The following is a 115,343-nucleotide window of genomic DNA, read 5'->3' on the forward strand; positions in this document are numbered from 1 at the left end:
CGGCGCACGGCTTGCGAAAAGTCCCACCATAAGCGCTATGATGACGAGGAGCAGGAGTTCGCGCTGCTTGAGCAACTGTTTCATCGTCTACTCCGTGTTTCCAGTAGCGGCGCGCACCAGCACTTCCGCGTCCAGGCTGGAGCGCTCGAAGATGCCTTCCATCAACCCTTCGCGCATGACCATCACGCGGTCCGACATGCCGATGATTTCCGGCAGTTCCGACGAGATCATGATGATGCTCAAGCCTTCTGCCGCCAGTTCGCTGATAAAGGCGTGAACAGCAGCCTTGGACCCGATATCGATGCCCTTGGTCGGCTCATCGAGAATGATGACCTTCGGATTGGTGGCGAGCCACTTGCCGATGACGACCTTCTGCTGGTTGCCGCCGGAGAGCGTTCCCACAGGGACCGAGAGCGCTGCGGCGCGCAGATCAAAGCGCTCGGCATATTTGCGCGCCAGCGCCAGTTCTTCCGCCATGCGCAGGAAGCCGTTGCGCGAGGTGCGGGCGAGCGACGGCAGCGATACATTTTGGAAGATCGGCAGTTGCAGCACGGCACCGTGGCGTCCGCGCTCTTCAGGTACATAGACGATGCCATGCGCCACCGCATCGCCGGGGCGGCGAATGCTGATCTCGCGATCTTCAAGCGTCACACGACCACGGGAAGGCTTGGTGATGCCGAACAGCGATTGCGCGAATTCCGAGCGCCCCGCACCGACAAGCCCATAAATGCCAAGGATCTCACCTTTGTGGAGCTCAAAGGAAATGTCGCGAAATTCGGTCGGATGCGAATAATTTTCGACCTTCAGCACGGTCTTGCCGATAGCCACATCCTGCTTGGGGAAAGCCTGATCGACGGAGCGCCCGACCATCATGCGGACGATATCGTTCTGCCGCGTATCGCCAAGCGCGCCGTGCCCGACGGCGTGCCCGTCACGGAAAACGGCATAATTGTCTGCGATTTCATAGACTTCATCGAATTTATGGCTGATGAACAGGATGGCTTTGCCCTGCGCTTTCAGACGCGCGACGATGCGGAACAGGTCGTCTACTTCCTTGCGCGACAGGGCGGCGGTCGGCTCGTCCATGATAACGATGCGCGAATCCACCGACAGAGCGCGGGCAATGGCGACCAGATGCCGCTGGGCGATGGACAGTTCCTTCAGCTTGATGCGGGCATCGACGGTCGTTTCCAGCGACGACAGCAGTGCCTGCGAACGCGCATAGACCGCCTTCCAGTTGACGAAGCCGAACTTCGTGCGGGGCGCATGGCCGAGATAGATGTTTTCGCCCACCGACAATTCGTCGAAAAGCACGGTTTCCTGATGAATGGCCGTGACGCCATGATCGGTCGCATCCTGTGCGGTTGCAAAATGCACCGGCTTGCCGTCGATAAGGATTTCCCCCTCATCGGGCTGGTATATGCCGGTCAGGATTTTGACCAGTGTGGACTTGCCAGCGCCGTTCTCTCCGATCAGCGCCGTCACCTTGCCGGGATAGAGCGCGATGTTCACATCATCGAGCGCACGCACGCCGGGAAATGTCTTGGCAATGCCACGCATTTCCAGAATGGGCAGATCCGTTGCGGCAAGCCCCGGCTCTCCGCCGGATTGGCCGCTCGATTGAAAGGCTGCATTCATCGCAGATACCTGAAGTCGATTCCGGGGGAATAGGAGGCGACATCCGTTTGTCGAATCCCGCCTCTTTTCATGAATGCGCACCTTTTCGGGATGCGCTTTTCCGATCAGAAGACCTTGGAGAATTCGTCGATATTCGACGCGTCATAGACGAAAGGATCGCTCATCGCGGCTTCGCCATTGTCACCGATCTTGATCTTGCCCATGCGTCCGGCTTCGATTTCCGAGCCCGGCTTGCCATCGGCATCACCCTTTACGAGATGATAGGCAATCTGGGTTGCCGAATAGCCAAGATCGATTGGGTTCCAGATGGCGAATTCCTTGGTTGCGCCCGACTTGATGGCACCGGCCATTTCCGACGGAAGACCGAGGCCCGTCACATAGACATCGCCGATCTTGCCTGCATCCTTCACGGCCTGCGAGGCAGCCAGCACGCCAACGGTCGTCGGCGCCACGATGACCTTCACATTCGGGTTGGAAGTCAGCAGCCCTTGCGCTTCGCGATAGCTCTTGTCGGCCAGATCGTCACCGTAAACGGTCGTCACCAGATTGAGGCCCGGAAAATCCTTGAGTTGCTTCTTCATCTCGCCGATCCAGATATTCTGGTTGGTCGAGGTGGTGGTGGCGGAAAGGATCGCGAAATCGCCCTTGCTATCCGGCAGGTGATCGGCGGCAAGCTTGAGGCACATCTTGCCGATCAGCTCGTTGGAAGACGGATTGAGGTGGACGATACGACCTTCAGGCGCAACGCCCGAATCCCACGAGATCACCTTGATGCCGCGCTGTGCGGCTTTCTTCAGGGCAGGGACGACTGCATCCGGGTCATTGGCCGAAATGGCGATGGCATCCACACCCTGCGCGATCAGCGAATTGATGACCTCGATCTGGCCTTCTGCCGTCGTGGTGGTCGGGCCGGTATAGATGACCTCAACGCCGCCCAGTTCCTTGGCGGCTTCCTGCGCGCCCTTGTTGGCGGCTTCAAAGAAGCCGTTGCCGAGCGATTTTGCCACGAGCGCGATCTTCATGTCGGCAGCCTGCGCATGAGCAGCCATGAAGGCAACGGCCAGAGCCGTGCCCAATGCCAGTTTCTTGAAAAGTTTCATGTCTCATTCCTCCCAGTATAAAGACATATGTTTCGCTTCGTCCGGCTCAGGCCACCTCGGCGGAATCTCCGCTTTCGCCACCCTTGCCGGCATGTGCGGAACCCTGCGCTACGATGAGCCGGATGCCCGCATTTTCCACCATGCGCCGTGCCTCGTCCGAAATGCCATCATCGGTGATCAGCGTGCTGACGCGGTCGAGAGGGCAAAGGATGAGGCTGGAACGGCGCGTGAATTTCGTTGAATCGACCATCAGGACAAGCTCGTCCGCCTGGCCCATGAGCTTCTGCTCGCTCTGGATGATGAGCGCATCGGACTCCATCACCCCGAGCGGGCTGATCCCCTGACAGCCCATGAACATGCGCCGTCCGTAGAAATTGCGGATGACGTCATTGTCGAAAGGCGACAGGATCAGGCTCTGGTCGCGATAGATCGCGCCGCCGGGCACGATCACCGTGCTTTTCGACTGGCGCAAAAGATGTTCGGCGATGGCGAAGGAGTTGGTCAGCACCTGCAAGCGGCGCGGGGCCAGATAATGCACCATCTGGAAAGTCGTGGACCCGCCATTGATGATGATGCTGTCGCCTTCCTCGCAAAGCGCCACGGCCTCGCGTGCAATGGCGCGCTTGCGATCGGCATTTTCCGATTCCGAAACCTTGAAAGGGCGGCCCGTCAGGCTGGCGAACTGCGGGGGATGAATGGCCTCGGCGCCACCACGCACGCGCTTGATCCGGCCCTGCATATGCAGCGATGCGATATCGCGCCGAAGGGTCGCTTCCGACGCTTCCGTCAGTTCCACCAGATCCTGAATGGTAATCACCGGCTTTTCCTGAACAGCGCTCAGGATGATGCGGTGGCGCTCTCTTTCGTGCATGGCTCCTCCTTGTGCCTGTATCGGGCGTAAAGCCTGCGCATGTCAATCATAAACAATCACAATAGCGCACAATAATCACAATAATGATTGGATATGATTGTTTATGATTGACAGCAATTCGTTTCATACGTCATATCTGCCGCAACATGATCGGCAGCGCGTGGGGTGAGCACGCGATCTGCGATTCACGATAACAGAATTGGGAGGATGACATGGTGGCCAAGAGCAGGCTTCTCGAAAACCGGTGGGATGATGCCAGGGCGGCAACGATGGATGAGCCGGGCAAGCTGCTTTATCGCTCCAATCTGCTCGGCTCCGACAAGCGCATCACCAATTACGGCGGTGGAAATACCTCCGCCAAGGTCGAGGAAACCGATCCGCTGACCGGCGAGAAGGTTCAGGTTCTCTGGGTCAAGGGGTCTGGCGGCGATGTCGGCACCATCAAGCTGGACGGTTTCGCCACGCTTTATCAGGACAAGCTCGATGCACTGAAAGGCATCTACAAGGGTGTCGAGGACGAGGACCGCATGGTCGGTTTCCTGCCGCACTGCACCTTCAACCTCAATCCGCGCGCCGCTTCCATCGATACGCCGCTGCACGGGTTTGTCGCTTTCAGGCATGTCGATCACATGCATCCGGATGCCATCATCGCGATTGCCGCGTCCAAAAACTCCCGCGAACTGACCGCCGAGATTTTCGGCGATGAAATCGGCTGGCTGCCTTGGCGCCGCCCCGGCTTCCAGCTTGGTCTCGACCTTGAAGCTTTCGTGAAGTCAAATCCTGACGCCAAGGGCGTTGTCCTTGAAAGTCACGGGCTTTTCACCTGGGCCGACGATGCGAAAACCTGCTACGAAACCACGCTTGCCATCATCAACAAGGCTATCGAATGGCTTGACGGGAAGACGGCGGGCAAGCCCGCTTTTGGCGGTGCTGTCGCGCAAAGCCTCGCAGCTTCCGAACGCCGTTCCATCGCCGCGCGGCTGATGCCGGAAATTCGCGGGCTTATCGGCAGGGATGAGCGCAAGCTCGGCCATTTTGACGATCAGGATTCCGTTCTGGAATTCGTGAATTCGAAGGAACTGCGCCCACTCGCAGCTTTGGGCACATCCTGCCCGGACCACTTCCTGCGCACCAAGATCCGTCCGCTGGTCATCGATTTCGATCCCGCCAAGCCGGATGTTGATGCGGTCGTAGCGGGGCTTGAAGGCGCACTGGAAACCTATCGTGCCGATTACAAACGCTATTATGAGGCGTGCAGGCATGACAATTCGCCGAAGATGCGCGATCCCAATCCGGTGATCTTCCTGATCCCCGGCGTCGGCATGCTCTCCTTCGCCCGCGACAAGGCGACGGCACGTATCGCGGGCGAATTTTATGTCAACGCGATCAATGTGATGCGCGGCGCATCCGGCGTATCGGAATATCAGGGACTACCGGAACAGGAAGCCTTCGATATCGAATATTGGCTGCTTGAGGAAGCCAAGCTGCAACGCATGCCGAAGCCCAAAAGCCTCGCCGGACGCATCGCCTTTATCACTGGCGGCGCTGGCGGTATTGGTTTTGCTACCGCCGAAAGGCTGGCGGGCGAGGGTGCTTGCGTGGTTCTGGCGGATATTGACGCAAAATCGCTCAAAACCGCTCACGACACTCTGGCAAAGCGTTTCGGCACCGATCAGGTACGCAGCGTCGAACTGAACGTGACCGACGAAAAAGGCGTGGCCAATGCCTTTGCCGAGGCAAGTGTCGAGCTTGGCGGGATCGATATTCTGGTGTCCAATGCCGGTATTGCGTCATCCGCGCCCGTGGAAACGACGGAACTCTCCATGTGGAACCGCAATATCGACATTCTGGCGACCGGCTATTTCCTCGTTTCGCGAGAAGCTTTCCGCCTGTTTCGCCGCCAGAAGATCGGCGGCAATATCGTGTTTGTCGCCTCCAAGAACGGGCTTGCCGCTTCGCCCAATGCTTCCGCCTATTGTGCGGCCAAGGCTGCGGAAATCCATCTGGCGCGTTGTCTGGCGCTGGAAGGTGCGGATGTCGGTGTCCGCGTCAACGTGGTCAACCCGGATGCGGTTTTGCGCGGCTCCAAGATATGGGATGGTGAGTGGCGCGAGCAGCGCGCCGCATCCTCGAAAATCGATGTTTCCGAGCTTGAAGAACACTATCGCAAGCGCTCCATGCTGAAGCTGAACGTCTTCCCGGAAGACATTGCGGAGGCGATCTATTTCCTTGCAAGCGATGCTTCGGCAAAATCCACCGGCAACATCATCAATGTCGATGCCGGGAACCAGCAGAGTTTTCCACGCTGACCCAATAATCTGGAATGTTCTGGGAGGAACCATGTCCGATCAACCTATTCCGGCCGATTTCATCGCCGAGCATAATTCCGGTTTTGAAAAGGCGCTGAAGAGCGATTATCAGGCGCTTGGCGAACAGCTTTTGCGCCGCGGGATCGAAATCGACAGAATTACAGACAAGGTGGCATCCTATTTCGTTGCCGTGCCTTCGTGGGGCACGGGCACGGGCGGCACACGCTTCGGACGTTTTCCGGGAAAGGGGGAGCCGCGCGGCATTTTCGACAAGCTCGACGATTGCGCCGTCATCAACCAGCTTTGCCGCGCGACACCCAATGTTTCCCTGCATATTCCATGGGACAAGGCCGATCCGAAGAAGCTCAAAGCCCATGCTGAAGCGCTTGGGCTTGGTTTCGACGCCATGAATTCCAATACCTTTGCGGATGCGGCGGACCAGAAGCTTTCCTATAAATTCGGGTCGCTTACCCATGTCAACCCAGCAGTGCGGGCGCAGGCGATCGAACACAACATCGAATGTATCGAAATCGGAAAAGCCATAGGTTCCAAGGCCTTGACCGTCTGGCTGGGCGACGGTTCCAATTTTCCGGGCCAGCAGAATTTCACCCGTGCCTTCGAGCGTTATCTCAATTCCATGGGCGAGATTTACAAGGCATTGCCCGATGACTGGCGGCTGTTCTCCGAACACAAGATGTATGAACCGGCCTTCTATTCGACCGTGGTTCAGGACTGGGGCACCAATTATCTCATCGCCTCGACGCTTGGACCGAAGGCGCAATGTCTGGTCGATCTCGGCCATCATGCGCCCAATACCAATATCGAAATGATCGTCGCGCGGCTGATCCAGTTCGGAAAATTGGGCGGATTCCATTTCAACGACAGCAAATACGGGGATGACGACCTCGACGCCGGCTCCATCGATCCGTATCGATTGTTCCTTGTTTTCAATGAGTTGGTCGATGCGGACTATCGCGGTGTGGCGGATTTTAATCCTGCCCACATGATCGACCAGTCGCATAATGTGACCGATCCGCTGGAAAGCCTGATCTCATCCGCCAATGAAATTCGCCGCGCCTATGCGCAGGCGCTTCTGGTGGATCGCGAAGCGCTGGAGACCTACCAGCACGAAAACGACGCGCTGATGGCATCCGATACGCTGAAACGCGCCTACCGGACAGACGTGGAACCGATCCTCGGCGAAGCGCGCCGCCGCACTGGCGGGGCCATCGAACCGATTGCCGCCTACAGGGCGAGCGGCTATCGCGGCAGGGTGGCGAAGGAGCGCCCGGAGAGCAAAAGCGATGGCGGGGCGTTCAACTGAAACGCCCGCCCGCCACAAAATTGCCGTAAAAAGAACGGGCGCTTGACACATTCCGGCGGAGGTTTTGGTCGCTTTTTCGTTCAGAAAATCGCGTTTGGTGACTGTCAGCGCGATTTTCTGAATGTCAAATTAAGGCGAAACGGCCCCAGTTTTTCATGCTCGCCGCGCTTCAGGGCGAGTATGCCATGATGGAAGAGGCGGGACGGTCCGCCCCACACCACCACGTCACCATGATGCAGGATATATTTTGCAATCGGGTCGGTTCGCTTCAATCCGCCGAACTGGAAAGTCGCGGTCAGGCCAAGCGACACCGAAACAATCGGATTGCTGAAATCCCTCTCGTCCTTATCCTGATGCAATGAAAGTTTCGCCCCCGGCTCATAACGATTGATGAGACAGGCATCGGGCGCAAAATCAGGATAACCGGCTTCGCGGGCGGCAGTTTCGGCAAGCGCGCGAAACGCATCCGGCATCGCAGGCCAGGGCAGGCCGGTTTCGGGATCCTCGCTGCTGTAACGATAGCCGGTCCGGTCCGTGACCCAGCCCAACGCACCGCAATTCGTCATCGCGACCGACATGCGATAGCCGCCGGGCGTGGTCATGTGCCGAAAAGGTGCTACGGCGGAAACATCGGCCACAGACTTCAGAACAGAATCCTCACCGGCAAGCGCGAAGCCACGCAGAAGCACGGCTCCCGGTGCCAGGATTTGACGCGGTTCAGTCTCGTCGAAAAGATCTTTCATGGGATCGTTTTAACACGAGATCGAATGACCGCCTCCCGAAACCTGCTTTCAAATCCGGGTAAGTCCTACACCGTTTCCGCCGTCTGGCCGAGCGGCAGCGGGAACAGCCGGTCATAGGCGATGTTGAACACGAACGCATAGACCAGATAGAAGATGACGATCGCTATATCCATCACCAGAGCGGTCAACAGCGAAATTCCCAGATACCAGGCGATGAACGGGATCAGAAGCACGATCAATCCGCCTTCGAAGAGGATCGCGTGCAGAACCCGCACAGCCATGCTCTTGTTCACACGGCCGGTAAAACGCAGCATCGCCTTGTCAAAGCCCAGATTGAACAGAAAATTCCACACCGTCGCGGTGGTTGCCGAAACGATGCCGATAACGCCCATCTCCGCGGCCGGCTTGTCCAGAATGAAGGCGGAACCGGGTATGAAGATCGCCAGTCCGATGAGTTCAAACATCGTCGCGTGGCGGACACGGTCCATAAAACTGCGCATTTCCTTTAATCCCTGTTGTGAATGCGGGTTCTTCTATCTTATTCTTGCGATAAGAAAAGTTAGATATTATCCGGATTTCAGATAGATGACCATCGAACTGGAGCAACTGGAAGCCTTTGTGGCCGCGGCGGATCAGGGCTCGTTCTCGGCGGCCGCGCGATATCTGCACAAGGCGCAGTCTGCCGTCAGCGTTCTGGTGTCCTCGCTGGAAGACGATCTCGACGTCAAGCTGTTCAGTCGCGCATCGCGCAATCCGGTGCTGACGGAGGCGGGTGCCCGGCTGCTTCCCGAAGCGCGGCTGATGCTTGCCCGGCGCGAGCATCTGATTTCCGTCGCCAGAAATTTTGGCGACCATGTGGAAAGCCGTCTCGTGGTGGCGATCGACGAGCTTTATCCAGAACCCGCCATCGCGACATTGTTTGCGGCCTTTGCCGAAGCGTTTCCGCATGTCGAACTTGAACTGAAATTCCCCTCTTCAACCGCGATAAGCGGCCTTGTGCTGGAGGGAAAGGCGGATCTCGGCGTCATGTGGCGGGCCGAACAGATGCCGGATGAGCTTGGCTTCCACACCATCGGCTGGGTGCCCCTGGTGCTGGTCTGCGGGCGTGAGCATCCGCTGGCCCATACCGCCGTCAGCTGGGAAGATTTGCGCTCGTTTCGCCAGATCATGGCCCGCAAGCACAGCGATACGGCGGAAAGCCGCCGTCTGCGGGTCGGCGCGGAGGTGTGGTGGGTGGAAAGCCACTGGGTCATCCTGCAAATCCTCACGCGGGGGATCGGCTGGGCGTTCATTCCCGAACATATATTGAAGGATTCGCCGCAGGCGCCCGAACTCGTCATTCCGAAACTGCAATTCGACGAAGGCGCGCATCCGGTCGCGCTGGAGCTGATCTGGAACAAGCGGCGGCGGCAGGGGCCCGCCGCGCAGTGGTTGCAGGAGCGCTTTGCCGAAAGCCGGTTTTGAGCTTTCGGCAACGGCGCTGCAAAGGGCAGAGGATCACCCTGCCCAAGGCGGATTACACTTTTGCGGCTTGCACGAAGCGCGGATCGAAGGTCTGCGCAAAGGAAATATCGGCATTTGCCAGTTCCGGATCAAGCGCCTTCAGCATTTCATAAAGGCTCTTGAAGCCGTCTTCCGCGATCAGGCCCTTTTCGGAATACATGGCGCGCGACTTCTCGAAGCCGGTCTTGTAAAGCGCGCGGTCGCCCAGTAGATATTCCTCCGGCACGGCGTCTGCCACTTCGTCGGCGGAAGCCTTGTGAATCCAGTTCAGCGACTTGATGAATGCGTTGACGACGCGCTGCGTCGTGACCGGATTGGCATCGATGAAGCTCTGCTGCACATAGACGGTGGCAGCCGGATTGGTGCCGCCGAAAAGCTGGCGCGTGCCTTCTTCGGTGCGGGTATCCAGAAGCAGGGTGATGTCGCCATCCACTTCCAGTCGCGTGATGACCGGATCGAGATGGACGAGGGCGGCGATTTCGCCCTTCTTGATGGCCGCAACCGCGCTTGCGCCGCCACCGACACCGATGATCGAAGCGGCATCTTCGGCAAGGCCGTTCTTGATGAGCGCATATTGCAGCAGGAGCGACGTTGACGAGCCGGGCGCCGTGACGCCGACATTCTGGCCCTTGAGATCGGCAATCGTCTTGATTTCGCCGGCGAGGTCCTTGCGCACGCCGATGCAGATGCCCGGAAAGCGGCCAAGCTCGCAGACGGCCTTGATGTCCTGTCCCTTGTTCTGCATGCGAATGGTGTGTTCATATGCGCCGGTGACGACATCGACCGAACCGCCGATCAGCGCCTGCAAGGACTTGGCGCCGCCGCCGAAATCATTGATCGTGGCCTTGATGCCTTCTTCCTCGAAGAAGCCCTTGCGCTCGGCAATGGTGAGCGGAAGGTAATAGAAGAGCGGCTTTCCGCCGACGCCGAACATCAGTTCCGGCTTTTCCGGCGTCGCGGATGCATCCTGCGCATAGGCGGGCAGGCGCGCGGCCAGCCCCGCAAGCCCGAAGGCGGCAGCGCCCAGCAAAATATCTCTACGGGTTGTCCTCATGATTTCCTCCTTCAATTTTTCTAACCGTTGTGTCCGGCAGCTTTCGGGCGCCAGACAAGCAGGCGCGCTTCGACGATGGACACGATCCAGTCGATCACCAGCACGAATGCCGTCAGCACCAGCATGCCGGCAAAGACGCCAGTGACATCGAACACGCCTTCCGCCTGATGGATCAGGTAGCCCAGACCCGCCGACGAGCCCAGATATTCGCCGACCACCGCGCCGACGACGGCAAAGCCGACAGCCGTATGCAGGCTTGAGAACATCCATGACAGCGCGGATGGCAGATAGACATTGCGCAGGAGCTGGCGCTCGTTCATGCCGAGCATGCGCGCATTGGCGAGCACGGTCTGGTTCACTTCCTTCACGCCCTGATAGACGTTGAAGAAGACGATGAAGAAAACCAGCGAAACGCCGAGCGCCACCTTCGACCAGATGCCGAGGCCGAGCCACAGCGCGAAGATCGGTGCCAGCACCACACGCGGCAGCGAGTTGGCGGCCTTCACATAGGGATCGAAAATCGCGGCGAGCAGGGGCTTGCGGGCAAACCAGAACCCGATCAGCACGCCGCCAATGGCCCCGATGGCAAAGGCCAGCATGGCTTCAAGCAGGGTGATGCCGAGGTGATACCAGATCGTTCCATCGGCAAACCATTTATAGATGCGCTGCGCCACATCGCCCGGCGTGGCGAAGAAGAATTTTGCCTTGGCCGGATTGCCCAGAAGATGCGTGTCGGTAAAGACATGCCAGACCAGAATGACGGCGACAGCGACGGCGAGCTGCGCCAGAAACAGCATCGGCTTTTTCATTTCTTTTCCCCGCTCGTCTGCTGATAGCCTTTGAGAACCTCTTCCTTGAGCGCACTCCATATTTCGCGATGGATTTCGTGAAACTTGTCGTCGAGGCGAATTTCGGAAATCTCGCGCGGGCGGGCGAGGGGAATCCTGTATTCCGCCATGATGCGGGCGCGCGGCCCGGCGGACATGATGACGACGCGATCCGCCAGCGCAATGGCCTCTTCCAGATCGTGGGTCACGAACATGACCGCCTTCCTGTCCTGCGACCAGAGATCAAGCAGAAGATCGCCCATGATGACGCGCGTTTGCGCATCGAGCGGGCCGAAAGGCTCGTCCATCAGCAGATATTTCGGATTGCGGATCAGCACCTGCGCCAGGCCGACGCGCTTGCGCTGGCCGCCCGAGAGCATATGCGGATAACGGTCGCCGAAACTTGCAAGGCCGACGCGGCCAAGCCATTCGTGGGCCTGTTCGCGTGCCTTCGCCTTCGGCGTGCCGGCGATTTCCAGCCCGATGGCGACATTGTCCAGCACCGTCTTCCATGGCATCAGGGCATCCTGCTGGAAGAGATAGCCCGCCTTGCGATTGAGGCCCTGCAAACGCTGGCCGCTGATTTCAACGGTGCCGGCGGCAGGCACAAGAAGCCCGGCAACGGCATTGAGCAATGTGGATTTTCCGCAGCCGGTCGGGCCGACAATCGCCACGAATTCGTTTTCTGCAACTTCCAGATTGCTTTCGGCAACGGCGTCGAAACGGCCGCCATCGGCCAGCTTGAACGAAATCTGCACATCTTTCAGCGCGATTGCCGTCTTGCCGGTCCCTTCCGGTTTGATGCGGTTTGGTTCGGCGTTCATCGTGCGTCACATCCGGTGAACTGACGATGCGCTTTGCCATAACGGCTCATGGGTCCGCTCCTCTTGGGGTGGCGCCTCGTGAACGGGGGAGCAGACAGGACGCACAATCCTGTCCGACAAAAAGCGAGGCGCAAAAAATTGCGATAGAGTCCCTTCGTATAACGTCCCGGCAAGAACATGCAACGAAAAGCAAGTGGTGCATTTCATTCTATCGACAGAAACCGGCCTATACGAAATATTATTGCGGTCAGCCGCGCCAGGTCAGGAAGCGCTTCTCGATCTGCCCGATGATGAAATTGACGATCAGCCCCATCACCGACAGGATCGTGACCCCGGCAAACAGCTTTTCCAGATCGTAGAGCGACCCGGCTTCCAGAATATAGGAACCGACGCCGAACTGGGCGCCCAGCATTTCGGCTGCGACCAGCAGAATGATGGCGATGGAGATCGATACCCTGAGCCCGGACAGGATCGCCGGAAAGGCGCCGGGCAGGATGATCTTGCGCACGATCGACCACCATCCAAGCCCGAAACTCTGGCCCATGCGCACCAGCGAACGGTCCACATTGTCCACCGCGCCATAGGTGGCGACGACGGTGGGCGTGAAGGTGCCGAAGGCAATCAGCATATATTTCGACATTTCATCGATGCCGAACCAGATCACGAAGAGCGGCAGGAGCGCGATTTTCGGGATCGGGAAGAGCGCGGCCACAAGCGGCACCAGACCGGCGCGGATATAGCTGAACAGGCCGATCATCACGCCGAGGCTGACGCCGACCGCGATGCCGAGGCTGGCGCCGACGACGAGCCGCCGCAGCGACGGCAGCAGATGCTGCCACAAAAGGCCGCTCTGCCAGAGCTGGACGAAGGTTTCCAGCACCGCAGACGGGCGCGGCAGCGTCAGATTGGATATGAAGCCGCTGCGGGTTCCGATTTCCGCCAGCGCCAGAAGCGCCACGAACAGGATCAGGGCCATATGGCGCACCGGCTGCGGCGCGAAGCCGCCGCCCCGGAAAGGCACCGGGCGAACAGGCACTGAGTGGGCAATCTGGCCGGACGGTTTCACGTCTGCGATCTCAACCATTGATCAACTCCTGATCCGCTGCCTGTGCTTCCGCCCGCATCAGTTCCCAGAGCTGCTTCTGCTTTTCCTCAAGAACCGGATCGCCGAGATGGCGTTCGGAAAGGGGAATATCGATGTCGACAATCTGCCTGATCCGTCCCGGCCTGCGCGACAGCACCACCACCCGATGGCCAAGCCGCACAGCTTCGTTGAGATTGTGGGTGACATAGACGGAGGTGAAGGGCTGGCGGGTCCACAGCGCGATCAGATCATCCATCAGCAGCTCCCGCGTCTGGCTGTCCAACGCCGACAGGGGTTCGTCCATCAGCATGACGGCAGGGCGAACCGACAGGGCGCGTGCGATCGCCACGCGCTGGCGCATGCCGCCCGAAAGCTGCTTGGGCAGTGCCTGCCGGAAATCCGAAAGCCGGGTGCGCTCCAGAACATTGGTGACGATCCGGTCCATTTCGGCGCGGCCAAGACCGTGATCCTCCAGCACCAGCTTGATGTTTCCTTCCACGCTGCGCCAGGGCAGCAGGGCAAAATGCTGGAAAACATAGGTGAGGGGATTGAGCGAATTCTCCGGCGGCGTGCCGATTTGCAGCACTTCGCCCGCAGATGGGCGTTCGAGACCGCCCAGAAAACGCAGGAGCGTGGATTTTCCGCAGCCCGAAGGGCCGATCAGGCAGACGATCTGCCCCTGCGGGATGGTGAGCGAAATATCGTTCAGAACTTCGACCGGACCATAAAAATGGCTGATGTTTTTCAGTTGCAGATCCATTTCAACTCCAGTCCTCGTGCCCGGCATGACGCGCCGGGCACGGCATGTTCATTCTCAAATCGTCTTGACGTAGGATGTGTCGAACAGCTTTTCCTGCGTGACAGCTTCCTTGACCATGCCTTCGGCGCGGAACCAGTCAAGCTGCTCCACGCTGCTTTTGAGCGACAGGGCAAGCCCCTTGTTGATGCGCATCGCGCCGTCGATCAGGTTCTGCTTGGCAGTCTCGAACGGGCTGTCGCTTTCGACATATTTGTGCACGATTTTCGCAATGTCGTCGCGCGCGGCATCGTCTGCCGTGTTGTCGACGAAGGCCGCATTATAATCGTCGATTGCCCTGGAATAAGCTTTGACGAAAGCTTCCGTCATGGCGCGCTCTTCGCTCGCATTCCTGGTAGACGTGAATGCCGTCGTGACCTGATAATCGGGCGCATAATCGGAAACGAGGCCGATCTGCTTTGCCGCACCTTCGCGGATCAGCTTCTTCGCGATATTGGGCTGGATCGCCCAGGCGTCGATCTGCCCCGTCGACAGGGCGCCGACCACGGCGCCCAGCTTCTGCAACGGGCGGAGCTGAATTTCAGACAGCGCAATATTGTTGGCCTTGGCAATCTTGTGCGCCATGAAATGGAAGGACGATCCCGCCGTGGTGATGCCGAAACTGTGTCCCGCCAGCCTGGACGGTTCGGTCAGTCCACCCTCATAGGCCTTGTTGGAGGCCAGAATGATATTGCCGGTAATGCCCTTTTCTTCCGCAAGCGCACCGCCGATCACCTTGATCGCGCCCTTGTCGGCGAGGCTGATCAGCCCGCCGCTCATCGCCGTCACGCCGAAATCGGCGTCGCCGGAAGCAATGGCGACGGCCATGGGCTGGGCCGCTTCGAAGAATTTCAGTTCGATATCAAGCCCGGCATCTTTGAAATAGCCGCGCTCATGCGCGATATAGCTCGGCGCATGGCTTGCCAGATGGAGCACAGCCAGATTGCGCGTGGCCGCGCGGGCGGGCGCGCCAAAAGCGGTGCTGATCCCCAGCGCGCCAAGCCCCATCAATGTCTGACGGCGTGTCAGGGTGAAATCCATGCTGGCTCTCCTCCGATGCGGGTGTCGGCCTGGCGCAATAGATTTCCTGCTGAGCCCGGCAAACAAAATTTCATTACGTCTCTGCCATGGAAAAATATGGAAGATTGCTCTCGCATAAAGCCACGCCGCGAGATTTTCAATATGATTGGAGCATTTCCCGTGTTGATCGCGGCAGGCCATATGGCAATTGCGCGACCATTGGACGGTTATCAATAAAAAGGCCCCTTGCCGGGGCCTTTTCACGGGGAAGCGCGATCATTGCTTCTCGGGGTCGAACTGCTTTTCCCGTATGAAGAGAGCGGGAATGATGCCGCAGATGAAATAGGCGCCGCCCATCACGAGGAAACCGAAGCCGATCGAAAGCTGGCTTGCGAAGAAGCCGATGGCGACCGGCGCAAGGGCAGCGCCCGCGCGGCCTATATTATAGGCGCCGCCGACAGCCGTGCCGCGATATTTGGCCTCGAAGCTTTCAGCCATATAGGTCGCATTGACGCCGTAAGGCACGCCATAGAGGAAGCCGAACACCACCAGCATCCACAGGATGGTGTCAGGGCTGTGGTAAAGCACGATGATCGGAAGGAAGGCGGCGGTGCCGAGTGCGCCGAAGGCGAAGACCGCGCGGCGGCCAAGCCAGTCGGCGGCAATGCCGGCCAGAACCTTGCCCAGGATCATGGCGGTGTAGCTGCCCACCATATAGGCCGTCATGGACTTGAAGTTCATGCCCATTTCGGTTTCCAGATAGGACGGAAGCCAGTTGTTCACGCCGTAATAGCCGAATTGCAGGAAGCCTGCCGTCAGCGCCCAGAGGATGAACAGCGCGCGCGCCTGCGGGTTGCCGAAGATTGCCTTGAAGGCGCCTTCCTGGCGGGTCGCCGTGGATTTGCTGCTGCCGCGCTCATGCTCGGCCCTGGCCTTCAGCCAGCTCTCGGGTTCCGGCACGGTCCTGTGCATGAAAAGAGCGATGATGACAGGTACGATCGCCACGAAGAACAGATAGCGCCAGCCATAGGTCGGCAGAATCCAGCCCGCGAGAACGGTGGCGACAATATAGCCGACAGACCAGCCCGCCTGGAGCGTGCCCAGAACGGTTGTCCGGTATTTTGTCGGCACATATTCCGCCATGAGCGTATTGCACGCCACATAGAGCGCGCCCAGTCCGAGCGAGGACACGAAGCGGGCAGCGGCAAACTGCGCATAGCTGTGGGTCAGGCCCAGTACCGCCGTGCCGATGGAAAACAGCACGATTGTCCATGTAACCGTCTTCACGCGGCCGAAACGGTCACAGGCCCATCCGCCATAGATGCCGCCGATGGCCATGCCGACCAGCGTGATGCTGCCGAGGCTTCCCGCCTCAACGGAGGTGAGGCCGAATTCAGCCTTGATGCTGGTCAGGCTGTAGGAAAGGAGCATCAGGTCTGCTCCGTCGATCATCAGCCCCAGAAAGCTGAAAATGAACACCAGAATCCAGATTCTGCTCTGTTCAGGCTTCACGGCTGCGCGTGACGTTTCGATTGCGGTCTTTTCATTTACTGTACGCATTGGTCTGCGTGTGCTCCTCAGAAGGCATACTCCCACCGTTCAGTTGCACGGCCATCGCCGCGCCACTGTCCGAATGCCGGTTCATTGAAAAGTCCGGTTAGCGCCGGGCTTCGCGGATCATGTTTCTTGCGATGACGATCTGCTGGATCTGGGTCGTTCCCTCGTAGATGCGGAAAAGGCGAACATCGCGGTAAAAGCGCTCAATGGCATATTCGCTGACATAGCCGGCGCCGCCGTGAATCTGCACGCAGCGGTCGGCCACGCGGCCGCACATTTCGGTTGCGAACATCTTGGCGCAGGAGGCTTCGGTGCTGACGTTCTGCCCGCTGTCGCGTTTGCGCGCGGCATCGAGAACCATGCATTTGGCCGCATAGATCTCCGCCTTGCTGTCGGCGAGCATGGCCTGAATAAGCTGGAATTCGGCAATCGGCTTGCCGAACTGCTTGCGATCGAGCGCATAGGCCAGCGTATCGGCAAGCATGCGCTCCGCCGCTCCGGTGCTCAGCGCGGCAATATGCAGGCGCCCCTTGTCCAGCACCTTCATCGCCGTCTTGAAGCCCTTTCCTTCAACGCCGCCGATCAGCTGGCTGGCCGGAACCCGGACATTATCGAAGATGACGTCGCTGGTGAGCGCGCCTTTCTGGCCCATTTTCTCATCCGGCTTGCCGAGGGAAAGGCCGGGGCTGTTGCGCTCGACGATGAAGGCGCTGATGCCGTCCGCGCCTTTGACATCGGCCGCGGTGCGGGCCATGACGGTGAAGACGTCGGCTATCGGCGCATTGGTAATGAAACGCTTGGTTCCGTTGAGAATGTAGAAATCGCCGTCGCGCACCGCCGTGGTTTTCAGCGAGGCCGCGTCGGAGCCTGCATCCGGCTCGGTCAGGCAGAAGGAGCTGAGAAGCTCGCCGCTGGCCAGCTTCGGCAGATAGTTGCGCTTCTGCTCATCCGTGCCGTCGATCAGAATGCCGATCGATCCGATGCCGTTATTCGTTCCGATATAGGAACGGAAGGCAGGCGAGGCCCGCCCCAGTTCGAATGCGATATTGACCTCTTCCTCCATCGTCAGGCCAAGCCCGCCGAATTCTTCCGGGATGGTGAGGCCGAAGAAGCCGAGCTCCTTCATCTGCGCGATGATATCGGCCGGAATGGCGTTTGTTTCGGCGACTTCGTTTTCCCGCGGGATGAGCGTTTCCGAAACGAACTGGCTGACAGTGTCGCGCAGAATTTCAAGTGTTTCCGGGTCGCGGATCATGCAATCTCCTATGCGCCGTTTCCGGCTTGTCTCTGCAAGGCTCCGCTTTCCGGCATATCAGGGGACAGCGGAGCTGATATTGTGAACCATCTCGATCAGGCGGGGGCCGATGTCGTCCTCCAGCTTTTCGGGTGAAAGCTGGAAGCTCGGTCCGCCGCAGTTGAAGACGAGCACGCCGTATTGCTTGTGCACGAGAGGCACCGCCACGGAATTGACGTCCCGATGCCACTCGCCGATGGACAGGCAATAGCCATAGTCCTCGAAATCGCGGAGCGCCCGATCCAGTCCCTTGCGGATCGATGGCCAGTTTTCAGGTTCGCGCTGGCGGATATGCTCAAGAATGAAGCTGCGTTCGTCCTCCGGCATGGCCGCAAGGCAGGCCCTGCCTACAGAACTCCCCACCAGCGGCAGCGTACTGCCGATCTGGCGGCGCATCGTCATGTTGGCTTCGCCCTGGACCACGTCGAGGTAAACCATCGACAGCCGGTCGCGGGCGGCCATGGCCACTGCGGCTTTGGCGTAATCCGCCAGAACCTGCATCAGCGGGGATGCCACCGTTCGGATCATCAGGTTGGAAAGCATGGCATAGCCAAGCCCCAATATCCCGATATCAAGCTGGTAAAGCCCCGAAAGCGCATCCTGCCTCAGATATCCAAGCCGCACGAGCGTATGGGTAAGCCGTGACACCGTGGGTTTTGGAAGGCCTGTCTTATGAGCGATTTCCTGATTGCCGAGGATGTTTTCCGTCGGTGTGAAACAACGGAGCACCTCCAGCCCTCTGGCCAGCGCGGTTACGAATTGACGATCCTCCTCCTCGACTCCTGCTTCCAGGGGGGTAAGCATTTCTGGTTTCCGCATCTCGGCCGAGCGTTCCTGCCGTCTCGAAGCGTCCGAGCCTGTTCTGCTGCGCATTTAAAATCCCCATTTTGATTTGCTTGTCAATAGTGTGAAATCTGATTTCGCATAGCGAAACTAGCATAATATGAGCGCCATTCCTATCCCTAAAAAATTATCTTTCGCCTTCCGTATGTTAGCACAATTATCCCCAAATACCGGTGAATTCTGTTTACAAGCGCCGAATAGTTTCCCATTATCCAACTAACAAAATGGAATTTCGCTATGCGAAACCAAAGTTCAGGAGGATGGATTGACTGCTCCCGGGGATAGGTTCGTGTCGGTCGAACGACATGCGAATGGGGTTGCTACAGTCCGGGTCGATCGACCGGAAGCAAGAAACGCGCTCAACCTGGCGACGCGCCAGCAGCTGGCCGCGCATTTCCGCGCCCTGTCGGCGGATGAAAGCGTGCGCGCAATCGTGCTGACGGGCGGGGAAACCTGTTTCGTGGCCGGCGCGGATGTGCGTGAATTCGCTGCCGCCGGTCCGGTCGAGATGTATCTTCGCCATACGGAATATCTTTGGGACGCCATCGCCCGTTGCCCCAAGCCCGTCATTGCCGCGGTCAACGGCTATGCGCTCGGCGGCGGATGTGAGCTTGCCATGCATTGCGACATCATCGTTGCGGGCGAGGGCGCTGTGTTCGGCCAGCCGGAAGTGAAGCTGGGCCTCATGCCGGGCGCGGGCGGCACGCAGCGCCTCATCCGCGCGGTGGGAAAATTCCAGGCCATGCGCATCGCGCTCACCGGCTGCATGGTTCCGGCGCCGGAAGCGCTGTCGATCGGCATGATCAGCGAGATGACCGCCAATGACAGGACATTGCCCCGCGCGCATGAGCTGGCCGCCGAAATTGCGCGCCTGCCCGCGCTCGCCGTCGCGCAGATCAAGGAAGTGATGCTTGTCGGCGCCGATCTGCCGCTGGATGGCGCATTGGCGCTCGAACGAAAGGCTTTCCAGCTTCTGTTCGATTCAAACGACCAGAAGGAGGGTGCAACCGCCTTCCTCGAAAAACGCAAACCCATCTATAACGGGCGCTAGGATCATGGAACCTTCAATCAATCGTATTGCCATCGCAGGCGCTGGCGTGATGGGGACGGGCATTGCGCAGATTGCCGCGCAAGCCGGTCTGGCGACGCAGATTTTCGATACGCGCGACGGCGCGGCCATGGCCGCGCGCGACCGCCTTGCCTCCACTTTGGGCAAGCTCGCGGAGAAGGGCAAAATCACCGCCGCCGATGCGCAAGCCGCCATCTCCCGCATCGAGGTGTGCAGCAGCCTTCAGGACCTTGCCGGCTGCGACCTGGTTGTCGAAGCCATCGTCGAAAAACGCGACGTCAAGCAGGCGCTGTTTCTGGAACTGGAAGCCGTGGTTTCAGAGAAATGCATCCTTGCCACCAACACCTCGTCACTTTCCGTCACCGGCATTGCGAGCGTCTGCCGCCATCCCGAGCGGGTCGCCGGTTTCCATTTCTTCAATCCGGTGCCGCTGATGAAAGTGGTGGAAGTGATCGACGGGCTTGCCACCGATCCGGCTGTGGGCGATGCCTTGCTGGCGCTGGCAAGACGCATGGGCCATCACGGCATCCGCGCCAAGGACATGCCGGGCTTCATCATCAATCACGCGGGCCGGGCCTATGGCACCGAGGCGCTCAAGATATTGGGTGAATGCGTGGCCCCGCGCGGCGATATCGACCGGATACTCCGGGAATCGGCGGGATTCCGCATGGGACCGCTGGAACTGTTCGACCTGACGGGCCTCGATGTTTCGCATCCGGTGATGGAATCGATCTACGACCAGTTTTATCAGGAGCCGCGCTATCGTCCTTCCGCCTTGACGCGCCAGATGCTCGAAGGCGGCCATGTCGGGCGCAAGGTGGGGCAGGGGTTCTACCGCTACGAAGACGGAAAAATGGTCGCGCCGCCCGCGCCGCAGCCCGTTCCGGCGGTCGATATCATGCCGTCGGTCTGGGTCGCGGCGGATTGCGATGAGGACAGGGAACAGCTTCAGGCTTTGCTGCGCGCGCTCGGCGCGACGGTGGAAACCGGCGCGCTGCCTTCCGCTGAAGCGCTTTGCCTGCTTGCGCCCTATGGATATGACGCAACGACGGCCTGCGAACTGGCGGGCAGCGATCCGCGGCGGACGGTCTGCATCGATATGCTGCCCGGTCTCGACCGTCATCGGACCCTGATGATGACGCCTGCGACCGGGCCTGCCTTCCGCGATGCGGCCCATGCCCTGTTCGCGCGTGACGGCGTGGCTGTCACGATGATCCGCGACAGCGTGGGTTTCGTCGTGCAGCGGACGCTGGCGGCCATCGTCAATCTCGCCTGCGACATCGCACAGCAGGGCATCGCCACGGCTGACGATATCGACCAGGCGGTCCGGCTCGGCCTTGGCTATCCGCAGGGGCCGCTTGCATGGGGCGACGCGCTTGGGACCGCGCGCATCATGAAAATATTGTCGCGCATGCTGGAGGTGACCGGCGATCCCCGCTACAGGCCGAGCCCATGGTTGCGCCGCAGGGCGGCGCTGGGCCTTTCCCTGCGCTCCGCGGAGCCGGATATAGGCTAGAGCATTTTCGAGCCAAAAGTGCGAAGCGCCTACGCGGGGAAATCAGTCCACTGGACTGATTTCTGATCCCGCTTCGATGCGTCGGATAATGCGTGAAAACAAATAGATAGAGCGGTTCCGACGATTCCGTTTAAACCGGAACCGCTCTAGTCAATAGGAATGTACCACTCTGAATACGTGATCATCCCTTTTCGTGAAGGGATTGCATGGCGAGGTGAATGATAATGGGTGCTTTAACAGGATATCGCGTTCTCGATATGAGCCGTGTTCTGGCCGGGCCGTGGTGCGGCCAGATTCTGGCCGATCTCGGCGCCGAGGTCATCAAGATCGAGCGCCCGCGTACCGGCGACGACACGCGCGACTGGGGGCCGCCATGGATGAAGGACGATCAGGGCAACCCGACACGCGAGGCGTCCTATTACCAGTCCGCCAATCGGGGCAAGTTTTCCGTCGCGCTCAACATAGCCTCGCGCGAAGGGCAGGACCTGCTGCGCAAGATGGTGGCTGAATGCGACGTGCTGATCGAGAATTACAAGGCGGGCTCGCTTGCCAAATACGGCCTCGATTACGAAACGCTCTCGGCGATCAATCCCGGACTGGTCTATTGCTCGGTCACGGGCTTCGGGCAGACCGGGCCGCGCGCGCCTGAACCCGGCTATGATTTCATCATCCAGGGCATTGGCGGGCTGATGAGCATCACCGGCGAAAGGGACGACAAACCCGGCGGCGGCCCGCAGAAAGTAGGCGTTGCCGTGGCCGATCTGATGACCGGCCTCTATTCGGCCATCGCCATTGAGGCCGCCCTTCTCAGCCGTGCCAAGACGGGCAGGGGGCAGCATATCGACATGGCGCTGCTGGACGTTCAGGTGGCGGCTTTGTGCAACCAGAGCCAGAACTATCTGGCATCGGGAAGACCGCCGGGACGCTATGGCAATGCGCATGCGAACATCGTGCCCTATCAGGTCTTCCGGGCCAGTGACCGCGATTTCATTATCGCCTGCGGCAACGATGCCCAGTTCGTTTCCCTTTGCGATGCCATCGGCTTGCCCGACCTGCCGAAAGACCCGCGCTTTACGCGCAATTCCGACCGGGTGATCCATCGCGAGGAAGTGATCGGCATTCTTGCGGCTCATTTCCTGACGGGCACGGCGGATGAGTGGGTCGGCAAGATCCATCCGCGCGGGGTTCCCGTCGGCGCCATCAACGATATTGCACGGGCGCTGGACGAGCCGCAGGTCAAGGCCCGCAATATGCTGGTGCAGATTCCGCATCCGTTGAACAAGGATTTCGTCACGGTGGGCAGCCCGATCAAGCTGTCGGGAACGCCGGTGGAATACAGGCGTGCGGCGCCCATGCTGGGTGAACATACCGACATGCTTCTCCAGCAACTGACCGATACGGACGATGAAATGCTGAACGACCTCAAGTCGAAGGGCATTATCGAGCAGTTCCATTCCGATAAATAAGCAGGGCCGGGCGATGCCCTGCAAGGCATCGCCCGCCCAAACAGCCCCGGCAGCCAGGCACTGCACTTTGAGCGGGCACGATTATTAAATTAGAATAATCTAAAAAAACTGTGCGCAAGCACTGAACGGCACCTTGTCGGCACGCAATCGCGACATAGCTAATGTGATCCCAGAATATTGCCCGGTTCGTTTCCCGTTTGGGGAAACGAGCCGTCAAACCGGATTGTGGTTAATGCCGAGGCTGTGCATCGGCGACCAAAGCTTTTTTGATGCATTGCCTCGGAGGACACTGTGACCGACACCGATATCGCGCCTTCATCCGCCCAAAACCAGTCTCCCAAACATCCGGCGTTACGCCGGACCTTGCTCATTGCCGGTCCCGTTGTCGCGATCGTCATCGGCCTGTGGCTCTATTTCAGCGGAGGGCAATATGTAAGCGAGGACGATTCCTATGTCGGTGCGGCGGATGTGGCGATCACGCCGCAGGTTTCCGGCCAGGTTATCCGCGTTGCAGTCGGCCAGAACCAGTCCGTCAGGGAAGGCGACCTTCTGTTTGAGATCGACCCGGAGCCGTTCCAGATCGAACTCGATCAGGCAAAGGCCAATCTGGTGCAGGCGAGCGAAAAAATCTCAGGCCTGATCCTCACCTACAAGCAGCAACTGGCAAGCGTGGCGCAGGCAAGGGACGATGTCACTTTCGCGCAGGAGCAATTCGATCGTGTGTCTGCCCTGGTTCAAGACAAGTTCGAGACGCGGGCGCAATTCGATCAGGCGCAGCGCGCCTTGCAGGTGGCCAAACAGACGCAGAATGCGGCCGAGTCGGGCGCGGCTTCCACGCTCGCACAGCTTGGCGGCAAGCTCGACCGGCCGATAGATGAGCACGCACCCTATCTGGCCGCCAAGGCCGAGGTCGAGCTTGCCGAGCGCAATGTCAGGCTGACCCGCGTGCTTGCCCCGTTTGCCGGAACCGTCACTCAAGTCGAAAATATCCAGCCGGGAAGCTTTCTTGCCGTCGGCGATCCCGCATTCACCCTGATCGGCTCCGACGCTTGGGTCGATGCCAATATCAAGGAAACGGACCTGACCCATATCAAGGTCGGCGATCCCGCGACGGTGGTGCTCGATTCCTATCCGAACCAGACCTTGCAGGGCGAAGTGCAGAGCATCACGCCCGCAAGTGGTTCCGTTTTCGCTCTCCTGCCGGCCCAGAACGCCTCCGGCAACTGGGTCAAGGTGGTGCAGCGCATGCCGGTGCGGATCAAGATCACCAAGCCGCATCCCGATGTCGTCATGCGCGATGGCGCGACGGCGACCGTCACCATCAATACGGGCTATCATCGCACATTCGGCACGCTTTGGCGTGATCTGACCGGAATGGTGGGGGCCGACTGATGGCTGACGCGGCGGCAACCGCTTCCCATTCCCCAACCGCAGCGACCGGGTCGAAGCGTCTCGCCATCACCATCTGCGTGATGCTGGCGACACTGATGCAGGCGCTGGATTCCACCATCGCCAATGTCGCGCTGCCCTATATGCAGGGCAGTCTCGCGACGACGAGCAGCCAGATCAACTGGGTGCTGACCTCCTATATCGTCGCTGCCGCCATTCTGACGCCGGCCACCGGCTGGCTGGAAGAACGCTTTGGCCGGCGTCCGCTCTTCATCATCTGCGTTGCCGGGTTTATTGTCGCCTCGATGCTGTGCGGCACCGCAACCAGCATAGAGCAGATGGTCATCTACCGGATGCTTCAGGGCGCGTTCGGCGCGCCTGTGGTGCCGCTGGCGCAGGCTGTTCTCCTCGACAATTATTCCGCACGAATGCGCGGGCAGGCCATGGCTGTTTTCGGGCTCGGCGTCATGCTGGGGCCGATCCTCGGCCCCACGCTCGGCGGATGGCTGACGCAATATTACGATTGGCGCTGGGTCTTCTATGTCAATGTTCCGCTTGGCGTGTTGACCCTGCTGCTGGCCTTCGGCTTCCTCGAAGGCAGGAAGGGATCGTCGCTCGCCCGGCTCGACTGGCTTGGTTTTGCAACGCTCGGCCTTGCCATTGCGGCGTTTCAACTCTTCCTCGACCGGGGAGAACAGTTGAACTGGTTCGAATCGGCGGAAATCCAGACCGAATTTGCCCTCACCATTCTGGGGCTCTACCTCTTCATCGTGCATACGGTGACGGCGCGAAAGCCGTTTCTCGACAAACGCCTGTTCGTGGACCGCAATTTCGTGATGGGGCAGGTGCTAATCTTCGTCGTCGGCGCGGTCCTGCTGGCGACGCTGTCGCTGCTGGCTCCCTATCTCGAACGGTTGATGGGCTATTCGGTCCTGATGGCCGGACTGGTGCTCGCACCGCGCGGCATTGGCACGATGGTGGCAATGGTCGTCGTGGGGCGACTCACCACGATAGTCGATACGAAATACCTGCTTCTGACGGGCTTGGGGCTGACCGCGGTTGCGCTTTATCAGATGAGCATGTTTACGCCCGATGTATCGCAGGCCACGCTCATATGGAGCGGGATAATACAGGGTTTCGGGTTGGGATTTGTTTTCGTGCCGCTGAGCACGGTCACATTCGCGACAATCCCTGCCGATCTGCGCACGCAGGGCACCGGCTTCTTCAGTCTCGTGCGCAATGTCGGCTCCAGCGTCGGCATCTCCGTCACGACGTTTCTGCTGGCGCAGAATGCGGCAATCGTCCATGCGGGGCTGGCGAACGATATCTCGCCCTATAGCCGCGCGGCCCAACATTTCAGCGCGGCAGCCCACCTCGACACATTGGCTGGCAAGGCCATGTTGAACGAGATGATTACGGTTCAGGCGGAAACCATCGCCTATGCCGATAATTTCCGCCTGATGATGTACATCACCATTGTGATCATGCCGCTCGTCTTCTTCCTGCGGCATACCAGACCGGAGAGGGCTGCGACGCAATGACGGGCGCGGTGGAGGCTTGCAGGGCTGTTTTCCACCACGGCCGACCGCGCCGGTTCATCGGCATGTCGCACCGCAAGGCTGAACCCACTCCGGCTATGCAGCTGGATCAGATAATATGTATTATGGAACCATCCGGTCTTGCTCCAGCAACGAGTATGGAACATCACGGCAGTTCCAGAACTGTTGCAAAATGAGCGTTGCGGCGCCGAGCCGTTCGTCGGCCGCGAAGCTGCACATGGCGTGTTCACCCAACGTCCTGCGCCCATGTACATGAAAGTCATCCAACTGTGACATTAGAGTAGTAATCGGAAAGCTGATGGAATAGATGTAAAAAGGATAAGTTCAATGTCAGGCATAGAACGGCGTCATTTTCTGATGGGCAGTATGGCAACAGCGCTGGCCGCAACAATCGGCAAGGCATCAGCCGCAGAAACAACGGATCTTCTTCCGCCCGCCGACGACACCGCTATTGCCACGGATGGCGTCTATTGGGCCGCCGTCAGCGATCTCTACGATGTTGACCGTTCCATTGCCAATCTTGAAAACGGTTACTGGGGCATCATGGCCCGTCCCGTTTTGCAGGCCTATCTGGAAAACACCCAGCGCGTAAACCGGCAGAATACGATTTATGCCCGCAGTGTTTTCAGCAAGGATGCCGAGGATGCGCGCGACCGCGTTGCAGCTGCCGTTGGCGCGGCACCGGAGGAAATTGCCCTGACCCGAGGCGCCACGGAAGCCCTGCAAAAACTGATTGCCGGCTACAACAAGCTGAAGCCGGGCGACGCGGTCATCTATTCCGATCTCGACTATGATTCCATGCAATATGCGATGAATGCACTGGCGAACCGCAGGGGCGTCGAGGTCAAGACCTTCGCTATTCCTGAGCCGGCAACGCGAGAAGCCATACTCGATGCCTACCGCACGATCCTGGAGGCGACCCCCAAGGCGAAGCTGCTGCTTCTGACCCATATATCGCATCGCACCGGGCTTGTTATGCCCATTCGCGAGATTGCCGACATGGCGCGAGCCCGTGGCGTGGACGTGGTGGTCGATGCGGCCCATTCCTGGGGCCAGATCGATTTCAACGTAACGGATCTTGGCGCCGATTTCGTCGGCTTCAACCTTCATAAATGGATTGGCGCACCCATTGGCATGGGTTTCATGTATATTCGCCGGGAAAGACTGGCCGATATCGATCGCGATCTGGCCGATGAAGACTGGCCGGAAGACGATATCCGCTCGCGCATTCATTCCGGTACGACCAATTTCGCCGCAACCTTGACCGTGCCGGCCGCGCTCGATCTGCATCAATCGATCACCTCGAAACGCAAGCAGATGCGCCTCACCTATCTGCGCAATTATTGGGTGAAAAAGGCGCGGGCCATTGAAGCTGTTGAAATCCTTACGCCCGACGATGACAGCCTGCATGCCGGCATAACGTCGTTCCGCATCCAGGGAAAGACCAGCAAGGAAGACAACAACGCCCTGATGGCGGCCCTGCGCGATCAGCACCGGGTGCTGACAGTCCGGCGCACCGGCCTGGCCAAAGGTCCATGTCTCAGGGTTTCGCCTGCAATATATACGACCGAGGCCGAACTGGACCGGCTCGTGGAAGGCCTGGGTGCAATCAGTTCGAGTTGACAGGACGGATTGACGGCGACCGCGATGTCCCCCAGGACCGGGTAAGCCCTCCATCCTTCATCCTCTTCAAGAATGCGACAATCGGGATGCGGTTTGCGCCGCATCCCGATTGTCGCTTCCGTGCGCGGATCATGGCGGGACCGCCCGTGAAAACCGTGCGTGAAACTGTTGGCGAATCGCGTGCCTTTGCAGCCTGTTTCAACGAAGGCCAAAACCGCGCAAATCGCGGGAATCATGACATTTTCCGGCACGCGGCGGCGGTATTCGATCGATGTAAATACGATGAAACCGCCCGGAACAGTACCCGAAACCGGGTACGGAAATTGCTCAATATTTTGTGAATATATTAATTAAGTCAAAGAGTTGATAAGTTCTCTTGCAAGTGGCGTTCTTATCCATAAGATGCGAGCCATTTCATAAATTTCAAAGGAGGGGTTCAAAGATGTATCGTAAATTCCTACTGACAGGTGTGTGTCTTCTGGCGCTGGCCGGTGCAGCTTCGGCTGAAGTCGTTCTCAATCGCGGCAACGACACCGATCCGGCGACGCTCGACCATCACCGTACGTCCACTGTCGCGGAAGGCAACGTGCTGCGCGACCTCTATGACGGGCTGACCATTCAGGACGCCGACGGAAAGGCCATTCCCGGCGTAGCGAAATCCTGGGACATTTCCGAGGACGGCACGGTCTACACGTTCCATCTGCGCGACGATGCAAAATGGTCGAACGGCGATCCGGTCACAGCCGGGGATTTCCAGTTCACCTTCCGCCGCCTGATGGACCCGAAGACGGCCGCCGGCTATGCCAGCATGCTGTTCATCATCAAGAATGCCGAGGATATTGCCGGCGGCAAGAAGCCGACGGACCAGCTGGGCGTCGAAGCCGTCGATGACCATACGCTCAAGATCACGTTGAACTCCCCCGCCCCCTATTTCCTTGAGCTTCTGACCCACCAGACCGGCTTTCCTCTCAACCAGAAAAGCGTCGAGGCCAATGGCGACAAGTTCACCACGCCCGGCAAGATGGTCACGAACGGCGCCTATATGCTGGAAAGCTTCACCCCGAACGACAAGATCGTGATGAAGAAGAATCCGTATTATTACGAAGCGGATCAGGTGAAGATCGATACGGTCAACTGGATACCCTTCGAGGACCGCTCAAGCTGCATGCGCCGCTTCGAGGCCAAGGAAGTGCAGATCTGCTCCGACGTTCCGGCCGAGCAGATGGATTATGTGAAAAAGAACCTTTCCAAGGAATTCCGCATGGCGCCCTATCTCGGCGTCTATTACCTGCCGGTCAAGGGCAAGACAGCGGACAGCAAGCTCAAGGACCCCCGCGTCCGTCAGGCGATCTCCATGGCCATCGACCGCGACTTCATCGCCGACCAGGTCTGGCAGGGCACCATGCTGCCGGGCTATTCGATGGTGCCGCCCGGCATCGCCAACTATGTGAAGGATGCGCCGAAGCTCGACTATTCCGACGACATGCTGGAGCGTGAGGACAAGGCCAAGGAACTGTTGAAGGAAGCCGGCGTCGAGCCGAACACGCTTTCGATCGAACTGCTCTACAACACTTCCGAAAACAACAAGAACACGATGGCCGCCATCGCCGACCAGCTCGGCAATATCGGCATCAAGGCATCGCTGAACGAAACCGAAGGCGCGACCTATTTCAACTTCATGCGCGATGACGGTCCGTTCGACATCGCCCGCGCCGGCTGGATCGGCGATTATAACGATCCGCAGAACTTCCTCTTCATCAGCCAGAGCGATGTCAGCTTCAACTATTCCAAGGTGAAGAACGCCGATTACGACAAGAAGATGGCCGAAGCCGAGAAGACGCTCGATCTCGATGCCCGTGCAAAGGTTCTGGCCGAAGCCGAGCAGATCAAGCTCGATGAGATGAGCAATATTCCAATTCTTTACTATTCGTCGCGCGCGCTTGTTTCGGACAAGATTGACGGTTGGAACGACAACCTGATGGACAGCCACAAGACGCGCTGGCTGTCGTTCAAGCAATAAATTTTCAGTCTGGGCTGCGCCTTCTGGCGCGGCCCTTTTTCTTCCGGCGGTTCCGGAGGGCCCTCTTTTGTCGGGGCAAATATTTTTTAAAAAGCATATGGGAGATTTAACAATGGTTCGCGGATTCTTGATGACAGGCGTTTGCCTGATGGTGCTGAGCGGCGCCGCATCGGCAGAAACAGTGCTCAACCGGGGCAACGATACCGATCCCGCAACGCTGGACCAGCACCACACCACCACTGTTTCGGAAAACCGTGTTCTGCGTGACCTTTACGAAGGGTTGCTCATGCAGAACGAGAAGGGCGAAGCCATTCCCGGCGCGGCCTCCTCGTGGGATATTTCCGACGATGGCCTAACCTATACCTTCCATATGCGCGATAATGCCAAATGGTCGAATGGCGATCCCGTGACCGCGGGCGATTTCGAGTTTTCCTTCCGCCGCATCATGGACCCGAAGACGGCCGCCGGCTATGCCAGCGTTCTCTATGCCATCAAGAATGCCGAGGAAGTCGCCACCGGCAAGATGCCGGTCGATCAGCTGGGCGTGAAGGCCGTTGACGACAAGACGCTTCAGATCACCCTCAAGAACCCTGCCCCTTATTTCCTGGAATTGCTGACCCATCAGACCGGGTTCCCGGTCAACAGGAAAGCGGTCGAAAAATTCGGCGACAAGTTCACCCTGCCCGGCAATATCGTGACCAATGGCGCCTATACGCTTGTAAGCTTCAATCCCAACGACAAGATCTCCATGAAGAAGAACCCGTATTATTGGGATGCTTCCAATGTGAAGATCGATGCGGTGAACTGGATACCGTTTGAAGATCGGGCAAGCTGCATGCGCCGCTTCGAGGCGAAGGAAGTCGATATCTGCTCCGATGTTCCGGCCGAGCAGATGGACTATGTGAAGAAGAACCTGGCCAAGGAATTCCACCTCGCGCCCTATCTCGGCATCTATTATGTGGACATCAAGGGCGAACCGTCGAGCAAGCTGCATGATCCGCGCGTGCGCCGCGCCATATCGATGGCGGTCGACCGCGAGTTCCTCGCCGAGGAGGTCTGGCGCGGCGTGATGCTGCCGGCCAGTTCCATGGTGCCGCCCGGCATTGCAAACTATGTGAAGGACGCGCCGAAGCTGGATTTCGCCGATGAGGACGTGCTGGACCGCGAAGACAAGGCCAAGGAACTCTTGAAGGAAGCGGGCGTGGAACCGGGCAGCCTTTCGGTGACGCTGCGCTACAACACGTCCGAAAACCACAAGAATACAATGGCGGCGATTGCCAACATGCTGGGCAATATCGGCATCAAGGCGACACTCAATGAAGTCGAAGGCACCACCTATTTCAACTATCTTCAAGAAAAGGGGATGTTCGACATCGCCCGGGATGGCTGGATCGGCGATTATAACGATCCGAATTCCTTCCTGGAGCTTTATACCACCGGCAATTACTTCAATTATGCCGGATGGTCTGACAAGGATTACGATGCGCTGATGGCGAAATCCGCCGCCACCACCGATCTCGCCGAACGGGCCAAAATCCTTGCGGATGCGGAAAAAGTCCTGCTCGACGGCAGCGCCGTCGTGCCGCTGATGTATTATTCATCCACCGCTCTCGTTGCCGACCGCGTTGCGGGTTACGACGATAACCTGATGAATTCGCACGGCACGCGCTGGCTGTCCATCAAGAACTAGAACGGCTCAGGCGGGCGCGGTGAAACCGCTCCCGCCCGTTGTTTCGCCGCATTATCCCCACGCAAAACCGCTTCGCACTTTTGCTGGAAATGTTCAAAAAAGCACAAGCAAAACAATCCCTTTAATGGGATTTGCCGGGCCATTGAAAAACGGCTCGGCAAAGGAGGAAAGAGAACATGCTGGGCTATACGCTCCGACGATTGGGTAGTGCGATACCCACGATCTTCATCATCATCACGCTGACCTTCTTTCTGATCCGGCTTGCGCCCGGCGGACCTTTCGACCTTGAGCGGCCAATCGACCCGCTGATCCTGGAGAACCTCAAGAAGGCCTATAATATGGATGCGCCGCTGTGGCAGCAGTATCTGATTTATCTGGGCAATCTCCTGCACGGCGACCTTGGACCAAGCTTCACGCGGCGTGACTTCACGGTGAACGATCTTTTCGCATCCGGCCTGCCGGTTTCGATCATGCTCGGCACGCTCGGCCTCACCCTGGCCGCGATCATCGGCACCTTTCTCGGCACGCTGGCGGCGCTGAAACAGAATTCGGCCATCGATTATTTCGTCGTTGCGCTGGCGACATTCGGCATCACCACGCCGAATTTCGTGGTGGCTCCCCTCCTCAGCCTCCTGTTCGGCGTCATTCTCGGCTGGGTTCCGGCAGGCGGCTGGTCTTCGGCCAATATAACCTACTGGATATTGCCGGTCCTCACCCTTGCCCTGCCGCAGGTCGGCGTCATTGCGCGCCTCGTGCGCGGCGCGACGATCGAGGCGTTGCGCGCCAATCACGTGCGCACCGCCCGCGCCTATGGCCTGCCGTCGCGCGTGGTCGTGGGCGTGCATGCCTTGCGCGCCGCCATGCTTCCAGCCGTTTCCTATCTGGGCCCGACGGCTGCGGCCCTCCTCACGGGTTCGGTCGTGGTCGAGACGATCTTCGGCATTCCCGGCATCGGGCGCTATTTCGTGCAAGGGGCGCTCAGCCGCGATTACACCCTCGTCATGGGCACCGTTGTCGTTATTTCGGTCTTCGTCGTGGTGTTCAACCTGATCGTCGATCTTCTTTATGCATGGCTTGATCCGAGGGTTCGCTATGACTGATCTTACTGTACCGACGGAAACAGCCAGGCTGGAAATTCCAAGCCGCTCGCTCTGGCAGGATGCATGGCTGCGCCTGCGCAAGAACAAGGCAGCCGTGACAAGCGCCATCGTCCTGCTGCTGATGGCATTTCTGGGCATTTTCGGCCCCATGATAAGCCCGCATCCCTATGACAAGATCTATCCGCAATTCGTGCGCGTGGCCCCAAGCCTGGAAGCCTATCCGCGCACGGATACAATCATGCCCGGCCTTGAACAGCTATTGGCGCGCGCGCGGCTGAAGGCAGTCGGCGAGCCGGAACTGACCGGCAGCAATGTCGTTGTCGATTTCACCGCGCAGCGCCCGGCAGACGAGCGCGTGCTGCGCTATTTCCAGCGCTCGGACCTGTTCAGAAATCCGAAAATCGAGATTGCCGCGGATGGTCTTTCGGGCAAGCTGACGCTTGACGTGACGCGCAATTATTTCCTGCTCGGCACCGACAATCTCGGCCGCGATTTGATGACGCGCATCTTCATCGGTGTGCGCATGTCGCTTGCCATCGGCCTGCTTGCCTCCGCCATGGCCCTGGTTCTGGGCGTGTCCTATGGCGCCATTTCCGGCTATCTGGGCGGGCGCGTCGACAATGTGATGATGCGGCTCGTCGATATTCTCTATTCGCTGCCCTTCATCTTCTTCGTGATCTTGATGCTCGTCTTCTTCGGGCGATCCATTTTCATCATCTTCATCGCCATCGGCGCCACGGAATGGCTGGACATGGCCCGCATCGTGCGCGGACAGACCTTGAGCCTCAAACGGCAGGAATTCGTGCAGGCCGCGGAAGCGCTCGGCGCGACGCGGCGCGGCGTCATCACCCGCCATATCATTCCCAATGCGCTCGGCCCGGTCATCGTGTTCGTGACGTTGCTGGTGCCGAAGGCGATCCTGCTTGAAAGCCTCCTCTCCTTCCTCGGCCTCGGCGTTCAGGACCCCCTCACCTCTCTGGGGCTGCTGATCTCCGAAGGTGCCCAGAACATGCGCGGCGCAAGCTGGCAATTGATCTGGCCTGCCGCAACGCTGACCATCATCCTGTTTGCGCTGAACTTCCTTGGCGACGGCCTGCGCGACAGCCTTGACCCGAAGGACCGCTGAGATGACAGTTGAAAACATTCTGAGCGTGCGCGATCTGAAGGTCACTTTCGACACGCATGACGGGCCGGTGGAGGCCGTGCGCGGCATCGATCTCGACGTCAAGGCCGGGGAAACCATCGCCATTGTGGGCGAAACCGGTTCCGGCAAGAGCCAGACCACCATGGCGATGATGGGCCTTCTGGCCCAGAACGGCCATGCGACCGGACAGGCGCTCTATCGCGGGCAGGATCTGATCGGCATGTCCGAAAAGAAGCTGAACAATATCCGCGGCGCAAAGATCACCATGATCTTTCAGGAGCCGATGACCTCGCTCGATCCGCTTTACCGGATTGGCGACCAGCTTGCCGAACCGCTTCGCTATCATCGCGGCATGAACAGGAAGCAGGCGCGCCCGCGCATTCTTGAACTGCTCAAGCTCGTCGGCATTCCCGAGCCGGAACGGCGCATCGACAGCTACCCTTATGAACTGTCGGGCGGGCAGCGCCAGCGCGTCATGATCGCCATGGCGCTGGCCAACGAACCCGACATCCTGATCGCCGACGAACCGACGACCGCGCTCGATGTCACCATTCAGGCGCAGATTCTGGACCTGCTGGCCGATCTGCAAAAGCGGCTGGGCATGGCGGTGGTCTTCATCACGCACGATCTTGGCATCGTGCGGCGCTTTGCCGACCGGGTCTATGTGATGCGCTCCGGCGAAGTGGTTGAAACCAACGATACGGAAAAGCTCTTCACCGCGCCGCAACATCCCTATACCCGGATGCTGCTCGACGCGGAGCCGGAAGGCGAAAAGGCCCCTCCCCGCGACGATTCCCCGGTGCTTGTGCGTGCCGACAATGTGAAGGTCAATTTCCTCATCAACAAGCCATGGATTGGCGCTGCGAACTATCTTACAGCCGTCAACAATGTGTCGCTGACGCTGAAGGAAGGCCAGACCATCGGCATTGTGGGCGAATCCGGTTCCGGCAAGTCCACGCTGGGGCGCGCGATCCTGCGTCTGATCGAGTCGGAAGGCCGCATTGCCTATCTCGGGCAGGAATTGCCGCGTGATCCGCAGGCCATGCGTCCGAAACGCCGCGAATTGCAGCTTGTCTTTCAGGACCCGTTCGGTTCGCTGAGCCCGCGCATGACCGTTGGGCGCATCATCACCGAAGGGCTTCTGATCCACGAGCCGAAGCTTTCGGCGAAAGAGCGCGATCACCGCGCGAAGGAAGCCTTGCGGGAGGTGGGCATGGACCCGGCCATGCGCAACCGCTATCCGCACGAATTTTCCGGCGGCCAGCGCCAGCGCATCGCCATTGCGCGCACCATGATCCTGAAACCGCGCGTGATCGTGCTCGATGAGCCGACAAGCGCGCTCGATCGCTCGGTGCAGAAGCAGATCGTCACCCTGCTGCGCGACCTCCAGAAGGACCATGGCCTGTCATATCTCTTCATCAGCCATGACATGGCGGTCGTGCGGGCAGTCTCGGATTATGTGATCGTGATGAAGAACGGGAAGATCGTCGAACAGGGCGATACCGAACAGGTCTTCGATCATCCGCGTGAGGATTATACCAAGGCCCTGATGGCGGCGGCACTCAGCGAGGCACGCTTCGGCACATAATGGTCGCAGCAGAAAGGGGCCCGTTTTCAGGCCCCTTTTTTTTTAAGCTCTTGTTGGCTCCAGAGCATATCTTCCAAAAGTGGAAGCCGGTTCAGGGAGACATGCGTGAAAACAATCGTCAGAGCGAAGCCATATCGATGACGAAACGATAACGCACGTCGCTTTTCAGAACGCGCTCATAGGCTTCGTTGATATCCTGGATGTTGATCGTCTCGATTTCGGAAACGATATTGTGCTGGCCGCAGAAATCCAGCATTTCCTGGGTTTCCTTGATCGAGCCGATCATCGATCCCGCCAGCGACTTGCGGCCGGGAATGAGCGAGAAGGCATGGACCGGCACCATATGTTCCGGAACGCCGACGACAACCATCGTGCCATTGACCTTGAGCAGGGCAAGATAGGCATTCCAGTCGATGGCGACGCCAACGGTGCAGATGATGAGATCGAACGATCCGGCCAGCTTCTCGAAGGTGCTTTCGTCACTGGTGGCGTAATATTCATGCGCACCCAGTTTCAGGCCGTCTTCCTTCTTGGAAAGCGACTGGCTTAGAACCGTCACATGAGCGCCCATGGCATTGGCGAGCTTGACGCCCATATGCCCGAGCCCGCCCATGCCGACGATGGCGACCCGTTTTCCCGGCCCTGCATTCCAGTGGCGCAGCGGCGAGTAGAGCGTGATGCCTGCGCAAAGCAGCGGTGCCGCCGCATCGAGCGGAAGATTGTCCGGCATGGAAAGGACATAGCCTTCCCTGACCACGATATGGTCTGAATAGCCGCCCTGCGTCCGTTCCTTTCCTTCCGCATCGAACGTGTTGTAGGTCTGGATGAGGCCCGGAAGATATTGCTCATTGTCGACATCGCGGCTGGCGCAGCCGACACAGGAATCCACGAAGCAGCCGACGCCGACCTTGTCGCCGACCTTGAACTTTGTGACCGCATCGCCGACGGCGGTGACGACGCCTGCGATTTCATGCCCCGGAACGATGGGATAAACGGCATTCTTCCATTCATTGCGGACGGTATGGATGTCGGAATGGCAGACGCCGCAATACCGGATCGAGATGACCACGTCATCCGCATTGGGTTCGCGTCGCTCGAAAGTGAACGGAACCAGCGGTTCGTCTGCATCCGTGGCAGCGTAACCTCTTGCTATAGCCATGATAGACTCCATTTATTGAACCTGGAAAAGCACGCGGAATATGCCGGAAACAGGCGCGTATGCGGTAGACCGATCCTGCAAGCTTCTTGCACGATCCTGCAAAACTGCCTGACTGGCGATTGTGAATGCCAATCGGCCTGATAAAGAATTGTTCCATTCCATCTTGCGCGAAGCGGATCACCATGACGTCACTGACAGACACCTATGAGGAACTGGCCGCCCTGGCGGAGCGGTTCACCGTGAAAGACGGCGAATACCGCACACCGATCGAAGGCCTGTCCATCAGCCGGCGAACGACGCCGAGCGTTCCCTGCCACAGCAGCTATCGGCCCTGTCTCGCCATGGTGCTGCAAGGGGCGAAATCCCTGCGGCTCGGATCCGAGACGATCAACTACAGCAAGGGTGAATATCTGGTGACGTCGCTCGACCTGCCCGTCACATGGCGCGTGGTCGAGGCAAGCCCGGAAGCGCCGCATCTGTGCCTTGGGCTTGCCATCGACAGCGAAAAGCTGACCGGCCTGATCGGCCGCGTGGATGTTCGCAGGCACCCGATGACGAATGGCGATCAATGGGGCATCGCCGTCAATGCCGCGCCTGCGGGACTGCTCGACGCGGCCCTGCGCTTGCTGCGCCTTCTCGACAGCCCCGACGACATTCCGGTGATGGCGCCGCTCATCGAACAGGAAATTCTCTATCGCCTTCTGACAGGTCCGGGCGGCGAGCGTCTGGTCAATATCGCAACCGCCGACAGCCAGGCCAACCGGATAGCGCGCGCCATCGCGTGGCTTCGGCAGAATTTTGCAGCGCCGTTGCGTATCGAGCAGCTTGCCGAGCACGTCAATATGAGCGCGTCGTCCTTTCATCATCATTTCAAGGCGATCACGGCCATGACGCCGGTGCAGTATCAAAAGCAGTTGCGCCTGAATGAAGCGCGCAGGCTGATGCTGGTCGAGCGGCTGGATGCCGGTACGGCCGGCCATCGCGTGGGCTATCAAAGCCCCTCGCAGTTCAGCCGCGAATATAGCCGCTTCTATGGAAATCCGCCCATGCGCGACATCGAGGCGGCCTGAACGGCAAAACGGCGGAACTTGCGTTCCGCCGTGGTTTTTCTGTCAGTGGGCCGCGCTGTCGCGAACGGCTGCGACATCCGCCGCCTTCACCGGCCCGGCCGTGTTGCCCCATGCCGAGCGGACGAATGTGGCCAGTTCGGCAACTTCGTCGTCCGACAGGCGGTCGGCATAGCCCTGCATGACGAGACGCATCGGACGCTTGGCCGTGGACGGAACCTCGGCGCCGTGCAGGATGATCGAGATCAGCGGCTTCGTTTCCGAGCCGGTCACAAGACCATTCCCGGCAAGCTCGGGGAAAATCCCCGGCGCGCCCTTGCCCGTCACAAAATGGCAGGCAGCACAATTGTCGATGTAGAGGCGCGCGCCAAGCGGCATATCCGGCAAGGCTTCCGTCAGCATTTTTGCCGTTGCTTCACCGGCGGCATCCACCGGAGCCGCGGGCAGCGCCATCGATGCCTTTGAAGCAAAGCCCTGCGGCACCTCGACGGCAGCACCGTCGATCCCCTTCAGGAAGGCGGCAATCGCCAGATTGTCGGCATCGGTGAGATGCTGCAACGAATGTTCGACGGCAAGCCCCATTTCGCCATTGGCCGTGGAGTAGGCATTGCGGCCTGTGGCAAGATAGGTCGCCAGTTCCTCGATGGACCATTTCTGCGGAGCGGAATTTTCGCCGCGCAGGGCCGGTGCATTCCAGCCATTGACGACGCCGCCGGTGAGGAAATCCTTGTCGCCGGCCTGCGTGCCGCTTTGCGCCATCAGCGGATTGCGCGGGCTGTGGCAGGCGGCGCAGTGCGCCGGGCCCTCGACCAGATACTGGCCGCGATCCTCAGCTTCCGATTTGCCCGCGGCCTTGAAGCCCGCTTCCTGACCGAGAGCGAGCCAGTTCCACGCACGAATGCCGAAACGCATGTTGAACGGAAAGCCGAGTTCGGTTTCCTGCACCACATTGTTCACCGGCTCTACCTGATGCATGAAATAATCATAGAGCGCACGGACATCTTCTTCCGTCAGCTTGCGATAGTTCTCATACGGCATTGCCGGATAGAGATGCGCGCCATCGGCACGAATGCCGTCATAAAGGGCGGCGCGGAACTGGTCGAGCGTCCAGTTTCCGATGCCGGTTTCTTTGTCCGGCGTGATGTTGGTCGTGAAGATCGTGCCCATCGGGCTTGCAATCGGGCGGCCACCGGCAAAGGGCTTGCCGCCTTCCGCCGTATGGCAGGCCATGCAGTCGGAGGCATACATGACATATTGGCCCTGCCCTTCGGCAGGCTTCCAGTCCGCCGCCAGTTCCCTGGTCGGTTTGGTCAGTTGCACCGGCACGAAGATGAAGGCCAGCAGCGCGACAATTGCGATGACGACCAGAGCGCCGATTATGCGAAGAAAAGTTTTCATCACCATTCTCCTCAGATCAGCGGACGCGGATTGGACAGATATTGCGTGCGGATCGCATGCGCGGTCGAATAGGCAAGCCCGCCCAGCAGCCCCGTCGGGTTGTACTGCGTGTTCTGCACGAAGTTGCCCGCGCCGGTCATGAAGACATTGTGCTTGTCCCATGCCTGCGAATAGCGGTTGACCACACCCTCACGCGGATTGTCCGACATGATATGGCCGCCCGTATTATGCGTCGTCTGATATGGGCGCACATCGTATTGCGCGCCTTCCTTCTTGAAGGACGACTGCATCAGGTCCGGGTTCATCGTCTTGGCCAGCGCTTCCATCTTGGTCTTCATGTGCTGGGTCATCCGGATATCGTTCGGATTCCAGTTGAAGGTCATGCGCATCAGCGGACGGCCATGACGGTCCTTGTAGGTCGGATCGAGATCGAGATGGTTGGTCCGGTAGGACATGTGCGAACCATGGCTGCCGATGGACATGGAATGGCCGTACCATTCGGCGATCGCCTTCTTCCATGCGCCGCCCCAGGCCGGTGTTCCAGACGGCAGCGCCATGCTGCGGATCGGCTGGCCATTGGTCTGGCCCACGCGCCAGTACGAACCGCCGATGAAACCTTCGCGTCCGAAATCGATCTGGTTGACGCCGAAATCGTCGATGCACATGCCGTTGGCGCCGGTGCCGATGAACGGATTGAACTCTTCATCCTTGAAGAAGAGCGTCACGCCGCCATTCATCTGATAGGCGTAGTTGCGGCCCGTAACGCCCTCGCCCGTTGCCGGATCGTAAGGCTGGCCGATGCCCGACAGAAGCGCCAGATGCACATTGTTGAGCGAGAAGGAGGCGAGAATGACGATATCGGCGGGCTGGAAGACTTCTTCCTGCGTTGCCTCGTCGAAATAGGTCACGCCTGTCGCCGTCTTGCCATCCGGCGCCATTTCGACCCGCAGAACTTCCGATTCCGTGCGATAGGAGAAGTTCGGCATGCGCTTCAGCGCATCGAGGATCGCGGTTTGCGGCGACGACTTGGAATATTGATAGCAGCCGAAACGCTCGCAGAAACCGCAATGATTGCACGGCCCCATCTGCATGCCATATTCATTGACATAGGCTGTGGAAGCAATTCCGCCCGGCGACGGGAACGGGTGATAGCCCATGGCCTGCGCGGCATCGGCAAATTTGCGGCCATCCCAGGTCGTGTGCATCGGCGGCATGGGATAGTCGTTCGAACGCCATCCCTCGAACGGATTGCCGCCCTCGACGATCTTTCCCTTGAGATTGCCCGCCTTGCCGGAAATGCCCGCAATGCGCTCGAAACGGTCGAAGAAGGGTTCCAGCTCGTCGTAATGGATCGGATAATCGCCCAGAAGCATGTCTTCGGGAATGATCTGCTCGCCCCAGCGTTCCTTCACATAGGAGCGCAGGCGCAGTTCTTCCGGCTGCGGACGCCAGTTGAGGCCGTTCCAGTGCGTGCCTGCCCCGCCGACGCCATTGCCCGGCAGGAACGAGCCGAAGCTGCGATAAGGCAGGGCGATCTCGTTCTCGTTGCGGCGGACCGTGACCGTCTGCTGGCTGGCGCGCTGCATCAGCTTCAGCCGCACGCCGTATTTCAGCTCGTCGATCATGTTGGGATATTTGAAATCGGGAACCGTGTTCTGGTCCGGCCCGCGCTCGAGGGCGACGATTTCAAGCCCTTCCTGCGCCAGTTCCATGGCCAGAATGGAGCCGGTCCAGCCGAGGCCGACGACGACCACGTCTTTTTTCTTTTCCTGACGTGCCATGCTCAAGCCCTCTCGCCCTTGATCGAAATCGGGCCCAGCGGATAGCGGACATTGTAGCGCTCGACCCATTCCCTGTAGCTGCCGCGCGCACCGGGGAAGCCGATATAGCTCCACGCCTGCATGCCGTGATTGCCGCCATACATCGGATCGGCGAAATAGCCTTCCTTGGTGTTCTGCAACAGAAGCGTGAAGAAATCGCGCAGTTCAGGCTGCAAGCCGACCTCCCCTTTCTGCAATGCGGTCAGCGCGGCATCCTGCTGTTCCGCCGTCAGGGCGGCGAAGGCCGCGCCGTGCTTCTGTTCACACCAGGCGTTGAAGGCCGGAATGCCCTGCCGGTAGATCTGCGCCGGGTTGAGCGGCGTCTGCCAGCCGCGGGTGGGATCGGCGGACGGATCGTGAGGGCCGACCATGTACCAGTCATCCGCGCGGCCGAAATCACCGGCCAGCTGGAGATCGATGAAAACGGGAACACGCGCTTCGATGGCGCCGGGACCGTCGCCGTCGGATGGAATGAGCCGCGCTGTCGCGGCGAGGATGAATGCCCATTCCACGTCGTTGAAATATTGGCGTTCATAGTCTTCAAGCGGAACCGGCGGCGTTTGCGGTTCTGCTTTGGCCGGGACGGCGAGCCCTGAAAGCATCACGCTTGCCGCGGAAGCTTTCAGAAAACTGCGCCTGCTCGGATATCCGGGAAGGTCGGTCATTGTCGTTTCCTGCCGATTAGGTGGGTAAGACTGTTGGGGTGTTTCCGGGGAAAATCCACGATGCGCAGACGGGAAACATAAGGTTGGATACACATAGCTCCCGTTCAGTTCAAATATCTTGTACCCTCGTTTTATGTAGCCGACCAGCATTCACGACAGGCCCAATACATTAGAAATCACTAAAAATACCCGGTAATCCGGCAAAAACACTGAAACAGAAGCCCCGGCGACCGCCAGTTCACATTCCCGTGACCATGAGGGAATTGTGTGCGTTAGACCGATCTAAAGTAGACCGGCAAGGCAGGACCCAAGCCCTTTCGTCTCGCCTGAACGGAACCCGCATGGGGCTTTTGACGTTGAAAGCTGCGGCCTAAAGTGGTTCCGGTTAAAGCGGAGCCGCCGGAACCGCTGTAATTATTTGTTTTATCGCATCATCCTCACGCATCGAAGCGGGAACAGAAATCAGTCCAGTGGACTGATTTCCCCGCGTAGACGTTTCAAACTTTTGGCTCGGAAATGCTCTAAAACGGCCATTATCACGGCGTCGCGGTTTTCACGCGGCGCAAACCAAGGCAAATGGAGGTTGGAAAAATGAAGGCACGCACAGCGACTGTCGGTGATCTTGAAAGCGTTTTTCACGACCTTTCGAGGCGCATGGCGATCGAATATATCGCCGCCGGCAAGGATAGCAAAGCCGCTTATGACAATCTGATGATGAACCTGCGGGAAGGCCGGGCGCACGCCTTGCTACAAAATGACAAGGTGGTCGCGATCATCGCCTGGAATCAGGGAGACGGCGCCACCGACACGCTTTTTGCGGCGAAGGAGGCGTTTTTCAACCGCAATTCCGTGCGCTTCTGCAAGCAGCATATCCGGCAAATCCAGGCTTTGGCGGGCGATCTGCCTGTCCATTCGCGAAGCTGGCTCGACCGGGCCGATATCGTGAAATGGTTCAGGATCATCGGTTACGAGGAAAAGGGAACCGATAATGGCGCCCGCCTTTTCGAACTGCCCGCCCCCGCTGACAGCATTGTCGCCGCATGATGCATCGCCGCCGGAACAAGTTCCGGCGGCGATCCGCAAAAGCAACATCCGGCCGCAAATCCGTGCCGCAAAATCGCGAGCCACGCCATGCAACTTCCGTTCGCAGCCTGCACGGCGCGCGCCATGCAGGTTGCAGACATATTAGCAAAGTGTTGCAGATGGATCGCAGCCGCCGCGCCGATTTCGCCCGCCTGCACAGATTGCCCGCCATTAATTGTTGACTTTAATTCTCCATTTTATAGTTGAGTCCCACACTCCTCTTTATGTCGCCGGAACGGGTGCTTCCGCGACGCAAGGGCTTATGATCCAAGGGACTCTCATGCATTTCATTTTCCGTCACGGTCGGCTCAATCTCGCTCTGACCTCAACCGCCCTTCTTGCCTCGACTGTGATTTCGTCCGCACAGGACAACGCGCAGCCGATCGTTCTCGACACGGTGACGATCCAGTCCCAGAGCAACGATACGCTCGTGCAGGACGGTTATGTCGCCAGGAAGGATCGCGACGGCACCAAGATCGACACGGATATCGTCAGGATTCCCCAGTCCATTGCGGTCATCACCCAGCGCCAGATGGAGGACCAGAAGCCGATTACGCTCAATGACGCATTGGGCTATACGGCAAGCGCCAATCCGAACAATTTCGGCTTCGATACCCGATATGACGCTTTCTATCTGCGCGGCTTCCCGGCCTATTATACCGGCATGTTCAGGGATGGCCTGCGCATCATCAACGGCCCATCCGCCTGGCTGAAAACCGAGCCCTACGGCATTGAAGGCATCACCGTGCTGAAGGGACCCGCCTCCTCGCTTTATGGCGTGAGCGGCCCCGGCGGCATTGTCAATGTCGTGACCAAGCGCCCGAAGGACGAAGCGTTCCGTGAAGTCGAGTTGCTGTTCGGCGATCACAATCGCTATCAGGCCGCTTTCGACGTGTCCGGCCCGGCCAATGAGGACAAGACATTCCTCTATCGCATTACCGGCCTCGGCCGCATAAGCGATACGCAACTGCCGGGCTATCCGGACGACAAATATTACATCGCGCCCGCCTTCACGATAAAGCCGGACGAAGACACGCGCTTCACGGTCCTCAGCGAATTCTCCCGCTCCGTCACCGGCGGCACTGCAGCCTTCTACAACCCCTCCTATGGCGAGGTTTCCGCCCTTTATGAGGGCGATCCGAACTATAATGACTTCGTGCAGAAGCAGGGCCGCATCGGCTATGAGTTCGAGCATCGCTTCAACGATCTGCTGACCATTCGCCAGAATGTCCGCTATAGCGATGTGGATGCCGACCTTGAATATAGCGGCCATTATGTGCAGCAGGGCAGCGCCGAACTCGCCCGCTATTGGGGCCATTACAAGGAACGCATGAAGAATTTCGTCGTCGACACGATGGCGCAGTTCGATTTCGAAACCGGCCCACTGACCCACAAGGCAATCGCCGGGATCGATTATGCGTGGTCGGACTACAAGGCCTATAGCGGGCTTTCCTATGTCTCCGTCGAAGATATCCGTGCCATGGATATCCCGTTCAACGGCGCCCAGAAGATGAACCAGCTCGGCATCTATGCGCACGACCAGATCGAGTGGGATAATCTCACCCTGTTCGGCAGTGGCCGCTATGACTGGGTAAAATCGACGACCACCGACGCGGACCATACCGATACCAGGCAGAATGACAGCGCCTTCTCGGGCCGCATCGGCGTCGCCTACAAGACCGAATGGGGCTTTATTCCTTACGTCAATTATTCGACCTCGTTCTCGCCCAATATCGGCTTCGTCTATGACGATGTCCGGAGCGACGACAAGCATGTCGCAAACCCGACCATTGGCCGGCAGAAAGAGATCGGCGTCAAATATGAGATCCCCGGCTACAATGCCGTCATCAGCGCTTCGCTGTTCGATATCGACCAGAAAGACGGCATCGTGCTCGATGCGTCCACCGGCATCAACAAGCAGCGCCAGCTTGACCTGAACTCGCGCGGGTTCGAGCTTGAAGCCAATGCCACGCTCGATAATGGCATCGGCATCATTGCCTCCTACACGCATTTGCGGGTCAAGATCGACAAGGGCGCCGAAGGCACTGTCGGCAACGAACTTTCCGGCACCCCCAACGATGTGCTGTCGCTGTGGGGCAACTACAAGATCGAGAACGGGGTTCTGGCGGGCCTTGGCCTTGGTTCCGGCGTTCGCTATGTCAGTTCCAGCTATGGCGACGACCGCAACAGCTTCAAGAACGCTTCGCGCGTCATGGTCGATGCCGCCGTTTCCTACGATTTCGGCTATCAGAACCCGAAGCTTGAAGGTGTTCAGTTGCAGGTCAATGCGAAGAACATTTTCGACAATCGCGATCCTGTCTGCACCTCGGGCTATTGCTATCGACAGGAGGGCCGTCAGATCTTCGGCAGCCTGCGTTATCGCTTCTGATGCACGCAATGGAACGCATGGAAAAAGCGCAAGCGCCGGTCGCCGTGTTCGCGACGATCGGCGGGCTCTATATCGCCCAAAGCGTGATCGGCGGCATGACATGGACGGGCCTGCCGGCCATCATGCGGGACAATGGCGTATCGCTCGACCAGATCGGCCTCGTTTCGCTTATCATCCTGCCCTGGGCGCTCAAATTTCTCTGGGCGCCCGCCGTGGAACGTTTTCGCCTGCCCCCGGCTGGCAGAACCCGCACCGCCACCATCATTCTGGGCGGCGGCTCGCTATCCGTTCTCTGCCTCCTTGCCATCGGCTTCATCGATCCCGGCCAGGTCTATCTGCTGCTCGCCATTCTTGCAGTCGTGGCCTTTGCCACCGCGACCGTCGACATTGCCTGCGACGGCTATGCCGTCCAAAGCCTTTCGCCTGAAAATTATGGCTGGGGCAATGCGGCGCAGGTCGGCGGCGCCTATCTGGGCTCCGCCATCGGTGCCGGTGTCTTTCTGGTGCTCGTCGGCAAGTTCGGCTGGCAAGTCGCGGTCTGGACAATGGCTGCGGTTCTCGTTCTGCTGGGCTTGCCCTTCGCTTTCTTCGCGCGCGGGCAGGACACGACAGAAAATCGTCCGCACACCCCTTCCCTGCTTGCCGCATGGCGGCGAGCGGAAATCCGGCGCGGCCTTGCCGCCGCGGCAATCTATGTGATTGCGCAAAAAGCCGGTCTGGCCATGCTCGGCCCCTTTTTCATCGATGCAGGTCTGGACCTTGCCACCGTCGGCATTCTGAACGGAGCAGGCAGCATGTTCGTGGGCCTTGCTGCGGCATTGGCGGGCGGCGGGCTGGTTCGTGCTTTCGGCGTTCGCGGCATTCTGGTCGCAGCCCTGCTGCTTCAGGCTTTCTGCTTCCTGTTCCTTGCCCTCCATGCAACGGACAAACAGGCGGGCATGGCCCTCATTGCCGTCGCCGTGGCCAGTTCATCGGGTGTCGTTGCGCTCGGCTTCGTCGCGCTTTATGCCCAGTTCATGCATTGGTCGGACCCAAAACAGGCGGGCGTGGACTTCACTCTGTTCCAGTGCATGGACGCCCTCGTCAGCATGGCGGGAGGCGTCGCCTCCGGTTATCTGGCGCAATATTTCGGTTATGGCGCATTCTTCGGGGGTGTCGGCGCCATCGCGCTCTTTGCCGCGCCGTTGATGTGGACACTCTGCCGTCCGGGAATATCGCGATAGTTGCATAAAAATTCCGTCCACGCCTTAACGTATTTCTGACGAATAGTTGCTATCCAAAAAATGCAGTAATACGGGGGAAATCATGGCCTGGAAATTCATGTTTGCGAGCGCTGTTCTGGCCGTTGCACGAACGATGCCGAGAGCGTTCGTGGCTTCCAGGGGGCCGGCCGTGGTGTCCGGCAATGCCATGGAGATGGAACTCAAACCCGCGCCGATCAATCCCGAATGGGTGCTGGAAGGCAATCCTGTGGCGCGTTCCTGCGCGCAATCGGCAAGCCGGGATGGGGCCGCCCATACGGCGATCTGGGACTGCACGGCGGGCACCTTCCGCTGGTATTTCGGCTGGGATGAAACGGTCTATATTCTGGATGGCGAAGTACACGTGACTGACGCGGACGGCGGCACACGCACCTTGCGGGCTGGCGACGTGGTATATTTCCGTGGCGGCACCTGGGCAACGTGGAAAATCGACACCTATCTGCGCAAGGTGGCCTTCATGCGCCGCACCTTGCCGGCACCCGCCTCACTCCTCTATCGGGTAAGCGACGCGGCCAGGCGACGACTGGGACACCGCAAAAGAGGCGGCTTCTGATACGCGCAAATCACCGCTAAAAATTGCTTCTCAATGCTGGGGTGTGTGTTCACGCCGCTGCAGGCGCATAATACAAAATGCGGGGGGTGCCTCAAAACAATCTGGAGGACACCATGAAGACCTACCCGATATTGTTCATTCTTGGATTGGCGCTCATGAATGCCGCAACCGCTTATGCGGGTTCAACCACAGGGGCAGAGCGCGCATCCACGCTACCACCGGTCAGCCCTGCTGAAACGATCATCCATGTGGCAAATTCGGCGAAGCCGGAAACGTCCGTGAAAAGCGCTTGCGTATATCGGACCATGCAAGAATGCCTGAATGCTTGCAAAGGCAAACTGTGCAGGTGGTGTCCGCATAGCGGAAAATATGCGTGCATGAAGAAGAAATAACTTTTCACGGCAGCAGGTTATCTTGGACCGCATATGCAGACTTGCTGCCGATGTCCTGATGTGACGGCCAAACCGCGCCCGGCCAAAAATATCAATGAAATCAACAAGAATGGCGGAGGGGGTGGGATTCGAACCCACGGTACAGTCTCCTGCACGCCGGTTTTCAAGACCGGTGCCTTAAACCGCTCGGCCACCCCTCCGGGGCAATTACCTTGCCTTTCTCACGTAGCGAAAAGCAGTGAATCGCAAATTGCTGCCAATTTGTCTCCAATCGCTCGGCGAGGGACTTCTTAGCAGTTTTTCCGGTCGCGTCAACGTGCGCTGTTTCATTTGCCAGCATTCCGAATATCGCCGGACAGACCGATGACCCGGCCGCCCCCGTTTCGAAACAAGACCAGCCTCTCGATCCTCCCCTCAAGGCTTGCACGCCTTGTTGCCGATCGCGGCTTCGGTCTGATAGAACCGCAATCTCAAAATACCGTAATGAAACGACCGGGCTTGCCCTTTGGGGCTTTCCGGCTTAAACTTGAGTTAAATAATCAAAATAAAAAGAAGGGAAGCTATGAGTCTGGATTCCGTCAAAGCCTTTTTTGCAGCCAAGGCGCCCGAAATCGAAGTGATCGAGCTGCCGACCAGCACCGCCACCGTCGTTCTCGCCGCCGAAGCGCATGGCGTGGAACCCGGACAGATCGCCAAGACGCTTTCCTTTACGGCGAAAGACCAGACCATTCTCATCGTCACGCGCGGCGATGCGCGCATTGACAATCGCAAGTTCAAGGACCGTTTTGGAACCAAGCCCCGCATGCTCGATGCCGAGACCGTTCTCGCGGAGACCGGCCACCCTGTCGGCGGCGTTTGTCCCTTCGGACTGCCAAGCGCCCTGCCCGTTTATTGCGACGTCTCGCTGAAAAGTTTCGAGGAAGTCGTGCCAGCCGCCGGGGCGACAAACAGTGCCGTGCGGATTGCGCCGCACAAAATGGCTGAACTGGTCAGTGCAGAGTGGATCGACGTCTGCCAGTAAGCCGCAATGAATGACTTGCGGCGGATCCGGGAGGAATTCGCAGTCAAGTGATGCCGATGACAACTTTTCCCCTTTAAAGGTGAGAAAGGACTTCATATATTTTAAGAATGATTCTAAAGTGGGTTAAGAAGCAGAGGCCCGCTTTAGCGCATGATCCGACCGAGCCTTGAACCTTTCCGGATCGCGAATGCGACAAGACAAGAATTTGGAGCAGTTCCGGAAAAGGGATGGACCGTTTTCGGTTTGAAACTGCGAACTCAAGGATTGGAGCAGCCCCGGCATCGAGACATCCGGTTGCTCCGAGACGTGTTGAAAGGAACAGTGATGCGTCTTACCCGCCAGACGAATTATGCGGTTCGTATGCTCATGTACTGTGCAGCCAATGACGGCAAGCTCAGCCGTATTCCCGAAATTGCGCGAGCTTACGGCGTTTCAGAACTGTTTTTGTTCAAGATTCTCCAGCCGCTGGTCGAGCATGGGCTGGTTGAAACCGTGCGCGGTCGCAATGGCGGCGTGCGTCTTGGACGGGCGGCGAAGGACATTTCGCTCTTCGATGTCGTGCGCGTGACCGAAGAAAACTTCGCCATGGCGGAGTGCTTCGAAAACGATGCCACCGAATGCCCGCTGGTCGATAGCTGCGCGCTCAATTCCGCGCTGCGTGAGGCGCTCAATGCCTTCTTCGGCGTGCTGATGAAGTACAGCATCGCAGACCTCGTCAAGGCGCGCCCGAATGTGCGTCATCTGCTTGGTCTTGATGAAATGGAACAAGAGCGCGTGGCGAGCTGATTGCCCGCGCATGGCTTGAACCGAAAAGTCCGGCTTGATGCCGGGCTTTTTAGTTTGCGGCTGCGCGACAGACGGATTGCGGCAGCACGAAAGGCACTCCCTTTTCTGGCGGAACACCGACGCGCAGCGAACATTCATAGACACGTTCGAGGCGCTCGTCGGTCAATGCATCCCGCGGCGATCCCATCACGTCGAGCCTGCCCCTGCTCATGACCGCAATACGGTCGGCGAACATGGCGGTCAGGTTGAGATCGTGCAGGATCGCGATCACCCCGCCGCCCGCCGCCGCAAAATCCTTCGCGATCCGCATCACCACGATCTGGTGGCGGATATCCAGGCTTGAAATCGGCTCGTCCAGAAACAGATAGCGGGCCTTTCCGTCCACCATCGGCTTCCAGACCTGGCAGAGAACGCGGGCAAGCTGCACGCGCTGCTGTTCCCCGCCCGACAATTCCTGATAAAGCCGCCCGCCGAAGCCGGTGAGATCGACCTTCTGCAAGGCGATATCGGGCAGGCGTTTTTCTTCGTCGCGAGAAACGCCGCTATAGCCGCCGGTAAGCCCGATAGTGACGATCTCGCGAACCGTGAATGGAAACGACAAGGCGCTTGCCTGTGGCAGCACCGCCCGGCGCGCCGCCATCTGCCACGGTTTGAAATCCGCGAAGGACCGGCCATCGAGATAAGCCGCTCCTTCATAGGCGATATCGCCTGAAAGGGCGCGCAGCAGCGTGGTCTTGCCGGACCCGTTCGGCCCGACAATGGCTGTCACCTCGCCCGGTCTTGCCGAAAAGTCGATGTCGCGGATGATGGTCTTTCCCGACAGGCTGACACAAAGGGCTCTTGTTTCAATCATGCAAGCCTCACAGATCGAGCAGGCCGCGCTGGCGCAGCAATATCCAGAGGAAAAACGGCGCTCCGAAAAGCGCGGTGACGATGCCGATCGGCAATTCAGCCGGGGCGACGATCGTGCGGCTCACCGCATCCGCCAGAAGCAGAAGCGTGGCGCCCAGAAGGGCCGATGCCGGCAGGAGATAGCGGTGGTCCGGCCCGATGCTGAGGCGCAGCATATGCGGCACCACAATACCGACAAAGCCGATCCCGCCTGCAACGGCCACCGTTGCGCCGGTGGCGGCGGCGACGGTCACAATGGCAATGTTCTTGATGCGCTGCACCGGAACGCCGAGATGGCCGGCAGCCGCTTCCCCCAAAGCCAGTGCGTTGAGACCACGGGCAAGCAGTGGCGACAAGACGAGAATGACGGCAATGACCGGCCCGGCGGCGCCGATCTTGGTCCAGGTGGAACCGGCAAGCGAACCGAGACCCCAGAATGTCAGGTCGCGCAATTGCCGGTCATCGGCCAGATAGATCAGCCCGCCGGTCGCAGCACCCGCCAGCGCGCCAAGTGCGATACCCGCAAGCAGCATTGTTGCGACGGAAGTACGCCCGCGCCGTGTCGCCACCCGGTAAAGCAGCAAGGTGCTGGCAAGCCCGCCGAGAAAGGCGGCGAGCGGCAAGGCGTAAACGCCCAGGACTGCGATGACCGGCGCAAGCAGCGTCCCGCCAAGCACGATCATGGAAACTGCGCCGAGACCCGCACCGGCGGAAACGCCCACAAGTCCCGGATCGGCCAGCGGATTGCGGAAAAGCCCCTGCATCACGGCACCGGAAACGGCAAGCCCCGCACCGATCAACATGCCCATCACGATACGCGGCAGGCGGATCTCCATGATAATCAGATGGTCACGGCGAAATGCGTCCGCGCTCTCGACTGCAGCGGAGGAGGTCAGAGCGCGCAGAACCGAAAGCACGGACGCATCCGAAGCGCCAGCCGTGAGGCTGAACAGGGCCGCAGCGCATAAAGCGACCGCGAGGAACACAATGCTCAACCGCGCACGCGCCGCGCGGTCTCCCGCCATATGATCTGTATCGTTTTCTAAGTGGCACGCTGCAAGGCGCTGTTGGCGCGCCACGCGACCCTGGCTGGTCATTTTCAATAATCCTTGCAATCAGGCCTACGTGCTTCAAACCCGCAATCCTGACCTATTGCCCCGCAGGAGCGCCATAGAGTTTTGCCGAAAGTTCACGAATGGCAGCGCCGGTCCGCGGACCAAAACCAAGGAGATAAGCCCCGTCCATCGAAACGACATTCTTGTCGCGCCCCGCCGGGGTTGCGGCGATAAGCGGGTTCTTCAGCAGCGTTTCCGGCGTCATTGCGTCCGCCCCCATATCCATCATCAGGATCAGGTCGGGCGCGGCCTTCTCGACAGCCTCGTCGGTAAGCTGCTTATATCCTTGATATTCGGTGATGGCGTTCACACCGCCGGCGAGAACGATCATGCCATTGGCCGCCGTGCCCGTACCGGACGCCATCATGCGCCCGCCTGGGGCCGACAGAACGAAAAGCACACGTTTGCGCGGATTGTGGCCGGATGCGGCCTTTCCGGCTGCTTCGATATCGCGCGAGACATCGGCCGCAAGCGTCCTGGCCTTGTCTTCAAGGCCAAGCGCCTTGCCCACGATCTCGATTTTCCGGCCGACGCTTTCGCCGGTGAAAGTCTCCGGTACGACGACCATCGGCACAGACGCCTTTTTCAAGACATCGAGCGTATCCGGCGGGCCGCTGCCTTCGAGAAGCAGAATGCCGGACGGATTGACCGAGAGCACGCCTTCGGGGGCAAGCTGGCGCATATATCCGATATCGGGAAGCCTCTTCACCGCATCGGGATAGGTGCTGGTCTGGTCACGCGCCGCGAGCATCTCTTGCGCACCAAGCGCATAGACGATTTCCGTCAGCGAGCCGCCGACGGAAACGATGCGCGACGTGTCGGCAAAATGGTCAACCGTTTCGGCGCGCAAAGCACTGCCAGCCGACAGCAGAAATGCAAGGGCCATGAGCGTAGCGTCACGCCTGATGCGCGGGAAAGGGAACGACATCGCCGCCCCCCTATGCCGCAGACGATTGCGGCAGGCGCGGAAGATTTTCCGCGATCATGCGCCAATCGGCCAGTTCTGCCTCGCCTTCATGACGCTCACCGAAGAACTGGACAATCAGTTCGCCATTGGCGTCATAGGCTTCCAGCGATGTCACATGGCCGTCCTTGGTCGGCTTGCGCACAACCCAGACATCGGCAATGCGGTCGATGCGCAGATGCATATGGAATGTCGGGTCCAATACATTCAGCCAGGGCCCCATCATCTTGATCTCGTGGATCGGGCCCGTATGAATCTGGATGCAGCCGCGGCTGCCGACAAAGCACATGATCGGCAGCTTTTCCTGCACGGCATGGTTCATCATGGCCTCGACCGACGACGTATCGACACGCCATGCGAAATCATGCCCGGCAAGATGCACCGCCTGATGGCGATCCACGCCGAAATCCTTGAGCAGACCGACAAACTGATGCACATCGGTTAAAGCGCTCCAACGTTCGCGGAAGGCATCGATATCGAGAAGCGACACATCGGCCTTCGGTCCCCTTGGCGCAAGCGCACTGGTTTTTATGGCTTGCGACTGGTCGTCCAACAGCAGGTCGGCGACAAGCGCCTCATAGGCTTCAACATTGGAAGCCGGACGCAGATGAACCTTGAAGACCGCCTCGCCCGTGGCATCAAAGAATTGCAGGCTGCGGCGCGTTGCTTCGCCATCCTGCTTGGCCACCGCAAAACCATGGACCCAATGCTTGGGAAAAATGCGCAGATCGATCTCCTTGCCGAGCGCCAGTGAAGCATGCGGCCCCCAGATCGTCTTCTCGAATGGCCCGATCTTTTCATGGACCACGCTTTCATTGCGCGTCAGGGCCATGATCTCGCCGACAGCCCCAATGCGGTTCAGAAGCGTTTCGACATCGGCGCGGATACGCCGCGCCGACATTGCCGCCGTTGCATCCTGCCCGCAATGCGCCGCCACGAAATCGGCTTCCGATAGACCGAGGCTTTGCGCAAAATCACGTTCGCGCATTTTCGGATTATCTGCCCGTGCCTTGAGAATCTGCTCTGGGGAGGGTCTGGATTGGGTAGTCATATGCTGGTTGCCTACTTGTTCAGGATGAGCTTGCCTTGGCGGGTGATCTTGAGGCGATAGAGCGAGCCTCCGTGCTCTATGCCCACCTCCCGGCAACCGTCGAAGAGCTCGCGGCTGCCATAGGTTTTCAATTGCGGCTGAAGCGCGCTCTGGCCGAGGCGCGGTTTTATCTGAACCGGCGCGGTCCCGGCTGCATCGCGGCCGAGCTGGCTTTCAGGAATGCGATTTGCGGTTCGCTCGCAGACGGGGCCGCGGGGTAAGCGCACCTGCATGTCGATATGGATTCGCCTGTTCATTGTCTCGCCTCAACATCGGCTTTTGCCACGGGATATTCGCCAATTTGTTTTGTTGACAACATGAGTCATGTTTACTAATCACTGCATTACTGGAATAAACGAGTCAAGTTTAAATCTCGCTTTTCCGCGCAAGCCAGGGAGACGTTTTCTTTCCAGCCAGCACGCGGCCTTCTTCCGGAAGAAGCAGGCATAAACAATTGAAATTTTTGGTTTCTCGTCACCCCTTCGGGCTGGCGAGGCGCGTCTGGATCACAAGGGAAACATTGGAAATGCGGGCGACTGGTGGGGTTCACACACATTCATTTCTGGCAGGCACGGGGCTTGCTGTCATTCTAGTGGCGATGACGTCACAATCCTTTGCGCAGGAACAGAAAGCCTCTGAAGAGGCCTCTGGCGTCGCGCTGAAGACAATCACCATTCGCCGCGCAAATGACGCGCAGGCGCCGACCTCCGTTGCGGCGCCGGTCAACAGGATCGACCGTGAAGCGATCGATCGCTTTGGCGGTGCGAAACTGGACGATGTGCTGCGCGGCACCGCCGGCGTGTTCACCCTTCAGAGCGCGTCCAATCCGGGTGTCGCCGTCAATATTCGCGGCTTCGAGGGTTCAGGCCGCGTCAATATGATGATCGACGGTGTGCCCCAGAACTACCGCAACACAGCACATGATGCGCAGGGCTATGCTTATATCGACCCGAACCTGCTGTCCGAAATAGACGTGACGCGCGGCGCGGTCACGACCGAAGGCGGCACCGCCCTTGCAGGCAGCGTCAATTTCCGCACACTCGGCGTCGATGATGTCATTCTGGACGGCAAGGACAAGGGCGTTCTCGGCCGCGCTTCCTGGGGCAGTAATGGCACCGGATTCTCGGAAATGCTGGCGGGGGCTGCACGCGTCAATTCCATCGGGCTTGTCGCGGCCATCAGCCGCCACGATGCCGACGATTACAAGAACGGCGACGGCGTGACCGTGCAGAAGTCCGGCGAGGAACTGACGTCCGGCCTGTTCAAGGCCGAATTCGGCCTCGGTGAAGACCAGAAGCTGACGCTGGGCGGCGTGCTCTACAACAACCATTACGGCACATATGCTGAAGGTCGTCGCCCCGGAACCTATACGATCTACGATATGTTCCTGCAAAACCGCACCTTCTTCGCCCAGTATAATTACAGTCCGTCCGACAACAATCTCATCGACCTTGACGTCAACCTCTATCACAACAGCACGTTGCAGAACTGGGTGGGCGGCAATGGCAGCTATGTCGGGCGTCAGATTGCAACCGACACCACCGGCATGACCGCCTCGAACACGTCACGCTTCACCTTTGGCGATGTGGCGCTGGCGTGGAAGAACGGCTTTGAAATCAATCGCGATCATGCTGGCGGCAACATTACCGGTGTCAATCCGACCGACGCCACCTCCAACCGGGGAGCGGTTTTCTCGGAAGCAACCTGGAATTATCAAGCCTTGCAGGTCGTCACCGGCCTGCGCTACGATTATTTCAGGCTTGAAAGCAAAGACAGCGCGATTTCGAACAGCGATGGCGAATTCAGCCCCAAGGTCACTGTTGCCTATAATGTGACCGACTGGCTGCAGCCTTATATCACCTATGCGCATTCCATGCGCTCGCCGACCTTGCAGGAAACCTTCCTTGGCGGCGTGGCCCATGCCGGTATGGCCGGTTTCCACGGCAATCCGGACTTGCGCCCTGAAAAGCAGCGCGGCTGGGAATTCGGCGTCAATATCGCGCGCGACGGCATCCTTACCGCCGAAGACGGTCTGCGCATCAAGGCCAATTACTACATGATGCGTGTCGAGGACTATATCACGGCCTCCAGCACCAACAGCCAGTTCATCAATGTGGATGGCACATCCGATGTGAAAGGCTTCGAACTCGACGCCCGTTACGATGCGGGCTTCGCCTTCGGTGGCATCGCCTATACGCACTCCACCTCCAAACTGCCGCCGCAGACAGCGGGGCTTGGGGCAAACCAGTATCTGCCGGAAGATGTCGTAACGGTTACAGCCGGTGCACGCTTCTTCGAACGCAAGCTTGAGAGCGGTCTGCGGGTTCAGCATGTTTCGAGCGGCAGGAGCATCACCGGAAACAGCACCGATCCCTACACGCTGGTCGACGTCTTCGCGAAGTACAAATTCACCGACACGGTCGACCTTTCGCTGCAGGTGCTCAATATTGCCGATAAGCAGTATACTCCTGCTCTCAGCACCTATGGTTCCGGTCGCGGACGCACATTCCTCGTCTCGACGCAGTTCCAGTTCTGAAATTTCGGGAGGCGTTCTCGCCTCCCGCACAATCGTCACATCCGCGAGGGCCGGCCAACCTGACCGCGGTGGCCTTCTGATCCTGGGATGTGACGCGGCGGGTGCGGATCCTACCTCTGCACCCGCCGGAAATTGCATAACTGTATAAAGTAGCCAATCCCAAACCGGATGGAAAAGGATCAGCAATGTTCATAGCCATGAATCGCTTCAAGGTTCGCGTCGGCAGCGAGGCCGACTTCGAGACTGTCTGGAAAAACCGCGACTCGAAACTGTCCGAACTTCCCGGTTTCGAGAGCTTTCACCTTCTGCGCGGCGCAACCAATGAAGAAGAAGGCTACACGCTCTACGCCTCGCATACGGTGTGGCGCAATCGCGACGACTTCGTCGCCTGGACTAGGTCCGAGCAGTTCCGCGATGCGCATCGCAATGCCGGAGACAACAAGCCGCTCTATATGGGCCCGCCGCAGTTTGAAGGTTTCAGCGCCGTTCTCGGTTCCTGACCGACGAAGGACCGCCTATCCACAAGGTGCGTCAAAATAGCGCATAATGTCATGGCGGCATTCAAATGACGCCGCCATGACGGTCGTAAATTGCCGAATGTCGTTTAAAGATGGGCAGTTAACTCATATTTAGAACAATTCCAAACCATTGATTTTTAGAACGTTTCAAAAACATACAAATTGACAGGCGGGAGCTTCACCGGCCATAACCTGACTTAATTTGGTGGGTTTTAAAAGTCCCACGCAAGTACTGCCTTTGATGTTCGGGCCTTTAACCCTTGCAATTGGAGGAACCCTTGATCGGTTCAGTTCGGCCTTGCGCCAAAAATGAAATAAAGCTGCATGTTTTTTCAAGCAGCCGTACAGTTGAAGTACACAGTGAGCCGGTAAAGTCTCTCCACCCGATGCCATTCGCGTCTGATTGCTGCCTTTCCGACATGGGAGATATTTTCTCATGTTAGTATGCAGCTGCAACGTTATTACCGATAAAGATATTGAAGCGGTTGTGATCGAGCTTCTCGATCAGGATTGCTGGCAACTTATTGTACCCGGCACCGTCTATAATGCCATGTCCAAGCGCGGCCGTTGCTGTGGCTGCTTCCCAAACGTCGTGGAAACGATCATAAGGGTGACTGAAGAGTATCATCTTCGTCATAACCAAATGGACGAAAACGTGGTCCAGTTCATGGATCGTGTACGTTCTCTACGCGACAAATTCGGGAGTTCATGGAATGAAAGGCGAACCAAAGGTCATCGAGCGGCTTAACGAGGCACTTTTCCTCGAGCTTGGCTCTGTAAACCAGTACTGGCTTCACTACCGCCTCCTCAACGATTGGGGCTTCACGCGTCTTGCCAAGAAGGAACGTGAGGAATCCATCGAAGAAATGCAGCATGCCGACAAGCTGATTGACCGCATTATCTTCCTTGAGGGGCACCCGAACCTGCAGACCGTAGCGCCGCTGCGCATCGGCCAGAACGTCAAGGAAGTCCTCGAAGCCGATCTGGCCGGTGAATATGACGCACGCGCTTCCTACAAGAAGTCCCGCGAAATCTGCGACGAACTGGGCGACTATGTTTCCAAGCAGCTTTTTGACGAGCTTCTGGCCGATGAGGAAGGCCATATCGACTTCCTCGAAACCCAGCTCGACCTTCTCGCCAAGATTGGCGAAGAGCGTTACGGCCAGCTCAATGCGGCTCCGGCCGACCAGGCAGAATAAGTCAATTCCTGCCTTGCAATGCGAAGCCGGAGCCTTGCGCTCCGGCTTTTTTTGTCATCTCAACTTTACCGTTGCCCCCTTATCGTGATATTGCGCGCGCAATTTCCGATATATGCAAGGTTCTTCCAATGAGCGCACCGCGCGTCAGTTTCGTTTCTCTTGGCTGCCCGAAGGCGCTTGTCGATTCCGAACGCATCATCACCAGTCTTCGCTCCGAGGGCTATGAAATCTCCCGCAAGCATGACGGCGCGGACCTCGTGATCGTCAATACCTGCGGCTTTCTCGATTCCGCGCGTGACGAGTCGCTTGAGGCCATCGGCCTTGCGCTCAACGAAAACGGCAAGGTGATCGTCACCGGCTGTCTCGGCGCGGAACCGGACGTCATCCGCGAACGGCATCCCAATGTGCTCGCCATCACCGGCCCGCAGGCCTATGAAAGCGTGATGAACGCGGTGCATGAGGCCGCGCCGCCCGCCCACGATCCGTTTGTCGATCTGGTGCCGCCGCAGGGTGTGAAGCTGACCCCGCGCCATTATGCCTATCTGAAGATTTCCGAAGGCTGCTCGAACCGCTGCTCCTTCTGCATCATTCCGGCGCTGCGCGGCGATCTCGTCTCGCGCCCGATCGACCAGGTGCTGCGCGAAGCCGAAAAGCTGGTCAAGGCGGGCGTGAAGGAAATCCTCGTCATCTCGCAGGATACGAGCGCCTATGGCCTTGATATCAAATATCAGGAGGCCATGTGGCAGGACCGCACGGTTCGCACCAAATTCCTCGACCTGTCGCGTGAACTGGGCGAGATGGGCGTCTGGGTGCGCATGCACTATGTCTATCCCTACCCGCATGTCGATGAAGTCATTCCGCTGATGGCGGAAGGCAAGATCCTGCCTTATCTCGACATTCCCTTCCAGCACGCCTCGCCGGCGGTCCTGAAAAACATGCGCCGTCCCGCGCATCAGGAAAAGACTTCGCGCCGCATTCAGGCCTGGCGCGAAACCTGTCCGGATCTGGCCGTGCGCTCCACTTTCATCGTCGGCTATCCGGGTGAAACGGAAGAAGACTTCCAGATGCTTCTCGACTGGCTCGACGAAGCCAAGATCGAACGCGCGGGCTGCTTCAAATATGAGCCGGTCAAGGGCGCGAAGGCCAATGATCTCGGCCTTGAGCAGGTGCCGGAAGAGGTGAAGGAAGCCCGCTGGCATCGTTTCATGGCCAAGCAGCAGCAGATTTCGACCAATCTTCTCAAGAAGAAGGTCGGCAAGCGCCTGCCGGTCATCATCGATGAAGCAAACGGCACCATTGGCAAGGGCCGCACGCGCTACGACGCGCCGGAAATCGATGGCAGCGTGCACATCCAGTCGCGCCGCCCGCTGCGTGTCGGCGACATCGTGACGGTGAAAATCGAGGCAAGCGACGCCTACGATCTGCATGGCATCGCGGTCTGATGGCAGCGCAAGCTGCCATAACGATCAGACAAGCCGTCTCAGCCGATGTGGCGGCAATTGTCGCCATGCTGGCCGATGACGCTCTCGGCGCAAGGCGCGAAGATGCGAGCCACCCCTTGAGGGATGAATATCGCAGCGCCTTCGCGGCAATCAATGCCGATCCCAATCAGCTTCTTGCCGTCGTTGAACAGGATGGCGGGATTATCGGCTGCATGCAGATAAGCTTCATACCCGGCCTGTCGCGGATGGGCATGTGGCGCGGGCAGATCGAAAGCGTGCGCATTGCAAGCCATGTTCGCGGCGGCGGCATTGGCCGCCAGATGATCGAATGGGCGATTGAAAAATGCCGTGACCGCGGCTGCGGTCTGGTGCAGCTCACCACCGACAAATCACGCACCGATGCGCTGCGTTTCTATCGCTCGCTCGGCTTCACCGACAGCCATGAGGGACTTAAGCTATCGCTTTAACAGACAGCTTCAATCCCCGGCAATAAAACAGGAAGGGCGCTTTGGGCGCCCTTCTCTTTTGCCGATTTTACTGCGGCAGCTTGTCGTCCACGCCAGCGACGTAGAAGTTGAGGCCGAGCAGCGTCTTGTCGTCTGCCTGTTCGCCATCCTTCAGCCAGACAGAGCCGTCCTGCTTCTTGATCGGGCCGGTGAAAGGCTTCAGCTCGCCCGACTTGATCTTGGCTTCGGTTTCTTCAGCCAGCTTCTTCACATCGTCCGGCATGTTGGTAAAGGGCGCCATCTTCACGAGGCCTTCCTTCATGCCCCACCAGATGTTCTGGCTCTTCCACGTGCCATCGAGGACAGCCTTGGCGCGGTCGATATAATACGGACCCCATTCGTCCACGACAGCGGTAAGCTGGGTATCGGGCGCGAACTTGATCATGTCCGAAGCCTGGCCGAAGGCCTTGATGCCGCGATCATGCGCCACCTGAATGGCGGCGGTGGAATCGGTGTGCTGCGTGATGATGTCGACGCCCTGGTCGATCAGGGCCTTCGCGGCATCGGCTTCCTTGCCCGGATCGAACCAGGAATTGGCCCAGATCACCTTGACCTTGAAATCCGGATTGACCGACTGCGCACCGAGCATGAACGCATTGATGCCCTGCACGACTTCCGGCACCGGCACGGAAGCGATGTAACCAGCCACGCCCTTCTTCGACATCTTGGCGGCGATCACGCCCTGCACATAACGGCCTTCATAAAAGCGCGCATTATAGGCGGACATGTTGTCGGCGGTCTTGTAGCCGGTCGCATGTTCGAACTTCACGTCCGGGAATTTCTTGGCGACCTTGAGCGTCGGGTCCATATAGCCGAACGACGTCGTGAAGATCAGCTTGTTGCCGGCGCGCGCCAGACGCTCGATGGAGCGTTCGGCATCGGCACCTTCCGGCACGTTTTCCAGAAAGGTGGTTTCGATCTTGTCGCCAAGTGCTTCGACCAGCTCCTTGCGGGCCTGATCGTGCTGGTAGGTCCAGCCGAAATCGCCCGGAGGTCCGATGTAAATAAAGCCGATCTTGAGTTTTTCTTCTGCATGCGCCGCGCCGCCGAGCATAAAGCTGGCGGCGGTGGCAATCGCCATAAGCGTCTTTTTCATGATCCCTGCACTCCTTGTTTTACCCACTAACCAAAACGAAAACCCTTGGGATGGTTTGCGTTTACGCTTAAGCCCTTTGTTCTATCGATCCGGAACGAAGGGCTTGCCGAGCGAAGCCGGCGTATTCATCATCGTCAGGCGTTTGTTGCGCGAGATGATGACCAGCACCACAATCGTCGCAAGATAGGGCAGCGCTGACAAAAACTGTGACGGCAGACCGAAGCCCAGCGCCTGCGCATGAAGCTGGCCGATCGTCACCGCGCCAAACAGATAAGCGCCGATCAGCACGCGCCATGGCCGCCATGAGGCGAAAACGACAAGCGCCAGCGCGATCCAGCCGCGGCCAGCCGTCATGTTTTCCACCCATTGCGGCACATAGACGAGCGAAAGCTGCGCGCCCGCAAGTCCGGCACAGGCTCCGCCGAACAGCACGGCCAGATAGCGCGTGCGCACCACATGCACGCCAAGCGCATGGGCCGAGCCATGGCTGTCGCCGATGGCGCGCAGGGTCAGGCCCGCGCGCGTGCGGAACAGGAACCACGCCACGCCGATGACCAGCAGAATGGACATGTAGAAAATGGGGTCCTGGCCGAACAGGAAGCGCCCGACAAGCGGCAGGTCCGTCAGATAGGGAATATGGATCGGGTTCAGCCGCACGCCCGGAAGCCCGACAAAACTTTCGCCAAGCAGGGCCGATGCGCCGACACCCAGAATGGTGAGCGCAAGGCCGGTCGCCACCTGATTGGTGACAAGCGTGAGCGTGAGAAAGCCGAAGATCGCCGCAAACAGCATGCCGACCAGCACGGCTGCAATCAGGCCCAGCCAGGCCGAGCCGGTCATCTGCGCAATGGCGAAACCGGACACCGCCCCCATCAGCATCATGCCCTCGACGCCGAGATTGAGAACGCCGGAGCGTTCCACCACCAGTTCGCCAATGGCCGCGATCAGAAGCGGTGTCGCCGCCGTTGCAATCGTGAGAAGAATAGCCTGTGTCAAATCCATGAGATCAGGCCTTTCCCGCTCGGGCTGCGGATATGAAGCGAATGCGATAGAGAATGAGCGTATCGCAGGCAAGCACGAAGAACAGGATCATGCCCTGAAACACGCGCGCGGATTTTTCCGAGATGCCGATGGAAACCTGTGCCGCTTCGCCGCCAAGATAGGAAAGCGCCAGCACCAGACCGGCTGCAATCGCCCCCAATGGGTTGAGACGTCCCAGAAACGCCACGATGATTGCCGTGAAACCATAGCCCGGAGAAATGACCGGGCGAAGCTGGCCGATGGCGCCGGAGGTTTCCGCAATGCCCGCAAGCCCTGCCAGCGCGCCGGAGAGGGCGAAAACAAAGAACACCATCCTGCCCGCGCTGAAACCGGCAAAGCGCCCTGCGCGCGGGCTCTGGCCGATCACCTTGATCTCGAACCCCTTGAGCGTGTGTTTCAGCAGGAACCAGACCGCAACCGCCGCAACGAGCGCAAAGATGAAGCCCCAATGGGCGCGGCCCGATGCGCTCCAGATTTCCGGCAGAATGGCGCTATCGTTGAACTGGCGCGTTTCCGGGAAATTATAGCCTTCCGGGTTGCGCCACGGCCCGCGCACCAGCCAGTCGAGAAAGAGCTGCGCGACATAGACCAGCATGAGGCTGGTGAGGATTTCATTCGTGTTGAAGCGCACTTTCAAAAGGGCCGGAATGGAAGCATAAGCCGCGCCGCCCGCCATTCCCATCAGCATCATCGCAGGCAGAACCACCCAGGATTCCAGATCGGGAAACATCACCGGCAGGATTGAACCGGCAATGGCGCCCATGATGAACTGGCCTTCAGCGCCGATATTCCAGTTGTTGGACAGAAAACACACGCAAAGGCCGACCGCGATCAGGATAAGCGGAGCGGCCTTCACCAGAAGCTCATGCCATGACCAGATATCGAAAAGCGGCTCGACGAAGAAGACATAGAGCGCATGCAGCGGTTCCTTGCCCATCAGGGCAAAGGCAACAGCGCCGAAAACCAGCGTCAGCGACAGCGCAAGCAATGGCGACAGGGCGCTGAAAAGTTTCGATGGCTGCGGGCGTTTGACGAGTTCGATCCGCATCATGCAGCCTCTCCGGAAATACCGCCCATGAGAAGTCCGATCTTCTCCAGAGTGACCTCCGCGATCGGCATCGGTTCGGAAAGCCGGCCATGGTTCATGACTGCGATGCGGTCGCTGATTTCAAGAAGCTCATCGAGATCCTGACTGATGACGAGAACGGCGGAGCCGGACCGCGCAAGATCGACGAGCGCCTGGCGGATATGCGCCGCTGCCCCCGCATCGACGCCCCATGTCGGCTGGTTGACGACCATGACCGATGGCGAACGGTCAAGCTCGCGCCCGATGATGAATTTCTGCAAATTTCCGCCCGAAAGTGCCGATGCGGGCGGATTGTCCGCACTCTTGCGCACATCCATCCGTTCAATGATGCGTTTTGCAGTCGAGCGAAGCGCGCTTTCAGCGATCAATTTCAGCCTGCCGCCGCGCAGAAACATTTTCGCATCCGTCCTGTAACGGGACAGAAACAGATTGTCGGTGAGCGACATTGTCGGAACAGCGCCATGACCAAGCCGCTCCTCCGGCACGAAGGCCGCACCCATCATGCGCCTTTCGCTGATGCCGGCCTTGCCCGCATCCTTCCCGCGAATACGCACAGTCGAAGGGGCCGACTGCAACACTTCACCGGACACAGCCTCGAAGAACTCGCCCTGCCCGTTGCCCGCCACACCGGCGATGCCGACAACCTCGCCCGCGGCGACCGACAGCGAAATATTCTTCAGCGCGGCTGAAAAAGGGCCACGCGGCGGTTGCGACAGGGATCCGATTTCCAGAAGCATGTCATTGCCGGCATTGACGGCCGCAATGGGGCTGCGGGCCACGACGTCGATATCGTTGCCGACCATCATGCGGGCAAGCGACGCAGCCGTCTCCTTGCGCGGGTCGCAATGCGCCACCACCTTGCCATGTCGCAGCACGGTTGCGCGGTCACAAAGCCGTTTCACCTCTTCCAGACGATGGCTGATATAAAGGATCGACTTGCCTTCGGCCTTCAGGCGCTCCAGCGTTTCAAACAGCTTGTCGGCTTCCTGTGGCGTCAGCACCGATGTCGGCTCATCGAGAATGATGAGATCGGGTTCTTGCAGAAGGCAGCGCACGATCTCGATGCGCTGGCGCTCGCCAACCGACAGATCGCCGACATGGGCCTGCGGATCGACCGGCAGGCCGTAGGTCTTGCCGACATCCCGCGCCCGCCTGGCGACTTCGGCCAATGGCAGCGAACGATCAAGCGAGAGAGCGATGTTTTCCGCGGCAGTCAGGGAATCGAACAACGAAAAATGCTGGAAAACCATGCCGATGCCAAGTTTTCTTGCAATGGCGGGTTCGTCTATCGTGACCGGCTGGCCTTTCCAGAGAATTTCGCCTTCAAGGGGCTGGAGCGCACCGAACAGCATTTTCACGAAAGTGGATTTTCCGGCGCCATTTTCTCCCAGAAGCGCGTGAATCTCACCCTCCCCGATGGTGAGATCGACACCATCGCAGGCCCGAAGCTGACCGAATAGTTTCGTGAGCCGGCGGACATCCAGAAGGGGCCGGTCGGTTGAAGGCGCTGTCATTGTTCCCCGTTTGTATTTTCGAGCGACCTTATCCAGCAAGTCTGCTCTTGAAAAGCCCAAAAGCAAGCAGCGGTAGACATATGCACACCGCTGCAATCATATGCTGCTCATGGCAGCAGAATGGTGGTTCCCGTCGTCTTGCGGGCTTCCAGATCCTCATGCGCCTTGCGCGCATCCTTGAGCGCGTAGGTCTGGTTGATTTCGATCCTGACCGCGCCGCTTCCCACCACATCGAAAAGCTCCGCTGCCGACTTTTCGAGATCGGCGCGCCTGGCGATATAATTGAACAGTGTCGGACGCGTCGCGAAGAGCGAGCCTTTCTGCGCCAGAATGCCGAGGTCGAATGGCGGAATGACGCCCGACGACTGGCCGAAGCAGGCAAACATGCCAAGCGGCTTCAAGACGTCGAGCGAGCCCATATAGGTATCGCGCCCCACGGAATCATAAACGACATCGACACCGGCCCCGTCAGTCAGTTCCCTCACCTTCTCGGCGAAGTTTTCGGTGCGATAGTTGATGACGTGATCGTAGCCGTGCTTTCTGGCCAATGCGATCTTTTCTTCCGATCCTGCCGTGCCGATGACGGTAGCGCCAAGATGTTTCGCCCATTGCCCGGCAATCAGCCCCACACCACCGGCGGCAGCGTGAAACAGGATCGTCTGGCCCGGCTCGACCCTGAAGGTGCGGCGCAGAAGATATTGCGCCGTCATGCCCTTCAGCATCATGGAAGCAGCGGTCTTCAGGTCCACATTATCGGGAACCTTGACCAGCCGTTCGGCCGGCAGAATGCGCTCATCCGCATAGGAGCCGGGCGTTGCAACATAGGCAACGCGATCACCGACGCGAACATCGTCAACCCCTGGACCAACGGCGATGACCGTACCGGCACCTTCATTGCCGGGCGTGAACGGCATCTGGGCCGCCTTGTAGAGCCCGGTACGGAAATAGACGTCGATGAAGTTGAGCCCGACGGCTTCGTGGCGCACCTTCGCCTCGCCCGGACCGGGTTCGCCGATTTCGACCTGTTCATACTGCATGACGTCCGGTCCACCGGTGTGATGAACGCGAATGGCATTGATCATGGTGCGTCTCCACTCTTCTGCTTCTTTTCGACAAGCTTGCGGGCCTTGGCAAGAGCTGCTTCCTGCCCCAGGCTCGGGAAAAGCTGCATGATCGCCCCGATGAAATAGATGTAAAGCCCCGTCACGGAAATGCCGATGCGGACCCACAAAGGCGCATCCAAAGTATAATAGAGCGCCGCCGCGCCAAAGGCGCACCAAAGGAGGAAAACCGTGAGATTGAGCGGGCGCAGGCGCACGACCCGCACCGGATGCAGAAAATTGATCGGCAGGAAGGACAGGATCGCCGAAACCACAACCGTTGCGAAAGCCACCCATTCGCCCGGCCTGACGATGAAGAGCGTAAAGACGACCATGTTCCAGACGACCGGGAAGCCCTTGAAGAAATTCTCCTTCGTCTTCATGCCTGTATCGGCATAATAGATCGCGCTCGACACCACGATGATGGCGCCGGAGATGAAAGACAGGTTCGTCCCCATGAAACCGCTTTGATAGAGCGCGAAAGCCGGTATCAGCACATAGGTGACATAGTCGATGATATTGTCGAGAAGCTCGCCCGACCAGTTCGGCAGGACATATTTGACCTCGAGCTTGCGGGCGATCGGGCCATCGATGCCATCGACGAAAAGCGCCAGCCCCAACCACCACCACATCGCCGTATAGCGCCCGTCACTGGCCGCCACGATGGAAAGGAAAGCCAGAAACGAACCCGATGCCGTCAGAAGATGAACCGAAAACGCCTTGGCCTGCGGCGCGGTGACTTTCTTGGCTTTGAGTTTTCCGGTCAGTCTGGTTTTCACGCCGTCCGCCATTTCAGTTTGTCGCCGCGCATGTCCCGCCCGGTATAACCCCGAGGCGGCGAGCATATTTCATCTATCGGGGAACGCATACACCAAACAGACTGCCGCTCCCCGCTCTCGGGACCACCAAGAACTTGTCCAGTCCGGGAAAAGCCGTGATCCTGCAGCAGCTTTCCCTGAAACAGCACAAAAGAGCAAGTAAGGCATGAGGCAAATCCGCCATAATCCCACGGAAGAATGGCCTTTTGGCTGCAATTCGGTTTAAGTGCGGCTCAAACGCATCCGGTTGGAATCATCCGACGATGCGTTACAAGTTGCGAAAGGCCATGATGCCCTCAAAGCCGGGCGAAGGATGAAACACGATGACCGATCTTGTTGTGAACAAGCCTCTCACCGACATTGTCATCAGCGGCGGCGGGCCGGCCGGAATGATGGCCGCGCTTGCGCTTGGCGCGAAGGGCTATCGGACCATATTGCTGGGACCGGAGACCGACAAGGGCGACCGTCGCACCACAGCGCTTATGATGCCGGCCATCAGGCTGCTGGATGGGCTGGGTGTCTGGTCGGATATCGAGCCGGAAGCGGCAGCCCTTGCTTCCATGCGCATTATCGACGCGACGCGACGCCTCGTGCGAAGCCCTGCCGTGACTTTCCGCGCGGGCGAAATCGATGAAGCGGCCTTTGGCTACAATATCCCCAATGCCGTTTTGAACGCGAAACTGGCCGACGCGGTTGCACGCCACCCCAATATTGAACGCCTCAATGCGTCCGTCATCGAATATCGCCACAATGGCGATCATGCAACGATCACCCTTGCCGGTGGCGACACGCTGCATACGCGGCTTGTCGTAGCAGCGGACGGACGCAACTCCATGGCCCGCGAGGCGGCGGGCATCCGCACGCGCCGCTGGAGCTATCCGCAGACGGCCGTGGTTCTGTCGTTTTCGCATGAGATCGACCATGAGAACATTTCGACGGAATTCCATACAGAGGAAGGCCCGTTTACGCAGGTGCCGTTGAAAGGCAAGCGCTCAAGCCTTGTCTGGGTGGTCAATCCCGGTCGCGCCGAAGCGCTGCTCGCGCTGGACGAAACCGCGCTCGCGCAGCGCATCGAGGATATGATGCAGTCCATGCTGGGCAAGATCACGCTCGACATCAAGCCGCAAGCCTGGCCTCTCTCGGGCCTTGTGCCCCATGTCTTTGCAGCCAAACGCACCATCCTGATCGGTGAAGCCGCACATGTATTTCCGCCGATTGGCGCGCAGGGCCTCAATCTGGGTTCGCGCGACGTCGAAACGCTGGTCAAGGCCATCGAGAGCGACCCGGTCGATCCGGGAGCCGATCGGGTGATGCGCGCCTATGATCGTGCAAGGCGGCCCGACATTCTGGCCCGGACCGGATCGGTCGATGCGCTCAACCGTTCGCTGCTTTCCGGCATGCTTCCGGCCCAGATCATGCGTGGCCTGGGGCTGGAAATGCTGCGCTCATTCGCGCCGTTGCGCGCTTTCTTCATGCGGGAAGGACTTCGCCCCGGCAGCGGTTTCTCGCATTTGCTTCCGAAATGGCCGAGCCTTCCGGACCGGCGCAATGGAAAACGGTCCAGCTAAAGCCGATCACGGCTTATCCCACTGACAGAATTGCCTGTTTGCGCCGACTTTAATTTATCCGGCGGTGAACTACATAATGTTGCATGAGCATGACACAGATAAAACACGCGAAATTTCAGATCGGTCAGGTCGTCAGGCATCGGTTGTTCCCCTTCCGCGGTGTCATTTTCGACGTCGACCCGGAATTTGCGAACACGGAAGAATGGTATCAGTCCATTCCCGAAGAAGCGCGCCCGCATCGCGACCAGCCTTTTTATCATCTGCTCGCTGAAAACGCGGAATCCGAATATGTTGCCTATGTGTCGGAGCAGAATTTGGTGCCGGATTCCAGCGGCGAACCGCTGCGCCATCCGCAGATCGAAGAGATGTTCGACCGGCTGGACAATGGCTCTTATCGCGTAAAGTCCCAGCATTCGAACTGAGATAGAGCTTTTTCCTAAGAAAATAGCTTAAAATAAAAGGGGCGCACGAAGCGCCCCTTTTCTATAACTCTCTGACGGACACCAGCTTAGTTGGCAGCGCCCTTTGCCTTGTCCTGTTCAGCCTTCATCTTGGCTTCGAAATCCTTCTGGCGCTTCTGGACGGCGTCCTGAAGTTCCTTCTGGCGCTCTTCCAGTTCCGACTGCTTGAGCGCCGGGCCGGTGAGCGCGCCGGAGAAGCCGGTGAGCGCAACCGGAATCGGATTCGGCTTGTTCTGATAGTTGACCGACGTCAGGGTCAGCTTGCTGCCCTTCTTGAGCGCATTGATGAGATCGTCGGTCAGCGGAGCTTCGGCAATGCAGCGATCCGGGAAGCAGATGCCATATTCAAGCTTGACCGGCTTGTTGTTGTCGATCTGGAGGCCGACACCGGCGGGAATCAGACGACCGATAGGAACAGTTACCTGAAAGATCTTGCGGTTGATCTTGCCCTTGATCTCGATGAGATTAACGGCGGTCAGAAGCTGGCCGGAATCCGCGGTGACGATGTTCTGCGTGTTGCAGATATCATTGTCTTCCTGCTTCGAGCAGACCTTGAACCAGCCCTGCGGCGGCTGCTGCGCGGATGCAGGCATCGTCGCGGAGGCAAGCAGGGCGAACGCGCCAGCGATGGCAGATGCGGCAGCGATTGTCTTCGTGCTGGACATGATCAACAGGTTCCTTTCAACGCTCTGATCTATAGTTCCCGTTCTGTATTTAAGTCAGCGATAGACCGTCACTGGTTTGAAAATGCGGCAACAGCGTGACCTTGGGGATTTTAGCCCCTTCCGGACCCAATCCGGAGCCGTGTTACAACGACTGGGGGCGTGAATCCAGATGGGTTTCGACATTCCATGCCCGGAATCCGCCAAAATTTTTATTTTAGCTCTTACTGTCACGCGCCGGACACGCCCTAATTACGCACATAATGTAGGTTCATGCTAGTTTTCGCTTCCGAATCGCGGCTTTCCGGCAGCGCGTATCAAACTTATTTACAACGGACGACTGAAGTTGAACGGATTGATTGCCTTTCTCCGCAAAGCGGTTCTTGCAAGCCTGGCCGGAGCTGTCGTCGTTACGATGCCGGTGCAGGCGGTGGCCGAAGCACAGCTCGACTATGCGCTCTCCATGCATGGAGACGTGGCGCTTCCGGCTGACTTTACCCATTTTCCCTATGCCAATGCCGATGCACCGAAGGGCGGCGCCCTCAAAATGGGCGTGGTCGGCACCTTCGACAGCCTCAACCCCTTTGTGCTCAAAAGCATGCGCACGACCGCGCGGGGCCTCTTCGGCGATGGAGAGCTTGGCAATCTGGTCTTTGAAACGCTCATGCAGCGCTCGCGGGACGAACCCTTTACCCTTTACAGCCTTCTGGCCGAAAAAATATCCATCGACCCTGATCGCAAATGGGTCGAGTTCACGCTCAACCCGAAGGCAAAATGGTCGGACGGCCAGCCGGTGACGGTGGACGACGTGCTCTTTACCTATGACATCCTGACGAAAAAGGGCCGCCCACCCTACAACAGCCGGATGAGTCGCGTTGAAAAGATCGAGAAGACGGGCGAGCGTTCCGTGCGGTTCACCTTCAACGACAAGTCGGACCGTGAATTTCCGATGCTGATCGCCGCTTCGATGCCGGTGCTGCCAAAGCACGCAATCGATCCTGCAACGTTCGGCAACTCATCCCTGCAACCGCCTGTCGGCAGCGGCCCCTATCTCGTTTCCAGCGTGCAGCCCGGCCAGCGTATCATCTTCAAGCGCAATCCCGATTATTGGGGCAAGGACCTGCCAGTGCAGCGCGGTCTCAACAACTTCGATACGTTGACGGTTGAATATTACCGAAACGAGACGGCGCTGTTCGAGTCGTTCAAGAAGGGCCTTCTCGACATTTTCATTGAGGACAATCCGACACGCTGGGAAAATCTCTACGATTTTCCGGCAGTGAAGCAAGGTCGGGTCATCAAGGACAGTTTTGAAAAGGGCACGCCGGCCAACATGCTGGGCTTCGTGTTCAACACGCGCCGTCCGATCTTTGCCGACCGCCGCGTCCGGCAGGCCCTTGGACTGCTGTTCGACTTCGAATGGGCCAACCGCAATCTTTTCGCCGGTCAGTTTCGCCGCACGGAGGGGTACTGGGAAGGATCGGAACTGTCCTCCGTCGGCAAGCCCGCCAATGCGCGTGAAAGGGAATTGCTGGCCCCTTTCCCGAACGCGGTGCGCGACGATGTCATGAATGGAACCTGGCATCCGCCCGTAACGGACGGCAGCGGCCATGACCGCACGCCCGCAAAAGAAGCCTATGATCTTTTGACCGACGCCGGTTTCCAGTTTGAACATGGCCTCGCCGTCGATCCGTCGGGCAAGCCTTTGGCCTTTGAGATCATGACGCGATCGCCCGACGAGGAGAAAGTCGCGCTGGCCTATAAGCGCAATCTGGCGCGACTGGGCATCACGGTTGCAATACGCACGGTTGACGACGCCCAGTATCAGCAGCGCCTCCAGACATTTGATTACGACATGATTCTGGGCGCCCTCACCGCGTCGCTTTCGCCCGGCAACGAGCAATGGATGCGCTGGGGATCGGCATCGCGCGATGTTCAGGGCAGCTTCAACTATCCCGGCGTTGCCGATCCGGCGGTCGATGCGATGATTGAAGCGCTGCTTGCCGCCACGAGCCGCGCCGATTTCGTGAGCGCGGTCCGCGCGCTCGATCGTGTGCTGATCTCGGGCGACTACTATATTCCGCTATACCACCTGCCCTATCAGTGGGTGGCGCGCTGGGATCGTATCCAGCATCCGCAGAAAACCCCGCTCTATGGCTATCAGCTGCCGACATGGTGGTACGCAAAACCGTGACCGGGCTTTAACGCGCCCTACATGCACCCGATATAAGATGCGTATTCAACCGGAGGCGCCGCCTCCGGTTCCTGCACGGAGAGATTGCCATGGCCGCCAGAAAGATAACGATCGATGTCGTCTCGGACGTCGTCTGCCCATGGTGCTTTCTGGGGCGCAAGCGCCTCGAAGCCGCTCTTGCCATGGTGCCGGAAGTGGAGGCGGAGGTGCGCTGGCGTCCCTTCCAGCTTGACCCTACCCTGCCGCCGCAGGGCAAGGACCGCCAAGCCTATATGCGGGAGAAATTCGGCAGCGGCGGGAAGATCGATGACATCCACAAGCAACTGACCGAGCTTGGCGAAGAAAACGGGATTGTCTTCGATTTCGATGGCATTGCCCGCGCGCCGAACACGCTTGATGCACATCGCGTCATCCATTGGGCAGCGCAGGCCGCCCCCGACACACAGGACCGCATGGTCGGCATGTTGTTCTCACTCTATTTCGAGCAGGGGCAGGATATCGGCGATCACGAGGTGCTGGTGGATGCGGCGGCAAGCGTCAGCATGGATGCGGAAGTGGTGGCCCGCCTTCTGCAAAGCGAGGCCGACAAGGACACGATCCGCGCGGAAATCGCCACCGCCAGCCGCATCGGCGTGCGCGGCGTGCCGTGCTTCATCATCGACCAGAAATATGCCGTCATGGGCGCGCAGACAGCCGATGTGTTGGCCGATGCCATCCGCCAGACAGCGGAAGGCTTTGAGCCGGGGATTGCCGAAGACCGGTAACTAACCCGCCGCGATCTTGGCAAGCTGCGTCATGATGACGGCGGAGCCGTTGAGGCGCTTTTCCGGCGTCGGCCAGTCGCGGATGAAGACGATGCTCTGGTCCGGCCTGATCTTCGCCATGGAACCCTGCTCGCCGATCATCTTCACCAGCCCGACCGGATTGTTGAAGGTCGCGTTGCGGAACTGGATCACCACGCCCTTCGGCCCGGCATCCAGTTTCTCGACATTGGCGCGGCGGCAGAGCGCCTTGATATAGACGATCTTGAGAAGGTGCTGCACCTCTTCCGGCATCGGGCCGAACCGGTCGATCAGTTCCGCCCCGAAGGCGTCGATATCCTGCGGCTCTTCCAGATCGGCGAGACGGCGATAAAGGCCAAGGCGCAATTGCAGGTCGGGCACATAGGCTTCCGGGATCATGACCGCCGTGCCGATGGCGATCTGCGGCGACCACTGGCTGTCTTCCACTTCGCCGGAGCCCTTCAGCGTCGCCACCGCTTCCTCCAGCATTTGCTGGTAAAGCTCGAAGCCCACTTCCTTGATATGGCCCGACTGTTCCTCGCCCAGCAGATTGCCCGCGCCGCGAATATCCATGTCGTGACTTGCAAACTGGAAGCCAGCGCCAAGCGTGTCGAGCGATTGCAGCACTTTCAGGCGGCGCTCGGCCATCTGCGTCAGCATCTTGCCCGCCGGGAGCGTGAACAGCGCAAAGGCGCGCTGCTTGGAACGGCCCACGCGACCGCGCAGCTGGTAGAGCTGCGCCAGGCCGAACATATCGGCGCGATGCACGATCATCGTATTGGCGGTCGGAATATCAAGGCCGGATTCCACAATGGTCGTGGAAAGAAGCACATCATACTGCCCGTCATAAAAGGCATTCATGATGTCATCCAGCACGCCCGGCGCCATCTGGCCGTGGGCCACGGCCACTTTCAGCTCGGGCACATGTTCCTTCAGGAATGCCTCGATATCCGTGAGGTCCGAAATGCGCGGGCAGACATAAAAACTCTGGCCGCCGCGATAGCGTTCACGCAGAAGGGTTTCGCGGATTACGAGCGGATCGAACGGCGAAACGAAGGTGCGCACCGCCATGCGGTCCACCGGCGGCGTGGTGATGAGTGAAAGTTCGCGCACGCCGGTCAGCGCAAGTTGCAGGGTGCGCGGGATCGGCGTTGCCGAAAGGGTCAGCACATGGACGTCGGATTTCAGTTCCTTCAGCCGTTCCTTGTGCTTCACACCGAAATGCTGCTCCTCATCGATGATGAGAAGGCCAAGGTTCTTGAACTTGATGGAACTGCCCAAAAGCGCATGCGTGCCGACGACAATATCGACCGTTCCCTCTTCCAGTCCCTTTTTCGTCGCGGCAAGCTCCTTCGCGCCGACAAGACGCGACGCATGGGCCACATTGATCGGCAGGCCGTGAAAACGGTTGGAGAAGGTCTTGAAATGCTGGCGCGAAAGAAGCGTGGTCGGCACGACCACGGCCACCTGGACGCCGCTCATGGCGGCGATGAAGGCGGCGCGCAGCGCCACTTCCGTCTTGCCGAAGCCGACATCGCCGCAGATGAGGCGGTCCATCGGCTTGCCTTCCGCAAGATCGTCCGCCACGGCCTCGATTGCCGTCAGCTGGTCGTCAGTCTCGTCATAGGGGAAACGGGCGGCAAATTCCGCATAAAGCCCATCCGGCGGCGTCATCACAGGCGCGCCGCGCATCTGGCGTTCGGCCGCGATCTGGATCAGATGACCGGCGATTTCCAGCAAGCGCTTTTTAAGCTTCGCCTTGCGCGCCTGCCAAGCGCCGCCGCCCAGCTTGTCGAGAACCGCATCCGAGCCTTCCGAACCATAACGCGACAGAAGCTCGATATTCTCGACCGGCAGGAACAGACGATCATCGCCCGCATAGTGGATTTCAAGACAGTCATGCGGCGCGCCCGCCGCCGTGATCGTCTTGAGGCCGATAAAGCGCCCGATGCCGTGATCGACATGGACGACGATATCGCCAGCCGTCAGCGAGGCGACTTCCGAGATGAAATCCTGGTCGCGCTTGCGGCGCCTTGAGCGGCGGATGAGCCTGTCGCCCAGAATATCCTGCTCCGCAACAACGACCAGATCGCCCGCATCGAAGCCGCTTTCGACCGCCAGAACAGCCGCCGTCACCTTGTCGCGCGACAGGGCCTTGACGGTGGAAAGCCGGTCGACGGTCTCGATCTTCTCCAGCCCGTGTTCATCGAGAACCTGGCAGAGACGGTCGAGCGAACCTTCCGTCCAGGCGGCGACCAGCACCTTTTTGCCGGAGGCGCGCAGGTCGGCAATATGCTTCACCACCGCTTCGAACAGGTTCACATCGGTTGCGGCGCGCTCCTCGGCAAAGCTGCGGCCCTTGTGCACATCGGCATGAACGACGGTACGGCCGGAAACTTCCGGCGCGCCGAAGGGCGTGAGGTCAATGCGCTGGCCAGCGGCTTCCGCGACGTCCTCGACCTGTTTCGGCGTGAGATAGAGCCTTTCCGGCTTCACCGGCTTGTAAGGCACGGCGTCGCTGCCCGCCTCCTTGCCTTCCGCCTGCCGCAGCCGCGCTTCATAATGATCCACAACCATGGTGTGGCGCTCGGTCAGCGCCTCATGCACCAGATGGTCGAACACGACAGGCATTGGCCCGGCATGATCGAAAACCGTCTCCAGATTATCATAGAAAAGCGGCAGCCAATGCTCCATGCCCGCGAAGCGGCGGCCTTCACTGATCGCCTGATAAAGCGCATCGTCGCGCTGCGGCGCGCCGAACATGGCGACATAATTCTTGCGAAACCGGCTTATCATATCGGGCGAGAGCGTGATTTCGCTCATCGGCTGAAGCACGAATTCCTTTCGGGTGCCGGTGGTGCGCTGCGAGGCGGGGTCGAAAGCGCGGATTGTTTCCAGCGTATCGCCGAAGAAATCGAGCCGCAGCGGTTCCTCCGCTCCCGGCGCATAAAGATCGAGAATGCCGCCGCGCACCGCATATTCGCCGACGTCGCGCACGGTGGAAACACGCTCGAACCCATTGCGTTCCAGCCGCGCGGCAAGATCGTTCATGTCAAGCTGGTTGCCGGGGCGCGCCGAAATCACCTGTTCGGCAATCGCGGCCTGCGGCGGCAATTTTTGCAGCACGGCATTGGCCGTGGTGAGGATGATTGCAGGATGCGGCGATTTTTTCAGCGCGGAAAGCGCGCTGAGCGCCGCAAGCCTGCGCGCTGCCGCATCCGCCCCCGGCGACACACGGTCATAGGGCAGGCAATCCCAGGCAGGCAGATGCAGCACCGGCAGGTCGGGCGAAACGAAACCCAGCACCTGTTCCAGATCGGCGATGCGCTGCCCGTCGCGCACGATATACATGATCGGCCCGCGTTCCCCGATCTCCTCCGCAAGACGCGCAAGGCAGAACGCCTCGAAACCGTCCGCCACACCGTCGATGACGATATGGCGCCCCTTATTCGCCATCGCGCCGGGCTTGAGGCCGAGTTTGCTGAAAACGGGCATAGTGTCTTTCTCAGAATTCTATACGGTCGCGGAACGCCACGATATCGCGGAAAAGCGGCGTGTCATATTCACCGGGAATGGAGCTCTCGCCCGTCACCCATTTCAGGAGGTCGCGGTCCAGAACTTCCAGAATATGCTCGAATTCGTTGAGCTGGTCGTCGGTGAAACCGACAATATATTCATCGGCATATTGCCCCAGAATCAGATCCATCTCACGCATGCCGCGATGCCAGGCGCGAAACAGAAGCTTGCGGCGCCGTATATCCAGATTTTCCGTCGCCAGAGTGCTGCCAGTCATCGTGAAAATGCTCCATTGGTCTTGTCGAGTGCCGGTATATAGCATCTGGGGCGCAAACGGGAACCCGTTTATCGGATAAGAACAAAAAGAGCACAGAAAGATTGGGCACCGCCCTTGCACCGCTGGGCGAAGCAGTTAATGTTTCGCGCCATGCGCCCATCCATGCTCGATCCGTTTTTTGCTTCCGTCCGTTCGCTTTCCGGCATTGGCCCGAAGGTTGCCGCCCTACTTGGAAAATTGCTGGGAACGGATGTACCGGGCGCAGAGCCGAAAGTGGGCCAGCTTCTATTTCTCCCGCCCCACAGCGTCATCGACCGGCGCAACCGGCCCGGCATCGCCTTTGCGCAGGAAGGCGCAATCGTCACGCTGGAAGTGACTGTCGATCAGCACCAGCCAGCACCGCAAGGGCGTGGCAATGTTCCCCATCGCGTCTTTGCGCATGACGATACGGGCGAAATCGCGCTGACCTTCTTCCACGCCCAATTGCCATGGCTGCAAAAGATGCTGCCGGAAGGTGAAACCGTCATCGTTTCAGGCAAGGTGGAATGGTTCAACGGGCGCGCTTCCATGGTGCACCCGGATTATATTGCAAGCATGGACGATGCCGCCAGCCTGCCGCTTGTCGAGCCGGTCTATCCGCTGACGGCTGGCCTGTCGCCAAAGACACTGGGGCGCGCGATCAAGGAGGCGCTGACCCGTGTGCCCGTCCTGCCCGAATGGATCGATGCGCCCTTGCTGGCGCGCGAACGCTTTCCGGCTTTCCGGCAAGCGCTCGGCACACTGCACCAGCCGGAAGAGCCTGGCGATATCGCGCTTGAAAGCATCACGCGGCGCAGGCTTGCCTATGATGAATTTCTGGCGGGCCAACTGGCGCTCGCTCTCGTGCGCGCCAGGACTCGCAGGCTTTCAGGCCGCCCGCTGGAGGGCACCGGCGCTATCGTGACGGACATCATGCGCCACCTGCCCTACCGCCTGACGAAGGCCCAGGAACAGGCCGTGCGCGAGATCATCACCGACCTCAAATCACCGCAGCGCATGTTGCGGCTTTTGCAGGGCGATGTCGGTTCCGGCAAGACCGTGGTGGGCCTGCTTTCCATGGCCCATGCAGCGGAATCTGGCGGGCAGTCGGCGCTCATGGCCCCAACGGAAGTGCTGGCGCGCCAGCACTTTGCAACCATCGCCCCGCTTGCGGAAAAAGCCGGGTTGAAAGCGGCCCTTCTCACAGGCCGCGAAAAGGGGCGCGACCGGAACGCTGTTCTGGAAGGGCTGAAAAGCGGCGATATCGACATCGTCATCGGCACGCATGCGCTGTTTCAGGAAAAGGTCGAATATCACGATCTGGTTTTCGTCATCATCGACGAACAGCACCGTTTCGGCGTGCATCAGCGCCTCATGCTGACCGCGAAAGGCTCCGCGCCGGACATGCTGGTGATGACCGCGACGCCGATCCCGCGCACGCTCGTCCTCACCGCTTTCGGCGACATGGATGTGTCGAAGCTCACCGAAAAGCCTGCCGGGCGCCAGCCCATCACCACCGCAATCGTGCCGATGGAACGCATGGGCGAACTGGTGGAACGGATCAGAAAGGCCATCAGCGAAGGCCAGAAGATCTACTGGATCTGTCCGCTGGTCGAGGAATCCGAGGTTGTTGAACTCACTTCCGCCGAAGAGCGTTTCGAGAGCCTCAAATCGGTTTTCGGCGCGCGGATCGGCCTTATCCATGGCCGCATGGGCGGAGCGGAAAAGGACGAGGCCATGCGCGCCTTCAAGCAGGGCGAAACGCGGCTGCTGGTGGCGACGACCGTGATCGAAGTCGGCGTGGACGTGCCCGATGCCACCATCATCGTCATCGAACATGCGGAACGCTTCGGCCTGTCGCAGTTGCACCAGCTGCGCGGGCGCGTGGGGCGCGGCGACCGGCCCTCGACCTGTCTTCTGCTCTATAAGGGGCCGCTTGGCGAAATCGCACAGGCGCGGTTGAAAGTGATGCGCGAAACGGAAGACGGTTTCCGCATCGCGGAGGAAGACCTGAAACTGCGCGGCGAAGGCGAGCTTCTCGGCACACGCCAGTCCGGCACGCCGGGTTTTCGTCTTGCTTCCATCGAGGCGCATGGCGACCTTCTGGAAATCGCCCGCAAGGATGCGCGCTATATTCTGACGAGCGACCCCGATCTGGAATCCGAACGCGGGCAGGCCCTGCGCGTGCTGCTCTATCTCTTCGGACGCGACGAGGCGATCCGGCTGCTTCGGGCCGGGTAGCACAATGGCCGCATCACGCGGCCATTTCCATTAACTTATCAAGATAGTGCTGTAGAGGCTTGATTACTCGACCGTAACAGACTTTGCCAGATTGCGCGGCTGATCGACATCGGTGCCCATGAGGACTGCCGTGTGATAGGCCAGCATCTGGATCGGCAGGGCATAGACGAGCGGCGTGATGAATTCAGGCACGTCAGGCAGAACGATGGTCGCCATCGTATCGACGCTCGCACCTTGCGCGCCCTTCTTGTCGGTGATGAGGATGATACGCCCGCCGCGCGCCGCCACTTCCTGCATGTTCGACACGGTCTTCTCGTAAAGACGGTCGGACGGCGCGATGACGATCACCGGTATGGTTTCATCGATGAGCGCAATCGGCCCATGCTTCAACTCGCCCGCAGCATAGCCTTCGGCGTGGATATAGGAGATTTCCTTGAGTTTCAGCGCGCCTTCCATGGCGAGCGGGAAGGACGTGCCGCGGCCGAGGTAAAGCACGTGATTGACCTTCGACAGATCGTGGCAGACGGCTGCGATCTGGTCTTCGAGCTTCAGGACCTGATTGATGAAACGTGGCGCTTCGCAAAGCTGGCGCACCAGTTCCTGCTCGCGGGCCTCGTCGATGGCGCCGCGTGCACGCGCTGCCGCAATGGCCAGCGAAGCCATGGCCGACAGCTGGCAGGTGAAGGCCTTGGTGGAGGCAACGCCGATTTCCGGTCCGGCCAGCGTCGGGAACACCGCATCGGATTCGCGCGCGATGGTGGAGCCGGTCACGTTGACCACCGAGGCGATTTTCAGCCCTTCCGCCTTGCAATAGCGCAGCGACGCAAGCGTATCCGCCGTTTCGCCCGATTGCGAAACGAACAGGGCGAGCGAGTCCTTCGAGAGCGGCATTTCGCGATAACGGAATTCCGACGCGATATCGCTGTCGACCGGCAGGCGGGCGATCTGCTCAAACCAGTATTTTGCAACCGTCGCCGCATAATAGGCCGTGCCGCAGGCGCTGATCGTCAGACGGTCGATCTTGCTGAAATCGACACCGATCGCTTCCTTGCGCACCTTGCCCGTCGCGAGATCGAGATAATTGGCAAGCGTGTGGGAAATGACTTCCGGCTGCTCGAACATTTCCTTCTGCATGAAGTGACGATGGTTGCCCTTCGACACCAGCATATTGGTGTTCTGCGACTTCTGGATCGGACGTTCAACCGGATTGTTGTCTTCATCAAAGATGCTGACGCCCTTGCGTGTCAGCACTGCCCAGTCGCCATCTTCCAGATAGGCGATGGTATCGGTAAAGGGCGCAAGCGCAATCGCATCGGAGCCGAGGAACATTTCGCCCTCGCCATAGCCGACGGCAAGCGGCGGTCCCTGACGTGCGCCGATCAGCAGTTCCTCGTCGCCGTCAAACAGGAAAGCGAGCGCGAAGGCACCTTTCAGATGCGGAAGGCTATCGCGCACGGCTTCCACCGGCGACTTGCCCTTTTCCAGTTCGCGCGTCACCAGATGTGCGACCGCTTCGGTGTCGGTTTCCGTTTCGAACGTGCAGCCTTCGGCTTCCAGCATCGCGCGCAATTCGGCGAAATTTTCGATAATGCCGTTATGAACGACGGCAAGGCGGGCAGTGATATGCGGATGTGCGTTGCGCTCCACGGGACGGCCATGCGTCGCCCAGCGGGTATGGCCGATGCCGATCACGCCGGGAAGCGGTTCGCCCGCAAGACGCTTTTCCAGATTGACGAGCTTGCCTTCGGCGCGGCGGCGATCAAGCTTGCCGTTCTGCAAGGTGGCGATACCGGCGGAATCGTAGCCCCGATATTCGAGGCGTTTCAACGCGTCCACGAGACGCGGAGCGACCTGGTCGTTTCCGATAATGCCAATGATTCCGCACATGAATGGTTGCTCCAAAAAGAAAGTCTGGCCTGTTGCAGCCTTTAAAGGCTTGGAAGCTCCACGGCAACCGGACTTGTTGCCGTCAACGCCCCCATCCGTTCAATTACTTTGAAGTGCTTTTAGCCGCTTTGATGGCGGCATACTTCTCCCGCAGGACCTTTCCCCGGCCTTCTTTCGTCTCCTGACGCGCACGGCCAAAGGCCAGCGCATCGGCTGGAACGTCCGCCGTGATGACGCTTCCGGAGGCGATATAGGCATTGTCGCCGATTTCCACCGGCGCAACGAGCGAGCTGTTGGAGCCGATGAAGGCATGGTCGCCGATGACGGTCCTGTATTTGTTGTAGCCATCATAATTGCAGGTGATCGTGCCCGCGCCGATATTGCTGGAAGCGCCGATAACCGCATCGCCGATATAGGTCAGGTGGTTGATCTTCGCGCCCTTGCCGACCTTCGCATTCTTCACTTCGCAGAAATTGCCGACCTTGGATTTTGTCCCCAGATCGGCGCCGGGGCGGAGCCGCGCAAACGGCCCGATCTCGGCCTTCTCACCCACTTGCGCACCTTCCAGATGTGAGAAGGAATGGATGAGAGCGCCCGACGCCACATGCACCGCAGGGCCGAAGAAGACGTTCGGCTCGATCACGACATCGGGTTCGATGATCGTATCATGGGAAAAGAACACGGTTTCGGGCGCGATCAGCGTCACTCCGGAAAGCATCATCTCCCGACGCCTGCGGTTTTGCCAGATGGTTTCGGCTTCCGCCAGTTCAGCGCGATTGTTGATGCCGATGACATTATCGACCGGCACTTCAATGGCGCTGACGTTCAGCCCCTTGCCATGTGCGATTGCGACGATATCGGTGAGGTAATATTCGCCCTTGGCGTTGTCATTGCCGACAGCATCAAGCAGCGCCAGCGCTTGTTGACCGCGCACCGCCATCAGGCCACCATTGCAGAAACCGATTTTCTTCTGATCGTCGGTCGCCTCTTTTTCCTCGACGATCGCGACAAGCTTGTCGCCCTCCTCGATCAGGCGGCCATAGCCGTGCGGGCTGACCGGGCGAAAGCCTATCACCACGACATCGGCCCCTTGGGCCAGCCGCTCGCGCGCGGCCAGCAGCGATTGCGCCTCGATCAGCGGCGTATCGCCAAAAACGATGAGAAGGTCGTCATAGCCGCGCTCAACGGCTTCGCGCGCGGCGAGAACCGCATGGGCCGTGCCGAGCCGCTCCTTCTGCTCGAAGGCCGAAACCGGACCGGCGATCTTTTCCACCGCGTCGCGCACTTCTTCCGCACCGCGACCGACCACAAGCGCGACATCGCTCTTGCCCGTGCCCCGCACCGCATTGACGACATGGCACACCAGCGGCAGGCCCGCCACGCGATGCAGCACTTTCGGCATATTCGATTTCATGCGTGTGCCTTCGCCAGCGGCAAGCACGATGGAAAGGCAGGTACGGTCTGTCATGGTGTCGTCCGAATTTTGAGGGCTTATCCGCACATAGCATCAAAGCGTATATGGAAGCTTACGCGCCAGTCTTCAGGAAAAGACCTTCGATTTGCCCGAGCGCAGGAAAGGTTTCAAGCATCCAGTACGAAAAAGATTGCATGCCGCCGGTCAGGAACAGGATACCCGCAACCACCAAAAGCGCGCCCATGGCTTTTTCCACCTTGCCGAGATGCACCCGGAAGCGGGAAAGAAAGCGCATGAATGCGCCGGAAAAAAGGGCTGCGATGAGAAACGGAATGCCAAGTCCAAGCGAATAGGTGGCGAGCAGAAGCGCCCCCTCGCCCACCGTGCTGCTGCCGCCTGCAAGCGTGAGGATCGGTCCCAGCACCGGCCCGATGCAGGGTGTCCAGCCGAAGGCAAAGGCAAGCCCCATGATATAGGCGCCGAGCGGCGAGGCAGGCGCATTGCGTGCCTGGAACCTGGCCTCCCGCGAGAGGAACGAAAGCCGCAGCACGCCCAGAAAGTTGAGGCCCATCAAAATGATGACGACGCCTGCGACAATGGCGATCTCCTGCTGCCAGGCGCGCAGAAACGCGCCGATGGACGATGCGCCCGCGCCAAGCGCCACGAAAACCGTGGTGAAACCGAGAACAAAACAAATTGCTGCAAAAGCCAGCGAACGGCGCGCCGAAGGCGCCGCCGCAACCGTTGTCGCCTTTTCCGCGCGAAAATCCTCGACGCTGACACCCGCCATGTAGCACAGATAAGGCGGCACAAGCGGAAGGACACAGGGCGACAGAAACGACAGCGCACCGGCGCCAGCCGCGGTCAAATATGAAATATCGAGCACCAATACCTCTTTCAATCCATCAAATCACTTGCGGCCTGGGCCAACCGCAGGCTTATATAGACCAACTTCTGCTCTACTTTGAATATTTTCAATGCGGCATCTCGCTCGAACACAAGTTCGCCCCAAATCGGGGTCATTGCGCGATTTATAATATATTGCTCCAACCGGACGACGTTCCTATGAGCCTTATTGATAATGACGTGCCTTCAACACCATCTGTAACGTCGACAAGACATTTCGGCTGGCTCAAGCGCTACCAACATTTTCTGTTTCCGATAGCAGGCATCGCCATCGCGTTGCTGGCGATCTATGTGCTGGAAAATCTGCTCCAGCACACCTCCCGCACGGAAACACTGGCCGCCCTCCACACTATTTCATGGACGACGCTCGGGCTTGCGGTCTTTTTCACGGCGCTGAGCTATGCTGCCGTGGCGCTTTACGATGTCGTAGCGGTGGACACCATCGCGCCCAACCAGATACCGCGCCGCATCGCAGCGGTTGCCGGTGCGGCTGGCTATGCGATTTCCAACGCGCTCGGTTTCTCGCTCCTGACCGGCGGCGCGCTGCGTTATCGCATCTATGCGGCGGAAGGCATAAGCCTTGCCGATATCGGCAAGATCGTCGGCACTTCATGGTTCGCCATCTGGTTCGCCCTCATCATCATGGTGGGCGCGGCCCTGCTGATCGATCCGCAGGACGTGCCTTTCCTTTCCGCCATCGACGCAAGGATCGATATTGTCGCGGGCATTCTGATCCTTGGCGGCATCGGCTGGCTGATCTACTGGCTTTCGCATGGCCAACGCAGCGTCACCCTCGGTTCTTTCAGCCTGCGCCTGCCCAACTCCAAAGGCGCGCTCACGCAGATTTTCGCCGGTGTGGTGGATGTGGGCGCCGCTGCCGCCACGCTCTATGTATTGATGCCGCAAAGTGCGGTGCCAAGTTTCGCCGTCTTTGCACTCGTTTATGTGATCGCCATCGTGCTTGGCATTGCAAGCCATGCACCGGGCGGGCTTGGCGCTTTCGAGGCGACGATCATCGCAGGGCTTGGCCTTGGCGGAAAGCCGGATGCGATCGCGGGCCTTCTGGCCTATCGCCTGATCTACACGGTGCTTCCCCTCGTGGTTGCCACCGCCGGTATCCTCATCTGGGAGGCCATGCGCCGCCGCCATATGCTTGGCAAGCAGGCACGCTTCGCCAAACGCCTGGTCGAGCCGCTTATCCCCGGCCTTTCGGCCAGCATCATCTTTCTCGGCGGCATCATCCTTCTTGTTTCGGGCGCGACGCCGGACCTTCGCTATCGCGTCAAGCTGCTCTCCGACATCGTTCCTGAATCGCTCATGGAAATGTCGCATCTGGCCGCGAGCCTCGTCGGTGTCGCACTGCTCATCGTCGCGCGCGGCCTGTCGAAGCGGCTGGCGCGCGCCTGGGTGGCGGCGCAAATCCTGCTTCTGTGCGGCGCCGCCTTTTCCCTGACCAAGGGGCTCGACTGGGAAGAGGCCACCATCCTCTGCATTTTCGCCCTTACACTTTGGGGATTCCGGGATTCGTTCTATCGCCGCCCGATCTCGGGTCCGTTCGACCTGAGCTGGAACTGGATCGCGACCGTCGGCACGACTGTGCTGGTTTCCACATGGCTCGGCTTTTTCGTCTATCGCCACGTGGAATATTCCAACGATCTCTGGTGGGATTTCGCATGGAACGGCAATGCGCCCCGTTTTTTGCGCGCCACCGTACTCGTTTTCGCCGTGGTGGCTGCGGCAGGTCTCTATTCGCTCATCAATCGAAATGGGCACCGCAGGCGGAAGGTGGATTATTCCATACCGGATGCTGTACCCAATCTTGTCGCCCAATGGCCGCATACGGATGCCGCCCTGGCGCTGCTCGGCGACAAACAATTCCTTCTCGCGCCTGACAACAGCGCCTTCATCATGTATGCGCAATCCGGCGGCAGCCTGATTGCGCTTGGTGAGCCCATCGGCAATGCCCAAACGGGCAAGGAGCTTGCCTGGTCCTTTCATGGGCTGGCCGACAAGCTTGCGCTGCGAACCGTGTTCTACGGCGTCGGGCCGCAAAGCCTGCCGCTGTTTCTGGACATGGGACTGGTTGCCCTGAAGCTTGGCGAGGTCGCTCGCGTGGAGCTTACGAATTTCTCCCTGGAAGGCCCGCGCCGTCAGCCATTTCGTTACGCCGATCGTAAGGTCGACAAGGACGGCCTGACATTTGAAATCATTCCGGCTGCGGATGTGCCGCCGCTGATCCCGCGTCTGCGCGCGATTTCCGACGCCTGGCTCGATTTCAAGTCTGGCAGCGAAAAGGGGTTTTCGCTCGGTTATTTCGACGATGAATACATGAAACGTTTCGACGTCGCGGTGCTGAAACAGGACGGGGAAATCGTGGCTTTCGCCAATATGTGGCGCGGCGCGGACAAATATGAAGTCACTGTCGACCTCATGCGATATATGCCCAATGTGCATAAACTCCTGATGGACGCGCTCTTCGCCAAGCTGCTGATGGCCAGCAAGGAAGAAGGCTACAAGTGGTTCAATCTCGGTGCCGCCCCGCTTTCCGGCCTGAGCGGCAGCAGGCTGGCTTCCCGCTGGAACCGTTTTGGCTCCTTCATCTATCGCCGCGGCGCGGACCTCTATCACTTTGACGGCCTGAAGGCGTTCAAGGAAAAATTCGACCCCGTCTGGACCCCGCATTACATGGTGTGTCCCGGCGGCCTTGAAACGCCCCGCGCCCTTCTCGATGCCACGACCCTCATCAATGGCAGCCCTCTGGAGTTCATCCGCAAATGACGAAAAGACGTATTCTCCTTACTGTTCTGGGGCTCGCGCTGGTGGCTGCGGCTGGGGTGTATGGCGCAATGCATACCGGCAAGATCGCCCGGCTCTGGACAAAGATCACCGATTCCGACGAACCGGTTATCCATGCCAGCGCGGAACGGCTGTCCAATATTCCAGTCTATATGCCCAAGAACGATCCCGTTGGCCTCGCAATCCTGCTGAGTGACGAAGGCGGCATCGGCGAACGGGAAAAAAGCTTCATGGATGCCATGCTTGCCCGGAACATGATCGTCCTGCCGGTCGAGCTTGGGCCCTGGCGCGCCGCTCTCGATAAGGAGGACGGCGAATGCAACTATCTGGACTCCGATTTTGAAGCCATCGCCAAGGAAGCGCTGCGCGGGCTCGATCTCGGCGTCTATTTTCACCCTGTTCTGACCGGGATCGGCCAGGGCGGAACCATTGCCTATGCCGCCGCCTCCGATTCTCCCGATGCAACGATTGCAGGCGCGGTTTCGCTGGACCCAACGCCCGCGAGAACCCGCCTTCCCTCCTGTACGGAGCAGGCAGAGGCCATCAAGGGGGCGGATGGCAGCTTTGCCTATGGCTTCAACGCGGCACTTCCAGCGCCCGCCCTTGTGATCGGACCGGCCGGATCGCCGGTCAATAATCCGGTAACGGCCCGCCAGCAGAATGTCGCCGTGCTTCAATCGGCACCGGAATTCCCCGCCCGTCTGAAAATGGCCGTCGACAACGTCGTCGCCATGGCAGACCAGGACGCCAAGAACGAAGCCCTGCCTGTCGTCGACCTGCCTGCCAAGGGAGGAAAAGCCGATCTGGTCGCGGTGTTTTATTCCGGCGATGGCGGCTGGCGCGATCTCGACAAATCCATCGGTGAATGGTTGCAGGCTCATGGCGTCCACGTGATCGGCGTGGATTCACTGCGCTATTTCTGGTCGGAACGGACGCCGGAAGAAATTGCCTCCGACACGACCGCCATGATCAAAAAAGTGGACCCGACGAACAGATTGCCCGTTGCCGTGCTCGGCTATTCCTTCGGAGCCGATACTTTCCCCTTTGCGTGGAAATATCTGGACCCTGCCATACAGGACCGCACGAAGCTGATCGGCCTTCTCGGTGTCGAAACGACAACGACGTTTCAAGTGTCCATCGAAGGCTGGCTCGGAATGGATGGCGACAAGGACGTGGTTCCGGCCATCTCGACGATCCCGCTTGATCGTGTGGTTTGTGTCTATGGCGAAGAAGAAGACGATACTGCCTGTACGGCTGCCGAGCTGAAGGGCATGGACGTCATGAAACTGGCCGGCGGTCATCATTTCGATGAAAATTACGAGCCGATTGCCGCGAGCCTTCTGGAAAAGATGCGGACCCGGGCAGGATTGCCCCCACGGCCAGCCAGCTGAGGTTTCAAAAAGAGCAACGGCAATGTTCAGGCAGAAAGCCCCGCGCGCGGTCAAACGCGCCAGGCTTATTGATGGCTTCATCAATGCTGATCAGAAACCCGTCAGAAAACTGATTTCCCTGCGAAGCAAGTGCCCACTTTTGAGCGACATTCCTAAAGCGGTGCCGTTAAAGCAGAATCGCTGAAACCGCCATAACTAATTGTTTTTTCGCAATTTTACTGGAAATTCTCTAGATCAATCGGCTGAGGATTATGCATGTCGTTGCGCTACAGATCGCAGTCAGCGCGAATAGTTTTGGCAGCGACAGACGCTCGATCCATGCAATTGACCACATACGGGGCGCACGGGCGCCCTTCTTATCAATCATTGTCCCCTCCCAGTATTTTTGAATAGTTTTTATCATGCAGTCAAAATCTGTCACCTTCAACTTTCGTTTACGACAGCGCACGGCTTAGGCTGTAGTGACGAACATCTTTATCGACTGGGAGTCGGCGCACCAAAAGCTCAGCTCAATCGAAACAGGAATGCCGGAGTATGATTGAGGTGATGAGAAAAATGAAGCAAGCGGAAGCGATGAAAAATGTCGCGTCCTGTAAAGCCTTGATCAACAATCGCGGATAAATAATTGATTTTGGTGAGCGCGCAGGGATTCGAACCCTGGACCTACTGATTAAAAGTCAGTTGCTCTACCGGCTGAGCTACGCGCTCCCTGAAGGAGAAAATCGCCCCCGGAAGTGCGGCGGAACATAAGGGCGGCTTACGGATTGGTCAACACCATAAAATCAGGTTTCTCCAACATAAATTCAAAAAATTACGGCTATGAGCATACCCGCGACACACCTTTTCTGCTGGATGTCGTTAGTTGAAGGCTTTTCAAGCCTCTCGCCCGCCAAAAACCAGCGTAAGAAAGCTGATTCTGAATCACTGCCCGTTCAACCGGGTAACCTTGCAACCTCGCTTTTACACGCCGGGCCTTGCCGCCCAGTCGCGCTAAGGCTATTTTCATTTGAATGATCTAATCAGCGCGGTGTTTCATGTCTCTGGCCACCAGGGCTTTTTACCATTTTCGACGCTCCCTGTCCGGCGTCGGTATGGCACTGGGCACGCTGTTCTTTGCGGCGGCACTCACTCCAAGCCTCATTCCGCGCACCTATGTCATGCAGGGAATTCTCGGCGGCGTCGCCTTCGGCGCCGGTTATGGCATCGGCGTGCTATGGCGCTGGCTGTGGCATTATCTTGAATTGCCCGAACCCCGACACAGGCTGCGCAGCCGCGTCAATCTTGTTGTCGGTATTGTCTGTCTGGCAGTTGCCGTCGCAGCACTCCATTTCGCTGCCGGATGGCAGAATTCCGTTCGTGCCGTCATGAACATGGAGCCGGTACCGAGCGCTTATCCCGTAAGCGTCTGTGTTCTGGCAGTGCTGACATTTCTTGTTTTGCTGATTCTTGTTCGCCTTCTCATCGGATTGGGAAGATATATCTCTGCCAAAGTGCAGCGCATCATGCCGCGCCGCGTGGCGAATGTCCTGGGTGTCGCAATCACAGTGGTCCTTGTCTGGACCGTTGCCAATGGCGTGCTCATCCAGTCCGCATTCAAAGTTCTGGACCGTTCATTTCGCGAGTATGATGCCCTGATCGAGCCGGATCGCCCGCAACCAACAGCAGCCGACAAGACGGGGAGCGCCGCCTCGCTTTTGCATTGGAATGAACTTGGGCGTGCCGGACGCGAATTCGTTTCCTCCGGCCCACAGGCTGGCAATATCACAGCCCTGACCGGCGAAAATGCTCTTGAGCCGATACGGGTTTACGCCGGTCTACAGATTGCGGATACGCCCGAACAGCGGGCCGAACGCGCACTTGAGGAACTAAAACGGCAGAAGGGGTTTGACCGATCGATCCTGGTCGTCATCACGCCGACCGGCACCGGATGGGTAGACCCCGCAGCAATCGATGGACTGGAATTTCTGCATAATGGTGACGTTGCCAGTGTCGCCATGCAATATTCCTATCTTTCCAGCCCCTTGTCCTTGTTCTTTCAACCGGAATATGGAGCAGAGGCCTCGCGCGCCCTCTTCACCACTATCTATAATTACTGGAAAGACCTGCCGCGTGACCAGCGCCCTCGCCTCTATCTCTATGGTTTGAGCCTTGGCGCGATGAATTCCGAAGTCTCGGCTGAACTTTTCGAGATGCTGGATGACCCGATCAACGGCGCATTGTGGAGTGGGCCGCCCTTCCCGAGCCGCGATTGGAAAGCCATGACCAGGCGCAGAAATCCCGGAACGCCTGAATGGCTGCCGGTTTTCCGCGACGGTTCCTTTGCACGTTTCATGAACCAGAACGGCGAGGCGCCGGGCAATGGAACCCGGTGGGGGCCATTGCGCGTGGTTTACCTGCAATATGCCAGCGATCCGGTGACTTTCTTCGATAGTTCGTCCCTCTACCGCCAGCCCGGCTGGATGCGTGAACCACGCGGACCGGACGTTTCACCGCAGTTGCGATGGTATCCGGTCGTGACCATGCTCCAGCTTACGCTCGACATGGCTTTTGGGACCACGACCCCGATGGGATATGGGCATGTCTATGCGCCGGAACATTACGTCGATGCATGGATTGAGGTCACGGGCGTGACGGGATGGGACGCAGACAAGATTGCCACGCTCAAAAACTATCTTCGTCAGAAAATGGATCGACCGGATATCGAAGGTTATCAACAGCGCGGCGGATAAGGCCGCGCTGTTCGTTTCTCGACTGTAGCAATCGAGCATTTCCGATGTTTCAATCGAAACAGGCAATGCTCTCCTTTATCAGAACGCTACTGTCAGTATGGTGAATAGCACTGCTGACGGGGGCCGTTATAGGGCTGGAAAGTATTGTCCGAAGCCCGGTAGGACCTGTAACGATTATAGCACCACTGGATATGGGCATTGCTGTAACCATAAGCAGGCGCGCGATAGACCGGCGGGGGCGGCGGAGATGCAAGCGCACCGCCGATGATTGCGCCTGCGCCAAAGGCTGCAAGCGGATACCACCAGCCATCATTATGGCGGCGATAGCCGTGGCGATAATGCCGATAGCCGCGATGACCGTTCCAGTAGCCCGGCCCCGGACGATACGGACGGCCATGCCAGCCAGGACGAGGCCCAGGCCGGTGCCTGCCCCAATGTCCATAGCCCGGCCCGCGCCGCCAGCGCTCGTCACGGACCTGTTGAATATTGTCATTTCCACTGGCTGCGCTTGCCGCAGGCGCGACGGGCATGACGGGCGCCGCCGAAACCGGAACCATTGCCCCGACCAAAAAGCTTGCACCGACAAGGCCGACCATCATCTTTTTGAAGGTTTTCATCCTGTGCTTCTCCATTTCAGTGATGCCATCATCGCTGGCCGTTTATGAATGCCCGCTGAATATTGCCGGAAAATACGTGCATGTTTTCTTCAGGCCGCACTCCATGGTTATTTGATCGGAAATCTAACGAAAGAAGTGCTGTTTCGTTCGGCCTACTCCATTATTTTGGTTAGCAAATTACACAACAATGAGATAACTTGCGTGAAATCGGGGCTGTTTGTAAGCGTTTTCAGCGAGTGAGGTTTGCATTGGCGACAGGAATACAGCCGTCAGTAAAAGTGTTGGGAGCATCCTTTTCCCAGGAAGCAAATCCTTTCACGGCGGCAGTTGAACTGACGCCCATGCCAATGCTCATCACCAATCCACGCCTGCCCGACAACCCGATCGTCTTTGCCAACAAGGCCTTCCAGACCCTCACCGGTTACGACAGCGAGGAAATCATCGGGAAGAACTGCCGTTTCCTTCAGGGACCGGCGACAGACCCCAGACATGTCGAGATGATCCGCGCGGCACTCGATACCGAGCAGTCGGTCGATATCGATATCCTCAACTATAAGAAATCAGGCGAACCATTCTGGAATCGTCTGCATATTTCTCCGGTGAAAACCCAGGATGGCGCGCTTCATCATTTCGTTTCATCGCAACTGGATGTAACGCTGGAACTCGGCAAATTGGTCGAGCTGGAAAAAGAACGCGAAACGCTTTCGATCGAAAAGCAACGCAGCAATGATCAGCTTCAGTATATTGTCGAGGTGGCGAATATCGGCTTCTGGACGCGGGACTGCAATACGGGTGAAATCAACTGCTCGGCCGAATATCGACGCATTTTTGGACTGACCCCGGACGAGCCCGTCCATTACGACAAGATCATCGACATGGTGGTGCTTGAAGATCGAATGACGCTGCTTCACCATTCGCAGGAATCTTTCGCCACCGGCAAGCCTTTCCGGGTGGAATATCGCATCACCAACAGGCTGGGTCAGGTGCGCTGGGTGGAAACCCGCGCCAAAGCCCTCCTGGGCAAATCCCCCACGCTTCTGGGCATTGTTATCGACGTTACCGAACGCAAGAAGGTCGAAGCTGACAAGGCACTGGTCACGCGCGAGCTTTCACATCGCTTCAAGAATTCGATGGCAATGGTGCAATCGATCGCCAACCAGACCTTGCGCAATGCCACCAACCCCCAAACGGCGAACGAACTGTTCAGCGAGCGGCTTCGGGCTTTAAGCCAGGCCCACGACATGCTGCTGAAGGATGACTGGACGGGCACGTCCATCAGCCGGATATGCGAAACCGCCCTCGCGCCGTTCAACAGCACTTTCGGCCACCGTATTCGCGCACACGGCCCCGCACTTGTGGTCAGCGATCGGGTAACGGTATCGTTATCGCTGGGCCTATACGAACTTGCAACAAACGCCGTGAAATATGGTGCGCTCTCCAATGAAAGCGGCACAGTCCAGTTCAGCTGGAACGTCATCGAAAAACACGGAACACGGCGATTCCACATGCGCTGGGTTGAAAGCGGCGGGCCGACGGTCGAACGCCCTGCCCGCCGTGGTTTTGGTCAGCGGCTGCTCTATTCCGTACTTACAGGCGAGCTGAAAGCCACATGTGATGTCGACTTCGCACCCGGCGGACTGGTCATTGATGTGCTTGCCCCCATGACGCCGGACGTCTTTCCCTAAATCGACACTCTTTCAGACACGCAAGCCAGGCCAATAGGAAAGGGAGCAGCGAAACCGCTGCTCCCTTGCTTCTTTTCAGTTATGGGGACCGCGTCGGCGCGGCTCCATATAAATCCGGTCGCGATGATGATTGCGATCACGACGCCAGCGACGATCACGGTCCCGTTCGCGATAATAGCGTGGCGAATGGCGATCATTGCGCCAACGGCGATCCGTAATGCAACGGCCACTTGGGGTACGAACCATGCCGCGACCGCAGCGATAATCGACCTGAATGGCAGGGCTCGCGCCATCAACGGCAATGGCCGGCACAGTGACCGGAGCGACAGGCGCGGCGGCCTCGGCAACTGCTGTGACCGCAAAAAGCGCGAGAGCCGCTGAAAGTACTGTAAACTTCATTCTGGGACCCTTTCCCGAATTTGCCAGAATTGGAATCTTGCCCGCAGATAGGTAGGCCAAACAGCCATTTGGTAAAGTCACTTAATCTTACGATGCCCTATCAATCTCGAGCGCGCGCACCGGAAAAGAACCTTCCCCAATACCCCAATTAATAACCTGCAATTTTGCGGAGAGATTTTTAAGAAAGTCGGGATATCAGGAGCCCGTTGAGTTTGCACATACCCCTTTGAAGCAAGGGAAAAGCCGCAGAATCTCCAATCCGCGCAGCCGATCGGGCACCGGTTCAGGACCGGTAGCGGGGCGGAGCCTTGCGGTTATCGCAAGGAGCAAGAACATGGATTATTCGACCTCTGAAATCGACACCACATGGGGGGAGAAAACCGGCCTGGGCACCACCCGGGCCGAATGGGTCGAGCTGGTGAGCAGTCTGCCCGAAGACCATGCGCTCTTTCTCCGCGATCTCATCAACGGTCATCGGGCGCAATTTGTCGGCGTTTTCTATGATCGCCTGATGAGCAACCGCGATGCAGCCGCCTTTCTGTCGCAGAAAATGGTCCAGGAACGCCTGCATAATTCGCTGAGCGACTGGCTTTTGAAGATGTTTCAGAGAAAGGCGGACGATGTCGATGCATTCATCCGCGAGCAGCGCAAGGTTGGCGAAGTTCACGCCCGCATCGACGTGCCGATCCATGTCGTCATGCAGGGTGCACGCCTGCTCAAGAACGAGATCATTCGCCGCCTGGAGCAGGAGGTCGAAACCCGCGAAGCGCTGGCGCGCCTGATCGTCCATGTCAGCAATGCCATCGACATCGCGATTGAAATCATGAGCCAGGCTTTTGTGAAAGATGCACGTGAAAGCGCCCAGACCGACGAGGCCTATCGGGCTTTCACGCTGAGCCACGATTTTCCACTCGAGCGCGAATCGCAACGCGCCGCGCTCATGGAATGGAGCCAATCGCTCCTCTTCAACCTGTACGGCAATGCCGACAGTCCGCTTCGCTCGCTCGCAAGTTCCGATTTTGGCCTTTGGTTGCAGCACAAGGCTGACCTCATGTTTTCCAATTCCGGCACATTGGACAATATTCGCCGCAACGTGGACCATATCGACAATGTTCTCCTGCCGGCCATCAACAATGCCCGCCGGAACGACCCGGCCAGTCTCGCAGCTTCGCTCACCCTGTTTCAAACCAAGATCGGCGAAGTGAAGTTCCTGCTGTCTGAACTGTTTCAGGCAGCGGCGGCACTCGAAACAGGCCGCGATCCGCTGACGCGCGCGCTCAATCGCCGTTTCATGCCCTCCATACTGACCCGCGAAGTGCGGATGGCTTCACAAAAGGCCATGGATCTCAGCGTCCTGATGATCGACATCGATCATTTCAAGACCATAAACGATACATATGGGCACAGCGGTGGCGATGCGGTCCTTCAGCAGGTCGCCGAGGCGATCCTGTCATTATGCCGTCCGAGCGATTTCGTTTTCCGCTATGGCGGGGAAGAGTTTCTGGTGGCTCTTGTGGAAGCCGACGCAGACAGGGCTTTCGCCATCGGCGAGGAACTGCGCAAGCAGATAGCGCAACAGCCGATGAACCTTCCCGATGGTGCATGCCAGTCTGTAACCCTGTCCATCGGAGTTGCGGCATTCAACGGCCATCCCGACTACAGCCATCTCGTCAATGCCGCCGATCGCGCGCTCTACCGGGCCAAGCAAGGCGGGCGCAATCGCTGCGAAAGGGAGGCACCACTCGCGATTCATTGATTGGAGAGGCATTTTGACATCTGGCGGTTGCGCTGCAAAACCGCCATATGTCCCCCTTATGACAGACAGTTCCGCCGCCCCCATTTCCGAGACAGCCGCACAAAAGCCCCGCGAACGCGATGCGCTGGAAGCTTCTTTCCTGCCGCAACAGGCCGACGCACCGCCCGTAGACTGGATCATCGCGGAAGGGCTGACCGACTATGAGGACGCCCTCGCCTTCATGGAGGCGCGCGTCCAGGCCATTCGGGATGACACCGCAAACGAACTGGTCTGGCTGGTGGAACACCCCCCACTCTACACCGCAGGCACGAGCGCCAATGCAAGCGATCTGCTGGCGCCTGACAGCCTGCCTGTCTTCAACACGGGACGCGGCGGCGAATATACCTATCATGGCCCCGGCCAGCGTGTTGCCTATGTGATGCTCGACCTGAAACGCCGCCGCGAGGATGTGCGCGCCTTCGTGGCCGCCCTTGAGCAATGGATCATTGAAAGCCTTGCCGAATTCAATGTCAAAGGCGAGCGCCGCGAGGATCGCGTCGGCGTGTGGGTGACACGGCCCGAAAAGCCCCGTCTTGCCGATGGCGGCATGTGCGAGGACAAGATTGCCGCCATCGGCATCCGTCTTCGCCGCTGGGTAAGCTTTCATGGCATCGCCATCAATGTCGAACCCGATCTTGGTCATTATTCCGGCATTGTTCCCTGCGGAATTTCAGAGCATGGCGTCACCAGCCTTGTCGATCTCGGATTGCCGGTGACAATGGGAGACATGGATGTCGCGCTTGGCAGGGCGTTCGAGACGGTATTCGGAGCCCGCCAGCTAAAATAGCGCACCTCAGGCCACGGCATCAGCTTTCACACGGCGCTCGCGCATGAACACATAGAATCCCGATCCGACGATGATGGCGATGCCGCACCATTTCGATGGTGTCGGAAAATCGCCGAACACGATCAGGCCCACCAGAACCGCATTGACGATTTCCAGATACTGGAATGGCGCCAGCATGGAAGCCGGGGCAAGCTTGAACGCCTGCACCACCATCAGATGGCTGACGGTTCCAATCGTTCCCAGAAGCAGCAGAAGCAGCCAGGGTAGGATGCCTTGCGGCAGGCCGAAACCAAGGTCGCCGATCCCCGCCTCGGTTCCGATAATCATGGCGATCCCGGCCATCATCCATCCGCCGACACCGGCATAGAACTGCATCACAAGCGGGCTTTCCTTCGCGCCATATTTGCGGTTGAGGATCAGGTAGATCGCAAAAGTCACGGCGGTTGCCAGCGGCAGGAGCGAAACAGCGCCAAAGATCTCAAAACTGGGCTGGATCACGATCATCGTGCCGATGAGGCCGATGCCAACGGCGCTGAACCGTCTCCAGCCCACTTTTTCTTTGAGGAAAATCGCGGAGAAAAGCGTGAGGATGAGCGGCTCGGCAAAGAAAACGGCCATAGCATCCGCGAGCGGCATGTATTTGACCGCCGTGAAAAAACATAAGCCGCCGAAACCCATCAGCGCGCCCCGGACGAGATTGCCCGCCAGATGCTGCGTCCGCAATGCCGTAAAGCCGCCTGTGACGAGCAGGATGAAGCACATCAGCCAGCACTGAATGAAAAACCGCATGAACGTGACCGTGGCCGGAGGCATGCTGTCCGCCATGGCAAGCCACTTGCCGATCGCATCCATCAGCGGCAGCAAAAGCACCGAGAGCACCATGATCGCCATGCCCTTGACGTGTGCTTCCACGCCGCCTGTCGCGCTGCCCTGCATTTCAAACTCTCGGTATCTGGAATATTCCCCGCTATCGCTCTATGCGAACTGCGGCAGCGTTTCCATCCCCTTTAACCGGAAATATCCCGGTGGTTTGACTTTCGCCTTCTTTCTGGTGCAAATCAGTCCGGTTCTGCGCAAAACCCTTTGAAAAAGCCGTGTGAAAGCGGAACGTAAGGCGAACTTTATTCGCCTTTCGCGAGCGTACATGGCATCATTCAGGTGATTCGCGAACAATATTTTCCGGTCAATGGCGAGCAGGCTCGGCAACGACCTCCTGAAATTCAGATAGAGAGCTTTTCGAAACAGATGGACGATAGCAACGATCTCTTTTCGAGAGTGGTCAACAATGCCAGGGCCCGGGAACAGGAACAGGGGCGACAGAGTGAAAAAACTTTGGCGCCGCAGCCTGTCGCGCAGCCGGTGGCCACGCCGTCGCTCTCTGTTCCAAAGCCGGTCACGGCCAAGACGCCGCCTGCCTCATCGTCCGGCGACGACTATAACGCTTCGTCCATCCGTGTTCTGGAGGGCCTGGAGCCGGTGCGTCTGCGTCCCGGCATGTATATTGGCGGCACCGACGAAAAGGCCCTGCATCACCTCTTCGCCGAAGTCATCGATAACTCGATGGACGAAGCAGTCGCGGGACACGCCAATTTCATCGAAGTGAGTTTCGATGCCGACGGGTTTGTCACGGTTTCGGACAATGGACGCGGCATCCCCGTGGATGAACATCCGCAGGTGCCCGGAAAGTCCACGCTCGAAGTCATCATGACCAAGCTGCATGCCGGCGGCAAATTCGACGGCAAGGCCTATGAAACATCAGGCGGCCTGCATGGCGTGGGCGTTTCGGTGGTGAACGCGCTTTCCGATGTGCTGGAAGTGGAGGTCGCCCGCAATCGCCGTCTTTATCGCCAGCGTTTTTCGCGCGGCATTCCGCAGGGCGGGCTGGAAGACGTGGGCGAAGTGCATAATCGTCGCGGCACCCGCGTCCGCTTCCATCCCGATCCCGATATTTTCGGCAAGACGGCGCAGTTCGATCCGCATCGCCTCTATCGCATGGCGCGTTCCAAGGCCTATCTGTTCGGCGGCGTTGAAATCCGCTGGAACTGCGATCCGTCCCTGCTCGACCCGAAGAAGGAAACACCTGAAAAGGCCGTGTTCCACTTCCCCGGTGGCCTGAAGGACTATCTCGAAGCCTCGCTTGGCAAGGAACATCAGGTCACACGCGAGGTTTTCGCAGGCAAGACCGAAAAGCAGGGCGGTCACGGCGCTGTCGAATGGGCCGTCTCATGGTTTGGAGGCGACGGGTTTGTCCATTCCTATTGCAACACCATTCCGACCGGCGATGGCGGCACGCATGAAGCAGGCCTGCGCATTGCCCTCACGCGGGGGCTGAAAGCCTATGCGGAACTGACCAACAACAAGCGCGCTTCGATCATCACGACCGATGACGTGATGGTATCGGCCGCAGGGATGCTGTCGGTTTTTATCCGCGAGCCGGAATTTGTCGGCCAGACCAAGGACAAGCTCGCCACCGTCGAGGCACAGCGCATCGTGGAAAATGCGATCCGTGACCCCTTCGATCACTGGCTCGCCGCTTCTCCACAGGAGGCATCGCGCCTTCTGGAATGGGTGATCGACCGCGCCGATGAACGCCTGCGCCGTCGTCAGGAGAAAGAAACCGTCCGCAAGAGCGCGACGCGCAAGCTGCGCCTGCCCGGCAAGCTTGCCGATTGCACGCAGAACGCGGCAGCTGGGGCGGAATTGTTCATCGTCGAAGGTGACTCGGCAGGTGGTTCGGCCAAACAGGCGCGTAACCGCGCCAATCAGGCTATTTTGCCGTTGCGCGGCAAGATCTTGAATGTTGCCAGCGCCGGGCGCGAAAAGCTGACGGCAAACCAGCAGATCGCCGATCTGGTTCAGGCTCTTGGCTGCGGCACGCGCAAGAACTATCGGGAAGACGATCTGCGTTATGACCGCGTCATCGTCATGACCGACGCCGACGTCGACGGGGCGCATATCGCGTCGCTGCTTATCACATTCTTCTATCAGGAAATGCCCGATCTGATCCGCAATGGTCATCTCTATCTGGCCGTTCCGCCGCTTTTCCGCCTGAGCCAGGGCGGAAAGGTCGCCTATGCGCGTGATGAAGCGCATAAGGATGAACTTCTGCGCACCGTGTTCACCGGACGCGGCAAGGTGGAAATCGGCCGCTTCAAGGGCCTTGGCGAAATGCGCGCCGAACAGCTCAAGGAAACCACCATGGACCCGAAGAAGCGCACGCTTCTGCGCGTTCAGGTGGACGAGGAATATATCGATGAAACCCGCAACACCGTCGATGAACTGATGGGCACCAAGCCGGAAGCGCGTTTCCGTTTCATTCAGGACCGCGCGGCTTTCGTGGAAGAACTGGATATCTAATCGGCGCCTCCACAAACGTTTCCATGCGTTCTCGGACAATTAATGGAGAAGGCCCTGTTTTGTCCAAGTCGATGAACGGCAATCCGCAAGCGCAATGCCGTTCATTCTATTTTTCAATAAAGCTATTCAACTCACTGACACGTCGAGAACTTCAGGCCTTCACCTCAATGCCGAGCCTGGTTTCGATCTCCTCAATCGATTCCTTGACAAAGAATGTCTGATCCGCGCTCAGCGTCACAATGCGCGTGCCGGTTCCATAAACATTATAGGAAAGAACGTGATTGAAATTCACCGCGAGCTTGTCGCCGTTCACTTCCGTCAACATGATCCACATTGCCTGCCCTCTTCCTGATATTATCCGCTCCAAGGAAGGATAGGCGCGATGGATCATTCGGCAACGGCTGCGACAATCTGGGTTCTCAAAGACTGGCGCGCATTCTGACTTTTTTGACACACCTTCCGCAACTCTCCGACCACTCGTCCCCTTGCCAGTCAATCTGGAAACCTGCCTTTTTGTAAAGACCGATAGCGGCAAAATTGTCCGCATGGGTGCCGATCACAGCTTCATCAAAGCCATCGAGCAAGATTTGCGCCATCAGCGCATCGAGGAGCTGCGTGCCGATCCCCTGCCCGTGATGAGGCGGGTCGACCCATAAATCTGAAATATAATTGCTTTTGGGTACGCTCGCGCCCCAGCCAACGATGGCCCCGTCACGTTCGGCGACAAGAACGCCATCCGCATTCTCTTGCAGATCGCGCAGGAACTTCGCTTCCAGCACTTCTTGCCGTTCGGCGGTCAATGCAGCACCACCAGCCGCAATCCGCCAGGCTCTGACGGCCAATGCAGCCATAAAAACAAATTCGCCGGGGAGGCCCCGGCGAACAAGAAGATCGGTTTTTACCACCACTTTGCCGGAGTAAACCGTCCGGCGGCCTGCTCGATGGCGTGAGCCGCCTGAAACAATGTCTCTTCCTCGAACGGGCGCCCGATCAGCTGAAGACCGAGCGGCAGGCCCTTGTCATTGATACCGGCAGGGACGGCAATGCCCGGAAGACCGGCCATATTGACCGTTACCGTGAAGATGTCGTTGAGATACATCTTGACCGGATCATTGGCGAGATTCTCATCGGCAAGGCCAAAGGCAGCCGACGGCGTGGCCGGCGTCAGGATCGCATGCACACCCTTGGCGAATACGTCTTCAAAATCCTTCTTGATCAGCGTACGCACCTTCTGCGCACGCAGATAATAGGCATCGTAATACCCTGCCGAGAGGACATAGGTGCCGATCATGATACGGCGCTTTACTTCCTTGCCAAAGCCAGCCGCACGGGTCTGCTCGTACATGTCGGCAATGTCCTTGCCCGGCACACGCAGGCCGTAACGCACGCCGTCATAGCGGGCGAGGTTCGAAGACGCTTCCGCCGGCGCCACGATGTAATAGGCGGGCAGCGCATATTTTGTGTGCGGCAGCGAAATATCGACGATTTCCGCACCGGCATCCTTGAGATACCGGATACCCTTCTGCCAAAGTTCCTCAATCTCGTCCGGCATGCCGTCGACGCGATATTCCTTCGGAATGCCGATCTTCATGCCCTTGAGCGACTTGCCGATGGCAGCTTCATAGTCAGGAACCGGCAGGTCAACCGATGTCGTGTCCTTGAGATCAAGCGACGCCATGGATTTCAGCAGGATAGCGGCGTCGCGCACGTCGCGGGCGATCGGCCCGGCCTGATCGAGCGACGAAGCGAAGGCCACCGTGCCCCAACGCGAAACGCGGCCATAGGTCGGCTTGATGCCGACCGTGCCTGTAAAGGCTGCGGGCTGACGGATCGAGCCGCCCGTGTCGGTTGCGGTGGCGCCGGCGCAAAGCTGTGCGGCAACTGCGGCAGCCGAACCGCCCGACGAACCGCCCGGCACCAGATCGGCGTTGGAACCGTTAGCGCGCCAGGGATTCTTGACCGCACCGTAATAGGAGGTTTCGTTGGACGAGCCCATCGCGAATTCGTCCATGTTGAGCTTGCCGAGCATCACCGCACCATCGGCCCACAGATTGGCGGTGACGGTCGATTCATATTCCGGCTTGAAACCATCCAGGATGTGGGAGCAGGCCTGCGTGTGCACGCCCTTCGTCGCAAACAGGTCCTTCACGCCGAGCGGAATGCCTTCCAATGCGCCCGCCTCGCCTTTGGAAATGCGTTCATCCGACACCTTGGCCATCGAACGCGCCTGATCGTGTGTGACCTTCACGTAAGCATTGATGGTTTCATTGGCGGAATCGATTGCGGAAAGATAGGCGTCTGTGAGTTCGGTCGCGGTGATGGCCTTGGCCTTCAGCTTGTCGCGCGCCTCGGCAATGGTCAGTGCGGTCAGTTCGCTCATCGTCAAATCCTGTCAGTGCGCCCCAACGAGGCGCTTTTCGAAAAAGGCGCTGTATTCGGAATCCGGATAGTCCAGAACCACACCGCAGCGCGTAAAACCTGAATTCTCATATAGCCGCCATGCACCGGCAAAGCCGGGCCCGGTGCCTGTTTCGAGTACGAGGCGGGAAATGCCCCTGGCCCGGGCCTGATCGACAATCGCATCGACCAGAGCCGAACCGACGCGCTTTCCCCGCATTTCGGGACGGGTGAACATGCGCTTCACCTCGCCAATGCCATCATCATGCATCTTCAATGCACCGCAGCCGACGGCCTTGCCATCCTCATCGCGCGCCACGAAGACCGTCATATCCGGCCCCGCCATCTGCTCGACCGTCATCTTGAACTGGAACTCCAGCGGCGACAGCGGCAAAAGATGCGCATTCAGGCCATCGACCAGCGCGCGCACATCGTCCTGCAAGGGGGTCTCGACCGAAACCCGAATGGCCATGCTCTACTCCACGACCTTGGGTACGACGAAGAAATTGTCTTCCGTCACCGGTGCATTGGCGACCACGGCTGCAGCAATGCCGCCATCCGTTACCTTGTCATCGCGCATGCGCATCTTCATCGGCGTCACGGACGTCATCGGCTCGACGCCATCGACGTCGACTTCGTTCAGTTGCTCGACAAAGCCCAGAATTGCATTCAGCTCTCCGGTCATGCGTTCGGCATCGTCTTCGCTGACGGCGATGCGCGCCAGATGCGCGACGCGCTTGACGGTGGAAATATCGACGGACATCCTGTTCTCCGCAAATGCTTGTGGGGGCAGCTGTCCACCGCCCCTGAAAATTCCTTTACCGGCTATAACGGCGCGCTTCTTCAAGCGCAACAATTTAAGCTTCGAAGCTGTGAACCGTCCCTGCCGGATCGGCCAGCACTTTCGTTTCCGGGTGATCGGCCATTCCGGCGATAAACCTGTCCGCCGTCTGGTCGATGATCGGGAACGAGGCGTAATGGCACGGCAGCACGGTCTTGAAGTTGAAGTAACGCTGGCAGGCAAGCGCCGCAACCGCACCGCCCATGGTAAACCGATCACCAATGGGAACAATGCCGATCTCCGGCTGATGAAGCTCATTGATCAGCCCCATGTCGGAGAAGATATCCGTATCACCCATATGATAGAGCGTCGGCGCATCTTCGAAATGGAACACCAGACCATTCGGGTTGCCGAGCGCCTGCGAGACACCGTTTTCCGTCAGCATTGCGGAGGAATGAAGTGCATTGACGAATGTGACGGTAAACCCGTCATGCGCCAAAGTGCCCCCCGTATTGCCGGGATCGAGCTTTTCCACACCCTGACTGCCGAGCCAGCCTGCGAGATCTGCATTGGCGATAACCGTTGCACCATGTTCCTTGGCGATGGCCAGCGTATCGCCGACGTGATCGCCATGGCCGTGGGTCAGCGCTATATGGGTGACGCCTCTGGTCGCTTCCTTGAAATCGATGCCCTTTGCACCGGGATTTCCGTTGAGAAACGGATCGATGAGAATAACAGCCCTTGCCGTCTCGACACGGAAAGCGGCATGGCCAAGCCAGGTAAGTTTCATCAGTTCTCTCCTCAATCTCTGTTTCAGGCTCGATTTTCAGTTTGCGAACAGATATGACGCCGATAAAGTTGAAGGCAATATGAAACCACTTCAAAATCCTATGAGGACCGATGGCTGTCGTTGAAATCGAGGACGTTCCGGCGCTGCTTCAACCGGGGCAGACCATTGCCGGACTGGACCTGGGAACCAAGACCATCGGCCTTGCGGTCTCGGATCTGGGGCTTTCCTTTGCGCATCCGCGGCCCGTCATCAAACGGGTGAAGTTTTCCCTCGACGCACAGGTGCTTCTCAAAGCACTGGAAGCCGACAAGGTTGGCGTCATCGTCATCGGCTTGCCCATGAATATGGACGGAACGTCCGGCCCCCGCGTTCAGGCCACGCGGGCATTTGTGCGCACCATGCAGCCCCTGACCGACCTGCCCTTCGTGTTCTGGGATGAACGCCTGTCGACCGTCGCCGCCGAACGGGCGCTGATCGGCATGGATGTCTCGCGCGGCAAGCGGGCCGAACGGATTGATTCGGCCGCCGCATCCTTCATTCTTCAAGGCGCGCTCGACCGCCTGCATAGCATCAGACAGTCGGCATCCGACGATTACGACGCCGGATAGAGCTGGTCGAGAATCCGTTCGGCATTGTGGCGCGCGTCCAGCATGCCATAGGTCGAACGCCACTGGCCGCCAAGGCGGGTCTCGATGAACGCATCGGCCACATCATCGGCTCCAAGCTGGCGCAATTCCGCAGCAGCGGCGGCATAGGCCAGTTGCTCGGTCAGAAGGCGTGCGACACCGGAATCGGTTTCGGTCAATTGCAATGCGGCACGCAGGACATCGAGTGTTCCCTGCCCGCGCGGACCCAACTGCCCGCCGATCCACTCCAGCACTTCATCGAAAAGGCCGGGTGCACGCGACAGCACACGCGCCACATCCAGCGCCATGACATTGCCGGAACCTTCCCATATCGCATTGACCGGTGCTTCGCGATAGGCACGTGCAAGATTGCCTTCCTCAATGTAGCCATTGCCACCAAGGCACTCCATAGCTTCATAGAGTAACGCGGGCGCGATCTTGCACACCCAGTATTTCACCACCGGCGTCATGCAGCGGGCAAAAGCCGCCTCGGCACGATCACTCGCGGCCATATCGAAGGCGCGTGCCAATCGCATGGAAAGCGCCGTCGCACCAGCGACATCGAGCGCCATGTCGGCAAGAACCCGCTGCATCAGGGGCTGTTCGACAAGTACCTTGCCGAACACCTGGCGATGACGGCTGTGATGGACCGCTTCCGCAAGGCCCGAGCGCATCAACCCAGCCGATGCGACAGCGCAATCGAGCCGTGTCAGCGTGACCATATCCATGATGGTCTTGATGCCCTCGCCCGGATTGCCGATCAAATGGCCGATAGCGCCATCGAATTCTACCTCCGACGAGGCATTGGACTTGTTGCCGAGCTTGTCTTTCAGGCGCTGGAAAAAGAATCCGTTGCCATTTCCGTCGGTGGCAAGACGCGGAAGCAGAAAGCAGGAAAGCCCTTCTTCCGCCTGCGCAAGCGTCAGGAATGCATCCGACATAGGCGCGGACATGAACCACTTGTGGCCGGTAATCGCATAGGTGCCATCCTCATTGCGGGTCGCGCGTGTGGTATTGGCGCGCACATCGGTTCCGCCCTGTTTTTCGGTCATGCCCATGCCGAGCGTAATGCCCTGCTTGGCGAATGCCGGTTTCTGCGAAAAATCATACTTGCGCGACAGGATGACCGGCGACCATTCCTTGTAGATTTCCGGCGATGCCATGAGTGCGGCAAGCGACGCGCTGGTCATGGTCAGCGGGCAAAGATGCCCCGCTTCAAGCTGAGCCGTCAGGAAAAAACGCGATGCGCGCGCCTGATGGCGGCGACCGCTTTCGAGCGGATTGCCTTCCCAGATGGAGCAATGCAGGCCCGCCGCGATGGAACGGCGCATCAGCGCATGATAGGCCGGATGATATTCGACGAAATCGATACGTTTGCCCTGCCGGTCGTGGGTGCGCAGTTTCGGCAACTCGGTATTGGCCAGACGCGCGAGGTCCTGTGCTTCCGCCGACAACACGAAACGGCCTGTCTGCTCCAGATCGGCGTGCAGTTCCTTCGGGAACGATGCCGCAATCTGCATCAGAAGCGGATCGCCCAGATAGGCATTATGGCCCGTCATGGGCGGCGTCTGGTTGGTAACGTCGTGCGTTTTCAAAAGCTCATTCCGTATTGTGCGATTCAATTCAGTTTACGTTTCTTGCACTGCATTTGCTAAAATTTTGCCATCCCCTGCGCGATTTGTCGTCAGGACAGCACAGGTTTTTGTTGGTGAATCGCCTCAAGCCATTATAAGGACGGTTGCGGGACCTGCCTCATGGTCCTATACGGATGACTTGCCATGACAAATCAAACGGTCCCTCCGCTCTTCCCTCACCGCCACCTGCTGGGCATCAAGGGGCTTTCGCCCCTGGACATTCTCTGCCTTCTTGATCTTGCCGATCAGGAAATCGCTGTTTCCAGACAGCCCGAGAAGAAAAAGTCCGTGCTGCGCGGTCGCACGCAAATCAATCTTTTCTTCGAAGCATCGACACGAACGCAATCCTCGTTCGAACTGGCCGGAAAACGGCTTGGCGCCGACGTCATGAATATGTCGGTCGGCAATTCGTCGGTCAAGAAAGGCGAAACGCTCATCGATACGGCGATGACGCTGAACGCCATGCAGCCGGATATACTGGTTATCCGTCACGCTTCGGCGGGCGCCGCCGCCCTGCTCGCGCAGAAGGTCGGCTGTTCGGTCGTCAATGCCGGTGACGGCGCACACGAACACCCCACGCAGGCGCTTCTCGACGCCCTGACCATCCGCCGCGCCAAGGGCCGGATCGAAAACCTCATCGTCGCCATTTGCGGCGATGTGCTGCATTCCCGCGTTGCACGCTCCAACATTCTGCTTCTCAACGCGCTTGGCGCGCGGGTGCGCGTCGTCGCGCCGTCCACGCTTCTGCCTTCCGGCATGGCGGATATGAGCGTCGAGGTCTTCAATTCGATGGAAGAAGGCCTGAAAGATGCGGATGTGGTCATGATGCTGCGCCTTCAGCGCGAGCGCATGGCCGGTTCCTTCGTGCCTTCGGTGCGCGAATATTTCCGCTTCTACGGTCTCGACAAGGAAAAATTGAAACGCGCCAAGCCAGACGCCCTCGTCATGCATCCGGGTCCGATGAACCGCGGCGTCGAGATCGCATCCGATGTTGCCGATGGGCCGCAGAGCGTGATCCAGCAGCAGGTCGAGATGGGCGTTGCCGTGCGCATGGCCGTGATGGAAGCGCTGCTTGATCCGCGCCGTAATCCCAGCAACGGAGAAGCAGCATGAGCGCGATCCTGTTTGAAAACGCGCGCATCGTCGATCCGTCGCGCGGCCTCGATGAAACCGGCAGTGTCCTGATCCAGAATGGAAAGATCGTCGCCGCGGGCGCCGACGCCCGCCATCAGGGCGCGCCCGAAGGCGCGCAGATCGTCGACCTGAATGGCAAAGCCGTGTTGCCTGGTCTTGTCGATGCACGCGTCTTTATTGGAGAACCCGGCGCTGAACATCGCGAAACCATCGCCTCTGCAAGCCGTGCGGCTGCCGCTGGCGGTGTAACCTCGCTCATCATGATGCCCGATACCGATCCGGTGATCGACGATGTGGCGCTGGTGGAATTCGTCAAGCGAACGGCGCGTGACACGGCGCTTGTCAATGTGCACCCGGCAGCTGCCATCACCAAAGGTCTCAATGGCGAGGAGATGACCGAAATCGGCCTGCTGCGCGATGCCGGTGCGGTGGCCTTCACGGAAGGCAGGCGGACGATCGCCAATACGCAGCTCATGCGGCGCGCGCTCACCTATGCCCGTGATTTCGATGCCGTGATTGCCTGTGAAACGCGCGATCCCTATCTCGGCGCGAATGGCGTGATGAATGAGGGCCTGTTTGCAAGCTGGCTCGGTCTTTCCGGCAGCCCGCGTGAAGCGGAGGTGATACCTCTGGAACGCGATCTGCGTCTGGCGGCGCTCACCAACAGCAACTATCACGCCGCCCAGCTTTCCTGCGAAATGTCGGCGGAAGCCGTGCGTCGCGCCAAGGATCTGGGTGCCAAGGTGACGGCCGGCGTGTCGATCAACCATTTGTCGCTCAATGAAAACGACATTGGCGAATTCCGTACCTTCTTCCGTCTGTCACCGCCATTGCGTGGCGAACAGGATCGCCTTGCCATGGTCGAGGCCGTGAAGAACGGCACCATCGATATTGTCGTTTCGGCTCACGATCCGCAGGATGTAGACACCAAGCGCCTGCCCTTCTCCGACGCCGAAGCCGGTGCCATCGGCCTTGAAACATTGTTGGGCGCAGCCCTTCGTCTCTATCACAATGACAGCATTCCGCTGCTCCGGCTGGTTGAAGTTCTGTCGACGGCTCCGGCGCGTATTTTCGGCCTTGATGCCGGTACGCTCAAACCGGGCGCGAAGGCCGATCTCGCCATTGTCGATCTGGACGAGCCATGGATCGTGCGTGAGGAAGAGCTGCACTCGCTCTCGAAGAACAGCTGCTTCGAAAGCGCACGGCTTCAAGGTCGCGTCGTCCACACCTTAGTGGCCGGCAAGACAGTTTACTCGGCTTGAAAAACACCGCATAACCCGGAACAATCATCGGAAAATTCCGGGTAGGCGGAATCAAAAAGCAAGGGGACATGCATGGCCGAACCGGGATTCCTTAGCTTGACGCTCGCAGCGGCGCTCGTCTTCGGCTATTTTCTTGGCTCCATTCCATTTGGCTTGATCCTGACCCGGCTGGCCGGGTTGGGCGATGTCCGCTCCATCGGCTCTGGCAATATCGGTGCTACCAATGTGCTGCGCACCGGCAACAAGAAAATCGCCGCGGCAACCCTGATCTGCGATGCACTCAAAGGCACGATTGCCGTTCTCATCGCCGCGCGTTTTGGGCCCGATGCTGCGATCGGTTCAGGCTTCGGTGCTTTTATCGGCCATCTCTTTCCGGTATGGATCGGCTTCAAGGGCGGCAAGGGTGTGGCCACCTATCTGGGTGTCCTGATCGGGCTTGCATGGCCCGGCGCGCTTGTTTTCGCCGCAGTCTGGATCGTGACCGCACTCCTGACGCGCTATTCCTCCCTGGCAGCACTTATCGCCAGCGTGATTGTTCCCATCGCGCTTTATGCTCGGGGTAGTACCGCAATCGCCATCCTCTTTGCGGTCATGACGGTCATTGTGATTATCAAACACAAAGCGAATATCATGCGCCTCCTGAACGGCACCGAGAGCAAGATCGGAACCAAGGGATGAAGGAAGGCGCGAATTCGAAAACTGGAATTCGCCTCTCCGACCGCCAAAGGCTCAATTGGCTGCGTCTCATCCGAACCGACAATATCGGGCCTGTCACCTTTCGCGATCTCATTCTGTTTTGCGGCTCGGCTTCAAACGCGATAGAAATGCTGCCCGATCTCAACATCAGGGGCGGCAGCGCGCGCCCGATCCGCGTCACGCCCATGGACGAAGCCGAGCGTGAGCTTGAAGCCATCGAACGCGCCGGGGCCCGCCTGGTGGGAATGGGTGAGCCGGATTATCCTCAACAGCTCAAGAACTGCGAAGCACCGCCCCCCTTGGTCACGATCAAGGGAAGCGCCGCCGTTTTCAGCAAGCCGCCCGTTGCCATTGTCGGTTCGCGCAACGCTTCTGTCATCGGTGCGCGTTTTACCGAGCGTCTGGCACATGATCTTGGCGAAGCCGGATTTACGGTGATTTCCGGACTTGCCCGCGGTATCGATGCGGCTGCGCACCGGGCCAGCATGAAAACCGGGACCGTTGCGGTGCTGGCAGGCGGTCTTGACCGTCCCTACCCGCCTGAAAATCTTCCGCTTTATCGTGCCATACCCGAACACGGCGGCGCACTGATAAGTGAAATGCCGATGGGCACAGAGCCGCGTTCACGCGATTTTCCGCGACGCAATCGCATTATTGCGGGCTTGTCGCTCGGATTGATCGTCGTTGAAGCCGCCGAACGCTCCGGTTCCCTGATCAGTGCGCGCATGGCCGGCGACATGGGACGCACCGTATTCGCCGTTCCGGGCTCTCCGCTCGATCCCCGCGCGCGCGGCACGAACCTGCTTCTGAAACAGGGCGCAACCCTGGTCACAGAGGCAAACGACGTTATCGACGCGCTGCGCCCAATGGCTGGATCAAGTGCCTATCAGGCGGCTTCGCCAACACCGCCTGATCTCCTATCTTCGGCGCTGGAAGAGCCAGAATCATTTCAGCCGATTGCAACAGAGGAGCAGCGCGACATTATCATCGATGCTCTCGGCCCCGTGCCGACCGACATAGACACGCTCGTTCGCCATACGGGCATGGATAGCGGAGCCGTTCAGCTTGTTCTTCTGGAATTGGATCTGGCCGGACGGCTGCATCGGCTTGCCGGCAATCAGGTGGCTCTCGTCCCCCAGGAATAAGGGAAATCATCCGTCGTCCTCACTTTGAAGCGCCTCCCGAGCTTCAATGAGAGCAATCTCGATCATATAGGCCAGCACCGTATATTTCTTGCTTTTTGCCATCAGGCCAAGCTGCTCGAGCATATGTGCAATGTATGTTACCGTCTCCAGGCGCGTGGCAGTTTCCACGTCCTCTCCGTCTTCCATATCCGGAAAGCCCGCCGTATCGTCCATACCTATCTCCCCCGAGAGATAAATTGATCTCTTCCTATCTCATGCTACTATTGGTTTCATTACCATTAACAGCAATTGTAAGTTGTATTTCGCGATTTTTATCGTCCTGCTCTTGACCAAACGCTGCCTGCTGTTCATGTGAAGGCAACATATTTCACGCGGAGAGGAGGTATTTTATCTCCATGGGGCGCGAATCTAGGCTGCTTTAAATGAACGTCGTCGTTGTCGAATCGCCTGCCAAGGCCAAAACCATCAATAAATATCTGGGCTCGAACTATAAGGTTCTGGCCTCGTTCGGTCATGTGCGAGATCTGCCAGCCAAGGATGGCTCGGTCCGCCCTGATGAAGACTTTGCAATGTCGTGGGAGGTGGACAGCAATTCCTCCAAGCGCCTTGCCGATATCGTCAAGGCGCTGAAAGACAGCGACGGCCTCATTCTCGCAACCGACCCGGATCGCGAAGGTGAGGCCATTTCCTGGCACGTGCTTGAAGTGCTCAATCAGAAAAAGGCGCTCAAGGGCAAGACGGTCAAGCGTGTGGCATTCAATGCCATCACCAAGAAGGCTGTTCTGGACGCCATCGCCAATCCACGCGATATCGATGAACCGCTGGTCGATGCTTACCTGGCGCGCCGCGCGCTGGACTATCTCGTCGGCTTCACGCTTTCGCCCGTTCTATGGCGCAAGCTGCCCGGCGCGCGCTCGGCGGGGCGTGTCCAATCGGTGGCGCTGCGTCTCGTCGCGGATCGCGAATCCGAGATCGAGCGCTTTATTCGCGAGGAATACTGGAATATCGCGGCATTGTTGAAGACGCCGCGCAATGACAGTTTTACAGCCCGTCTGACTGTCGTTGACGGCAAGAAGCTTGGCAAGCTCGACATCAAGAATGGTGAACAGGCAACAGCCATTCGCACCATGCTGGAAGGCGCCAGCTTCAAGGCGCTTTCTGTCGAAGCAAAGCCGACCAAGCGCAATCCGGGACCGCCATTCACCACGTCGACCCTGCAACAGGCGGCGTCGGGCCAGCTTGGTTTTTCCGCATCGCGGACCATGCAGGTGGCGCAGCGCCTTTATGAAGGCGTCGATATTGGCGGCGAGACGGCCGGCTTGATTACCTATATGCGTACCGACGGTGTGCAGATGGCGCCCGAGGCCATCAATGCAGCCCGTGACGCCATCGGCAAAAGCTTCGGCGCACAATATGTGCCGGAAAAGCCGCGTTATTATTCCAGCAAGGCCAAGAACGCGCAGGAAGCACACGAGGCCATCCGCCCGACGGATTTCTCGCGCCATCCAAAAGATGTGCGCCGCTATCTCGATGACGACCAGGCGCGGCTCTATGAACTGATCTGGAAGCGCGCCATTGCCAGCCAGATGCAGGCGGCTGACATCGAACGCACCACCGTCGACATTGAGGCGGTCAATGGCGCGCGTTCGGCCATGCTGCGTGCCAACGGCTCCGTCACGAAGTTCGATGGCTTCCTCGCCGCCTATATGGATCACCGCGAGGAAGAGGACGACGATGAGGACAGTGCAAAGCTGCCGGAAATCCGCTCCGGTGAAGCCCTGGCGCGCGAGAAAATCGATGCGACCCAGCATTCGACCGAACCGCCGCCGCGCTATTCGGAAGCTTCACTCATCAAGAAGATGGAAGAACTCGGCATCGGTCGTCCCTCGACCTATGCCGCAACGCTCGCCACGCTTCGCGACCGTGAATATATCACCATCGACAAGCGCAAGCTTATTCCAGAGCCGAAAGGCCGCCTGGTCACGGCTTTCCTCGAAAGTTTCTTCGAGCGCTATGTGGAATATGATTTCACAGCCGATCTTGAAGAAAAGCTCGACCTTATTTCGGACGGCAAGCTTTCGTGGAAAGATGTTCTGCGTGATTTCTGGCGCGACTTCTCCGGTTCGGTCGATGACATCAAGGAACTGCGCGTCACCAATGTCCTCGATGCCCTGAACGAGGAACTGGCGCCGCTGGTCTTTCCGGCTCGGGAAGATGGCAGCGATCCACGTTCATGCCCCACTTGCGGCACCGGCACGCTCTCGCTGAAGCTTGGCAAATACGGCGCATTCGTCGGCTGCTCCAACTATCCGGAGTGCAAATATACGCGCCAGCTGGGCGGCGACGTCAATGGTGAAGCCGCAGCGGCAGACGAGCCCAAATCGCTTGGCAAGGACCCGTTCACCGGCGAGGAAATCACCGCGCGGACCGGTCGTTTCGGCCCCTATGTCCAGCGCGGCGAAGGCAAGGAAGCAAAGCGCGCCAGCCTGCCAAAAGGCTGGACCGTCGACGCGCTCGACCATGAGAAAGCCGTTGCCCTTCTGTCCCTGCCGCGTGACATCGGCCAGCATCCTGAAACCGGCAAGATGATTTCCGCCGGTATTGGACGCTATGGCCCTTATGTCAGCCATGACGGCACTTTCGCCAATCTTGAGAATGCCGAAGAAGTGTTCTCCGTCGGCCTCAACCGCGCCGTGTCCGTTCTGGCCGACAAACAGTCGAAGGGCGGTCGCGGGCGTTCCACACCGGCGGCGCTGGCAACGCTGGGCGACCACCCTGATGGCGGGGCGATTACCGTCCGCGACGGCCGCTACGGGCCTTATGTCAATTGGGGCAAGGTCAATGCGACCTTGCCTAAGGGCAAGGACCCTGCAACTGTCACGCTGGAAGAGGCATTGCAGCTGGTCACAGAAAAGGCCGGATCTTCCAAGAGCAAGAAAGCCCCTGCGCGCAAGGCTTCGGCCAGCACTGAAAAGAAGGCTGCTGCAAAGAAGCCAGCGGCCAAGAAGGCGCCAGCAAAAGCCAAGTCGACAGCCAAATCCAAGGCCGAGGCGGTAGAGGAGTAACAATTGGCACGCCGTTTTTCCAAATCCGATACCGGTCGGTCCGCGCGGACCGAGCGGCGTGCAGCCAAAGCCCAATCGCAGGATACCGCAGCCTTCTTGCCGACGCGCGAAGAGGTCCTCAAATATATTGAGGAGAATCCTGATCGCGCAGGCAAGCGTGAACTGGCGAAAGCTTTCAATATCAAGGGCGATGCGCGGGTCTATCTGAAAGACCTCCTGCGTGAACTCGCCGACGAAGGGCTGGTTGAAAAACGCGCCCGCAAACTATCGCGCCCCGGCGCCCTCCCTGCTGTCACCGTGCTTGATATTACCGGGCGCGACGAAGATGGCGGTTTGCTGGCGCGCCCGTCGGAATGGGATGAAGCCAATTATGGCAAGCCGCCCGTCGTCCTGATCCGCCGCACCCGGCTGAACAAGGCCTCCGAAGGCGGTCCGGCTGTCGGCGTCGGCGACCGTGTTCTGGCAAAAATTTTCCGCAATGAAGATCGCGACGGCGCAGACTATACCGCCCGCGTGATGAAGCGTCTCGAACATCGCACGAATGCGGTGCTTGGCATTGTACGCAAGCTTGGAAATGGCGAATGGCGTCTGGACCCGGTGAACCGGAAGCAGCCGGAAGTTCAGCTTGATCCGGCACAGCTTGAAAATGCCGAGGCTGGCGATCTTGTCGAAGTGGACCTCATTTCCTCTCGGCGTCAGGGATTGCCGCGCGGCAAGGTGCGACAGGTGGTCGGATCGATCGACAGCGAAAAAGCCCTGTCGATGATTGCCATTCACGAACATGAGATTCCGCATGTTTTTCCGGCTGAGGCACTCAGCGAGGCCGAAGCCGCGCAAGCCGCGACGATGGAAGGCCGCGAAGACTGGCGCGATGTTCCGCTTCTAACCATCGATCCGGCCGACGCCAAGGATCATGACGATGCGGTCTATGCCGAGCCGGACAAGGACCCCGAAAATCCGGGCGGCCAGATTGTCATCGTGGCGATAGCGGATGTCGCGGCCTATGTCCGCCCTGATTCAGCACTTGATCGCGAAGCGCAGAAGCGCGGCAATTCGGTCTATTTCCCGGATCGGGTCGTGCCTATGCTTCCCGAGCGGATTTCAAACAATCTTTGTTCGCTGCGCGAGCTGGAAGATCGCCCCGCCCTTGCCGTCCGCATGGTTTTTGCTGCCGACGGACGCAAGAAGTCGCACAAATTTCATCGCATCATGATGAAATCGGCGGCAAAACTCAGCTATTCGCAGGCACAGGCTGCCATTGACGGCGCGCCGGACGAAAAGACCGCGCCCATTCTCGACAGTATCCTGAAGCCGCTTTGGAACGCCTATGCCGTGTTGAAGCGGGGCCGCGATGCCCGCGAACCGCTGGAACTCGACCTGCCGGAAAAGAAAATCCTGCTCACGCCCGATGGCAAGGTGGACAAGGTCATCGTCCCCGAACGGCTCGATGCCCACAAGCTCATCGAAGAATTCATGATTCAGGCCAATGTGGCCGCTGCCGAAACACTGGAAACGCGCCACCAGCCGCTCATTTTCCGCATTCACGATGCGCCAGCGCTTGCCAAGCAGGAAACCCTGCGTGAATTCCTGCGCACGCTTGATTTGAACCTTGCCAAGGGCGCTGAACTGCAGCCGGCACAATTCAACCGGATTCTCGAAGCCGTGGAAGGCTCCGATCACCAGGAACTGGTCAATCAGGTCGTGCTGCGCACGCAGAGCCAGGCCGAATACAGCCCCGATAATATCGGTCATTTCGGCCTGCATTTGCGTCGCTATGCACATTTTACCTCGCCAATCCGCCGTTACGCCGATCTCATCGTTCACCGTGCTCTGATAAAGGCCCTCAACCTCGGAAAGGACGGCCTGACCACGGAGGAGGAAGCGCATCTTGAGGAAATCTCCGCGCTGATTTCCTCCACCGAGCGTCGCGCCATGCTGGCCGAGCGTGAAACCGTGGACCGGCTCATCGCACATTTCCTCGCCGCGCATCTGGGCGACGAATATGAGGGGCGCGTTACGGGCGTCACGCGGGCAGGCCTTTTCGTGAATCTTGCGACATATGGCGCGGATGGGCTGGTGCCCATTTCAACTTTGGGTCATGAATACTATTTATATGACGAAGCGAACCACGCGATTGCCGGGGAACGGAGCGGCAAAGGCTTCCGGCTTGGTGATACGGTGACGGTTCGGCTCGTGGAAGCGCTCCCCGTTGCGGGTGCGCTTCGTTTTGAGATGGTTTCGGAACCGCATCCCTTGCCCATGTCGACCCGTTCGCATCACAAGGCAACGCGGACGATGCGGGGACGAAGGGGTAAACCGGCGGGTATTCCGCGTCAGAAGAGAAGAGGTCGCTGATGAGCACGCTTGAGGCCAATTCCGCGCAGAATGTGCAGATTTTCGGTGGCGAAAATCCGAAAGCCGCCCACCCCAAGCGCGCTTTGGGTGAAGCCGTGTGGCGTGGCTTTCGCGGGCGCTGCCCGCATTGCGGCGAGGGAAAGCTGTTCCGGGCGTTTGTGAAGCCGGTGGCGCAATGTTCCGTTTGCGGAGAAGACTATACAGAACAGCGTGCCGACGATCTTCCCGCCTATCTTACCATTTTGGTCGTGGGACACGTGGTCGTTGGCGCCTTCATGGGCGTGGAGGCAACGACCAATCTGCCCCTGTGGGCGCATATGGCCATCTGGGGCCCTTTGACCGTGATCTTGTCCCTGCTCCTCCTGCAACCGCTAAAGGGTGCTACGATCGGCCTGCAATGGGCGCTTTACATGCATGGCTTCGGGGGCAAGGGCGAAGGTGAATATGGCGACGTGACCTGAGGGTCATCGTGATTGCCATGAATACGCTTCCATCCTCTCCAGCCAAAGCGGCCAAACCCTTGCGGCCACGCGACGCCGCATCCCTGTTGCTTGTCGACAGATCGGGCAGCAAGCCGCGCATTCTCATGGGCAGACGCCATGCCAGCCTTGCCTTCATGCCGGGAAAGTTCGTGTTTCCTGGCGGACGGGCAGATCCCGTCGACGGCGCTGTCGCCGCAGCAGCCGAATTGAATAACAGCGATGTCGTCAAATTGCTTGCGGGCATGGGGTCTCGTGCATCGATGCGCCGCGCGCGCGCGCTCGGCCTTTGCGCCATTCGCGAAACCTTCGAAGAAACAGGACTTCGCATCGGGCATTCAGGCTCAACGCCGGTTCGGCCCCCCCTGCATCGCGACTGGTCGGCATTTTTCGACAATGGCACGGTACCGGCGCTGGACAGTCTGCGTTATTTTGCCCGTGCGGTGACGCCGCCGGATAATGTCCGCCGTTTCGATACGCGCTTTTTTATCGCATTTCGCGATCACATACCTGAACTTGACCGGCAGCCGCTCGTTCCCAGTGGTGAGTTGGAGGATCTGGACTGGGTTTCCATCGAACAGATCGATAAACTCGACGTCGCCCATATTACCCAGGCGATCCTGAAGGAAGCCCGTGCGCTGCTGACGGACGCCGAAGCCGAACTGCCCGCCACCTTGCCGGTGGTGCAATATAGCAAGCGGCATGGCCGCTTTGTCCGCGAAGTGATCTGAACCCGATGAATAAAGAAATCCAACCTGCCGATCTTGTCCCGCAAGAACCAGGCGGCGGGCCGGCACAGGGCCAGATGCACTGGCGTTCGCTGGCTGCGGCCATCGCCACCATCAGCGCGGTCGGGGCAGCGATCGGCCTGGGCATTCCGCTGTTGAGCGTTCTCCTGGAAAGCCGCGGTCACTCCGCAAGCCTGATCGGTGCCAATACCGCCGTTGCGGGGCTGGCTTCCATCGTTGCGGCTCCGCTTGCCGCGCCCATCGCCGCACGGCTGGGCGTGGTCAAGGCAATTTTTCTCATGCTCCTGATCGGAAGTGTCGCCTTTCTCGGCTTTCACTTCTTTCAACCGCTCTGGGCATGGTTTGCGCTGCGCATCGTCCTGCATTTCGCGCTGACAGTGCTTTTCGTTCTGTCCGAATACTGGATCAATGCCTCTGCGCCGCCTGAAAAACGCGGCCTGGTGCTTGGTATCTACTCGACATCCCTATCGTTGGGTTTTGCCCTCGGCCCCTGGCTGTTTTCGAAGATCGGAAGCACCGGCGGACTGCCTTTCTATGTAGGCTTCGCAATCATCATGGTTGCCCTCATACCCGTGACAATCGCATGGCGTGACAGTCCCGACTTCGAGGAGGGCGAACACGTCCCATTCCTGCCCTTTATCTTCGCCGTCCCAACCGCAACCATGGCCGTCTTCGTTTTCGGCGCCGTCGAAACCGGCGGTTTTGCCCTCTTTCCGGTCTTCGGTGCGCGTATCGGTTATCCTGAAGCCGATGCGGCCCTGCTGCTGACGATGATCGGGCTTGGCAATGTGCTGATGCAGATTCCGCTTGGTATTGTCAGCGATCGTATTTCGGATCGCCGCAAGCTTCTGCTTTTCTGCGCCACCACAGGCCTGATCGGCATGATCGCCCTGCCTTATCTCATGCAGCACTGGTATCTCATGGCGGCTATCCTGTTCCTGTGGGGCGGCGTCGTGGCAGGCCTCTACACGATCGGCCTTGCACATCTGGGTTCGGAACTGACGGGGCGCGAACTGGCATCAGCCAATGCCGCCTTCGTGTTCTGCTATGCCATCGGCATGCTGGCCGGACCGCAGGCGGTCGGCGTCGGCATGGACATGATGGGGCCAAAGGGATTCCCGATGACGCTTGGGGCATTTTTTGCGGCATATGCACTCTTTGCAGCAGGAAGGCTGCTTTTGCGGAAGAAGCGGGCTTGACTTTTCGCTGCCAATACGTAGTGTCGCGCCAAATTTCCGCTGCCGGATGAGATTGCCGGAATCGCTGGAGGTTTCCATCCATTGAGCAT

At 58.9% G+C, this 115,343-nt stretch carries 97 protein-coding genes and 2 tRNA genes (1 of these 99 only partly in view); 50 read left to right on the forward strand and 49 right to left on the reverse strand.

Translation table 11 applies throughout. The features are described 5' to 3' along the window. The 4 genes from AVM02_RS09035 to AVM02_RS09050 all read right to left on the reverse strand — a co-directional run. Positions 1-84: the 5' end (the start) of an ABC transporter permease gene (locus tag AVM02_RS09035; RefSeq protein WP_411506635.1), read on the reverse strand. It extends 915 nt beyond the left edge of the window; 84 of the gene's 999 nt are visible here — the first part of the coding sequence; its start codon is at positions 82-84; its stop codon lies beyond the left edge, outside the window. A 3-nt stretch (positions 85-87) separates the two neighbouring features. Then, complete coding sequence (locus AVM02_RS09040) at positions 88-1,638, reverse strand: sugar ABC transporter ATP-binding protein (RefSeq protein ID WP_411506636.1); 1,551 nt, start codon at positions 1,636-1,638, stop codon at positions 88-90. A 104-nt stretch (positions 1,639-1,742) separates the two neighbouring features. Continuing rightward, positions 1,743-2,738 (reverse strand): rhamnose ABC transporter substrate-binding protein, encoded by a 996-nt coding sequence (gene rhaS / locus AVM02_RS09045; protein ID WP_411506637.1) that lies wholly within the window; start codon positions 2,736-2,738, stop codon positions 1,743-1,745. Positions 2,739-2,784: 46 nt separating this feature from the next. Next, the gene (locus tag AVM02_RS09050) at positions 2,785-3,609 is read right to left on the reverse strand and encodes a DeoR/GlpR family DNA-binding transcription regulator (protein ID WP_411506638.1); all 825 of its coding nucleotides are present in this window, start codon (positions 3,607-3,609) and stop codon (positions 2,785-2,787) included. 212 nt (positions 3,610-3,821) lie between these two features. Between AVM02_RS09050 and AVM02_RS09055 the strand changes: the two genes are divergently transcribed. Continuing rightward, entirely contained in the window at positions 3,822-5,918 is a 2,097-nt protein-coding gene (locus tag AVM02_RS09055) for a bifunctional rhamnulose-1-phosphate aldolase/short-chain dehydrogenase (RefSeq protein ID WP_411506639.1), read from the forward strand. A 31-nt stretch (positions 5,919-5,949) separates the two neighbouring features. After that, positions 5,950-7,242, forward strand: coding sequence for an L-rhamnose catabolism isomerase (gene rhaI, locus AVM02_RS09060; protein WP_411506640.1), 1,293 nt, complete (start codon positions 5,950-5,952; stop codon positions 7,240-7,242). Between the two features lie 104 nt (positions 7,243-7,346). Here rhaI and alkB read toward each other — a convergent pair whose 3' ends face one another. Together alkB and AVM02_RS09070 are read right to left on the reverse strand one after the other, a co-directional pair. Continuing rightward, entirely contained in the window at positions 7,347-7,985 is a 639-nt protein-coding gene (gene alkB, locus AVM02_RS09065; RefSeq protein WP_411506641.1) for a DNA oxidative demethylase AlkB, read from the reverse strand. A gap of 65 nt (positions 7,986-8,050) precedes the next feature. Continuing rightward, positions 8,051-8,485 carry a PACE efflux transporter gene (locus AVM02_RS09070; RefSeq protein ID WP_411506642.1) on the reverse strand — a complete coding sequence of 145 codons (435 nt, stop codon included), beginning with the start codon at positions 8,483-8,485 and terminating at the stop codon, positions 8,051-8,053. Between the two features lie 85 nt (positions 8,486-8,570). Between AVM02_RS09070 and AVM02_RS09075 the strand changes: the two genes are divergently transcribed. Then, positions 8,571-9,449, forward strand: coding sequence for a LysR family transcriptional regulator (locus AVM02_RS09075; protein WP_411506643.1), 879 nt, complete (start codon positions 8,571-8,573; stop codon positions 9,447-9,449). Between the two features lie 52 nt (positions 9,450-9,501). Here AVM02_RS09075 and AVM02_RS09080 read toward each other — a convergent pair whose 3' ends face one another. The 9 genes from AVM02_RS09080 to AVM02_RS09120 all read right to left on the reverse strand — a co-directional run bounded on the left by AVM02_RS09080 (position 9,502) and on the right by AVM02_RS09120 (position 18,817). Continuing rightward, positions 9,502-10,542, reverse strand: a complete 1,041-nt coding sequence (locus tag AVM02_RS09080) for an ABC transporter substrate-binding protein (RefSeq protein ID WP_411506644.1) — start codon at positions 10,540-10,542, stop codon at positions 9,502-9,504. 20 nt (positions 10,543-10,562) lie between these two features. Then, positions 10,563-11,351, reverse strand: coding sequence for an ABC transporter permease (locus tag AVM02_RS09085; RefSeq protein WP_411506645.1), 789 nt, complete (start codon positions 11,349-11,351; stop codon positions 10,563-10,565). Continuing rightward, on the reverse strand, positions 11,348-12,193 hold the full coding sequence (locus tag AVM02_RS09090) for an ABC transporter ATP-binding protein (protein WP_411506646.1): 846 nt from the start codon (positions 12,191-12,193) through the stop codon (positions 11,348-11,350). Before AVM02_RS09090 ends, AVM02_RS09085 begins: the two co-directional genes overlap by 4 nt. 247 nt (positions 12,194-12,440) lie before the next feature. After that, a complete protein-coding gene (locus tag AVM02_RS09095) occupies positions 12,441-13,277 on the reverse strand; it encodes an ABC transporter permease (protein WP_411506647.1) in 837 nt (278 codons plus the stop codon). Further along, entirely contained in the window at positions 13,270-14,037 is a 768-nt protein-coding gene (locus tag AVM02_RS09100; protein ID WP_411506648.1) for an ABC transporter ATP-binding protein, read from the reverse strand. The genes AVM02_RS09095 and AVM02_RS09100 overlap by 8 nt, the downstream gene beginning before the upstream one ends. Before the next feature lie 54 nt (positions 14,038-14,091). Then, positions 14,092-15,114, reverse strand: coding sequence for an ABC transporter substrate-binding protein (locus AVM02_RS09105; protein ID WP_411506649.1), 1,023 nt, complete (start codon positions 15,112-15,114; stop codon positions 14,092-14,094). Positions 15,115-15,369: 255 nt separating this feature from the next. Beyond that, positions 15,370-16,653: an MFS transporter gene (locus AVM02_RS09110; RefSeq protein ID WP_411506650.1), complete on the reverse strand. Its 1,284-nt coding sequence runs from the start codon at positions 16,651-16,653 to the stop codon at positions 15,370-15,372. 97 nt (positions 16,654-16,750) lie between these two features. Then, the gene (locus AVM02_RS09115; RefSeq protein WP_411506651.1) at positions 16,751-17,905 is read right to left on the reverse strand and encodes an acyl-CoA dehydrogenase family protein; all 1,155 of its coding nucleotides are present in this window, start codon (positions 17,903-17,905) and stop codon (positions 16,751-16,753) included. 57 nt (positions 17,906-17,962) lie between these two features. Then, positions 17,963-18,817, reverse strand: a complete 855-nt coding sequence (locus tag AVM02_RS09120; protein ID WP_411506652.1) for an IclR family transcriptional regulator — start codon at positions 18,815-18,817, stop codon at positions 17,963-17,965. 235 nt (positions 18,818-19,052) lie between these two features. On the opposite strand from AVM02_RS09120, the gene AVM02_RS09125 reads away from it, so the two are divergent. The 11 genes from AVM02_RS09125 to AVM02_RS09175 all read left to right on the forward strand — a co-directional run bounded on the left by AVM02_RS09125 (position 19,053) and on the right by AVM02_RS09175 (position 34,951). After that, positions 19,053-19,838, forward strand: a complete 786-nt coding sequence (locus tag AVM02_RS09125) for an enoyl-CoA hydratase (RefSeq protein WP_411506653.1) — start codon at positions 19,053-19,055, stop codon at positions 19,836-19,838. 4 nt (positions 19,839-19,842) lie between these two features. After that, entirely contained in the window at positions 19,843-21,372 is a 1,530-nt protein-coding gene (locus tag AVM02_RS09130) for a 3-hydroxyacyl-CoA dehydrogenase (RefSeq protein ID WP_411506654.1), read from the forward strand. A gap of 224 nt (positions 21,373-21,596) precedes the next feature. Beyond that, a complete protein-coding gene (locus AVM02_RS09135) occupies positions 21,597-22,838 on the forward strand; it encodes a CaiB/BaiF CoA transferase family protein (RefSeq protein ID WP_411506655.1) in 1,242 nt (413 codons plus the stop codon). Between the two features lie 291 nt (positions 22,839-23,129). Continuing rightward, the gene (locus AVM02_RS09140; RefSeq protein ID WP_411506656.1) at positions 23,130-24,230 is read left to right on the forward strand and encodes an HlyD family efflux transporter periplasmic adaptor subunit; all 1,101 of its coding nucleotides are present in this window, start codon (positions 23,130-23,132) and stop codon (positions 24,228-24,230) included. Then, positions 24,230-25,768: a DHA2 family efflux MFS transporter permease subunit gene (locus AVM02_RS09145; RefSeq protein ID WP_411506657.1), complete on the forward strand. Its 1,539-nt coding sequence runs from the start codon at positions 24,230-24,232 to the stop codon at positions 25,766-25,768. The genes AVM02_RS09140 and AVM02_RS09145 overlap by 1 nt, the downstream gene beginning before the upstream one ends. A gap of 345 nt (positions 25,769-26,113) precedes the next feature. After that, complete coding sequence (locus AVM02_RS09150) at positions 26,114-27,409, forward strand: aminotransferase class V-fold PLP-dependent enzyme (protein ID WP_411506658.1); 1,296 nt, start codon at positions 26,114-26,116, stop codon at positions 27,407-27,409. A 442-nt stretch (positions 27,410-27,851) separates the two neighbouring features. After that, positions 27,852-29,429, forward strand: coding sequence for a peptide ABC transporter substrate-binding protein (locus AVM02_RS09155; RefSeq protein WP_411506659.1), 1,578 nt, complete (start codon positions 27,852-27,854; stop codon positions 29,427-29,429). 112 nt (positions 29,430-29,541) lie between these two features. Continuing rightward, positions 29,542-31,119, forward strand: a complete 1,578-nt coding sequence (locus AVM02_RS09160; protein WP_411506660.1) for a peptide ABC transporter substrate-binding protein — start codon at positions 29,542-29,544, stop codon at positions 31,117-31,119. A gap of 176 nt (positions 31,120-31,295) precedes the next feature. Beyond that, the gene (locus AVM02_RS09165; protein ID WP_104754580.1) at positions 31,296-32,219 is read left to right on the forward strand and encodes an ABC transporter permease; all 924 of its coding nucleotides are present in this window, start codon (positions 31,296-31,298) and stop codon (positions 32,217-32,219) included. Next, entirely contained in the window at positions 32,212-33,345 is a 1,134-nt protein-coding gene (locus tag AVM02_RS09170) for an ABC transporter permease (RefSeq protein ID WP_411506661.1), read from the forward strand. Before AVM02_RS09165 ends, AVM02_RS09170 begins: the two co-directional genes overlap by 8 nt. A 1-nt stretch (position 33,346) precedes the next feature. Beyond that, positions 33,347-34,951: an ABC transporter ATP-binding protein gene (locus tag AVM02_RS09175; protein WP_411506662.1), complete on the forward strand. Its 1,605-nt coding sequence runs from the start codon at positions 33,347-33,349 to the stop codon at positions 34,949-34,951. 118 nt (positions 34,952-35,069) lie between these two features. Here the strand turns inward: AVM02_RS09175 and AVM02_RS09180 are convergent, their stop codons facing one another. Further along, the gene (locus AVM02_RS09180) at positions 35,070-36,110 is read right to left on the reverse strand and encodes an NAD(P)-dependent alcohol dehydrogenase (protein ID WP_411506663.1); all 1,041 of its coding nucleotides are present in this window, start codon (positions 36,108-36,110) and stop codon (positions 35,070-35,072) included. A 182-nt stretch (positions 36,111-36,292) separates the two neighbouring features. Here AVM02_RS09180 and AVM02_RS09185 point away from each other — a divergent pair, with 182 nt between their 5' ends. Next, positions 36,293-37,180: an AraC family transcriptional regulator N-terminal domain-containing protein gene (locus tag AVM02_RS09185; RefSeq protein WP_411506664.1), complete on the forward strand. Its 888-nt coding sequence runs from the start codon at positions 36,293-36,295 to the stop codon at positions 37,178-37,180. Between the two features lie 42 nt (positions 37,181-37,222). Here AVM02_RS09185 and AVM02_RS09190 read toward each other — a convergent pair whose 3' ends face one another. From AVM02_RS09190 to AVM02_RS09200, 3 genes are read right to left on the reverse strand one after another with little or no spacing between them, the layout of a single operon-like run. Beyond that, complete coding sequence (locus AVM02_RS09190; RefSeq protein ID WP_411506665.1) at positions 37,223-38,575, reverse strand: cytochrome c; 1,353 nt, start codon at positions 38,573-38,575, stop codon at positions 37,223-37,225. An 11-nt stretch (positions 38,576-38,586) separates the two neighbouring features. Then, complete coding sequence (locus tag AVM02_RS09195) at positions 38,587-40,356, reverse strand: GMC family oxidoreductase (RefSeq protein WP_411506775.1); 1,770 nt, start codon at positions 40,354-40,356, stop codon at positions 38,587-38,589. Between the two features lie 2 nt (positions 40,357-40,358). After that, positions 40,359-41,060, reverse strand: coding sequence for a gluconate 2-dehydrogenase subunit 3 family protein (locus AVM02_RS09200; RefSeq protein ID WP_411506666.1), 702 nt, complete (start codon positions 41,058-41,060; stop codon positions 40,359-40,361). 591 nt (positions 41,061-41,651) lie between these two features. On the opposite strand from AVM02_RS09200, the gene AVM02_RS09205 reads away from it, so the two are divergent. The 5 genes from AVM02_RS09205 (at position 41,652) to AVM02_RS09225 (ending at position 46,739) form a co-directional block, all read left to right on the forward strand. Next, complete coding sequence (locus AVM02_RS09205) at positions 41,652-42,104, forward strand: hypothetical protein (protein WP_411506667.1); 453 nt, start codon at positions 41,652-41,654, stop codon at positions 42,102-42,104. A gap of 319 nt (positions 42,105-42,423) precedes the next feature. Continuing rightward, entirely contained in the window at positions 42,424-44,532 is a 2,109-nt protein-coding gene (locus tag AVM02_RS09210) for a TonB-dependent siderophore receptor (RefSeq protein ID WP_411506668.1), read from the forward strand. 17 nt (positions 44,533-44,549) lie between these two features. Further along, on the forward strand, positions 44,550-45,755 hold the full coding sequence (locus tag AVM02_RS09215; RefSeq protein WP_411506669.1) for an MFS transporter: 1,206 nt from the start codon (positions 44,550-44,552) through the stop codon (positions 45,753-45,755). 82 nt (positions 45,756-45,837) lie between these two features. Continuing rightward, the gene (locus AVM02_RS09220) at positions 45,838-46,347 is read left to right on the forward strand and encodes a cupin domain-containing protein (RefSeq protein ID WP_411506670.1); all 510 of its coding nucleotides are present in this window, start codon (positions 45,838-45,840) and stop codon (positions 46,345-46,347) included. Positions 46,348-46,460: 113 nt separating this feature from the next. Continuing rightward, the gene (locus AVM02_RS09225; protein ID WP_411506671.1) at positions 46,461-46,739 is read left to right on the forward strand and encodes a hypothetical protein; all 279 of its coding nucleotides are present in this window, start codon (positions 46,461-46,463) and stop codon (positions 46,737-46,739) included. Positions 46,740-46,849: 110 nt separating this feature from the next. Here AVM02_RS09225 and AVM02_RS09230 read toward each other — a convergent pair. Continuing rightward, positions 46,850-46,939: transfer RNA gene (locus AVM02_RS09230), tRNA-Ser, on the reverse strand. A gap of 362 nt (positions 46,940-47,301) precedes the next feature. Here AVM02_RS09230 and AVM02_RS09235 point away from each other — a divergent pair. Both AVM02_RS09235 and rirA read left to right on the forward strand, forming a co-directional pair. Then, positions 47,302-47,760, forward strand: a complete 459-nt coding sequence (locus AVM02_RS09235; RefSeq protein WP_411506672.1) for a YbaK/EbsC family protein — start codon at positions 47,302-47,304, stop codon at positions 47,758-47,760. A 324-nt stretch (positions 47,761-48,084) separates the two neighbouring features. After that, the gene (gene rirA, locus AVM02_RS09240; protein WP_411506673.1) at positions 48,085-48,546 is read left to right on the forward strand and encodes an iron-responsive transcriptional regulator RirA; all 462 of its coding nucleotides are present in this window, start codon (positions 48,085-48,087) and stop codon (positions 48,544-48,546) included. Positions 48,547-48,595: 49 nt separating this feature from the next. Here rirA and AVM02_RS09245 read toward each other — a convergent pair whose 3' ends face one another. The 5 genes from AVM02_RS09245 to hemP are packed head-to-tail and all read right to left on the reverse strand — an operon-like array spanning position 48,596 to position 52,737. Further along, the gene (locus AVM02_RS09245) at positions 48,596-49,399 is read right to left on the reverse strand and encodes a heme ABC transporter ATP-binding protein (RefSeq protein WP_411506674.1); all 804 of its coding nucleotides are present in this window, start codon (positions 49,397-49,399) and stop codon (positions 48,596-48,598) included. Positions 49,400-49,406: 7 nt separating this feature from the next. After that, positions 49,407-50,534, reverse strand: a complete 1,128-nt coding sequence (locus tag AVM02_RS09250) for a FecCD family ABC transporter permease (RefSeq protein WP_411506675.1) — start codon at positions 50,532-50,534, stop codon at positions 49,407-49,409. A gap of 52 nt (positions 50,535-50,586) precedes the next feature. Next, the gene (locus AVM02_RS09255; protein WP_411506676.1) at positions 50,587-51,480 is read right to left on the reverse strand and encodes a hemin ABC transporter substrate-binding protein; all 894 of its coding nucleotides are present in this window, start codon (positions 51,478-51,480) and stop codon (positions 50,587-50,589) included. 10 nt (positions 51,481-51,490) lie between these two features. Beyond that, positions 51,491-52,567 (reverse strand): hemin-degrading factor, encoded by a 1,077-nt coding sequence (locus AVM02_RS09260; RefSeq protein ID WP_411506677.1) that lies wholly within the window; start codon positions 52,565-52,567, stop codon positions 51,491-51,493. 11 nt (positions 52,568-52,578) lie between these two features. Beyond that, a complete protein-coding gene (gene hemP, locus AVM02_RS09265) occupies positions 52,579-52,737 on the reverse strand; it encodes a hemin uptake protein HemP (RefSeq protein ID WP_411506776.1) in 159 nt (52 codons plus the stop codon). 395 nt (positions 52,738-53,132) lie between these two features. Here hemP and AVM02_RS09270 point away from each other — a divergent pair, with 395 nt between their 5' ends. The 6 genes from AVM02_RS09270 to AVM02_RS09295 all read left to right on the forward strand — a co-directional run bounded on the left by AVM02_RS09270 (position 53,133) and on the right by AVM02_RS09295 (position 58,768). Continuing rightward, a complete protein-coding gene (locus AVM02_RS09270) occupies positions 53,133-55,142 on the forward strand; it encodes a TonB-dependent receptor domain-containing protein (RefSeq protein ID WP_411506678.1) in 2,010 nt (669 codons plus the stop codon). A 185-nt stretch (positions 55,143-55,327) separates the two neighbouring features. Beyond that, a complete protein-coding gene (locus AVM02_RS09275; RefSeq protein WP_411506679.1) occupies positions 55,328-55,642 on the forward strand; it encodes an antibiotic biosynthesis monooxygenase family protein in 315 nt (104 codons plus the stop codon). Positions 55,643-56,096: 454 nt separating this feature from the next. Then, on the forward strand, positions 56,097-56,408 hold the full coding sequence (locus AVM02_RS09280; RefSeq protein ID WP_104756854.1) for a bacterioferritin-associated ferredoxin: 312 nt from the start codon (positions 56,097-56,099) through the stop codon (positions 56,406-56,408). Then, a complete protein-coding gene (bfr, locus tag AVM02_RS09285) occupies positions 56,374-56,859 on the forward strand; it encodes a bacterioferritin (protein ID WP_411506680.1) in 486 nt (161 codons plus the stop codon). The genes AVM02_RS09280 and bfr overlap by 35 nt, the downstream gene beginning before the upstream one ends. Before the next feature lie 128 nt (positions 56,860-56,987). Then, positions 56,988-58,301 carry a 30S ribosomal protein S12 methylthiotransferase RimO gene (gene rimO / locus AVM02_RS09290; RefSeq protein ID WP_411506681.1) on the forward strand — a complete coding sequence of 438 codons (1,314 nt, stop codon included), beginning with the start codon at positions 56,988-56,990 and terminating at the stop codon, positions 58,299-58,301. Continuing rightward, on the forward strand, positions 58,301-58,768 hold the full coding sequence (locus tag AVM02_RS09295; RefSeq protein WP_411506682.1) for an N-acetyltransferase family protein: 468 nt from the start codon (positions 58,301-58,303) through the stop codon (positions 58,766-58,768). Before rimO ends, AVM02_RS09295 begins: the two co-directional genes overlap by 1 nt. Before the next feature lie 67 nt (positions 58,769-58,835). Here the strand turns inward: AVM02_RS09295 and AVM02_RS09300 are convergent, their stop codons facing one another. The 6 genes from AVM02_RS09300 to pcsA form a co-directional block, all read right to left on the reverse strand. Further along, the gene (locus AVM02_RS09300) at positions 58,836-59,903 is read right to left on the reverse strand and encodes a BMP family ABC transporter substrate-binding protein (RefSeq protein ID WP_411506683.1); all 1,068 of its coding nucleotides are present in this window, start codon (positions 59,901-59,903) and stop codon (positions 58,836-58,838) included. An 81-nt stretch (positions 59,904-59,984) separates the two neighbouring features. After that, complete coding sequence (locus AVM02_RS09305; protein WP_411506684.1) at positions 59,985-60,905, reverse strand: ABC transporter permease; 921 nt, start codon at positions 60,903-60,905, stop codon at positions 59,985-59,987. Positions 60,906-60,909: 4 nt separating this feature from the next. Beyond that, positions 60,910-61,992 (reverse strand): ABC transporter permease, encoded by a 1,083-nt coding sequence (locus tag AVM02_RS09310; RefSeq protein WP_411506777.1) that lies wholly within the window; start codon positions 61,990-61,992, stop codon positions 60,910-60,912. Continuing rightward, positions 61,992-63,545 carry an ABC transporter ATP-binding protein gene (locus tag AVM02_RS09315; protein WP_411506685.1) on the reverse strand — a complete coding sequence of 518 codons (1,554 nt, stop codon included), beginning with the start codon at positions 63,543-63,545 and terminating at the stop codon, positions 61,992-61,994. Before AVM02_RS09315 ends, AVM02_RS09310 begins: the two co-directional genes overlap by 1 nt. Positions 63,546-63,652: 107 nt before the next feature. Then, positions 63,653-64,627: a quinone oxidoreductase family protein gene (locus AVM02_RS09320; RefSeq protein ID WP_411506686.1), complete on the reverse strand. Its 975-nt coding sequence runs from the start codon at positions 64,625-64,627 to the stop codon at positions 63,653-63,655. After that, entirely contained in the window at positions 64,624-65,436 is an 813-nt protein-coding gene (pcsA, locus tag AVM02_RS09325; RefSeq protein ID WP_411506687.1) for a phosphatidylcholine synthase, read from the reverse strand. The genes AVM02_RS09320 and pcsA overlap by 4 nt, the downstream gene beginning before the upstream one ends. Before the next feature lie 350 nt (positions 65,437-65,786). Between pcsA and AVM02_RS09330 the strand changes: the two genes are divergently transcribed. Continuing rightward, positions 65,787-67,031, forward strand: a complete 1,245-nt coding sequence (locus AVM02_RS09330) for a UbiH/UbiF family hydroxylase (protein ID WP_411506688.1) — start codon at positions 65,787-65,789, stop codon at positions 67,029-67,031. A gap of 83 nt (positions 67,032-67,114) precedes the next feature. Continuing rightward, positions 67,115-67,453: a heat shock protein HspQ gene (gene hspQ / locus AVM02_RS09335; protein ID WP_411506689.1), complete on the forward strand. Its 339-nt coding sequence runs from the start codon at positions 67,115-67,117 to the stop codon at positions 67,451-67,453. Positions 67,454-67,539: 86 nt separating this feature from the next. Here the strand turns inward: hspQ and AVM02_RS09340 are convergent, their stop codons facing one another. Continuing rightward, the gene (locus AVM02_RS09340) at positions 67,540-68,157 is read right to left on the reverse strand and encodes an invasion associated locus B family protein (protein WP_411506690.1); all 618 of its coding nucleotides are present in this window, start codon (positions 68,155-68,157) and stop codon (positions 67,540-67,542) included. 412 nt (positions 68,158-68,569) lie between these two features. Between AVM02_RS09340 and AVM02_RS09345 the strand changes: the two genes are divergently transcribed. Both AVM02_RS09345 and AVM02_RS09350 read left to right on the forward strand, forming a co-directional pair. Beyond that, complete coding sequence (locus tag AVM02_RS09345; protein WP_411506778.1) at positions 68,570-70,345, forward strand: extracellular solute-binding protein; 1,776 nt, start codon at positions 68,570-68,572, stop codon at positions 70,343-70,345. Between the two features lie 89 nt (positions 70,346-70,434). Then, a complete protein-coding gene (locus tag AVM02_RS09350) occupies positions 70,435-71,109 on the forward strand; it encodes a DsbA family oxidoreductase (RefSeq protein WP_411506691.1) in 675 nt (224 codons plus the stop codon). On the opposite strand, the gene mfd is transcribed toward AVM02_RS09350, so the two are convergent. Both mfd and AVM02_RS09360 read right to left on the reverse strand, forming a co-directional pair. Then, positions 71,110-74,622 (reverse strand): transcription-repair coupling factor, encoded by a 3,513-nt coding sequence (gene mfd / locus AVM02_RS09355; protein ID WP_411506692.1) that lies wholly within the window; start codon positions 74,620-74,622, stop codon positions 71,110-71,112. A gap of 10 nt (positions 74,623-74,632) precedes the next feature. Further along, positions 74,633-74,920, reverse strand: coding sequence for a succinate dehydrogenase assembly factor 2 (locus AVM02_RS09360; protein WP_411506693.1), 288 nt, complete (start codon positions 74,918-74,920; stop codon positions 74,633-74,635). A gap of 138 nt (positions 74,921-75,058) precedes the next feature. Here AVM02_RS09360 and recG point away from each other — a divergent pair, with 138 nt between their 5' ends. Then, complete coding sequence (gene recG, locus AVM02_RS09365; protein WP_411506694.1) at positions 75,059-77,179, forward strand: ATP-dependent DNA helicase RecG; 2,121 nt, start codon at positions 75,059-75,061, stop codon at positions 77,177-77,179. 63 nt (positions 77,180-77,242) lie between these two features. Here the strand turns inward: recG and glmS are convergent, their stop codons facing one another. The 3 genes from glmS to AVM02_RS09380 form a co-directional block, all read right to left on the reverse strand. Next, positions 77,243-79,066 carry a glutamine--fructose-6-phosphate transaminase (isomerizing) gene (gene glmS / locus AVM02_RS09370; RefSeq protein ID WP_411506695.1) on the reverse strand — a complete coding sequence of 608 codons (1,824 nt, stop codon included), beginning with the start codon at positions 79,064-79,066 and terminating at the stop codon, positions 77,243-77,245. 103 nt (positions 79,067-79,169) lie between these two features. Next, positions 79,170-80,534 carry a bifunctional UDP-N-acetylglucosamine diphosphorylase/glucosamine-1-phosphate N-acetyltransferase GlmU gene (gene glmU, locus AVM02_RS09375; RefSeq protein ID WP_411506696.1) on the reverse strand — a complete coding sequence of 455 codons (1,365 nt, stop codon included), beginning with the start codon at positions 80,532-80,534 and terminating at the stop codon, positions 79,170-79,172. A gap of 58 nt (positions 80,535-80,592) precedes the next feature. After that, positions 80,593-81,366 (reverse strand): cytochrome c biogenesis CcdA family protein, encoded by a 774-nt coding sequence (locus tag AVM02_RS09380; protein ID WP_411506697.1) that lies wholly within the window; start codon positions 81,364-81,366, stop codon positions 80,593-80,595. Positions 81,367-81,545: 179 nt separating this feature from the next. Here AVM02_RS09380 and mprF point away from each other — a divergent pair, with 179 nt between their 5' ends. Together mprF and AVM02_RS09390 are read left to right on the forward strand one after the other, a co-directional pair. Further along, entirely contained in the window at positions 81,546-84,164 is a 2,619-nt protein-coding gene (gene mprF / locus AVM02_RS09385; protein ID WP_411506698.1) for a bifunctional lysylphosphatidylglycerol flippase/synthetase MprF, read from the forward strand. Further along, complete coding sequence (locus tag AVM02_RS09390; protein WP_411506699.1) at positions 84,161-85,573, forward strand: AcvB/VirJ family lysyl-phosphatidylglycerol hydrolase; 1,413 nt, start codon at positions 84,161-84,163, stop codon at positions 85,571-85,573. The genes mprF and AVM02_RS09390 overlap by 4 nt, the downstream gene beginning before the upstream one ends. Before the next feature lie 632 nt (positions 85,574-86,205). On the opposite strand, the gene AVM02_RS09395 is transcribed toward AVM02_RS09390, so the two are convergent. Continuing rightward, positions 86,206-86,281: transfer RNA gene (locus AVM02_RS09395), tRNA-Lys, on the reverse strand. A gap of 326 nt (positions 86,282-86,607) precedes the next feature. Here AVM02_RS09395 and AVM02_RS09400 point away from each other — a divergent pair. Further along, the gene (locus AVM02_RS09400; RefSeq protein ID WP_411506700.1) at positions 86,608-88,302 is read left to right on the forward strand and encodes an alpha/beta hydrolase; all 1,695 of its coding nucleotides are present in this window, start codon (positions 86,608-86,610) and stop codon (positions 88,300-88,302) included. 92 nt (positions 88,303-88,394) lie between these two features. Here the strand turns inward: AVM02_RS09400 and AVM02_RS09405 are convergent, their stop codons facing one another. Continuing rightward, positions 88,395-88,934 (reverse strand): BA14K family protein, encoded by a 540-nt coding sequence (locus AVM02_RS09405; protein WP_411506701.1) that lies wholly within the window; start codon positions 88,932-88,934, stop codon positions 88,395-88,397. Positions 88,935-89,167: 233 nt separating this feature from the next. Here AVM02_RS09405 and AVM02_RS09410 point away from each other — a divergent pair, with 233 nt between their 5' ends. Next, entirely contained in the window at positions 89,168-90,604 is a 1,437-nt protein-coding gene (locus tag AVM02_RS09410) for an HWE histidine kinase domain-containing protein (RefSeq protein WP_411506702.1), read from the forward strand. Positions 90,605-90,679: 75 nt separating this feature from the next. Here AVM02_RS09410 and AVM02_RS09415 read toward each other — a convergent pair whose 3' ends face one another. Continuing rightward, positions 90,680-91,003, reverse strand: coding sequence for a hypothetical protein (locus AVM02_RS09415; RefSeq protein WP_411506703.1), 324 nt, complete (start codon positions 91,001-91,003; stop codon positions 90,680-90,682). A 334-nt stretch (positions 91,004-91,337) separates the two neighbouring features. Between AVM02_RS09415 and AVM02_RS09420 the strand changes: the two genes are divergently transcribed. Both AVM02_RS09420 and lipB read left to right on the forward strand, forming a co-directional pair. Beyond that, positions 91,338-92,759, forward strand: a complete 1,422-nt coding sequence (locus tag AVM02_RS09420) for a GGDEF domain-containing protein (protein WP_411506704.1) — start codon at positions 91,338-91,340, stop codon at positions 92,757-92,759. A gap of 58 nt (positions 92,760-92,817) precedes the next feature. Beyond that, positions 92,818-93,585: a lipoyl(octanoyl) transferase LipB gene (gene lipB, locus AVM02_RS09425; protein WP_411506705.1), complete on the forward strand. Its 768-nt coding sequence runs from the start codon at positions 92,818-92,820 to the stop codon at positions 93,583-93,585. A gap of 6 nt (positions 93,586-93,591) precedes the next feature. Here lipB and AVM02_RS09430 read toward each other — a convergent pair whose 3' ends face one another. Then, positions 93,592-94,521, reverse strand: a complete 930-nt coding sequence (locus tag AVM02_RS09430) for a DMT family transporter (RefSeq protein WP_411506706.1) — start codon at positions 94,519-94,521, stop codon at positions 93,592-93,594. Positions 94,522-94,830: 309 nt separating this feature from the next. Between AVM02_RS09430 and parE the strand changes: the two genes are divergently transcribed. Continuing rightward, positions 94,831-96,942 carry a DNA topoisomerase IV subunit B gene (parE, locus tag AVM02_RS09435; RefSeq protein WP_411506707.1) on the forward strand — a complete coding sequence of 704 codons (2,112 nt, stop codon included), beginning with the start codon at positions 94,831-94,833 and terminating at the stop codon, positions 96,940-96,942. 151 nt (positions 96,943-97,093) lie between these two features. Here parE and AVM02_RS09440 read toward each other — a convergent pair whose 3' ends face one another. From AVM02_RS09440 to AVM02_RS09465, 6 genes are all read right to left on the reverse strand, one after another. Continuing rightward, a complete protein-coding gene (locus AVM02_RS09440; RefSeq protein WP_411506708.1) occupies positions 97,094-97,276 on the reverse strand; it encodes a hypothetical protein in 183 nt (60 codons plus the stop codon). Between the two features lie 85 nt (positions 97,277-97,361). Beyond that, the gene (locus tag AVM02_RS09445; protein WP_411506709.1) at positions 97,362-97,847 is read right to left on the reverse strand and encodes an N-acetyltransferase family protein; all 486 of its coding nucleotides are present in this window, start codon (positions 97,845-97,847) and stop codon (positions 97,362-97,364) included. Continuing rightward, positions 97,841-99,322, reverse strand: a complete 1,482-nt coding sequence (gatA, locus tag AVM02_RS09450; RefSeq protein WP_411506710.1) for an Asp-tRNA(Asn)/Glu-tRNA(Gln) amidotransferase subunit GatA — start codon at positions 99,320-99,322, stop codon at positions 97,841-97,843. Before gatA ends, AVM02_RS09445 begins: the two co-directional genes overlap by 7 nt. A 12-nt stretch (positions 99,323-99,334) precedes the next feature. Further along, positions 99,335-99,811 (reverse strand): GNAT family N-acetyltransferase, encoded by a 477-nt coding sequence (locus AVM02_RS09455; protein WP_411506711.1) that lies wholly within the window; start codon positions 99,809-99,811, stop codon positions 99,335-99,337. A gap of 3 nt (positions 99,812-99,814) precedes the next feature. After that, positions 99,815-100,102, reverse strand: a complete 288-nt coding sequence (gene gatC / locus AVM02_RS09460; RefSeq protein WP_411506712.1) for an Asp-tRNA(Asn)/Glu-tRNA(Gln) amidotransferase subunit GatC — start codon at positions 100,100-100,102, stop codon at positions 99,815-99,817. 94 nt (positions 100,103-100,196) lie between these two features. After that, positions 100,197-100,910 (reverse strand): metal-dependent hydrolase, encoded by a 714-nt coding sequence (locus AVM02_RS09465; protein WP_411506713.1) that lies wholly within the window; start codon positions 100,908-100,910, stop codon positions 100,197-100,199. A gap of 110 nt (positions 100,911-101,020) precedes the next feature. On the opposite strand from AVM02_RS09465, the gene ruvX reads away from it, so the two are divergent. Then, positions 101,021-101,518, forward strand: a complete 498-nt coding sequence (gene ruvX / locus AVM02_RS09470) for a Holliday junction resolvase RuvX (protein WP_411506714.1) — start codon at positions 101,021-101,023, stop codon at positions 101,516-101,518. On the opposite strand, the gene AVM02_RS09475 is transcribed toward ruvX, so the two are convergent. After that, positions 101,503-103,131: an acyl-CoA dehydrogenase family protein gene (locus AVM02_RS09475; protein WP_411506715.1), complete on the reverse strand. Its 1,629-nt coding sequence runs from the start codon at positions 103,129-103,131 to the stop codon at positions 101,503-101,505. The genes ruvX and AVM02_RS09475 overlap by 16 nt on opposite strands. Before the next feature lie 183 nt (positions 103,132-103,314). Here AVM02_RS09475 and AVM02_RS09480 point away from each other — a divergent pair, with 183 nt between their 5' ends. From AVM02_RS09480 to dprA, 4 genes are all read left to right on the forward strand, one after another. Beyond that, positions 103,315-104,283: an aspartate carbamoyltransferase catalytic subunit gene (locus tag AVM02_RS09480; protein ID WP_411506716.1), complete on the forward strand. Its 969-nt coding sequence runs from the start codon at positions 103,315-103,317 to the stop codon at positions 104,281-104,283. Continuing rightward, on the forward strand, positions 104,280-105,566 hold the full coding sequence (locus AVM02_RS09485; protein WP_411506717.1) for a dihydroorotase: 1,287 nt from the start codon (positions 104,280-104,282) through the stop codon (positions 105,564-105,566). Before AVM02_RS09480 ends, AVM02_RS09485 begins: the two co-directional genes overlap by 4 nt. Positions 105,567-105,638: 72 nt before the next feature. Next, complete coding sequence (gene plsY, locus AVM02_RS09490) at positions 105,639-106,244, forward strand: glycerol-3-phosphate 1-O-acyltransferase PlsY (RefSeq protein WP_411506718.1); 606 nt, start codon at positions 105,639-105,641, stop codon at positions 106,242-106,244. Continuing rightward, on the forward strand, positions 106,241-107,407 hold the full coding sequence (gene dprA / locus AVM02_RS09495; RefSeq protein ID WP_411506719.1) for a DNA-processing protein DprA: 1,167 nt from the start codon (positions 106,241-106,243) through the stop codon (positions 107,405-107,407). Before plsY ends, dprA begins: the two co-directional genes overlap by 4 nt. Positions 107,408-107,413: 6 nt before the next feature. Here the strand turns inward: dprA and AVM02_RS09500 are convergent, their stop codons facing one another. Beyond that, on the reverse strand, positions 107,414-107,620 hold the full coding sequence (locus AVM02_RS09500; protein ID WP_411506720.1) for a hypothetical protein: 207 nt from the start codon (positions 107,618-107,620) through the stop codon (positions 107,414-107,416). 209 nt (positions 107,621-107,829) lie between these two features. On the opposite strand from AVM02_RS09500, the gene topA reads away from it, so the two are divergent. From topA to AVM02_RS09525, 5 genes are all read left to right on the forward strand, one after another. Further along, on the forward strand, positions 107,830-110,472 hold the full coding sequence (gene topA, locus AVM02_RS09505; protein WP_411506721.1) for a type I DNA topoisomerase: 2,643 nt from the start codon (positions 107,830-107,832) through the stop codon (positions 110,470-110,472). A 3-nt stretch (positions 110,473-110,475) separates the two neighbouring features. Then, positions 110,476-112,827 (forward strand): ribonuclease R, encoded by a 2,352-nt coding sequence (gene rnr / locus AVM02_RS09510; protein ID WP_411506722.1) that lies wholly within the window; start codon positions 110,476-110,478, stop codon positions 112,825-112,827. Further along, the gene (locus AVM02_RS09515; RefSeq protein WP_411506723.1) at positions 112,827-113,288 is read left to right on the forward strand and encodes a DUF983 domain-containing protein; all 462 of its coding nucleotides are present in this window, start codon (positions 112,827-112,829) and stop codon (positions 113,286-113,288) included. Before rnr ends, AVM02_RS09515 begins: the two co-directional genes overlap by 1 nt. Positions 113,289-113,305: 17 nt before the next feature. Continuing rightward, complete coding sequence (locus AVM02_RS09520; RefSeq protein ID WP_411506724.1) at positions 113,306-114,037, forward strand: NUDIX hydrolase; 732 nt, start codon at positions 113,306-113,308, stop codon at positions 114,035-114,037. 74 nt (positions 114,038-114,111) lie between these two features. Next, positions 114,112-115,254: an MFS transporter gene (locus tag AVM02_RS09525; protein ID WP_411506779.1), complete on the forward strand. Its 1,143-nt coding sequence runs from the start codon at positions 114,112-114,114 to the stop codon at positions 115,252-115,254. The last annotated feature ends 89 nt before the right edge of the window (positions 115,255-115,343 follow it).

Origin of the sequence: Brucella anthropi, from assembly GCF_046630315.1 — a bacterium.
In the GTDB taxonomy this organism is placed as follows: domain Bacteria; phylum Pseudomonadota; class Alphaproteobacteria; order Rhizobiales; family Rhizobiaceae; genus Brucella; species Brucella anthropi_A.

What these genes read in the sequence shown, in the direction of transcription:
- AVM02_RS09525 (WP_411506779.1), top strand. Translation starts at nt 114,112, where the DNA reads ATGCACTGGCGTTCGCTGGCTGCGGCCATCGCCACCATCAGCGCGGTC.
- AVM02_RS09040 (WP_411506636.1), bottom strand. Translation starts at nt 1,638, where the DNA reads ATGAATGCAGCCTTTCAATCGAGCGGCCAATCCGGCGGAGAGCCGGGG.
- AVM02_RS09405 (WP_411506701.1), bottom strand. Translation starts at nt 88,934, where the DNA reads ATGGAGAAGCACAGGATGAAAACCTTCAAAAAGATGATGGTCGGCCTT.
- AVM02_RS09255 (WP_411506676.1), bottom strand. Translation starts at nt 51,480, where the DNA reads ATGTCGTTCCCTTTCCCGCGCATCAGGCGTGACGCTACGCTCATGGCC.
- AVM02_RS09245 (WP_411506674.1), bottom strand. Translation starts at nt 49,399, where the DNA reads ATGATTGAAACAAGAGCCCTTTGTGTCAGCCTGTCGGGAAAGACCATC.
- AVM02_RS09300 (WP_411506683.1), bottom strand. Translation starts at nt 59,903, where the DNA reads ATGAAAAAGACGCTTATGGCGATTGCCACCGCCGCCAGCTTTATGCTC.
- AVM02_RS09415 (WP_411506703.1), bottom strand. Translation starts at nt 91,003, where the DNA reads ATGAAGTTTACAGTACTTTCAGCGGCTCTCGCGCTTTTTGCGGTCACA.
- AVM02_RS09210 (WP_411506668.1), top strand. Translation starts at nt 42,424, where the DNA reads ATGCATTTCATTTTCCGTCACGGTCGGCTCAATCTCGCTCTGACCTCA.
- AVM02_RS09440 (WP_411506708.1), bottom strand. Translation starts at nt 97,276, where the DNA reads ATGTGGATCATGTTGACGGAAGTGAACGGCGACAAGCTCGCGGTGAAT.
- AVM02_RS09500 (WP_411506720.1), bottom strand. Translation starts at nt 107,620, where the DNA reads ATGGACGATACGGCGGGCTTTCCGGATATGGAAGACGGAGAGGACGTG.
- AVM02_RS09175 (WP_411506662.1), top strand. Translation starts at nt 33,347, where the DNA reads ATGACAGTTGAAAACATTCTGAGCGTGCGCGATCTGAAGGTCACTTTC.
- AVM02_RS09420 (WP_411506704.1), top strand. Translation starts at nt 91,338, where the DNA reads ATGGATTATTCGACCTCTGAAATCGACACCACATGGGGGGAGAAAACC.
- AVM02_RS09485 (WP_411506717.1), top strand. Translation starts at nt 104,280, where the DNA reads ATGAGCGCGATCCTGTTTGAAAACGCGCGCATCGTCGATCCGTCGCGC.
- AVM02_RS09320 (WP_411506686.1), bottom strand. Translation starts at nt 64,627, where the DNA reads ATGATCAATGCCATTCGCGTTCATCACACCGGTGGACCGGACGTCATG.
- alkB (WP_411506641.1), bottom strand. Translation starts at nt 7,985, where the DNA reads ATGAAAGATCTTTTCGACGAGACTGAACCGCGTCAAATCCTGGCACCG.
- recG (WP_411506694.1), top strand. Translation starts at nt 75,059, where the DNA reads ATGTTTCGCGCCATGCGCCCATCCATGCTCGATCCGTTTTTTGCTTCC.
- AVM02_RS09455 (WP_411506711.1), bottom strand. Translation starts at nt 99,811, where the DNA reads ATGGCCATTCGGGTTTCGGTCGAGACCCCCTTGCAGGACGATGTGCGC.
- AVM02_RS09350 (WP_411506691.1), top strand. Translation starts at nt 70,435, where the DNA reads ATGGCCGCCAGAAAGATAACGATCGATGTCGTCTCGGACGTCGTCTGC.
- AVM02_RS09515 (WP_411506723.1), top strand. Translation starts at nt 112,827, where the DNA reads ATGAGCACGCTTGAGGCCAATTCCGCGCAGAATGTGCAGATTTTCGGT.
- AVM02_RS09055 (WP_411506639.1), top strand. Translation starts at nt 3,822, where the DNA reads ATGGTGGCCAAGAGCAGGCTTCTCGAAAACCGGTGGGATGATGCCAGG.
- AVM02_RS09360 (WP_411506693.1), bottom strand. Translation starts at nt 74,920, where the DNA reads ATGACTGGCAGCACTCTGGCGACGGAAAATCTGGATATACGGCGCCGC.
- AVM02_RS09135 (WP_411506655.1), top strand. Translation starts at nt 21,597, where the DNA reads ATGGGTGCTTTAACAGGATATCGCGTTCTCGATATGAGCCGTGTTCTG.
- AVM02_RS09130 (WP_411506654.1), top strand. Translation starts at nt 19,843, where the DNA reads ATGGAACCTTCAATCAATCGTATTGCCATCGCAGGCGCTGGCGTGATG.
- AVM02_RS09120 (WP_411506652.1), bottom strand. Translation starts at nt 18,817, where the DNA reads ATGCGCAGCAGAACAGGCTCGGACGCTTCGAGACGGCAGGAACGCTCG.
- AVM02_RS09215 (WP_411506669.1), top strand. Translation starts at nt 44,550, where the DNA reads ATGGAAAAAGCGCAAGCGCCGGTCGCCGTGTTCGCGACGATCGGCGGG.
- AVM02_RS09330 (WP_411506688.1), top strand. Translation starts at nt 65,787, where the DNA reads ATGACCGATCTTGTTGTGAACAAGCCTCTCACCGACATTGTCATCAGC.
- AVM02_RS09520 (WP_411506724.1), top strand. Translation starts at nt 113,306, where the DNA reads ATGAATACGCTTCCATCCTCTCCAGCCAAAGCGGCCAAACCCTTGCGG.
- AVM02_RS09305 (WP_411506684.1), bottom strand. Translation starts at nt 60,905, where the DNA reads ATGGATTTGACACAGGCTATTCTTCTCACGATTGCAACGGCGGCGACA.
- AVM02_RS09115 (WP_411506651.1), bottom strand. Translation starts at nt 17,905, where the DNA reads ATGATCCGCGACCCGGAAACACTTGAAATTCTGCGCGACACTGTCAGC.
- rhaS (WP_411506637.1), bottom strand. Translation starts at nt 2,738, where the DNA reads ATGAAACTTTTCAAGAAACTGGCATTGGGCACGGCTCTGGCCGTTGCC.
- AVM02_RS09260 (WP_411506677.1), bottom strand. Translation starts at nt 52,567, where the DNA reads ATGACTACCCAATCCAGACCCTCCCCAGAGCAGATTCTCAAGGCACGG.
- AVM02_RS09170 (WP_411506661.1), top strand. Translation starts at nt 32,212, where the DNA reads ATGACTGATCTTACTGTACCGACGGAAACAGCCAGGCTGGAAATTCCA.
- AVM02_RS09310 (WP_411506777.1), bottom strand. Translation starts at nt 61,992, where the DNA reads ATGCGGATCGAACTCGTCAAACGCCCGCAGCCATCGAAACTTTTCAGC.
- AVM02_RS09105 (WP_411506649.1), bottom strand. Translation starts at nt 15,114, where the DNA reads ATGGATTTCACCCTGACACGCCGTCAGACATTGATGGGGCTTGGCGCG.
- AVM02_RS09180 (WP_411506663.1), bottom strand. Translation starts at nt 36,110, where the DNA reads ATGGCTATAGCAAGAGGTTACGCTGCCACGGATGCAGACGAACCGCTG.
- AVM02_RS09110 (WP_411506650.1), bottom strand. Translation starts at nt 16,653, where the DNA reads ATGCGTACAGTAAATGAAAAGACCGCAATCGAAACGTCACGCGCAGCC.
- AVM02_RS09220 (WP_411506670.1), top strand. Translation starts at nt 45,838, where the DNA reads ATGGCCTGGAAATTCATGTTTGCGAGCGCTGTTCTGGCCGTTGCACGA.
- AVM02_RS09295 (WP_411506682.1), top strand. Translation starts at nt 58,301, where the DNA reads ATGGCAGCGCAAGCTGCCATAACGATCAGACAAGCCGTCTCAGCCGAT.
- plsY (WP_411506718.1), top strand. Translation starts at nt 105,639, where the DNA reads ATGGCCGAACCGGGATTCCTTAGCTTGACGCTCGCAGCGGCGCTCGTC.
- AVM02_RS09400 (WP_411506700.1), top strand. Translation starts at nt 86,608, where the DNA reads ATGTCTCTGGCCACCAGGGCTTTTTACCATTTTCGACGCTCCCTGTCC.
- AVM02_RS09250 (WP_411506675.1), bottom strand. Translation starts at nt 50,534, where the DNA reads ATGACCAGCCAGGGTCGCGTGGCGCGCCAACAGCGCCTTGCAGCGTGC.
- glmS (WP_411506695.1), bottom strand. Translation starts at nt 79,066, where the DNA reads ATGTGCGGAATCATTGGCATTATCGGAAACGACCAGGTCGCTCCGCGT.
- AVM02_RS09340 (WP_411506690.1), bottom strand. Translation starts at nt 68,157, where the DNA reads ATGTCCAGCACGAAGACAATCGCTGCCGCATCTGCCATCGCTGGCGCG.
- AVM02_RS09345 (WP_411506778.1), top strand. Translation starts at nt 68,570, where the DNA reads ATGCCGGTGCAGGCGGTGGCCGAAGCACAGCTCGACTATGCGCTCTCC.
- gatC (WP_411506712.1), bottom strand. Translation starts at nt 100,102, where the DNA reads ATGTCCGTCGATATTTCCACCGTCAAGCGCGTCGCGCATCTGGCGCGC.
- AVM02_RS09390 (WP_411506699.1), top strand. Translation starts at nt 84,161, where the DNA reads ATGACGAAAAGACGTATTCTCCTTACTGTTCTGGGGCTCGCGCTGGTG.
- AVM02_RS09095 (WP_411506647.1), bottom strand. Translation starts at nt 13,277, where the DNA reads ATGGTTGAGATCGCAGACGTGAAACCGTCCGGCCAGATTGCCCACTCA.
- AVM02_RS09145 (WP_411506657.1), top strand. Translation starts at nt 24,230, where the DNA reads ATGGCTGACGCGGCGGCAACCGCTTCCCATTCCCCAACCGCAGCGACC.
- AVM02_RS09205 (WP_411506667.1), top strand. Translation starts at nt 41,652, where the DNA reads ATGAAGGCACGCACAGCGACTGTCGGTGATCTTGAAAGCGTTTTTCAC.
- AVM02_RS09085 (WP_411506645.1), bottom strand. Translation starts at nt 11,351, where the DNA reads ATGAAAAAGCCGATGCTGTTTCTGGCGCAGCTCGCCGTCGCTGTCGCC.
- AVM02_RS09100 (WP_411506648.1), bottom strand. Translation starts at nt 14,037, where the DNA reads ATGGATCTGCAACTGAAAAACATCAGCCATTTTTATGGTCCGGTCGAA.
- AVM02_RS09200 (WP_411506666.1), bottom strand. Translation starts at nt 41,060, where the DNA reads ATGACCGACCTTCCCGGATATCCGAGCAGGCGCAGTTTTCTGAAAGCT.
- AVM02_RS09280 (WP_104756854.1), top strand. Translation starts at nt 56,097, where the DNA reads ATGTTAGTATGCAGCTGCAACGTTATTACCGATAAAGATATTGAAGCG.
- AVM02_RS09150 (WP_411506658.1), top strand. Translation starts at nt 26,114, where the DNA reads ATGTCAGGCATAGAACGGCGTCATTTTCTGATGGGCAGTATGGCAACA.
- AVM02_RS09080 (WP_411506644.1), bottom strand. Translation starts at nt 10,542, where the DNA reads ATGAGGACAACCCGTAGAGATATTTTGCTGGGCGCTGCCGCCTTCGGG.
- ruvX (WP_411506714.1), top strand. Translation starts at nt 101,021, where the DNA reads ATGGCTGTCGTTGAAATCGAGGACGTTCCGGCGCTGCTTCAACCGGGG.
- bfr (WP_411506680.1), top strand. Translation starts at nt 56,374, where the DNA reads ATGAAAGGCGAACCAAAGGTCATCGAGCGGCTTAACGAGGCACTTTTC.
- mprF (WP_411506698.1), top strand. Translation starts at nt 81,546, where the DNA reads ATGAGCCTTATTGATAATGACGTGCCTTCAACACCATCTGTAACGTCG.
- hspQ (WP_411506689.1), top strand. Translation starts at nt 67,115, where the DNA reads ATGAGCATGACACAGATAAAACACGCGAAATTTCAGATCGGTCAGGTC.
- rhaI (WP_411506640.1), top strand. Translation starts at nt 5,950, where the DNA reads ATGTCCGATCAACCTATTCCGGCCGATTTCATCGCCGAGCATAATTCC.
- mfd (WP_411506692.1), bottom strand. Translation starts at nt 74,622, where the DNA reads ATGCCCGTTTTCAGCAAACTCGGCCTCAAGCCCGGCGCGATGGCGAAT.
- AVM02_RS09185 (WP_411506664.1), top strand. Translation starts at nt 36,293, where the DNA reads ATGACGTCACTGACAGACACCTATGAGGAACTGGCCGCCCTGGCGGAG.
- AVM02_RS09195 (WP_411506775.1), bottom strand. Translation starts at nt 40,356, where the DNA reads ATGGCACGTCAGGAAAAGAAAAAAGACGTGGTCGTCGTCGGCCTCGGC.
- AVM02_RS09165 (WP_104754580.1), top strand. Translation starts at nt 31,296, where the DNA reads ATGCTGGGCTATACGCTCCGACGATTGGGTAGTGCGATACCCACGATC.
- pcsA (WP_411506687.1), bottom strand. Translation starts at nt 65,436, where the DNA reads ATGGCGGACGGCGTGAAAACCAGACTGACCGGAAAACTCAAAGCCAAG.
- AVM02_RS09050 (WP_411506638.1), bottom strand. Translation starts at nt 3,609, where the DNA reads ATGCACGAAAGAGAGCGCCACCGCATCATCCTGAGCGCTGTTCAGGAA.
- AVM02_RS09430 (WP_411506706.1), bottom strand. Translation starts at nt 94,521, where the DNA reads ATGCAGGGCAGCGCGACAGGCGGCGTGGAAGCACACGTCAAGGGCATG.
- rirA (WP_411506673.1), top strand. Translation starts at nt 48,085, where the DNA reads ATGCGTCTTACCCGCCAGACGAATTATGCGGTTCGTATGCTCATGTAC.
- glmU (WP_411506696.1), bottom strand. Translation starts at nt 80,534, where the DNA reads ATGACAGACCGTACCTGCCTTTCCATCGTGCTTGCCGCTGGCGAAGGC.
- AVM02_RS09075 (WP_411506643.1), top strand. Translation starts at nt 8,571, where the DNA reads ATGACCATCGAACTGGAGCAACTGGAAGCCTTTGTGGCCGCGGCGGAT.
- rimO (WP_411506681.1), top strand. Translation starts at nt 56,988, where the DNA reads ATGAGCGCACCGCGCGTCAGTTTCGTTTCTCTTGGCTGCCCGAAGGCG.
- AVM02_RS09235 (WP_411506672.1), top strand. Translation starts at nt 47,302, where the DNA reads ATGAGTCTGGATTCCGTCAAAGCCTTTTTTGCAGCCAAGGCGCCCGAA.
- AVM02_RS09270 (WP_411506678.1), top strand. Translation starts at nt 53,133, where the DNA reads ATGCGGGCGACTGGTGGGGTTCACACACATTCATTTCTGGCAGGCACG.
- AVM02_RS09225 (WP_411506671.1), top strand. Translation starts at nt 46,461, where the DNA reads ATGAAGACCTACCCGATATTGTTCATTCTTGGATTGGCGCTCATGAAT.
- AVM02_RS09090 (WP_411506646.1), bottom strand. Translation starts at nt 12,193, where the DNA reads ATGAACGCCGAACCAAACCGCATCAAACCGGAAGGGACCGGCAAGACG.
- dprA (WP_411506719.1), top strand. Translation starts at nt 106,241, where the DNA reads ATGAAGGAAGGCGCGAATTCGAAAACTGGAATTCGCCTCTCCGACCGC.
- gatA (WP_411506710.1), bottom strand. Translation starts at nt 99,322, where the DNA reads ATGAGCGAACTGACCGCACTGACCATTGCCGAGGCGCGCGACAAGCTG.
- topA (WP_411506721.1), top strand. Translation starts at nt 107,830, where the DNA reads ATGAACGTCGTCGTTGTCGAATCGCCTGCCAAGGCCAAAACCATCAAT.
- parE (WP_411506707.1), top strand. Translation starts at nt 94,831, where the DNA reads ATGGACGATAGCAACGATCTCTTTTCGAGAGTGGTCAACAATGCCAGG.
- AVM02_RS09465 (WP_411506713.1), bottom strand. Translation starts at nt 100,910, where the DNA reads ATGAAACTTACCTGGCTTGGCCATGCCGCTTTCCGTGTCGAGACGGCA.
- AVM02_RS09315 (WP_411506685.1), bottom strand. Translation starts at nt 63,545, where the DNA reads ATGACAGCGCCTTCAACCGACCGGCCCCTTCTGGATGTCCGCCGGCTC.
- AVM02_RS09275 (WP_411506679.1), top strand. Translation starts at nt 55,328, where the DNA reads ATGTTCATAGCCATGAATCGCTTCAAGGTTCGCGTCGGCAGCGAGGCC.
- lipB (WP_411506705.1), top strand. Translation starts at nt 92,818, where the DNA reads ATGACAGACAGTTCCGCCGCCCCCATTTCCGAGACAGCCGCACAAAAG.
- AVM02_RS09480 (WP_411506716.1), top strand. Translation starts at nt 103,315, where the DNA reads ATGACAAATCAAACGGTCCCTCCGCTCTTCCCTCACCGCCACCTGCTG.
- AVM02_RS09070 (WP_411506642.1), bottom strand. Translation starts at nt 8,485, where the DNA reads ATGCGCAGTTTTATGGACCGTGTCCGCCACGCGACGATGTTTGAACTC.
- AVM02_RS09160 (WP_411506660.1), top strand. Translation starts at nt 29,542, where the DNA reads ATGGTTCGCGGATTCTTGATGACAGGCGTTTGCCTGATGGTGCTGAGC.
- AVM02_RS09190 (WP_411506665.1), bottom strand. Translation starts at nt 38,575, where the DNA reads ATGAAAACTTTTCTTCGCATAATCGGCGCTCTGGTCGTCATCGCAATT.
- AVM02_RS09155 (WP_411506659.1), top strand. Translation starts at nt 27,852, where the DNA reads ATGTATCGTAAATTCCTACTGACAGGTGTGTGTCTTCTGGCGCTGGCC.